The 115,343-nt window shown below is 61.7% G+C and carries 99 protein-coding genes and 1 other annotated feature (2 of these 100 only partly in view); of the genes, 64 read left to right on the top strand and 35 right to left on the bottom strand.

What is annotated here, in order from left to right:
• The 15 genes from ACWV14_RS23045 to ACWV14_RS22975 all read left to right on the top strand — a co-directional run.
• Window positions 1–938, top strand: partial view of a hypothetical protein gene (locus ACWV14_RS23045; RefSeq protein ID WP_295642964.1) — the 3' portion only. 19 nt of this gene lie to the left of the window's left edge; the window shows 938 of its 957 coding nt (coding positions 20–957); the start codon falls outside the window, past its left edge; it ends in the stop codon at window positions 936–938.
• Window positions 939–1,023: 85 nt separating this feature from the next.
• A complete protein-coding gene (locus ACWV14_RS23040; protein WP_295642967.1) occupies window positions 1,024–1,287 on the top strand; it encodes a helix-turn-helix transcriptional regulator in 264 nt (87 codons plus the stop codon).
• A gap of 11 nt (window positions 1,288–1,298) precedes the next feature.
• Window positions 1,299–1,781 carry a hypothetical protein gene (locus ACWV14_RS23035; RefSeq protein ID WP_455342713.1) on the top strand — a complete coding sequence of 161 codons (483 nt, stop codon included), beginning with the start codon at window positions 1,299–1,301 and terminating at the stop codon, window positions 1,779–1,781.
• Window positions 1,778–2,626, top strand: a complete 849-nt coding sequence (locus ACWV14_RS23030; protein WP_455342712.1) for an ATP-binding protein — start codon at window positions 1,778–1,780, stop codon at window positions 2,624–2,626. The genes ACWV14_RS23035 and ACWV14_RS23030 overlap by 4 nt, the downstream gene beginning before the upstream one ends.
• 5 nt (window positions 2,627–2,631) lie before the next feature.
• The gene (locus tag ACWV14_RS23025; RefSeq protein WP_295642976.1) at window positions 2,632–3,258 is read left to right on the top strand and encodes a hypothetical protein; all 627 of its coding nucleotides are present in this window, start codon (window positions 2,632–2,634) and stop codon (window positions 3,256–3,258) included.
• 10 nt (window positions 3,259–3,268) lie between these two features.
• On the top strand, window positions 3,269–4,123 hold the full coding sequence (locus tag ACWV14_RS23020; protein WP_455342711.1) for a P63C domain-containing protein: 855 nt from the start codon (window positions 3,269–3,271) through the stop codon (window positions 4,121–4,123).
• A complete protein-coding gene (locus tag ACWV14_RS23015; RefSeq protein ID WP_295642982.1) occupies window positions 4,120–4,620 on the top strand; it encodes a DUF6511 domain-containing protein in 501 nt (166 codons plus the stop codon). Before ACWV14_RS23020 ends, ACWV14_RS23015 begins: the two co-directional genes overlap by 4 nt.
• On the top strand, window positions 4,617–5,354 hold the full coding sequence (locus ACWV14_RS23010) for a PD-(D/E)XK nuclease family protein (protein ID WP_295642985.1): 738 nt from the start codon (window positions 4,617–4,619) through the stop codon (window positions 5,352–5,354). Before ACWV14_RS23015 ends, ACWV14_RS23010 begins: the two co-directional genes overlap by 4 nt.
• Window positions 5,351–5,605 (top strand): hypothetical protein, encoded by a 255-nt coding sequence (locus ACWV14_RS23005; RefSeq protein WP_295642988.1) that lies wholly within the window; start codon window positions 5,351–5,353, stop codon window positions 5,603–5,605. The genes ACWV14_RS23010 and ACWV14_RS23005 overlap by 4 nt, the downstream gene beginning before the upstream one ends.
• Complete coding sequence (locus tag ACWV14_RS23000; protein ID WP_295642992.1) at window positions 5,602–7,899, top strand: phage/plasmid primase, P4 family; 2,298 nt, start codon at window positions 5,602–5,604, stop codon at window positions 7,897–7,899. The genes ACWV14_RS23005 and ACWV14_RS23000 overlap by 4 nt, the downstream gene beginning before the upstream one ends.
• Window positions 7,900–8,039: 140 nt before the next feature.
• Window positions 8,040–8,504, top strand: a complete 465-nt coding sequence (locus tag ACWV14_RS22995; protein WP_295642995.1) for a crossover junction endodeoxyribonuclease RuvC — start codon at window positions 8,040–8,042, stop codon at window positions 8,502–8,504.
• Window position 8,505: 1 nt separating this feature from the next.
• Window positions 8,506–8,715, top strand: coding sequence for a hypothetical protein (locus ACWV14_RS22990; protein WP_295642998.1), 210 nt, complete (start codon window positions 8,506–8,508; stop codon window positions 8,713–8,715).
• Window positions 8,708–9,124: a DUF6362 family protein gene (locus ACWV14_RS22985; RefSeq protein ID WP_455342710.1), complete on the top strand. Its 417-nt coding sequence runs from the start codon at window positions 8,708–8,710 to the stop codon at window positions 9,122–9,124. The genes ACWV14_RS22990 and ACWV14_RS22985 overlap by 8 nt, the downstream gene beginning before the upstream one ends.
• A 329-nt stretch (window positions 9,125–9,453) precedes the next feature.
• On the top strand, window positions 9,454–10,857 hold the full coding sequence (locus ACWV14_RS22980) for a site-specific DNA-methyltransferase (protein WP_455342709.1): 1,404 nt from the start codon (window positions 9,454–9,456) through the stop codon (window positions 10,855–10,857).
• A complete protein-coding gene (locus ACWV14_RS22975; RefSeq protein ID WP_455342708.1) occupies window positions 10,854–12,125 on the top strand; it encodes a site-specific DNA-methyltransferase in 1,272 nt (423 codons plus the stop codon). The genes ACWV14_RS22980 and ACWV14_RS22975 overlap by 4 nt, the downstream gene beginning before the upstream one ends.
• Here ACWV14_RS22975 and ACWV14_RS22970 read toward each other — a convergent pair.
• The 4 genes from ACWV14_RS22970 to ACWV14_RS22955 form a co-directional block, all read right to left on the bottom strand.
• Window positions 12,089–12,457, bottom strand: coding sequence for a hypothetical protein (locus ACWV14_RS22970; protein ID WP_455342707.1), 369 nt, complete (start codon window positions 12,455–12,457; stop codon window positions 12,089–12,091). The two genes, ACWV14_RS22975 and ACWV14_RS22970, sit on opposite strands and share 37 nt — an antisense overlap.
• Before the next feature lie 98 nt (window positions 12,458–12,555).
• A complete protein-coding gene (locus tag ACWV14_RS22965; protein ID WP_147073291.1) occupies window positions 12,556–12,915 on the bottom strand; it encodes a hypothetical protein in 360 nt (119 codons plus the stop codon).
• Window positions 12,916–12,944: 29 nt separating this feature from the next.
• On the bottom strand, window positions 12,945–13,469 hold the full coding sequence (locus ACWV14_RS22960; RefSeq protein WP_147073289.1) for a DUF3489 domain-containing protein: 525 nt from the start codon (window positions 13,467–13,469) through the stop codon (window positions 12,945–12,947).
• Window positions 13,470–13,567: 98 nt separating this feature from the next.
• On the bottom strand, window positions 13,568–13,765 hold the full coding sequence (locus tag ACWV14_RS22955) for a DUF6900 domain-containing protein (protein ID WP_455342706.1): 198 nt from the start codon (window positions 13,763–13,765) through the stop codon (window positions 13,568–13,570).
• A 117-nt stretch (window positions 13,766–13,882) separates the two neighbouring features.
• Between ACWV14_RS22955 and ACWV14_RS22950 the strand changes: the two genes are divergently transcribed.
• The 27 genes from ACWV14_RS22950 (at window position 13,883) to ACWV14_RS22820 (ending at window position 39,022) form a co-directional block, all read left to right on the top strand.
• Window positions 13,883–14,410 carry an elements of external origin gene (locus ACWV14_RS22950; protein ID WP_455342705.1) on the top strand — a complete coding sequence of 176 codons (528 nt, stop codon included), beginning with the start codon at window positions 13,883–13,885 and terminating at the stop codon, window positions 14,408–14,410.
• Window positions 14,410–16,377 (top strand): phage terminase large subunit family protein, encoded by a 1,968-nt coding sequence (locus tag ACWV14_RS22945; RefSeq protein WP_455342704.1) that lies wholly within the window; start codon window positions 14,410–14,412, stop codon window positions 16,375–16,377. The genes ACWV14_RS22950 and ACWV14_RS22945 overlap by 1 nt, the downstream gene beginning before the upstream one ends.
• A gap of 17 nt (window positions 16,378–16,394) precedes the next feature.
• The gene (locus ACWV14_RS22940) at window positions 16,395–16,886 is read left to right on the top strand and encodes a hypothetical protein (RefSeq protein ID WP_147073283.1); all 492 of its coding nucleotides are present in this window, start codon (window positions 16,395–16,397) and stop codon (window positions 16,884–16,886) included.
• Window positions 16,886–17,278, top strand: a complete 393-nt coding sequence (locus ACWV14_RS22935; RefSeq protein ID WP_455342703.1) for a hypothetical protein — start codon at window positions 16,886–16,888, stop codon at window positions 17,276–17,278. The genes ACWV14_RS22940 and ACWV14_RS22935 overlap by 1 nt, the downstream gene beginning before the upstream one ends.
• Window positions 17,278–17,499, top strand: coding sequence for a phage head-tail joining protein (locus tag ACWV14_RS22930; RefSeq protein WP_146463160.1), 222 nt, complete (start codon window positions 17,278–17,280; stop codon window positions 17,497–17,499). The genes ACWV14_RS22935 and ACWV14_RS22930 overlap by 1 nt, the downstream gene beginning before the upstream one ends.
• Window positions 17,499–19,010, top strand: coding sequence for a phage portal protein (locus ACWV14_RS22925; protein WP_455342702.1), 1,512 nt, complete (start codon window positions 17,499–17,501; stop codon window positions 19,008–19,010). The genes ACWV14_RS22930 and ACWV14_RS22925 overlap by 1 nt, the downstream gene beginning before the upstream one ends.
• Before the next feature lie 9 nt (window positions 19,011–19,019).
• Window positions 19,020–20,255 (top strand): S49 family peptidase, encoded by a 1,236-nt coding sequence (locus ACWV14_RS22920; RefSeq protein ID WP_455342701.1) that lies wholly within the window; start codon window positions 19,020–19,022, stop codon window positions 20,253–20,255.
• Window positions 20,256–20,273: 18 nt separating this feature from the next.
• Entirely contained in the window at window positions 20,274–20,651 is a 378-nt protein-coding gene (locus ACWV14_RS22915) for a head decoration protein (RefSeq protein ID WP_455342700.1), read from the top strand.
• Window positions 20,652–20,668: 17 nt separating this feature from the next.
• Window positions 20,669–21,688 (top strand): major capsid protein, encoded by a 1,020-nt coding sequence (locus ACWV14_RS22910; RefSeq protein ID WP_058719286.1) that lies wholly within the window; start codon window positions 20,669–20,671, stop codon window positions 21,686–21,688.
• Window positions 21,685–21,987 carry a hypothetical protein gene (locus ACWV14_RS22905; RefSeq protein ID WP_455342699.1) on the top strand — a complete coding sequence of 101 codons (303 nt, stop codon included), beginning with the start codon at window positions 21,685–21,687 and terminating at the stop codon, window positions 21,985–21,987. Before ACWV14_RS22910 ends, ACWV14_RS22905 begins: the two co-directional genes overlap by 4 nt.
• A 3-nt stretch (window positions 21,988–21,990) precedes the next feature.
• Window positions 21,991–22,437 carry a hypothetical protein gene (locus ACWV14_RS22900; RefSeq protein ID WP_455342698.1) on the top strand — a complete coding sequence of 149 codons (447 nt, stop codon included), beginning with the start codon at window positions 21,991–21,993 and terminating at the stop codon, window positions 22,435–22,437.
• A gap of 5 nt (window positions 22,438–22,442) precedes the next feature.
• Window positions 22,443–22,637: a DUF7210 family protein gene (locus ACWV14_RS22895; protein ID WP_455342697.1), complete on the top strand. Its 195-nt coding sequence runs from the start codon at window positions 22,443–22,445 to the stop codon at window positions 22,635–22,637.
• Complete coding sequence (locus ACWV14_RS22890; protein WP_455342696.1) at window positions 22,634–23,386, top strand: phage tail tube protein; 753 nt, start codon at window positions 22,634–22,636, stop codon at window positions 23,384–23,386. The genes ACWV14_RS22895 and ACWV14_RS22890 overlap by 4 nt, the downstream gene beginning before the upstream one ends.
• 11 nt (window positions 23,387–23,397) lie before the next feature.
• Window positions 23,398–23,799: a hypothetical protein gene (locus ACWV14_RS22885; protein WP_455342695.1), complete on the top strand. Its 402-nt coding sequence runs from the start codon at window positions 23,398–23,400 to the stop codon at window positions 23,797–23,799.
• 41 nt (window positions 23,800–23,840) lie between these two features.
• Entirely contained in the window at window positions 23,841–23,999 is a 159-nt protein-coding gene (locus tag ACWV14_RS22880) for a hypothetical protein (protein ID WP_455342732.1), read from the top strand.
• 5 nt (window positions 24,000–24,004) lie between these two features.
• Entirely contained in the window at window positions 24,005–24,649 is a 645-nt protein-coding gene (locus ACWV14_RS22875) for a DUF6441 family protein (protein ID WP_455342694.1), read from the top strand.
• 3 nt (window positions 24,650–24,652) lie between these two features.
• Window positions 24,653–28,696 carry a tape measure protein gene (locus ACWV14_RS22870; protein ID WP_455342693.1) on the top strand — a complete coding sequence of 1,348 codons (4,044 nt, stop codon included), beginning with the start codon at window positions 24,653–24,655 and terminating at the stop codon, window positions 28,694–28,696.
• 10 nt (window positions 28,697–28,706) lie between these two features.
• Window positions 28,707–29,114: a hypothetical protein gene (locus tag ACWV14_RS22865; RefSeq protein ID WP_455342692.1), complete on the top strand. Its 408-nt coding sequence runs from the start codon at window positions 28,707–28,709 to the stop codon at window positions 29,112–29,114.
• 1 nt (window position 29,115) lies between these two features.
• Complete coding sequence (locus ACWV14_RS22860; RefSeq protein ID WP_455342691.1) at window positions 29,116–32,679, top strand: hypothetical protein; 3,564 nt, start codon at window positions 29,116–29,118, stop codon at window positions 32,677–32,679.
• Window positions 32,680–32,729: 50 nt separating this feature from the next.
• Entirely contained in the window at window positions 32,730–33,995 is a 1,266-nt protein-coding gene (locus tag ACWV14_RS22855; RefSeq protein ID WP_455342690.1) for a hypothetical protein, read from the top strand.
• A 3-nt stretch (window positions 33,996–33,998) separates the two neighbouring features.
• Window positions 33,999–35,084 carry a hypothetical protein gene (locus tag ACWV14_RS22850; protein ID WP_455342689.1) on the top strand — a complete coding sequence of 362 codons (1,086 nt, stop codon included), beginning with the start codon at window positions 33,999–34,001 and terminating at the stop codon, window positions 35,082–35,084.
• Entirely contained in the window at window positions 35,081–35,476 is a 396-nt protein-coding gene (locus ACWV14_RS22845; protein ID WP_455342688.1) for a hypothetical protein, read from the top strand. The genes ACWV14_RS22850 and ACWV14_RS22845 overlap by 4 nt, the downstream gene beginning before the upstream one ends.
• Before the next feature lie 24 nt (window positions 35,477–35,500).
• Window positions 35,501–37,495, top strand: coding sequence for a hypothetical protein (locus ACWV14_RS22840; protein ID WP_455342687.1), 1,995 nt, complete (start codon window positions 35,501–35,503; stop codon window positions 37,493–37,495).
• Window positions 37,488–37,709 (top strand): hypothetical protein, encoded by a 222-nt coding sequence (locus ACWV14_RS22835; RefSeq protein ID WP_455342686.1) that lies wholly within the window; start codon window positions 37,488–37,490, stop codon window positions 37,707–37,709. Before ACWV14_RS22840 ends, ACWV14_RS22835 begins: the two co-directional genes overlap by 8 nt.
• A 76-nt stretch (window positions 37,710–37,785) precedes the next feature.
• Complete coding sequence (locus tag ACWV14_RS22830; RefSeq protein ID WP_147073246.1) at window positions 37,786–38,088, top strand: DUF6127 family protein; 303 nt, start codon at window positions 37,786–37,788, stop codon at window positions 38,086–38,088.
• Window positions 38,085–38,561, top strand: a complete 477-nt coding sequence (locus tag ACWV14_RS22825) for a hypothetical protein (protein WP_455342684.1) — start codon at window positions 38,085–38,087, stop codon at window positions 38,559–38,561. The genes ACWV14_RS22830 and ACWV14_RS22825 overlap by 4 nt, the downstream gene beginning before the upstream one ends.
• On the top strand, window positions 38,558–39,022 hold the full coding sequence (locus ACWV14_RS22820) for a lysozyme (protein ID WP_455342683.1): 465 nt from the start codon (window positions 38,558–38,560) through the stop codon (window positions 39,020–39,022). The genes ACWV14_RS22825 and ACWV14_RS22820 overlap by 4 nt, the downstream gene beginning before the upstream one ends.
• Window positions 39,023–39,029: 7 nt before the next feature.
• Here ACWV14_RS22820 and ACWV14_RS22815 read toward each other — a convergent pair whose 3' ends face one another.
• From ACWV14_RS22815 to ACWV14_RS22765, 11 genes are all read right to left on the bottom strand, one after another.
• Window positions 39,030–39,791, bottom strand: a complete 762-nt coding sequence (locus ACWV14_RS22815) for a hypothetical protein (protein WP_455342682.1) — start codon at window positions 39,789–39,791, stop codon at window positions 39,030–39,032.
• Window positions 39,792–39,809: 18 nt separating this feature from the next.
• Window positions 39,810–41,645 carry a DUF262 domain-containing protein gene (locus ACWV14_RS22810; protein ID WP_455342681.1) on the bottom strand — a complete coding sequence of 612 codons (1,836 nt, stop codon included), beginning with the start codon at window positions 41,643–41,645 and terminating at the stop codon, window positions 39,810–39,812.
• 39 nt (window positions 41,646–41,684) lie between these two features.
• A complete protein-coding gene (locus tag ACWV14_RS22805) occupies window positions 41,685–42,788 on the bottom strand; it encodes a hypothetical protein (RefSeq protein ID WP_455342680.1) in 1,104 nt (367 codons plus the stop codon).
• 16 nt (window positions 42,789–42,804) lie between these two features.
• The gene (locus tag ACWV14_RS22800; RefSeq protein ID WP_455342679.1) at window positions 42,805–43,527 is read right to left on the bottom strand and encodes a hypothetical protein; all 723 of its coding nucleotides are present in this window, start codon (window positions 43,525–43,527) and stop codon (window positions 42,805–42,807) included.
• A complete protein-coding gene (gene pglZ / locus ACWV14_RS22795) occupies window positions 43,524–45,545 on the bottom strand; it encodes a BREX-3 system phosphatase PglZ (protein ID WP_455342678.1) in 2,022 nt (673 codons plus the stop codon). Before pglZ ends, ACWV14_RS22800 begins: the two co-directional genes overlap by 4 nt.
• Entirely contained in the window at window positions 45,542–48,385 is a 2,844-nt protein-coding gene (locus tag ACWV14_RS22790) for a DEAD/DEAH box helicase (RefSeq protein WP_455342677.1), read from the bottom strand. The genes pglZ and ACWV14_RS22790 overlap by 4 nt, the downstream gene beginning before the upstream one ends.
• Window positions 48,386–48,387: 2 nt before the next feature.
• Complete coding sequence (locus ACWV14_RS22785; protein ID WP_455342676.1) at window positions 48,388–51,192, bottom strand: DNA methyltransferase; 2,805 nt, start codon at window positions 51,190–51,192, stop codon at window positions 48,388–48,390.
• A gap of 14 nt (window positions 51,193–51,206) precedes the next feature.
• Window positions 51,207–52,436: a hypothetical protein gene (locus ACWV14_RS22780; protein ID WP_455342675.1), complete on the bottom strand. Its 1,230-nt coding sequence runs from the start codon at window positions 52,434–52,436 to the stop codon at window positions 51,207–51,209.
• A 133-nt stretch (window positions 52,437–52,569) separates the two neighbouring features.
• Entirely contained in the window at window positions 52,570–56,322 is a 3,753-nt protein-coding gene (locus ACWV14_RS22775) for a DUF6079 family protein (protein WP_455342674.1), read from the bottom strand.
• Between the two features lie 22 nt (window positions 56,323–56,344).
• The gene (gene brxF, locus ACWV14_RS22770) at window positions 56,345–56,800 is read right to left on the bottom strand and encodes a BREX-3 system P-loop-containing protein BrxF (RefSeq protein ID WP_455342673.1); all 456 of its coding nucleotides are present in this window, start codon (window positions 56,798–56,800) and stop codon (window positions 56,345–56,347) included.
• 10 nt (window positions 56,801–56,810) lie between these two features.
• The gene (locus tag ACWV14_RS22765; protein WP_455342672.1) at window positions 56,811–57,722 is read right to left on the bottom strand and encodes a WYL domain-containing protein; all 912 of its coding nucleotides are present in this window, start codon (window positions 57,720–57,722) and stop codon (window positions 56,811–56,813) included.
• Between the two features lie 291 nt (window positions 57,723–58,013).
• Between ACWV14_RS22765 and ACWV14_RS22760 the strand changes: the two genes are divergently transcribed.
• From ACWV14_RS22760 to ACWV14_RS22725, 8 genes are all read left to right on the top strand, one after another.
• On the top strand, window positions 58,014–59,531 hold the full coding sequence (locus tag ACWV14_RS22760) for a sigma-54 interaction domain-containing protein (RefSeq protein WP_455342671.1): 1,518 nt from the start codon (window positions 58,014–58,016) through the stop codon (window positions 59,529–59,531).
• Between the two features lie 174 nt (window positions 59,532–59,705).
• Complete coding sequence (locus ACWV14_RS22755) at window positions 59,706–60,383, top strand: vWA domain-containing protein (protein WP_455342670.1); 678 nt, start codon at window positions 59,706–59,708, stop codon at window positions 60,381–60,383.
• Complete coding sequence (locus ACWV14_RS22750) at window positions 60,380–61,084, top strand: PP2C family serine/threonine-protein phosphatase (RefSeq protein WP_455342669.1); 705 nt, start codon at window positions 60,380–60,382, stop codon at window positions 61,082–61,084. The genes ACWV14_RS22755 and ACWV14_RS22750 overlap by 4 nt, the downstream gene beginning before the upstream one ends.
• The gene (locus tag ACWV14_RS22745) at window positions 61,081–62,508 is read left to right on the top strand and encodes a protein kinase domain-containing protein (RefSeq protein ID WP_455342668.1); all 1,428 of its coding nucleotides are present in this window, start codon (window positions 61,081–61,083) and stop codon (window positions 62,506–62,508) included. The genes ACWV14_RS22750 and ACWV14_RS22745 overlap by 4 nt, the downstream gene beginning before the upstream one ends.
• Before the next feature lie 7 nt (window positions 62,509–62,515).
• Window positions 62,516–65,830, top strand: a complete 3,315-nt coding sequence (locus tag ACWV14_RS22740; RefSeq protein ID WP_455342667.1) for a DEAD/DEAH box helicase — start codon at window positions 62,516–62,518, stop codon at window positions 65,828–65,830.
• Window positions 65,820–67,283, top strand: coding sequence for a hypothetical protein (locus ACWV14_RS22735; RefSeq protein WP_455342666.1), 1,464 nt, complete (start codon window positions 65,820–65,822; stop codon window positions 67,281–67,283). The genes ACWV14_RS22740 and ACWV14_RS22735 overlap by 11 nt, the downstream gene beginning before the upstream one ends.
• A gap of 1 nt (window position 67,284) precedes the next feature.
• Window positions 67,285–69,657, top strand: a complete 2,373-nt coding sequence (locus ACWV14_RS22730) for an AAA family ATPase (protein ID WP_455342665.1) — start codon at window positions 67,285–67,287, stop codon at window positions 69,655–69,657.
• Complete coding sequence (locus tag ACWV14_RS22725; protein WP_455342664.1) at window positions 69,654–71,477, top strand: DUF2357 domain-containing protein; 1,824 nt, start codon at window positions 69,654–69,656, stop codon at window positions 71,475–71,477. The genes ACWV14_RS22730 and ACWV14_RS22725 overlap by 4 nt, the downstream gene beginning before the upstream one ends.
• 146 nt (window positions 71,478–71,623) lie before the next feature.
• Here ACWV14_RS22725 and ACWV14_RS22720 read toward each other — a convergent pair whose 3' ends face one another.
• Genes ACWV14_RS22720 through ACWV14_RS22680 form a run of 9 tightly spaced genes read right to left on the bottom strand, consistent with a single transcriptional unit; the run spans window position 71,624 to window position 81,716 of the window.
• The gene (locus ACWV14_RS22720) at window positions 71,624–72,514 is read right to left on the bottom strand and encodes an NAD(P)-dependent oxidoreductase (RefSeq protein ID WP_422087610.1); all 891 of its coding nucleotides are present in this window, start codon (window positions 72,512–72,514) and stop codon (window positions 71,624–71,626) included.
• A 9-nt stretch (window positions 72,515–72,523) separates the two neighbouring features.
• The gene (locus ACWV14_RS22715; RefSeq protein ID WP_454903883.1) at window positions 72,524–73,972 is read right to left on the bottom strand and encodes an aldehyde dehydrogenase family protein; all 1,449 of its coding nucleotides are present in this window, start codon (window positions 73,970–73,972) and stop codon (window positions 72,524–72,526) included.
• Between the two features lie 25 nt (window positions 73,973–73,997).
• Window positions 73,998–75,401 carry an amidase gene (locus ACWV14_RS22710; RefSeq protein WP_454903881.1) on the bottom strand — a complete coding sequence of 468 codons (1,404 nt, stop codon included), beginning with the start codon at window positions 75,399–75,401 and terminating at the stop codon, window positions 73,998–74,000.
• 4 nt (window positions 75,402–75,405) lie between these two features.
• Window positions 75,406–76,899, bottom strand: a complete 1,494-nt coding sequence (locus ACWV14_RS22705; RefSeq protein ID WP_454903880.1) for an ABC transporter substrate-binding protein — start codon at window positions 76,897–76,899, stop codon at window positions 75,406–75,408.
• A 45-nt stretch (window positions 76,900–76,944) separates the two neighbouring features.
• Window positions 76,945–77,760, bottom strand: coding sequence for an ATP-binding cassette domain-containing protein (locus ACWV14_RS22700; RefSeq protein ID WP_454903879.1), 816 nt, complete (start codon window positions 77,758–77,760; stop codon window positions 76,945–76,947).
• Entirely contained in the window at window positions 77,757–78,758 is a 1,002-nt protein-coding gene (locus tag ACWV14_RS22695) for an ABC transporter ATP-binding protein (RefSeq protein WP_422087605.1), read from the bottom strand. Before ACWV14_RS22695 ends, ACWV14_RS22700 begins: the two co-directional genes overlap by 4 nt.
• A 7-nt stretch (window positions 78,759–78,765) precedes the next feature.
• The gene (locus ACWV14_RS22690; RefSeq protein WP_454903878.1) at window positions 78,766–79,647 is read right to left on the bottom strand and encodes an ABC transporter permease; all 882 of its coding nucleotides are present in this window, start codon (window positions 79,645–79,647) and stop codon (window positions 78,766–78,768) included.
• Window positions 79,644–80,594 carry an ABC transporter permease gene (locus ACWV14_RS22685; RefSeq protein WP_081266795.1) on the bottom strand — a complete coding sequence of 317 codons (951 nt, stop codon included), beginning with the start codon at window positions 80,592–80,594 and terminating at the stop codon, window positions 79,644–79,646. The genes ACWV14_RS22690 and ACWV14_RS22685 overlap by 4 nt, the downstream gene beginning before the upstream one ends.
• Before the next feature lie 39 nt (window positions 80,595–80,633).
• Complete coding sequence (locus ACWV14_RS22680; RefSeq protein WP_106935170.1) at window positions 80,634–81,716, bottom strand: tartrate dehydrogenase; 1,083 nt, start codon at window positions 81,714–81,716, stop codon at window positions 80,634–80,636.
• A 348-nt stretch (window positions 81,717–82,064) separates the two neighbouring features.
• Here ACWV14_RS22680 and ACWV14_RS22675 point away from each other — a divergent pair, with 348 nt between their 5' ends.
• Together ACWV14_RS22675 and ACWV14_RS22670 are read left to right on the top strand one after the other, a co-directional pair.
• Window positions 82,065–83,537: a sensor histidine kinase gene (locus tag ACWV14_RS22675; RefSeq protein ID WP_454903877.1), complete on the top strand. Its 1,473-nt coding sequence runs from the start codon at window positions 82,065–82,067 to the stop codon at window positions 83,535–83,537.
• A 31-nt stretch (window positions 83,538–83,568) separates the two neighbouring features.
• Entirely contained in the window at window positions 83,569–84,426 is an 858-nt protein-coding gene (locus ACWV14_RS22670; protein ID WP_454903875.1) for an aldo/keto reductase, read from the top strand.
• An 11-nt stretch (window positions 84,427–84,437) separates the two neighbouring features.
• Here the strand turns inward: ACWV14_RS22670 and ACWV14_RS22665 are convergent, their stop codons facing one another.
• From ACWV14_RS22665 to ACWV14_RS22640, 6 genes are all read right to left on the bottom strand, one after another.
• Complete coding sequence (locus ACWV14_RS22665; protein ID WP_454903874.1) at window positions 84,438–85,928, bottom strand: nucleobase:cation symporter-2 family protein; 1,491 nt, start codon at window positions 85,926–85,928, stop codon at window positions 84,438–84,440.
• Between the two features lie 151 nt (window positions 85,929–86,079).
• On the bottom strand, window positions 86,080–87,063 hold the full coding sequence (locus tag ACWV14_RS22660) for an NAD-dependent epimerase/dehydratase family protein (RefSeq protein WP_454903872.1): 984 nt from the start codon (window positions 87,061–87,063) through the stop codon (window positions 86,080–86,082).
• Between the two features lie 69 nt (window positions 87,064–87,132).
• Window positions 87,133–87,693, bottom strand: a complete 561-nt coding sequence (locus ACWV14_RS22655) for a helix-turn-helix domain-containing protein (RefSeq protein ID WP_454903870.1) — start codon at window positions 87,691–87,693, stop codon at window positions 87,133–87,135.
• Between the two features lie 10 nt (window positions 87,694–87,703).
• A complete protein-coding gene (locus ACWV14_RS22650) occupies window positions 87,704–88,468 on the bottom strand; it encodes a GntR family transcriptional regulator (protein WP_454903869.1) in 765 nt (254 codons plus the stop codon).
• A gap of 14 nt (window positions 88,469–88,482) precedes the next feature.
• Window positions 88,483–89,220 carry an aspartate/glutamate racemase family protein gene (locus tag ACWV14_RS22645; RefSeq protein ID WP_454903867.1) on the bottom strand — a complete coding sequence of 246 codons (738 nt, stop codon included), beginning with the start codon at window positions 89,218–89,220 and terminating at the stop codon, window positions 88,483–88,485.
• Window positions 89,221–89,251: 31 nt separating this feature from the next.
• Window positions 89,252–90,745, bottom strand: a complete 1,494-nt coding sequence (locus ACWV14_RS22640; protein ID WP_454903866.1) for an NCS1 family nucleobase:cation symporter-1 — start codon at window positions 90,743–90,745, stop codon at window positions 89,252–89,254.
• Between the two features lie 1,293 nt (window positions 90,746–92,038).
• Between ACWV14_RS22640 and ACWV14_RS22635 the strand changes: the two genes are divergently transcribed.
• Both ACWV14_RS22635 and ACWV14_RS22630 read left to right on the top strand, forming a co-directional pair.
• Window positions 92,039–93,658, top strand: coding sequence for a hypothetical protein (locus ACWV14_RS22635; RefSeq protein WP_454903864.1), 1,620 nt, complete (start codon window positions 92,039–92,041; stop codon window positions 93,656–93,658).
• An 8-nt stretch (window positions 93,659–93,666) separates the two neighbouring features.
• Window positions 93,667–94,068, top strand: a complete 402-nt coding sequence (locus ACWV14_RS22630) for a caspase family protein (RefSeq protein ID WP_454903862.1) — start codon at window positions 93,667–93,669, stop codon at window positions 94,066–94,068.
• Between the two features lie 50 nt (window positions 94,069–94,118).
• On the opposite strand, the gene istB is transcribed toward ACWV14_RS22630, so the two are convergent.
• Together istB and istA are read right to left on the bottom strand one after the other, a co-directional pair.
• Window positions 94,119–94,922 (bottom strand): IS21-like element helper ATPase IstB, encoded by an 804-nt coding sequence (istB, locus tag ACWV14_RS22625; protein WP_454901618.1) that lies wholly within the window; start codon window positions 94,920–94,922, stop codon window positions 94,119–94,121.
• A complete protein-coding gene (gene istA, locus ACWV14_RS22620; RefSeq protein WP_454901620.1) occupies window positions 94,912–96,501 on the bottom strand; it encodes an IS21 family transposase in 1,590 nt (529 codons plus the stop codon). Before istA ends, istB begins: the two co-directional genes overlap by 11 nt.
• A 213-nt stretch (window positions 96,502–96,714) precedes the next feature.
• Here istA and ACWV14_RS22615 point away from each other — a divergent pair, with 213 nt between their 5' ends.
• Both ACWV14_RS22615 and ACWV14_RS22610 read left to right on the top strand, forming a co-directional pair.
• Window positions 96,715–97,644 (top strand): hypothetical protein, encoded by a 930-nt coding sequence (locus tag ACWV14_RS22615; RefSeq protein WP_454912796.1) that lies wholly within the window; start codon window positions 96,715–96,717, stop codon window positions 97,642–97,644.
• The gene (locus ACWV14_RS22610) at window positions 97,641–98,399 is read left to right on the top strand and encodes a CHAP domain-containing protein (protein ID WP_454912795.1); all 759 of its coding nucleotides are present in this window, start codon (window positions 97,641–97,643) and stop codon (window positions 98,397–98,399) included. Before ACWV14_RS22615 ends, ACWV14_RS22610 begins: the two co-directional genes overlap by 4 nt.
• 214 nt (window positions 98,400–98,613) lie before the next feature.
• Here ACWV14_RS22610 and ACWV14_RS22605 read toward each other — a convergent pair whose 3' ends face one another.
• Window positions 98,614–99,300, bottom strand: a complete 687-nt coding sequence (locus ACWV14_RS22605) for a hypothetical protein (protein ID WP_454903860.1) — start codon at window positions 99,298–99,300, stop codon at window positions 98,614–98,616.
• Between the two features lie 704 nt (window positions 99,301–100,004).
• On the opposite strand from ACWV14_RS22605, the gene ACWV14_RS22600 reads away from it, so the two are divergent.
• Window positions 100,005–101,236 (top strand): IS3 family transposase gene (locus ACWV14_RS22600; RefSeq protein WP_454903859.1). Its coding sequence is split into 2 segments (ribosomal slippage): window positions 100,005–100,296 and window positions 100,296–101,236, totalling 1,233 coding nucleotides; the frame shifts between segments, so codons are not numbered across the junction.
• Window positions 100,283–100,399: a sequence feature (AL1L pseudoknot), on the top strand. (Overlaps the previous gene by 117 nt.)
• A gap of 260 nt (window positions 101,237–101,496) precedes the next feature.
• Here ACWV14_RS22600 and ACWV14_RS22595 read toward each other — a convergent pair.
• The gene (locus ACWV14_RS22595) at window positions 101,497–102,228 is read right to left on the bottom strand and encodes a response regulator transcription factor (protein ID WP_454903857.1); all 732 of its coding nucleotides are present in this window, start codon (window positions 102,226–102,228) and stop codon (window positions 101,497–101,499) included.
• A 59-nt stretch (window positions 102,229–102,287) separates the two neighbouring features.
• On the opposite strand from ACWV14_RS22595, the gene ACWV14_RS22590 reads away from it, so the two are divergent.
• The 7 genes from ACWV14_RS22590 (at window position 102,288) to ACWV14_RS22560 (ending at window position 112,213) form a co-directional block, all read left to right on the top strand.
• The gene (locus ACWV14_RS22590; protein WP_454903856.1) at window positions 102,288–104,231 is read left to right on the top strand and encodes a sensor histidine kinase; all 1,944 of its coding nucleotides are present in this window, start codon (window positions 102,288–102,290) and stop codon (window positions 104,229–104,231) included.
• A gap of 456 nt (window positions 104,232–104,687) precedes the next feature.
• Complete coding sequence (locus ACWV14_RS22585; protein ID WP_454903855.1) at window positions 104,688–105,617, top strand: response regulator transcription factor; 930 nt, start codon at window positions 104,688–104,690, stop codon at window positions 105,615–105,617.
• Window positions 105,618–105,821: 204 nt separating this feature from the next.
• The gene (locus tag ACWV14_RS22580) at window positions 105,822–107,249 is read left to right on the top strand and encodes a TolC family outer membrane protein (protein WP_454903853.1); all 1,428 of its coding nucleotides are present in this window, start codon (window positions 105,822–105,824) and stop codon (window positions 107,247–107,249) included.
• Window positions 107,246–109,363, top strand: a complete 2,118-nt coding sequence (locus ACWV14_RS22575; protein ID WP_454903851.1) for a type I secretion system permease/ATPase — start codon at window positions 107,246–107,248, stop codon at window positions 109,361–109,363. The genes ACWV14_RS22580 and ACWV14_RS22575 overlap by 4 nt, the downstream gene beginning before the upstream one ends.
• Window positions 109,350–110,648: an HlyD family type I secretion periplasmic adaptor subunit gene (locus tag ACWV14_RS22570; RefSeq protein ID WP_454903850.1), complete on the top strand. Its 1,299-nt coding sequence runs from the start codon at window positions 109,350–109,352 to the stop codon at window positions 110,646–110,648. The genes ACWV14_RS22575 and ACWV14_RS22570 overlap by 14 nt, the downstream gene beginning before the upstream one ends.
• 9 nt (window positions 110,649–110,657) lie before the next feature.
• On the top strand, window positions 110,658–111,953 hold the full coding sequence (locus ACWV14_RS22565; protein ID WP_454903848.1) for a tetratricopeptide repeat protein: 1,296 nt from the start codon (window positions 110,658–110,660) through the stop codon (window positions 111,951–111,953).
• Complete coding sequence (locus ACWV14_RS22560) at window positions 111,935–112,213, top strand: flagellar transcriptional regulator FlhD (RefSeq protein ID WP_422087586.1); 279 nt, start codon at window positions 111,935–111,937, stop codon at window positions 112,211–112,213. The genes ACWV14_RS22565 and ACWV14_RS22560 overlap by 19 nt, the downstream gene beginning before the upstream one ends.
• A gap of 173 nt (window positions 112,214–112,386) precedes the next feature.
• On the opposite strand, the gene ACWV14_RS22555 is transcribed toward ACWV14_RS22560, so the two are convergent.
• On the bottom strand, window positions 112,387–115,343 hold the 3' end of the coding sequence (locus ACWV14_RS22555; protein ID WP_454903847.1) for an Ig-like domain-containing protein. 18,928 nt of this gene lie beyond the right edge of the window; 2,957 of the gene's 21,885 nt are visible here — the last part of the coding sequence; its start codon lies off the right edge, out of view; its stop codon occupies window positions 112,387–112,389.

Raw genomic sequence — 115,343 nt, 5'->3', positions numbered from 1 at the left:
CCGCGAAGTCGGCACATCTGAGCTTTCTGGCAGCGCTGGAGCGGCTGCCCCGGGTCGATTCCCGCGTCAGGGCGGCCGAGCTCGGGCGATGCAGACCAACGTTTCTGCAGCGACGATGGATCACGGAAGAGGACTACCTCACACATCTGATGGTGCCCGTCCTGGATTCTGAGCAGGAAGTCGAGGTTGAGATCGATCACGACGCGGCGGTGTACCGGTACCGCAGTCCCCAGCAGCGGTCACGAACGGTTGAGCGACCTCTTGCCGACATCGCGCTGTATACCTTCCAAGTGGATGCGTGGCTCGCCGACTTGGCATCCTTGATCGGCATCGAAGATCGACGACGATCCGACCGTCGACATCGCGTGCCGGGCCACCTGTGGCACCTCGGGGAAGTACGAATCGCTTGCACACACGACTTTGCCCCGGTGTTCGTTGCCAGAGCGTGGGAGCGTGCTCCTGTTGCCGCGATGACCTCGGTGTTGAGCGACCCAATCTGGTCGCGTGGCGGCATCGTATTGCGGCATCAGCGAGATCCCGTTGATCTGCCCCGTGACCATGTCATGCGCGTGCTGGACGAGTTCGTTCGCGTGGACGACGGCCAGGACGTTTTCGACGCGAGCGCATTCGACAGGGTGCTGCGTGGCTACGTCACGCCCAGCGGTGCGCCAGAGCCGGTTGAGTTCTTCCAAGGCAATCGACTGAAGCTGCCCCACTTCACCGAGTCGCGTGAGCTGTCTGCGGAGCGCGCCAAGATCGTCAAGCAGATGTGGAGTGCCGACGGGAAGAACGCGCCAGAGGTGTCCTGGGCCGAGGTCAACAGGATCGCCAATACCGGCTACCAGTCGTTCGATGACGCCTTCGGCGGAAAGGCTGAACGCGAGGACGTGATCGCATTGGTCAAGCGCGGCAAATACCGACTGCGACGCAACACATAAACGCGCCCATAAATCAAACCAGACACGGGCCATAAACCCGTGCGGAGACTTCGATGTGCCCATTTCATCTAGGAGGCACATCGAAATGCAAACTCAAGTTCCATCAATCGAATCCGGTCGGAATCCCCGCCGGATGAATCCCGGCGGTGCAGCCTGCATCGCGCTCGACGAAAACGAGCTCGCCATCCGCTGGGGGCTCTCCGTCAAGACTCTGCGCCGCTGGCGTCAAGAGCAGCTTGGCCCGATCTACTGCAAGCTCGGTCGCCGGGTCACCTACCTCCTGCACGAAATCGAAGCCTTCGAGCGCCGCGTCTCGCGTTACTCGAGCTTCACTCGTGCGTACCAGTGAGGAGGACGGCCATGAGCGATCTGACCATCTTCCCTGTCGACATCGCCGAGATGTCTGTGAGCCAATTGGCCGCGCTGCCGCCCGCGCAGAAGCGCGAGGTCGACAAGAACCTCGACGCCGCCATCGACTGGCTCAAGAAGGCACGCACCAAGTTCGACGCGGCGCTGGAGCAGTGCTACGGCGAGCAGGCACGCGCCGCGCTGCGTGAATCCGGCCGTGACTTCGGTACCGCCCACATCAGCGATGGCCCGCTGCACATCAAGTTCGAGCTGCCCAAGAAGGTCAGCTGGAACCAGAAGCAGCTGGGCGAAATCGCCGAGCGCATCGTGGCCTCGGGCGAGAAGGTCGAGGGCTACCTCGACGTCAAGCTCTCAGTGTCCGAGTCCCGGTACATCAACTGGCCACCTGCGTTGCAGCAGCAGTTCGCGGCCGCCCGCACAGTCGATTCCGGCAAGCCGTCCTTCACCCTGAGCACCGATGGGGGTGAGGCATGAAGAGGCTACCCATCGTGTCCGCCGTCGAGCGGATGGCCGAGCGCAAGGGCGTGAAGCTGCTGATGCTGGGCAAGTCCGGCATCGGCAAGACGTCCCGGCTCAAAGACCTCGACCCCGCTACCACGCTGTTCCTTGACATCGAGGCAGGCGACTTGGCTGTCGCCGACTGGCCGGGCGACACCATCCGCCCGGCGTCCTGGCCCGAGAGCCGCGACTTCTTCGTGTTCCTCGCAGGCCCCGACAAGTCGCTACCGCCGGAGAGCGCGTTCTCGCAGGCGCACTACGACCACGTCATCGAGAAGTTTGGCGATGCGACGCAGCTCGGTCGCTACCAGACCTTCTTCCTCGACTCGATCACGCAACTGTCTCGCCAGTGCTTTGCGTGGTGCAAGACGCAGCCCGGGGCGGTCAGTGATCGTTCCGGCAAGCCCGATCTGCGCGCGGCCTACGGGCTGCTCGGCCAGGAAATGATCGGCGCGTTGACCCACCTGCAGCACGCCCGTGGCAAGAACGTGGTGTTCGTGGCGATCCTCGATGAGCGACTGGATGACTTCAATCGCAAGGTGTTCGTCCCGCAGATCGAAGGCAGCAAGACCAGCCTGGAGCTGCCCGGCATCGTCGATGAGGTCGTGACGCTGGCCGAGATCAAGGCCGAGGACGGTAGCTCCTACCGCGCCTTCGTCACGCACACCGTCAATCCCTACGGCTTCCCGGCCAAAGACCGCAGCGGTCGTCTCGACCTGCTGGAGCCGCCGCATCTCGGCGCGCTGATCGCCAAGTGCGCGGGCGCAGTTCCCACGCCCGCCAGCGCCGCCAACCCCGCACACATCGAATCTCAGGAGTAATCGCAATGACCGCATGGAATGACTTCAATGACGCCGACTCTCAGCAATCCGGCTTCGATCTGATCCCCAAGGGCACCGTCGTGCCGGTGCGCATGACCATCAAACCGGGTGGCTATGACGACCCCGAACAAGGCTGGGGTGGCGGCTACGCCACCGAGTCGTTCGAGACAGGTTCTATCTATCTGGCCGCCGAGTTCGTGGTCACCGCTGGCGACCATGTCAAACGCAAGATGTGGAGCAACGTCGGACTTCTCTCGAAGAAGGGTCCGACCTGGGGCCAGATGGGGCGCAGCTTCATCCGCGCCGCGCTCAACAGTGCTCGCAACGTCCACCCGCAGGACAACAGCCCGCAGGCCGCCGCCGCGCGCCGCATCAATGGCTTCGCCGAACTGGATGGTCTGGAGTTCCTGGCGCGCGTCGACATCGAGAAGGACGCCAAGGGCCAAGACCGCAACGTGGTCAAGCTGGCAGTCGAGCCCGATCACCCCGACTACGCCAAATTGAAGGGCGTGCCGCCGAAGGGCAGTCCGGGCGGTGGCAACTCCGGCGCTCCGGCGCAAGCGGCTCCTGCCTACGCCGCGCCTACCCCGCAACGCGCGCCAGTGACGGGCAAACCGTCCTGGGCTCAGTGAGGAAGCGGCCATGAATACAACCGTCTTCACTGCCAGCCACTACGGCGTCGTGCGTTTCGGCGATCTGCAATGCGAGGCCGTCGTCCTCAAGGGCGGCGAGCGCGGCTACGTTCGTCGCCAACTGGCCAAGCTGCTGGGCTTCCACGAGACGCACAAGGGTGGCCGATTTGCCCGGTTTCTGGCCGATTTCGCGCCTAACTCCTTGTCGGCATTGGAGAAAACTCGTGAGCCGATTCTGTTGCCATCAGGTCGGCAGGCGCAGTTCTTCCCGGCGGGGATCATTGCGGACGTCGCGTCGGCGGTGGTCAGCGCCGCCATCAACGGCACGCTGCACAAGGCCCGCCAGGGCATCGTGCCCAACTGCATGAAGATCATGCGCGCGCTGGCCACCACCGGCGAGGTCGCGCTGATCGACGAGGCGACGGGCTACCAGTACCACCGCGCGCCTGACGCGTTGCAGGAACTGATCTCCAAGCTGCTGCGCCAGTCGTGCTCTTCGTGGGAGCGCCGCTTCCACCCGGACTACTACCGCGCCCTCTACCGGCTGTTTGGCTGGAAGTACCAGGGCCACGACCAGAACCCGCCCCACGTTGTTGGCCAGATCACGCAGCGCTGGGTCTATGGGCCGGTGTTGCCCGCCACGCTGATTGACGAGATCCGTGCTCGCAAGGGCATCTCGCAAAAGCACCACCAGTGGCTGTCCGATCAGGGCCTCGCACGTCTGGAAACGCAGATTCATGCGGTGACCGCGATTGCGCGCAGCTCAACCTGCTACCGCGACTTCGACCGCCGTTGCGAAGCGGCCTTCGCAGGCGGCTCGCTGCAGTTGGGCCTGCTCGCGGAAGACTTTGAGGAGGTGGCGTGAAATGCTGGGTCTGCAAACGACAGGCCCGGGGATTCGGTCACACCGACAACCGACACGGTGTCGGCGATCCTCGGCGCTACCCCATCGACTGGGTGTTCTGCTCGCAGCGCTGCCAGACCGCGTTCCACGCGATGTATGGCAACTGGCTGCGCGCCAAGGATGGTCGCACCGACATCAAGGGGGTCACTATGATCGATCCCTCTGATATCGAGCTGGCCGCCATGCGCAAGTGCCTCAAGTCCTTCGGCGAGGCGGCGGGCGAGATCGGTTTCACCAAACCGCTGGGCAACTACTCCGAAGCCGAGGCGCTGCAGGTGATCGACGCCATCGTCACTTGCTACACCGAGGCGATGGTTGAACACCACGAGGCGAGCAAGTACCCGCCCGTGCGCGGCATGACGCAGACGCCCGATCCCATGACTCCGAGTGCAGCCAATCCGTTCGCGGATCTGGAGGACGACCTGCCTTGGGAAGAACCGAAGGGGAAGAAGCCATGATGGACTTCAACTCCACGTCGAGCATCTCGGGGCAGATTACCTCGCTGGTCGACGCCGGGATGCAGCGGGCCCGAGCCAAGCAGTCCGAGCGCCAGTACCTTGGTGCCTCGCGGTTGGGCGCTGCCTGCGAGCGTGCGCTGCAGTTTGAGTACGCCAAGGCTCCCGTCGATCACGGCCGGGACACCCCGGGCCGGATGCTACGCATCTTCGAGCGCGGCCACGTCATGGAGGACTGCATGGTCGCGTGGCTGCGCGACGCCGGTTTCGACCTGCGTACCCGCAGGGCCGATGGCGAGCAGTTTGGCTTCTGCGTGGCTGATGGCCGTCTGCAGGGCCACATCGACGGTGTCATCGTCGATGGCCCGGAGGGCTTTGCCTACCCGGCGCTCTGGGAAAACAAGTGCTTGGGCTCGAAGTCCTGGCGCGAGCTGGAGAAGAACCGGCTCGCCGTGGCCAAGCCCGTCTACGCCGCGCAAGTGGCGATCTACCAAGCCTATCTCGAACTGCACGAGCACCCGGCGATCTTCACGGCGCTCAACGCCGACACGATGGAGATCTACACCGAGGCCGTGCCCTTTGACGCAGCCCTGGCCCAGCGCATGTCGGATCGGGCGGTGAAGGTCATCACGGCCACCGAAGCAGGCGAACTCCTGCCGCGCGCCTTCAATGATCCGACCCACTTCGAGTGCCGGATGTGCGCGTGGCAAGACCGCTGCTGGAGAACACAAGCATGACCGACAACAACACCCCGGCCACCGGCATCGAGCCGATGATCGATGCCAAGCAGGCGGCCGCCGCGTTGCGCCTGCCGTACTACTGGTTCGCCGATCACGCGATGCGCACCAAGTACCGGATTCCGCACTACCTGATGGGCGGTCTGGTGCGCTACCGCCTGTCCGATCTCTCTGCGTGGGCCACGCTTACCACCGCCGTCCAGGGCCGTGATGTCCAGGACGCGGACGCACCTGTCGAGGGAGCCGAATGATCGACTTCAACGACACAACCCAATCTGCGGAGCGCAACAGGGAGTCTGAACGAGACGAGATTCGCACCGAACTGCTGGCGCGACTGGAGTCGGTGCTGACCACGATGTTTCCGGCTGGCAAGAAGCGCCGTGGCAAGTTCCTGATCGGCGACATCCTCGGCAGTCCAGGTGACAGCCTAGAGGTGGTGCTCGAAGGTGAGAAGGTCGGTCTGTGGACGGATCGTGCCGACAACTCAGGCGGCGACATCTATGCGCTGATCGGCGGCTACTGCGGCATCGACGTTCACAGCGACTTTCCCCGCGTGCTGGACGCCGCTGCTGACCTGCTCGGGCGCTCGCGGTCGCTACCGATGCGTAAAGTCAAGAAGGAAGTACCGGTCGACGATCTCGGTCCAGCCACGGCCAAGTGGGATTACCTGGACGCCACAGGCAAGCTGATTGCGGTCGTCTACCGCTACGACCCACCCGGTCGCAAGAAGGAGTTCCGGCCGTGGGATGCCAAGCGACGCAAGATGGCTCCGCCTGAGACACGTCCGCTTTACAACCAGCCGGGGCTCCTGTCGGTAGACACAGTCGTCCTGGTTGAAGGTGAGAAGTGCGCACAGACGCTGATCGGCTTTGGCATTTGTGCCACCACTGCGATGCACGGAGCCAACGCGCCGGTTGACAAAACCGACTGGTCGCCGCTGGCAGGCAAATCTGTGCTCATCTGGCCCGACAAGGACAAGCCGGGTTGGGAATACGCGGATCGAGCCTCCCAGGCGCTGCTGCTGGCTGGTGCAAAGTCCTGCTACATCCTGTACCCGCCCGAGGACGCTGCTGATGGCTGGGATGCGGCCGATGCCAAGAACGAAGGCTTCGATGTCGCGGGCTTCATTGCTCATGGCCCGCGCCTTCAGATGCATCTCATATCGGACGACCCCGAGCGCGATCCGACAAGCGCTGGTGGCGGAATCGAGGACTCGGTATGGGGCACCGAGGACGCGCTGGCGCTGTCATTCACGCGCCGCTATCACCGCGACTGGCGCTATGTCGCGGGCTGGGGTCGGTGGCTGGTCTGGGATGGTCTCCGCTGGCGCACCGAGGACACCTTGGCTGCCGCCGATCTCATCCGCCACGTCTGTCGTCACGCTGCTATCAACGCCAACAACCCCAAGGTCGCGGCCAAACTTGCGGCATCCAGCACCGTGGGCGGTGTCGAACGGCTGGCACGGGCGGATCGCAGGCACGCGGCCACGACCGACGAATGGGATGCAGATCCGTGGCTGCTCAACACACCTGGTGGCGTCGTCGACCTTAAGACCGGACGTCTACGCCCACACGACCGCGCCGACCGGATGACCAAGATCACCACGGCCACACCCGGTGGCGACTGCCCAACTTGGCGGCAGTTCCTCGATGAGGTCACGGGTGGTGACAAGGAGCTGCAGGTCTATTTGCAGCGGATGGTGGGCTACGCGCTGACCGGATCTACCCGGGAGCACGCCCTATTTTTCCTGTACGGCACTGGCGCGAATGGCAAGTCGGTGTTCGTGAACACGTTGGCCACCATCCTCGGCGATTACGCCACCAACGCGCCGATGGACACGTTTATGGAAACGCGCACCGACCGGCATCCGACCGACATGGCCGGTCTGCGTGGGGCGCGCTTCGTGGCGGCAATTGAGACCGAGCAGGGGCGGCGCTGGGCAGAGTCGAAGGTCAAGAACCTGACCGGGGGCGACAAGATCTCTGCGCGCTTTATGCGGCAGGACTTCTTCGAGTTTTTCCCTCAATTCAAGTTGTTCGTCGCGGGCAATCACAAGCCTGCCATTCGCAACATTGACGAGGCGATGAAGCGACGGCTGCACCTGATCCCCTTCACGATCACCGTGCCGCCCGAGCGACGAGACAAGCACCTGCAGCAGAAATTGCTGGCCGAGCGCGACGGCATCCTGGCCTGGGCGGTACAGGGATGCCTCGACTGGCAACGCCTGGGACGTCTCGATCTCCCGCAGCAAGTCGTCGACGCCACTGAGGAGTACTTCGAAGCCGAGGACGCGTTGGGCCGGTGGCTGGATGAGCGCTGCGTTCGTGTGGCCACTGCGAAGTCTTTGACTGCCGAACTGTTCAACGACTGGAAGCTGTGGGCCGAGGCAGCGGGTGAATTCATCGGCTCGCAACGCCGCTTCTCCGATCTGCTCATCACCAGGGGCGTGGAGAAGTGGCGCAACGGCATGGGCGTGCGCGGGTTTCAGGGGATCGGGCTCAAGACCCCGCCCACGGCCGCCTACACGCCTTATGCCGACAACTGATCTCTATGGAAACCGCATCGTCTGACGCAGCTGACGCTGTTCCTCGTAACTCTCTACACGCGTGCGTGACGCGCACCTCATGGAGTGTTTCGACTGACTGCGTCGGCTGCGTCAGACAGAAGCGCGAAAGGATAAAAAGCATGAACACGACAATCCTGGCCCTTGATCTGGGCACACACACCGGGTGGGCTCTGCAGCACCTGGACGGCACCATCACCAGCGGCACGGAGCACTTCAAGCCGCAGCGATTTGAAGGCGGCGGGATGCGTTTCCTTCGATTCAAGCGCTGGCTCAACGAACTGCTGTCGGTCAGCAATCACATCAACGCGGTGTTCTTCGAGGAAGTTCGGAGGCACGCTGGCGTTGACGCGGCGCACGCCTACGGCGGATTCATGGGGCACCTGACTGCGTGGTGTGAACATCACAACATCCCCTACCAGGGCGTTCCGGTCGGCACGATCAAGAAGCACGCAACCGGCAAAGGCAACGCGGGCAAGGACGAAATGATCACGTCCGTCCGCGAGCGTGGTCACACCCCAGTCGACGACAACGAAGCCGACGCACTGGCCCTGCTGCACTGGGCAGTCGAGACGCAGGAGGTGTGACGTGAAGGTTCCGACACCCCAATACCGCTGCCCCCTTGGTCGGCTGCAGCCACAAGCCACCGATCTGGACGTCATCAAGGAACGTGGCTGGCGTGATCAACACATCCTGGTGGTCAACGCGTCCGACGACCGTCTGGACTTCATCGAACGCGAGATCGTGCGACGCATTGGTGAACGCCTGTACGGGCTGGGAGGGACGCGTCATGGCTGAGTGGACAACCGACGACGTGGCAGCACGCTTCGAGGAGGCCGCCACCACCGGACGACGCCTGCCCCCTGTACGTGTGCAGGGCTACTTCAATTGCTGGCCCGCCTTCGTTCGCAAGGAATGGGAAGCCTTTGCTGCCGACGAGAAGGTGTACCGACCCTTCCCACCAAGCCCCGAGGCCATTGACCGGATGCTGGAGACGATGCGCTGGGTGCAGTGGCTCGAGGTCGAGCAGCGCCACCTTGTGTGGATGCGGGCCAAGCGCTACGGCTGGAGGGACATCACCATCCGCTTTGCCTGCGACCGTACCACTGCGTGGCGGCGCTGGCAGCGGGCAATGGAGGTCGTGACCGCGAACCTCAACAACGAAGGCGTGCGGATGCCTTCCAAAAACGTGGGCAATTTAGGGTAACGCTTGCCGCGTTTGTCCTTGCTTTGCCTTGCTTGTCCGTTTCGAGGCCCGGCAGCCCTGCAACAAAACAGCCCGGTCGGGGGTAGTATTTCGGCTATCTTCTGGACAGCGGTGACGGTTGAGGCCGAGCGCTTGGCAATAGGCCCAGGCAAAAGGGGTCCTTCCTTCCCAAATCGCAATGCGGGGGGCGCGAGCGCGGCATTCGCCTAGCGTCCGACTGCAAACCAAGGTTTGCAGGGTTTGCGGTTTGCACGCGCCCGCCAGTCCGCACCCATCACGAGCCCGCCCACGGTTTTCCGTCGGCGGGTTTTCTTTTTGAGGAATCGATTTTGAACACGCTCAACGTCGAGTACCGCAAGGTCGAAGCGCTGGTTCCCTACGCCCGCAATCCACGCACGCACACCGATGAGCAGGTGGCCAAGATCGCCGCCAGCATCGTCGAGTACGGCTGGACGAATCCGGTGCTGGTCGATGGCGACAACGGTGTCATCGCCGGGCATGGACGGCTCGCTGCTGCCCGCAAGCTCGGTCTCGACGAGGTGCCGGTGATCGAGCTGGGCCACCTGACGCCGGCGCAGAAGCGCGCCTACGTCATCTCCGACAACCGCCTCGCGCTCGAAGCTGGGTGGGATGAGGAACTGCTGGCGCTGGAGCTGGCTGAGCTGTCCGAAGCGGGCTACGACCTGGCGCTGACCGGGTTCGACGAGTCCGAGATCGATGCGCTGCTGGCCGACGAGACGACGGGCGGCGACGGCGAGCAGGAACAGGCAGGCGACGACGCTGCTGACGACGTCCCTGAGACCCCGGCGGTCCCGGTGTCTCGTGCCGGCGATGTCTGGGCGCTCGGTCCGCACCGCCTGATCTGCGGCGACGCCGCCGACTCGGGCGTGGTCGCCGCCTTGATGCAGGGCGAGCGCGCGCGGCTGTGCTTCACATCGCCGCCCTACGGCAACCAGCGCGACTACACGACCGGCGGCATCGCCGATTGGGATGCGCTGATGCGCGGCGTGTTGGCCCAACTGCCGATGGCCGACGACGCGCAGGTGCTGGTGAACCTCGGCCTCATCCACCGCGACAACGAGTTCGTGCCCTACTGGGACGCCTGGCTCGGCTGGATGCGCACGCAGGGTTGGCGGCGCTTCGCCTGGTACGTGTGGGACCAGGGGCCGGGCATGCCTGGCGATTGGGCCGGTCGCTTCGCGCCGAGCTTCGAGTTCGTCTTTCACTTCAACCGCACCAGCCGCAAGCCCAACAAGATCGTGCCGTGCAAGCATGCGGGCCAGGAGTCGCACCTGCGCGCTGACGGATCGTCCACGGCGATGCGCAGCAAGGACGGGGAAGTCGGCGGCTGGACGCATGCGGGTCAACCGACGCAGGACACTCGGATTCCCGACTCGGTGATCCGCGTGATGCGCCACAAGGGCAAGATCGGTCAGGACATCGACCACCCAGCTGTGTTCCCGGTGGCGCTGCCGGAATTCGTGATCGAGGCCTACTCGGATGCTGGCGACGTCGTGTTCGAGCCCTTTGGCGGCAGCGGCACGACGATGCTGGCCGCTCAGCGCACCGGTCGTGTGTGTCGCAGCGTTGAGATCGCGCCGGAGTACGTGGATGTCGCCATCAAGCGCTTCCAGCAGAACCATCCCGGCGTGCCCGTGACGCTGTTGGCAACAGGCCAGTCGTTCGACGAGGTGATCAATGAACGTCAGGCCACCACGGAGGTAGAGCAATGACCGCCTCCTGGTTTGCCGACAAGATCGAGCAGTGGCCGACCGCCAAGCTGCTGCCCTATGCCCGCAACGCGCGCACCCACTCGGACGATCAGGTGGCGCAGATCGCCGCGTCAATTGCCGAGTTCGGATTTACCAACCCGATCCTCGCCGGTAGCGACGGCGTCATCGTGGCCGGGCACGGACGGCTTGCTGCTGCGCATAAGCTCGGTCTGGAGGTGGTGCCGGTGGTCGTACTGGATCATCTGAGCCCGACACAGCGTCGGGCCCTGGTGATCGCGGACAACCGCATCGCCGAGAACGCGGGCTGGGACGACGCGATGCTGCGCATCGAGATCGCGTCCCTCCAGGACGACGACTTCGACGTGTCGCTGACCGGCTTCGATGCCGATGCGCTCGCCGAGTTGATGGCGGGCGACGAGCCGGATGCCGAAGGCGAAACCGATGACGATGCGGTACCCGAGGTCAGCGAGACTCCGGTTTCGCGTCCAGGCGATGTCTGGCTGCTCGGCGGCCACCGTCTGCTGTGTGGCGACTCCACCGTGGCTGAGAGCTACGACCGGGTTCTCGATGGCGAGCCGGTGGATATGGTCTTCACCGACCCGCCGTACAACGTGAACTACGCCAACAGCGCCAAGGACAAGATGCGCGGCAAGGATCGCGCGATCCTGAACGACAACCTCGGCGACGGCTTCTACGACTTCCTGCTGGCGGCGCTGACGCCGACCATCGGGAACTGCCGGGGCGGCATCTACGTGGCGATGTCGTCCAGCGAACTGGATGTGCTGCAGGCAGCGTTCCGTGCCGCCGGTGGAAAGTGGTCGACGTTCATCATCTGGGCCAAGAACACCTTCACGCTGGGCCGGGCCGACTACCAGCGCCAGTACGAGCCAATCCTGTACGGATGGCCCGAGGGCGCGCAGCGTCACTGGTGCGGCGACCGCGACCAGGGCGACGTCTGGAACATCAAGAAGCCGCAGAAGAACGACCTGCATCCGACGATGAAGCCGGTGGAGTTGGTCGAGCGCGCGATCCGCAATTCGAGCCGACCGGGCAACGTGGTGCTCGACCCGTTCGGGGGCTCCGGCACGACGGTGATCGCCGCCGAAAAGTCAGGGCGGCTGGCACGGCTGATCGAACTCGACCCTAAGTATGTGGACGTGATCGTGCGCCGCTGGCAGGAATGGACTGGCAAGCAAGCCACCCGCGATTCGGATGGCGCGCTGTTCGATGATCAGGCGGCGAGCGACTCCTCGGCGATCTCGCAGTGAATCACAAAGCCCGTCAGGTAGGGCAAACCGCGCGGGATGCCATATTCCTTGCTGGTCTGGCGGCCAATCGTCCAGCCCATCCACTGCCGGGTGGCGGCGTTGATGGCATCTGCAAGGGGCTGACCCCGGTACAGCCCGTTTTGTACCTCGTCGGCAAAGTGGCGTCCGTGGCGGCTGTCGAGGAAGACCCGGACTGATTCGAGGGGCTGACCGGTAGCGTCGGAGATGGCGGTCATCGCCAGGGGCCACGCGGTGCTGGCGTGTTCGTTCATCGTGCCCCAAAAGCCCCAGGCATCGTTCTGGGTGGCGGGCATTTGCTGGTTGGTGTTCATCTCTGGCTCCTTGGGGTTGATCGTTGCGACACCCGTAGTAACGCGCTGTTCGATTGAGAAGCCAAGCTGTTCTTGGCCTCTTTCTCAATCAATTTCGATTACCCGAGACGGGCCACGTACCGGGCGTAGTCGCCGCCCTCTGGATTCACGTAAAGGTAGGGGCGACCCGGTGCGGTGACCTCGACGCAAAGATAGCCGTCGCCGGTGCCGCCACCTTTGCCGCGCAGCCAGTCGCGCGATACCAACAGGCTGCGGGCAAAGGCATCGAACTCGTCGACGGTCAGTTCCTTGGTCTCGGTGACATAGACCTTGGTCTGACCCTGGCCGCCAACTTCGTCCAAGTCGGCAGGCTTGCGGGCAAACGGCAATCGGACGCTCAACTCCTCGACCTGGAAGGTGGTGTCGCCAAACTGCAGGGTGCGCGGGGTGCGTTCGATGGTGATGGTCATGGTGCTCATGAATGTTCTCCTGGGTGTTGGCGTTGCGATCAGGCTTCTGCGGCGATCCGGTAGACCCGCTCGCTGCCCTGGGCCTTGTCCGAGACGATGGTCAGCCCGAGCTTCTTCTTGAAGGCACCGGCAAAGGTGCCGCGCACCGTGTGCGCCTGCCAGCCGGTGGTCTCGCAGATCTGCTGCACCGTTGCCCCTTCGGGGCGCTGCAGCATCTGGATCACCGTGGCCTGCTTGCTGTTCTCGCGGGTGCGAGGTTTGGCGGCCGCCTTTTCTTGCGCCCACGCGGCCTCGGCTGCCGTCACGGCTGCGTCGAGTTCAGGGTCTGCGGCCACTGGCGCAGGCGTTGGCCGGGCGCGCCCCATCGCGTCGTAGCCCTCGGCGGCGACGAACCAGTGGGTGCCGTCGGAGGTGATCAGCGCGCGGTTGAACAGGCCGTCGAGCACCTTCTTGCGTGCGCCGCCTTTGATGTTGTCGGGGAACCAGTCGATCTTGCCGTCGGTGTGTTCGAGGGCGTAAGCCAGGATCGCGTGCTGGGCCGGGGTCAGTTGGGTGGTGGTCATTTGCTTCTCCTTGTGCAAGGGGTTAATGGGGTGACGTGATGAACGCGCTGTTCGGGAGTGAAGCCAAGCGTTTTCTGCTTGGCTTCGAAGGTTCTTGATCAGCTGTTGGCCTTGTCCGACTTCGCCGCCTTGCGGCCTTGTTCGACGCCTGCGTTGAACGCGGCCTCCAGGGCGTCGCGCAGGCACCAGACCGCCACGTCGTGGAAGTCGAGGCTGTCTGACTTGCGGGTTTCCAGGGTTTCGATGCCCAGCTTGTTTTGTGCGATCTGGGTCAGGAGTTGTTCGAACTTGCTCATTGCTGCTTCCTTTGATGGTGTTGATGACGTCCGTATGAACGCGCTGTTCCAGAAAGAAGCCAAGCTGATTTCGAGTGAATGTCGAAAAAATGATTGAAGGGGTAACCGGTTCTCAAAATGGGCATTTCGATTCGCGCTTACGCCCGTCACCGTGGTGTGACCGACACCGCTGTTCACAAGGCAATTCGCGCAGGTCGGATCACGCCGGAGGCTGACGGCACCATTGATGCCGACCGTGCTGATCGCGAGTGGGCTCGCAACTCCGATGTGCCGAAGTCCGGTACGCGGGCCAAGGTCGCAAAGGTCGTCGTGCCGGAGGGTGGCGGCGACGGGCCTGCAGCTCTACCTGCTGGTGGTGCGTCGCTGCTTCAGGCGCGGACGGTCAACGAGGTGGTCAAGGCGCAGACCAACAAGGTGCGTCTGGCCCGACTGAAGGGCGAGTTGGTGGATCGGCCGCAGGCCATCGCCCATGTTTTCAAGCTGGCGCGCTCCGAGCGCGATGCGTGGCTGAACTGGCCCGCGCGCATCTCGGCGCAGATGGCGGCCAAGTTCAATATCGATCCGCACACGATGCACGTCGCCCTGGAGGCGGCGGTACGTGAGCACCTGCAGGAACTGGGCGAACTGCGGCCCCGGGTGGACTGATGCTGGATGTTGAATACGAAGGCGCTGCCGACATCGAGCGCGCGTGGCGCGAAGGGCTCACACCTGATCCTCTGCTCTCAGTGTCCGAATGGTCGGATCGGCACAGGATGCTGTCCAGCAAGGCCTCGGCCGAGCCCGGTCGCTGGCGCACCAGCCGCACGCCGTACCTGAAGGCCATCATGGACTGCCTGTCGCCTACCTCGCCGGTCGAGCGCGTGGTGTTCATGAAGGCCGCACAGCTCGGTGCGACTGAAATGGGTTCGAACTGGATCGGCTACGTGATCCACCACGCGCCGGGGCCGATGATGGCTGTGTGGCCGACGGTGGATATGGCCAAGCGCAATTCCAAGCAGCGGATCGATCCGTTGATCGAGGAGTCGGCGGCACTGAGCGAGTTGATCTCGCCAGCACGGTCACGCGACTCGGGAAACACCATCCTGGCCAAGGAGTTCCGGGGTGGCGTCCTGGTGATGACCGGGGCCAACAGCGCTGTTGGACTGCGCTCGATGCCGGTTCGGTATCTGTTCCTCGACGAGGTAGACGGCTATCCACTGGACGTCGAGGGTGAAGGCGATGCGATCTCGCTGGCGGAAGCGCGCACGCGAACCTTCGCTCGGCGCAAGATCTTCATCGTTTCGACGCCGACGATCTCCGGGGCGTCAGCCATTGAGCGCGAGTACGAAGCCAGTGATCAGCGTCGCTACTTCGTGCCGTGCCCGCATTGCTCGCATCGCCAGTGGCTGCGCTTCGAACAGTTGCGCTGGGAGAAGGGACAACCGGACACCGCAGCCTACATCTGCGAATCGTGTGACGAGTCGATTGCCGAGCACCACAAGACCTGGATGCTGGAGCACGGCGAGTGGCGCGCGATGATCAGCGACGGCACGGGCAAGACAGCGGGGTTTCACCTGTCGTCGCTTTACAGCCCGGTTGGCTGGCGCGGTTGGCGCGACATTGCCGCAGCGTGGGAAAGCTCTGTCAACAAGGAATCGGGTTCGGCGGCTGCCATCAAGACCTTCAAGAACACCGAACTGGGTGAAACCTGGGTCGAGGAAGGCGAAGCACCCGACTGGCAAAGGCTGGTCGAACGCCGCGAGGACTACCGGATCGGTACGGTGCCACCGGGCGGATTGCTCCTGGTGGGCGCTGCCGACGTGCAGAAGGATCGCATCGAGGCGTCCATCTGGGCCTTCGGGCGCGGCAAGGAGTCCTGGCTGGTCGAACACCGCGTGCTGATGGGCGACACCGCCCGAGACGCCGTGTGGAAGCGACTCGCCGAGTTGCTTGCCGAAAACTGGACACACGCCTCGGGCGCGGTGATGCCGCTGGCCCGTTTCGCCCTGGACACCGGCTTTGCGACGCAGGAGGCCTACGCCTTCGTGCGTGCCTGCCGCGACCCGCGCGTGATGCCGGTCAAGGGGGTGCCGCGCGGCGCGGCCCTGATCGGCACGCCGACGGCCATCGATGTTTCGCAGGGCGGCAAGAAGCTGCGCCGGGGCATCAAGGTGTTCACGGTGGCGGTTGGCATCGCCAAGCTGGAGTTCTACAACAACCTGCGCAAGGGCGCGGACGTCAGCGAGGATGGCGTGACCATCCTCTACCCGACGGGGTTCGTCCACCTGCCCAAGATCGACGCAGAGTTCATCCAGCAGCTCTGCGCCGAGCAGTTGATTACCCGCCGCGACCGCAACGGCTTCCCGGTGCGTGAGTGGCAAAAGATGCGCGAGCGCAATGAAGCGCTTGACTGCTACGTGTACGCCCGGGCGGCCGCATCGGCGGCGGGCTTGGATCGCTTCGAGGAACGCCACTGGCGCGAACTGGAGCGCCAACTCGGGATGGAACGGCCACCGGATGAGCCACCCCCGATTCAAGCATTCGACCCAGACGAGGCCACCCAACGAGGTGGCCTTTCTGTTTCTGCAACCCCATCACGGCGGCGCGTCATCAAGAGCCGCTGGCTGTCCTGATTTTCAGAGGAGTTTTCATGAGTCTTGCCACACGTATCGAGAGCCTGGTCATCCGGGTTGCCCAGGAGTTCAACGACGTCCGCGCGACGGCAGGCAGTCTGGCCAGCCTGTCCACCAACGACAAGTCGAGTCTGGTCGCCGCCATCAACGAGCTCAAGGCAGCGGTTCTGTCCGCGATGGCCATCGATGACAACCAGATCGCCACCACCAGCACCTACTCGTCGAACAAGATCGTGTCGCTGCTAGACGCGCTCAAGACTGACATCCTGGGCGGAGCCGATGCTGCCTACGACACCCTGGTGGAAATCCAGCAGGCGCTGCAGAGCGGTACCAGCGGCCTGGACGCGATTCTGGCTGCGGTCAATCTCCGTGTCCGCTTCGATGCGGCGCAGACCCTGACCGTGGCCGAGCAACTGCAAGCACGTACCAACATTGGTGCGGTGGCTGTCAGTGATGTCGGCAACACCGACACCGATTTCGTCGTGATCTTTGACGGCGCGCTGGCCTGATGAGCCTCGCTTCCAGCATCGCCGCTTTGGCGGCACGCATCGGCTTCGAGGTCAAAACCAAGATCGACGCCACGCATCCCGGCATTGCCCGGGTGTGGGTCAGCTTCGGCTACGTGGGCGGTCAGGTCGTGATCGCCAGCGCGCACAACGTCGCCAGCGTGGTGCGCACGGCGGCGGGCCGGTACCGCGTGCATTTCGCGGTAGCGATGCCGGATGCGAATTACTGCTGGACGGCGCTCGCCCGCAGCAGCACCAACACCGGCCAGCAGCGCGTGGCCCTGGTACGTGCCAGCTCCGACCTCAAGACCGCGCAGTACGTCGACGTCTCGTGTGCGACGGCCGCGTCGTCGTTTGACGACTCCTCTGAAATCAACCTCGTGGTGTACCGCTGATGGCCTACACAGAAGCCCAACTCCAGGCACTGGAGACCGCGCTCGCCAAGGGCGAACACCGCGTCAGCTTCGGCGATAAGACGGTCGAGTACCGCTCGGTCGATGAACTGAAAGCTGCGATCCGCGAAGTCAAGCGCGGCATCCTGGAGCAGGCAGCAGCCACTGGGCTGTGGCCGGGTGCGCCGCGCCAGATCCGGGTCACGACCTCGAAGGGGTTTTGATGGCCTGGTATTCGAAGATCCGAAGCCTGTTCGGCCAGCAACCCGTCCACGAAGCGGCTGGCCGTGGTCGCCGCTCGTTGGCTTGGATGCCCGGCAACCCGGGCGCGGTCGCCGCGATGCTGGCGACCAACACCGAACTGCGAATCAAGAGCCGCGACCTCGTGCGCCGCAACGCCTGGGCGCAGGCCGGAATCGAAGCCTTCGTGTCCAACGCGGTCGGCACAGGCATCAAGCCGCAGAGTCTGGCTGCGGACGAGCGCTTCAAGACCGACGTGCAGGCGCTGTGGCGTGACTGGACGGAGGAAGCCGACGCTGCGGGCCAGACCGATTTCTACGGACTGCAGGCATTGGCCTGTCGCGCGATGCTCGAAGGCGGTGAATGCCTGATCCGGCTGCGCCCGCGCCGCCCGGAGGACGGACTGGTCGTTCCTCTGCAGCTTCAGTTGCTGGAGCCCGAGCATCTGCCGATCAGCCTCAACCTCGATCTGCCTTCAGGCAACGTGGTGCGCTCTGGCATCGAATTCGACAGCCTCGGGCGTCGCGTCGCTTACCACCTGTACCGCTCGCACCCCGAAGACGGTCGGCTGGCTCCGATGTCGGGCCAGGGCGGGATGGACACGGTGCGCATCGATGCGAAGGAAATCATCCACCTGTTCCGCGTCCTGCGTCCCGGACAGATCCGGGGTGAGCCGTGGCTGTCGCGGGCCCTGGTAAAGCTCAACGAACTCGACCAGTACGACGACGCCGAACTTGTGCGCAAGAAGACCGCCGCGATGTTCGCCGGGTTCGTGACCCGGCAGAACCCGGAGGACAACCTGATGGGCGAAGGTGCTGCTGATGGCGATGGCATCGCGCTGGCCGGTCTGGAGCCGGGCACCTTGCAGATATTGGAGCCCGGCGAGGACATCAAGTTCTCCGACCCAGCCGACGTCGGTGGCTCGTATGGCGAGTTCCTGCGCACGCAGTTCCGCGCGGTCGCCGCTGCCATCGGCGTCACCTACGAGCAGTTGACCGGAGACCTCACAGGCGTGAACTACTCATCCATTCGCGCCGGGATGCTGGAGTTCCGGCGTCGCTGCGAGATGTTGCAGCACGGGGTGCTTGTGCATCAGATGTGCCGTCCGGTTTGGGCCGCGTGGATGAAGCAGGCCGTGCTCGCCGGTGCCATCGAAGCTCCCGGCTTCGCGCGTGGCGGCCCTGCCCGTCGCCGCCAGTACCTGCAGGTGAAGTGGATTCCCCAGGGCTGGCAGTGGGTCGATCCTGAGAAGGAGTTCAAGGCAATGCTGCTGGCCATCCGTGCAGGACTGATGAGTCGCTCGGAAGCCATTTCCGCCTTTGGCTACGACGCCGAAGACGTTGATCGTGAGATCGCCGCCGATAACCAGCGGGCCGACGACCTCGGGTTGATCTTCGACTCCGACCCACGCCGCACGTCCAAGGACGGAGGAAGCGCCGAGCCGAACAAGAACGCTGCAGACACCACGCAAACCGGCGACACATCGCCTGCCTGAAGGATTCCCATGACCCTGTTGCCCCATTTGGCGGCACGCCTTTACGGTGTGCCGCTGGCGATCCATCGCCCAAAACTTGACGTGATCCTGGCCGTGCTCGGCCCCCGGATCGGCTTGGCTGACTTGGCTGCACCCTCGGGCTTCACGCCGCCCGTGCGTCCCGCAGCCACCCAAACGACGAAGGTCGCAGTCATCCCCATCCACGGCACGCTGGTGCGACGCACCGTGGGCCTGGAAGCTGAATCCGGCTTGACCAGCTACGCAGGGCTGACCGCGCAGTTGGACGCCGCGCTGGCGAGCCCCGATGTCTCCGCCATCCTGCTCGACGTTGACTCACCGGGTGGCGAGTCGGGCGGCGTGTTCGATCTGGCCGACCGCATCCGTGCGGCTGCCCAGACGAAGCCGGTCTGGGCCGTGGCCAACGACATGGCCTTTTCAGCGGCCTACGCACTGGCGTCTGCTGCCAGCAAGGTGTTCGTCTCACGCACCGGTGGTGTCGGCTCGATTGGCGTCATTGCGATGCACGTCGACCAGTCCGAGAGGGATGCCCAGGACGGCGTTCGCTACACGGCGGTCTTTGCGGGTGACCGCAAGAACGATCTCAACCCGCACGAGCCGATTTCCAGCGAAGCCCACGCCTTTCTCAAGGGTGAGGTGAATCGCGTCTACGGCCTGTTCGTTGAGACGGTGGCCCGCAACCGGGGCATCGAGGCATCTGCCGTGCGTGACACCGAGGCGGGACTGTTCTTTGGGCAAGCCGCCGTTGCCATCGGGCTGGCCGACGCCATCGGCACCTTCGACGACGCACTTGCGCAGCTCTGCGAATCCGTTTCCCCACCCCCGAAGTTGGCGGCAAGCCACGCGGGACTTTTTAGCAACCTCCAGATGGAGTCTTCCATGAATGATCGAACCGACCCCGCTGCTCCTGATCGGCTTGCTGCTGATCCTGCTGGCAGTCTTTCTCAACCGGCCGCCGCCACCGCCATGACCATGGCCGACGCGATTGAAGTCGCCCAGACCTGCACCCTGGCCGGGCGCACCGACCTGATCGCGGGCTTCCTCGAAGCGAAGGCATCACCCGCCAAGGTGCGCAGCCAGTTGCTGGCCACCCAGGCCGAAGCCAGTCCCGAAATCGTCAGCCGCATCGACCCGCAGTCGGCCATGTCGGCAAGTAGCACTGGCCATCCTGCCTCTCCCCACAACCCTCTGATCCAGGCCATCAAAAGTCGCCTGGGCACCAAGTAACCCCAAAAGGAGCATCCCGTGCCCGCAATGCAAGAACCAATCAATCTCGGCGACCTCCTGAAATACGAGGCGCCCAATCTCTATTCGCGCGACCGCGTGACCGTGGCAGCTGGCCAGACCTTACCGCTGGGTACGGTGCTCGGGCAGATCACGGCGACGGGCAAGGTCAAGCAGATTGACCCGTCGGCCACCGATGGCAGCCAGTACTCCGCTGGCGTGCTGATGCAGGACGCCGATGCTGCCATCGCCGACCGCAACGACGGGCTGATGGTGGCGCGTCACGCCATCGTGTCAGACCACGCACTGCATTGGCCCACCGGCATCACGACTGCGGAGCAGCAAGCAGCGATCCAACAACTCAAAGCACTGGGCGTCCTGGTGCGTATCGGCGCCTAACGCCAAGGAGACTCAATATGCAAAACCCATTCATCAGTCCGGCTTTTTCGATGGCATCAATGACTGCAGCCATCAACTTGATCCCCAACCGTTACGGACGCCTGGAGGAGTTGAATCTGTTTCCGCCCAAGCCGGTTCGAACGCGCCAGGTGATTGTCGAAGAACGCGCCGGTGTCCTGAACCTCCTTCCGACACAGCCGCCAGGCTCGCCGGGAACAGTGAATGTGCGTGGCAAGCGAACCGTCCGGTCCTTCGTCGTTCCGCACATCCCGCACGACGACGTTGTGTTGCCCGAGGAGGTTCAAGGTCTACGCGCTTTTGGCAGCGAAACCGAAATGGAGTCGATTGCCGGAGTGCTGGCTCAACACCTCGAGACGATGCGCAACAAGCACGCCATCACCCTAGAGCACTTGCGTATGGGGGCATTGAAAGGTGAGATCCTCGACGCCGACGGCAGCCGGATCTACAACCTGTTTGACGAGTTTGGCATCGATCAACAGAGCGTGGACTTCGAAATCAGCAGCCCGACTACTGGCACTGACGTCAAGGGCAAATGCACTGATGTCTTGGGCATCATCGAAGAAGCCCTACTCGGCGAGTTCATGACGGGAGTCCACTGCTTGTGCTCTCCAGAGTTCTTCAAGGCATTGACCGGCCACAAGGATGTCAAGACTGCCTTCACGAACTGGCAGCAAGGCGCTGTCCTTATCAATGATGTTCGCCGTGGCTTCACCTTTGGCGGCATCACTTTTGAGGAGTACCGAGGCAAGGCGACAGATGTCAACAAGACGGTGCGGCGCTTCATCGCAGCTGGGGAAGCACATGCGTTCCCTCTGGGCACCATCGACACCTTCGGAACTTACTTTGCGCCGGCCGACTTCAACGAGACTGTCAACACGATGGGCCAGCCGCTTTATGCGAAGCAGGAACCGCGCAAATTCGATCGGGGCACTGATCTGCATACGCAGGCTAACCCGCTACCGATGTGCCATCGCCCCGGGGTTCTGGTCAGGCTCGTCATGGGTGGCGGCGTATGAGTCTGGTCACTCAGATCTATGAGTCGGCCGCGAACGCTGGGCTGCTGAAGGAATGCCTTTGGTATCCGGCGAGCGGCGCACCGTCGCAACGGCATCAGGTCGGCTTTGCCGCGCCGGATGAATCCCTCCTCGATGGTCTGACCCTGAGCACCGACTACGAGATGACCTACCCGGTCACGGCGTTCGGGGGACTTGTTGCCCGCGAAGTTGTCGAAATCGGTGGCACGTCCTTCCAGGTGCGAGACATCCGGGCTGTGGGCGACGGCTCTGAGATCCGCGCCAAGCTCACCCGGCTGTAACCCATGGCAGATAACTCCATCCGCGAGCGAATTCTGCTGGCGGTGATGGCGGCTGCCCGTCCGGCAGTCGAAGGCCTCGGGGCCACGTTGCACCGGTCACCCACGGTGGCCATCAGCCGCGATCTCTGCCCAGCGCTGGCGGTGTTTCCTGAGTCGGAGTCCATCACCGAGCGCGCCAACGACCGCGTCACACGCGAACTGACCGTTCGCGTCGTGGCTCTGGCGCGGGCCGTTCTCCCCGCGTCTCCCGAAACCGAGGCCGATCGTCTGCTTACCGCCGCGCACGCCGCCTTGTTCGCGGACGGCACGTTTGGTGGGTTGGCGCTGGGCATCCGTGAGCAGGAAACCGAGTGGGAGGTCGAGGACGCCGATGCAGTGGCCGTGGCCCTCCCAGCGCGCTATCGGCTGACGTACCGGACGCTGGCCAATGACCTTTCAACCCTTGGATGACACCTATGCCCCAACTTGTCCTGATGCGCCCGCACACCCACGCGGGCAAGACGTATGGCGTCGGTGACCGGATCGAGATCGACGCGACATCAGCCGACTGGTTGATCGCGCACGACATCGCCACCCCGGAGCCGACCGCCCCAACCGCTGAACCCATTCCCGAACCCAAACCCCTCCAACGCAAGGAACCCAAGCAATGAGCACCTATGCCAGTTTTCAAGGCCGCGTCTTCCTCGGCAAGCGCGACACCGACGGCCTTCCCATCGAAGTGCGTTCGCCCGGCAACGTCGCCGAGCTGAAGCTCTCCCTCAAGACCGACGTCCTTGAGCACTACGAGAGCCAGACCGGGCAGCGCTCGCTCGATCACCGAATGGTCAAGCAGAAGTCCGCAACCGTGAACCTCACCATCGAGGAATTCACCAAGGAGAACCTTGCGCTGGCTCTCTACGGCAACCACGTCGTTGGCACGCCGGGAACGGTCACCGCCGAGCCGGTGGGCGGTGCCACGCCGATTGCGGGTGACCGCTACTTCCTGGCCCACCCGAAAGTGTCGTCCTTGGTCGTGGTGGATTCGGCAGGCACGCCCGCGACCCTGGCCTTGGGCACGAACTACACGGCTGATCCCGACTTCGGTGCCCTCCAGTTTCTGGATACCACCGGCTTCACTGCGCCGTTCAAGGCCAGTTACGCCTACGGCGTGGCCACCGAGATCGGCATCTTCACGCAGGCGCTGCCCGAGCGCTTCCTGCGGCTCGAAGGCATCAACACGGCCCAGGGCAATGCCAAGGTGCTGGTCGAGCTCTACCGCGTGGCATTCGATCCGCTGAAGGAAATCTCTTTCATCTCGGACGAGTACAACAAGTTCGAGCTGGAGGGATCGCTGCTGGCCGACACCACCAAGCCCTTCGACGCGGTGCTGGGCCAGTTCGGCCGCATCGTGCAACTGTGATGGGTGCCGCCATGAGTGATCTGGACACCCTGATTCCGCAGGCGGTCGAATTGGTGATCGACGGTGAGCCGCTGGCCATCAAACCGCTGAAGGTCGGGCAGATGCCCGGTTTCTTGCGGGCGATCTCGCCGGTGATGCAGCAGCTCACTGCCTCCGACATCGACTGGCTGGCGCTGTTCGGCGAGCGCGGCGACGATCTGCTGTCGGCCATTGCCATTGCCGTCGGCAAACCTCGGGCTTGGGTCGATGAGCTGGCTGCCGACGAGGCCATCATGCTGGCGGCCAAAGTGATCGAGGTGAACGCCGATTTTTTTACCCAGACGGTGATCCCGAAGCTCGACGGGCTGTTCGGCCAAGTGAAGCTGCCGCCCATCGTGAAAGCGGTGGCTGGTTCGACGCCGTCCAGCACCTGATCGAGCACGGCCACCGACTGCCGGACATCCTCAACTACACGTTGGCGCAGGTGCGCGGCTTCGTCGCAGCGACGGCGCGCACCGATGCGGCCCGCGATGCCCGCCTGCTGTCCGTGATTGCCATCGGCACGCGCAGCGATGCCCGCCACCTCGACCAAACCCTCGACCGACTTACTGACAAGGCCACCGACCGTGCCTGATGACCATGCGCATTTCCGTCCAGATCGATAGCGGCGCAGCCCAGGCGCAGCTGCGCCGCTGGGGCGGTGAGTTCCGCGACAAGGTCAAGAAGGCGGTGTCGCGGGCGATTGCCAGCGAGGCGGTCGAACTCAAGCAGGACGTGCGCAGCCACGTCGCCAGCCAGATGTCCGTGGTCAAGAAGTCTTTCCTCAAGGGCTTCAGCGCCAAGGTGCTGGACAAAGACCCGAACCGACTGCCCGCGCTGTACGTGGGTTCGCGCATTCCGTGGTCGGGGATGCACGAGACCGGCGGCCAGATTGCCGGGCGGATGCTGATTCCACTGAACGGTCGGGTGGGCCGCAAGCGCTTCAAGGCGCAGGTGGCCGAGCTGATGCGCGGCGGCAATGCCTATTTCATCAAGAACGCGAAGGGAAACATCGTCCTGATGGCCGAAAACATCAAAGAGCACGACCGGCCACTGGCGGGCTTCAAGCGCCGCTACCGCAAGGCAGAGGGCATCAAGCGCCTCAAGCGCGGCGCGGACATCCCGATTGCCGTCCTGGTGTCCAAGGTCGTCCTCAAGAAGCGCCTCGATGTCGAGCGGCTGGTCGCGGGTCGCATCCCGCGTCTGGCGGCGGCCGTCGAGAAGCAGATCAGCACGGTGGATTGATTCATGGCCAAGCGAATTTCCATCCTCGTCGCGCTCGAAGGGGCCGACGAGGGGCTCAAACGCGCCATCACGTCCGCTGAGCGCAGTCTCGGTGAGCTGTCGACCACCGCCAAGACCGCCGGGGCGAAGGCTGCAGCCGGAATGGCCGAGGTCAAGGCCGGGATGTCGGCCTTCGGCGATCAAGTGGCGACGGCCAAGACGCAGTTGCTGGCCTTCCTGTCGATCAACTGGGCCGCTGGCAAGGTGCAAGAGATCGTCCAGATCGCCGACGCATGGAACATGATGTCGGCACGCCTGAAGTTGGCGACGGCGGGCCAGCGTGAGTTCACCACCGCGCAAGCGGCCCTTTTCGACATCGCCCAGCGCATCGGCGTGCCGATTCAGGAAACGGCCACCCTGTACGGCAAGCTCCAGCAGGCCGTGCGAATGCTGGGTGGCGAGCAGAAGGACGCACTCACGATCACCGAGAGCATCTCGCAGGCACTGCGCCTGTCGGGCGCATCGGCTACCGAAGCGCAGTCCTCTCTGCTGCAATTCGGGCAGGCGCTGGCGTCTGGTGTGCTGCGAGGCGAGGAATTCAACTCCGTCGTCGAAAACAGCCCCCGTCTGGCGCAGGCCCTGGCCGATGGTTTGAACGTGCCCATTGGGCGGTTGCGCAAACTGGCTGAGGAAGGCCGCCTGACTGCTGATGTGGTCGTCAACGCGCTGATGAGCCAGAAGGACAAGCTTGCCAGCGAGTACGCCCAACTGCCGCAGACCGTGAGCCAGGCCTTCGAGCGCCTGCGCAATGCCTTCGGGCAGTGGATCAACCGGGTCGATGAATCGACGGGTTTGACCAAGAAGCTGGCCGAGGCTCTGACCATTCTCGCCAACAACCTCGACACGGTGATGCAGTGGCTCAAGCGCATCGCCGAAGTCGGGCTGGCCGTGCTGATCTACCGCCTGATCCCGGCGCTCATCACCGCGTGGCAGACCGCCGGTGCGGCGGCCGTCACGGCCGCCAGTGCCACTGCGGCGGCGTGGACGACGGCCAACCTGTCGGTGTCGGCCGCCGTGGCCAGCGTCGGCTTGCTCAAGACGGCATTCGCTGTGCTGGGTGCCTTCCTGGTCGGTTGGGAGATCGGCACGTGGCTGTCGGAGAAGTTCGAGATCGTCCGCAAGGCGGGCATCTTCATGGTCGAGATGCTGGTCAAGGCGGTCGAGCAGTTGCGCTACCGCTGGGAGGCATTCGCCGCCATCTTCACCTCGGACACGATTGCCGAGGCGACCAAGCGCCACGAGGCTCGTCTCGCGGAGATGAACCAGATCTTCGCGCAGATGTACGCCGACGCGACCAAGGGGGCGGATGCTGCCAAGGGCGCGATGAATACCGCCGCGACGGCTGCGGAGGAAATCGCCAAGCGACTCGAAGCCGTGCGTCAGGGCACGCAGGAGGCAGTCGGGCGCGGTATCGAGGCTGTCCACAGCGCCCTGGAGAAGCTGAAATCCCGCCTCGGTGAGGTTGAGCAGGCTGTCGGCAAGGCCAATCAGACGGTCAACGACGCAACCGCCAAAATGGCCGAGGCCTACAAGGGCCTGACGTCCATCGTCGAGGCCAACCTGCTGCGCCAGATCGAAGCGGTCAAGGGGCGCTACCAGCAGGAACAGTCGGCGCTGGAGACATCCAAGCAGTCCGAAGCGGTGCTGATCACCAAGTCGACGCAATTGCTGACGGATGCACTCACGCAGCAGACAACGCTGCGGCGGCAATCCACGACCGAAACGCTGAAGCTCATTGATGATGAGTCCAAGGCCCGGCTTGAGTCGGCCCGCCGCCAGGGCCAGACGGAAGAAGAGCGCCGCGCCAACGTCCAGCGGGTCGAAAACGACATCCTGGCCACCAAGCGCCAGACGATGACGCAGGCGCTGGCCGAGTACCGGCAGCACATCGATGCGCTCAACGCAGAGGCCAACCGGCATCTGACTGAGATCAAGCGCATCGAGGAGGAGAAGCGCCAGCTCTCGATGACGACCGAGGAACGTGTCCGCGACATCCGTCGGCAGGGCATGACCGATTTCGAGGCGACGGAAGATCGCAAGCGCCAGATCGCCGAGTACCAGGGGAAGGCACGTGAGGCGCTGGCCAACGGCGAGTTCGAGCAGGCTCGGCAACTCGCCCAGAAAGCGATGGACTTGGCCGCACAGGTGGCCAGCTCGCAAACCAGTGAAGCCAAGCGCGGCGAAGATGCCCGCAAGCAGTCCGAGCAGGCGGTTTCGCAGGTCACCCAGCTCGAATCGCAGTCACGCGATGCCTATCGCAAGCAGGAATACGCGCAAGCCGAAGCCCTGATGCGCCAAGCGGACGCATTGCGCGCCGAACTGGCCCAGAAGACCAAGGATGCCGACGCACAGATCGCACAGGGCAAGGATGGCGTCAATCAAGCCATCCAGCGCATCCGCGAGTCCGAGGAGATTCTCAACAAGACCCTGGATGCCGAAGCCAAGGCGCACCAGACCGCCGCGCAGTCGGCATTGACCGCGCGCGACCAGATCCAGCAGACCCTCACCCAGACCGAAAACCAGATCGACCAAATCACAGCCAAGCTGAAAGACGGTCTGAAGGTCACGCTGGATGCCGACACGACCCGCTTCGACAAAGCCATCGCTGATCTCGACAAGGCCCTGGCAGAAAAAGAGTACCTGCTCAAGATTCAGGCCGACTTGCAGGAGGCCGAGAAGAAGCTGCAGCAGTACGAACAACTGCTGAAAGAGGGCAAGACACTCCCGGTCGATGCCGACGTGTCCAAGGCCAAGGAGGCGCTGGACAAGCTCAAGACCTACGCCGACCAGAACTCGCAGTTCGAACTGAAGGTGGCGACCGAGAAGGCGCAGGCCGCGATCACCAACGTCGAAGGGATGATCAAGGCGCTGGACCGCATCCAGACCGAGTCCCGGCATCAGGTCAGCACCAATGCCGACGCAGCCCGCTCGGAAATCATGAGTCTCAACGGGGCCAACACCTCGAGCACGCACACGATCTATGTGCGCAAGGTAGAGGCAAACGCGACTGGCGGTTTGGTGGGCGGTGGCGTGCGCCGCTTCGCTGACGGCGGCGCTGTTGCCCCGGCCTTTCCCCGAATGAGCAGTGGATCGGTTCCCGGCTCTGGCCACCACGACACCGTGCCGCGCACCTTGGAAGCCGGGGCCTTCGTGATTCGCAAGGCGGCGGTGCAGAAGTACGGCGGCGGTGCGCTCTCACGGCTGGCCAACGGTGTCGCCCGATTCGCTGTCGGTGGTCGCGTGCAGGGCTTTGGCAACGGTCGATCTCAAGGCACCGATCCCGATGGCAAGCCGATTGTCCCGAAGAAGAACCGGGAGGCAGTCGAGGCGATGAAGATGATCGACCTCGGCCTGCAGGGGATGAACGAGTACACCAATTGGCTCCAGTGGAACTACGGTGCCTCGGTCAGTCTGGATATGCGCAGCAAGACGATGGATAGCTACGGCAAGCAGGCCCAGCAGGATCGGCGCGCGCTGGAAGACTTCATCAGTCGTAAGACGCTCACCGGCAACGAGCGCCAGAACCTGGAGCGCATCAAGCAGACGTGGCGGCAGGCGATGGCCCAACCGCTGCTCTGGGGCAAAGACCTGGAGCGTGAGCTGATCGACTATATGGAGCAGAACCAGGGCGATTTCTACCGGCGCGGCGGTATGGCCAAGTCCGACACCGTCCCGGCGATGCTCACGCCGGGTGAGTTTGTCGTGAACAAGGATGCCGTGTCCCGCTACGGGGCTGGCTTCTTCGAAGCGATCAACAACCTGTCGGCCCCGGCGCAAGCCCTGGCCGGGCGTGCGCTTGCGGGCGTTCAGGGCTTTGCCACGGGCGGGCTGGTGCAACCCAGCGGGTCGCGGCTGGCCCGTCCGGTGTTGGCTACCGATGCCGGACCCAGCCGCACGGTACGCGTGGAACTGTCCTCGGGACAGCAGAAGGTCAACGCCACCGTCGACGCACGAGACGAGTCTCGTCTGCTGCAACTGCTGGACGCTGCTCGCGCCCGCACTGCCTGAAGGTTTCCCTATGCAACTGACGAACCTCGAAACCGGGGTGGCTTTGCCATTGCCCGATGACTTGCTGTGGAGCGACGAGCACGCGTGGTCGCCAGCTGTGGCGACCACTTCTTACCTCATCACCGGAGCCTTGCTGATCCAGTCTGCCACCCGCCAAGCCGGTCGCCCCATCACGCTGGTGGGCGCACCCGACATGGCTTGGGTCACGCGGGCCACGGTCGAGCAACTACGGGCCTGGGCCGCACTTCCAGTCGGCAGTGCTACCGGCCGATTCGGCTTGACCTTCGCCGATGGCCGCTCGTTCACCGTGGCATTCCGCCACGCAGAAACGGCCATCGAAGCTGAGCCTGTGCTAGGCATCCCGGCCCGTGCCGCTACCGACTTCTATCGCCTGACCCTTCGATTCCTGGAGATTTGAAATGCCGATCCAATCCGGCGACGTGAAACTGCTGAAGTCCGCCGTGATGGCGGATGTGCCCGAGGGCGGTGGCGCGCCCACGGGCAACACCATTGCCGATGGCGTCTCGAACGCCATCTTTCCTGACATCTCCGAGCTGGATCGCGCCGGTGGCCGGGTCAGCCTGCGCAAGTCCTTCGTGTCGGTGCAGACCGACGACACCGACACCTACTTCGGTGCCAACGTGATCGTGGCCGAGCCGCCGCAGGATGCGCGCGTCAGCGTCACGCTGTTCAGCACCGAGAAGACCTTCGACACGCGCGAGCAGGCCCAAGTCCGTATCGAGGCCTACCTCAACAAGGGCCCGGAGTGGGCTGGCTACCTGTTCGAGAACCACATCGCGGGCCAGCGCGTCATTCAGCTTTTCCAGCGCACCACCGACACCGTTCCCAATGTCGGCCAGACGCTGGTCTTGATCGAGAGCGAGGGGCTGGGCACCCAGAAGGAGCAGTACATCCGGGCCACCTCGGTGTCTGTCGTCGAGCGCACCTTCACCTACGACGGTGACAAGGACTACAAGGCCAGCATCGTCACGGTCGACATCAGCGACGCCCTGCGCTACGACTTCACCGGCTCGCCCGCAAGTCGCACGTTCACTCGCGCCGCGAATAGCACCAAGACGCGCGACACGGTCGTGGCGGACGCCGGAACCTACGTCGGGGTAGTACCGCTGACGCAGGCCGCCGCCGTCGGCGACTTCACGATTAAGGGCACCTCGATCTACACGCAGTTGGTGCCGAGCGCGCAGACCGAGACGCCCATTTCCTTCGTGCCGCCGTATGCGGCAGCAGGACTGCCAGTACCAGGGGCCGTCGCGGTGAGCTACACGGCCAGCCACGCTTGGACGACCAGCATCAAATTCAATCTGCCGGGCGGTTGCTTGCCAGGGTCACTGACCATCGGCACGGACGGCATCACGATCTTTGACGACGCAGGCCTGCTCAAGACCGCCAGCGGGACGGTCGGAACCATCGACTACGCCAACGGCATCTTGACCCTGAACTCGGGGACGATGTCGAACTCGAAGGCCATCACCTACACGCCCGCCGCGCAGATTCTGCGTGCTCCGCAAAGCTCGGAGATTCCGGTTACGCCCGAGTCGCGCAGCCAGTCCTACGTGGGCACGGTCAACCCGGTGCCGCAGCCCGGAACGCTGTCTATCAGCTACATGGCCCAAGGGCGCTGGTATGTGCTTTCCGACAGTGGCAACGGCTCGCTCAAGGGCCTGGACGCCAGCTACGGCGCGGGCACCTTCAACAGGAATACCGGAGCCTTCGTGGTCACGCTGGGTGCGTTGCCCGACGTGGGCAGTTCGCTCGTGCTGACCTGGAACGTGCCTACGCAGGAGACGCAGCAGCCATCCACCACCCTGAAGGCCGCCCAGAGCCTGGCATTGAGCCCACCTGCAGGGACGGCGGTGCAACCCGGGTCGCTCACCGTGTCCTGGGAGTACGGCGGCACCAAGACCTCAACGGCGGCCACGTCGGGCGTGCTGTCGGGTGCCGCCACGGGCAGTCTGAGCGTGGCGCAGAACCGCGTGGACTTCGCGCCCAATGTGCTGCCAGCGGTGGGCACGCAACTCACCGTGAGCTACGTCGCGGGCCCGAAGCAGGAGGACTCGTTCGCTCACCCCTCCCGCAATGGTGCGGGGACGCTGCCAGTCACCGCGACCTTGGGGGCCATCGAACCGGGCTCGCTCGAAGTCGAGTGGAACACGTTCACCGACGAGGCGGTTCTCGGTGCGTACACCTTCGCTCAATTGCAGGAGATGGGTATCGCCGTCTCGATCTGGCGCGACCCCACCCAGATCGCCCGAGATGACGGGAACGGCGGTGTAGTGCTGAACGGGATCTCGATTGGCACCGTCAACTACGCAACCGGTCAGGTGACCTTCAATCCGGATGTCTCGATCCGTATCCCACGCCCGGTCTACACGGCAGTCGCCATCAACGGCACCGGTCGGTGGCGATTGAACTACGGCGGCATCGCCTACGTCGATGCGCCATCGCTGTACCCCAACGACGAGTCCGGCTACGTCAAGCTGCGCTACAACAGCGCGGGCTCGACCAGCAACCAGACCGAGACGTTCCAGTTCCTCCCGGCCTTCAAGCTGGTGCCGGGGGTGAATGCCCAGGTGGTGACTGGCACGGTGCTTCTCTCCATCAGTGGCGCGCAGCCGTGGGGCGACAACGGACAGGGCACGTTGCGCGAGTTCACCACCAGTGGCTGGGTCACGCGCGGCACGATCAACTACCTGTCTGGGGACGTGGCGCTGACGTCCTGGACGGCGGGCACGAACAACGCGATTCAACGCGCCAGTTGCGTGACCACGGTCGGCGAGAACATCTCCAGCGAGTTTGTGTTCCGCACTGGCGCGGCACCGCTTCGTCCTGGGTCGCTGTCGATCCAGTACGCCCGCGCGGTTGGTGGCACGCAAAACGTGACGGCCGGGATTGACGGCAAGATCGAGGCAACCGGCATCAGCGGCAGCGTCGACTACGAGACCGGTCTGGTGCGCGTGCGCTTCGGAACGATGGTCACGGCGGCTGGGAACGAGAGCCAGCCTTGGTACGCCGCCGACCGGGTGGGCACGGACGGCAAGATCTTCCGACCCGAGCCGGTGGCTGCATCCAGCGTGCGCTACAGCGCGGTGGCCTACAGCTATCTGCCGCTGGACGCTGATCTGCTTGGCATCGATCCGGTGCGCCTGCCCAGCGATGGGCGCGTGCCGATCTTTCGCCCGGGCGGCTTCGCCGTGGTGGGCCACACCGGCAAGATCACAACCTCGCTCAGCAACGGCCAGACCATCAACTGCGCGCGGGTGCGCCTGTCGCGTGTACGTGTCGTTGGCCACGACGGGGTGGTGATCAACACCGGCTACTCCGCTGATCTGGAAGCGGGCACCGTCACCTTCATCAACGTGGAGGGCTACAGCCAACCCGTGACCATCGAGCACCGCATCGAGGACATGGCTGTGGTGCGCGATGTGCAGATCAGCGGGGAGATCAGCTTCACCCGTGCGTTGACGCACGAATATCCGCTGGGGAGTCACGTCTCCAGCGCGCTGGTGGCCGGTGACCTGTTTGCCCGCGTCAATCTGGTGTTCGACCAGTCGACGTGGAACGGCGCGTGGTCGGATGCCTTGTCGAGCAGCTCGGCAACAGCGACGTTCAACAACACGCAGTACCCGATCCGTGTGACGAACCGGGGCGCATTGACCGAGCGCTGGGTCGTTCGACTGACCAACAGCACCTCGTTCGAAGTCATCGGCGAGAACGTCGGCGTGATCGCCACGGGCAACACCAGTGCGGATTGCGCACCCAACAACCCGGCGACCGGCGTGCCGTACTTCCAACTGCCTGCGCTCGGCTGGGGCAACGGCTGGGCCACCGGCAACGTGCTGCGCTTCAACACCATCGGCGCGCAGTTCCCGGTCTGGGTGGTGCGCACCGTCCAGCAGGGGCCGGAATCCGTGCCCGACGACAACTTCACGTTGCTGATTCGCGGGGATGTTGACACGCCTTGACGGCGTGGGTGGACACCCTTTGAACCCGACTTTTTGCAGGAACCCATGAAATGACCGACCTGACCGTCAAATACTTCAACAGCGGCATGACCGGCGCACCGCAGATCGCCAACAACTGGGGCGATCTGGTGACGATGCTCGATGCCTGCCTCGTCAACGGCTTCGCCTTGAAGGCCATCGACACGCTGACCTTCGCCGATGGCATCGCTACGGCCACCATTTCCACCGGCCACGCCTATCGGCCTTTTCAGGTGGTCGAGATCGCTGGAGCCGAGCAGCCCGAGTACAACGGTTCATTCCGTGTACTGACGACGACCACAACCGCCTTCACGTACGCGGTGACCGGAGCACCGGTGTCGCCTGCGACGACCACCACGAACCTGAGCGCCAAGGTGGCTCCGCTTGGGTGGGAAAAGCCGTTCGCAGGGACGAGCAAGGCGGCCTACCGTAGCAAGAACCCGCAGTCACCGCAGAACATCCTGCTGATCGACAACAGCCTCAAGACCCCCAATTACACGACAGGCTGGGCCAAGTGGGCGAATGTCGGGATCGTGGAAGACCTATCGGACATCGACACCATCGTTGGCGCGCAGGCTCCCTATGACCCGAATAATCCAACGCAGAACTGGAAACAGGTCACTGGCAGCCAGTGGGGTTGGTACAAGTGGTTCCACGCGCGTGGGCCCCAGTACGAGAGCAATGGCGACAGCGGCGGCGGTGGCCGCAACTGGGTGCTGATCGGTGACGACCGCCTGTTCTTCCTGTTCTGCACCAACGCAGCGGGCTACGGCTGGTATGGCCGAAACAGCTACTGCTTCGGCGATCTGATCAGTTTCAAGCCCGGCGACAACTACGCCACGGTGCTGGCTGCCGACGACAACTACTCGGGGATGAGCAACTACTGGAGCTATCCAGGGCAGTTCAGCGGCTACGGGCTGGTTTCGTCCCTGGACTTCACCGGCAAGGTGCTGCTGCGCAATCACACCCAACTCGGCAATCCGGTTCGCTTCGGGCTGACATCCTTGAACACCAACAACGGCCAGCAGATCTGCGGTCGGGGCCCGATGCCTTTCCCGAATGGCGCGGACTACAGCTTGTGGCTGCTGCCCACCTACGTGCGGCAGGAGGACGGCCATATGCGCGGCATCTTGCCCGGAATGCTGTGGATGCCCCAAGACCGTCCGTACAGCGATCAGACCATCGTGGACAACGTGGTCGGTCAGGCGGGCAAGCGCTTCCTGCTGGTCAGGACGCAGTACAGCTCGGAGACCGAGGGCGCGCAGATCGCGTTCGATATCACCGGCCCATGGAGGTAAGCCATGAGCTACCCGCTGAGCGAAACCTTTGCCACGGCTCCCGCGCCCGGCTACACCGCAGTCCTGGGCGGAATGTCCGCGACCCACAACACCTTGCAGCAGTCCATCGACATCTCGGCTCCCAACGCCCAGTCCATCCTGCGCTTCAACGAAACCGCCCACGGCGACTTCTGGTTCGAGGCGGATGTCGAGTTTCTGACCGATCCGAGCGCCCGCAAGCACATCGGCCTGTGGATGACGACCGGCAACGGTTCCGAGGGCTACCGGTTCGCGCACATTGACGGTGCCTGGAACGTGACACGCTGGAACAGTGGCTTCGGCGACGGCGCGGCGGTGACGGGCGGCATCAACGATGGAGCGAAACCGGTCGCGGGCGTCGCCGACGTGGCCCCGACCTTCAACAACGGCCAGCGGTTGACTCTGCGCTGCGAGGTCATCGTCGGAGCCTTCGATGCCAACGGTGTGCCGTGGGCGCGCCTGATCCAATTCAAAGCCGGTGGCGTGCTGATGTTCCAAGTCGGGGATGCCGCTTACCGGGGCAAGCTGATTCCGGGCGTGTTCCTATACGGTGCCACAGCGCGCGTCCACGCCATTGCGGGTGACACACCTTCAGGTCTGCCCGCGTTTCCTGCGACGGTGGCCGTGAACGCCTCCGATGACCTGTTGCCGCTGGCCGGTGGATCGACCTCGGTGCTACCCGATCCTGCCGCCAACATTGGCGTCAATGCCGACTGCGACCTGATGCGCTTGAACAGCCCCAATTCCGAGCTGTGGAACCGGGGTGGTGGTTATGACTGGCACTTCCACCCGATTCCGAACGGTCGCAAGGACATCCACTTCAGTGGCCACGGCTTCATCACTGGAACCGTCAAAGAGAAGGGGCAACCCGACCAACCCCTGGTGCGGCGAGTGCAACTGGTCAGCGAAAACACCCGCGTCCTGGTGGCCGAAACCTGGAGCGATGCCACTGGAGCGTATCGATTCGAGCTGATCGATACGTCCCAGAGATACACCGTGGTCAGCTACGACTACAAGCAGATGTACCGCGCCGTGATCGCGGACAACCTACGCCCGGAGATGATGCCGTGACCGTTGCCATCACTGTCGAACACAACGAGGCGCGGCTGGCGGGTACCCTGGCATTCCTGGACGCGGGCAGCAACCCGGCGCGTCTGCGCATCTACGGCGGGACGCGACCCGCCACCCCGGCCACGACGCCTGCGAGTGCGATGCTGGTCGAGATCAGGCTCACCAAGCCTGCAGGCACGATTGCAGGCGGACTCTTGACGCTGACGCAGCAGGAGGACGGCTTGATCACCAGTACCGGGGTTGCTACGTGGGCGCGGCTGGTCAACGGCAACGAAGTCACGGCGCTGGATCTGGACTGCAGCGGCACGGATGGCAGTGGCGATGTGAAGCTGGCCAGCACCAATCTCTATCTGGGTGGCGACGCCCGGATGGTGTCGGCGATCCTGGGGTAGCCCGTGCCGAGTGCATCCAGCGAATTGACGCTGGCCGCCACGCTTCCAGCACCCGAAGTCAGCATCGCGTTCGGCCCACCTCTGGTCAACCTGCTGTTCGATCAGCCTGCCGCCACCGACGCCGACTTGGTGTTCGGAGCGGGCTTTGTCGCACCGCGCGACGACGTGGTGGTGCTTGCCAGCCTGCCGCTGCCGGTTGTGTCGATCAAGTTCATCCCCCCAGCGCGGGCCGAACTACTGGCCGAGCTACCTGCACTGACAGTCAGCACGCTGGTGCTGCGCCCGAGCGTGCCCCTGGATGTGGCGGGCGCAAGTCTTCCCGGTGTCGTGTTCTCGGGGGAGGTCAGGTACTACTCGCGCACGCAGCGACCGACGGTGGGCCAGACCGAGCACCCTTGGCAAGTGGCTCGGCAGACCGAGGACGGTGCCACGCACGGCCAGCAGGACGCCGCCGCTACACCCGCAGGCTGGGACACGTTCTGGCGACGCACCTTGGGTGTTCCTCAAGGCATCGAGCACAGGTTGCCGCCGGTGCTGGCGGCAGCGCCCGAGCGCCGAAGCGCTCGCCACCAGGATGCGACCCGACTGCAGGATTCGACGTGGTTTGCGCACCAGGACGCCACGCGGTTTGAAGCGGCCCGACGCGGTCTGTTCCAGAACGCAGGCCCTCTGCGGGATGCCACGCGGTTCCGGCATCAGGACGGTGACCGCACCAAGCGCGCGGGGAGAGTGTCCCGGTGGCAAATCGGTGTTTTGGTGGTGCGCGGCCAGGGGAGCGATTTTCAGACCGCACGGCCGCAACTGAAGGGCTGGCGCGGCAGGTATCAGGAAGCGGTGCCGCCGCCACCGGGCATCAGCCGATGGGTGGTGCCTGAGCCGCCCGTTCCGCAGCCTTGCTACACGCCCAGTCCGCACCTGCTGTTTGCCGCGCTGGCCGCGACCGATGGGCATCTGCTGTTCCTTTGTGAAAACCACATCACCCCGCCGCCACCCGATGGGGAGCCGGTGGTCGTTCCTGTTCGGAGGGTCTATTTCGTGATCAACAACGTGACCCTGTACCGCGCGTCCGATGGCGCGCCGGTGCCGGTGTTCAACCTCTCGCTGTCGCTCGATGCATCGTCCTGGGCGTGGGGCTTCGATGCGGTGTTGCCTGCGAAAGCCGAAGCGCTGGTCGCGGGTAGCGCGTCCGGGCCCGTCGAGCTTGTGGCCAGCGTCAACGGCACGGCATTTCGGGTGCTGGCCGAGAGCATCAGCCGCGAGCGCATCTTCGGTGACGCCAGCATCCGCATTTCCGGCCGGGGGCGCAACGCCGTTCTGGCCGCGCCTTACGCGCCGGTGATGACGTTTTCGAATACCGAGGGTCGCACTGCTCGGCAGTTGATGGACGACGTGCTCGCGGTCAACGGCATCCCGCTGGGCTGGACGGTCGATTGGGGCCTGACGGACTGGAACGTCCCCGCCGGTGCGTTCGCGCAACAGGGATCGTGGATCGACGCATTGACCGCCATTGCTGGCGCTGCCGGTGGATACCTGATCCCGCACCCATCAGCGCAGACCATTCGTGTGCGACATCGCTACCCGGTCGCCCCTTGGGAGTGGGGCACCGTCACACCCGACTTCGTGTTGCCCGTCGATGCTGTCGCCCGCGAGTCGCTGCGCTGGTTGGAAAAGCCTGCGTACAACCGCGTGTTCGTTTCCGGGCAGGACGTCGGCGTGCTCGGGCAGGTGACCCGGGCCGGGACTGCCGGAGATGTGATGGCACCGATGGTCGTCGATCCGTTGATCACCGAAACTGCCGCCGCGCGTCAGCGTGGCATCGCGGTGCTGGCCGACACGGGTCACCAGCTCGAGGTCAGCCTGCGCCTGCCGGTGCTCGCAGAGACCGGAATCATCGAGCCCGGTGCGTTCGTGGAGTACCTGGACGGCAGCGTCACGCGACTGGGCATCGTCCGCGCGACGCAGGTGGAGGCTGGGATGCCCGAGGTCTGGCAGACGCTGGGCGTGCAGGCCTATGCATAACCTCTACAAGCAGTTTCGCCAACTGATACCCGACCCGCCGTTGCAGGCGGGCACCGTGATCGACGTCGGCTCTGGCGTGGCCACGGTCGCATTGCCCGGTGGCGGCCGAATCAAGGCGAGGGGCTCTGCGGCCCTTGGCCAGAAGGTGTTCGTGCGCGACGACGCCATCGAAGGCATCGCCCCCAGCTTGACGCTGGAAATCATCGAGATCTGAAACCCAACTAATTCAACCCTGAGACCCGCCCTGATGCTCGCGCATCGGGCGGGTTTCGCATTTCTGGAGAAAGCGAATGACCGAACCCGAACAACAACCCGCGCTTGTCGAGAACATGCTCCTGCTGCGCAAGGAGGACTTCGACGATCTGCTCGACCGTGCCGCCGAACGTGGTGCCGAGCGTTGTCTCGCCCATCTTGGATTGGAGAACGGCCACGCTGCCCGCGACATCCGGGAGCTGCGCGATTTGCTGGAGGCTTGGCGCGATGCCCGCCGCACGGCTTGGCAAACGACCATCAAGGTGGCCACCACTGGCATCCTGGCCGCATTGCTGGTCGGTGCCGCCATCAAGCTCAAGCTGATGGGAGGCCCCCAATGATCGAGACCTTGCTCGGTGGCCTCCTGGGTGGGGCCTTCCGTCTTGCGCCCGAAATCCTCAAGTGGCTGGACCGCAAGGGCGAACGCGGCCATGAGCTGGCGATGCAGGACAAGGCGCTGGAGTTCGAGAAAATTCGCGGCGCACAACGGATGGCCGAAATCGGCGCGAGTGCCGAGGCCGCCTGGAACGTCGGTGCTGTCGATGCGCTGCGCGAGGCCGTTCGGACCCAAGGGGAGAAGACCGGCGTGCGCTGGGCAGACGCGTTATCGATCAGTGTGCGCCCGGTGATCACCTATTGGTTCATGGCGCTGTACTGCGCGGCCAAGACTGCCGCGTTCGCGGCCGCTGTGACCGCTGGCGCTGGCTGGGGTACGGCCATCCTGCACGCCTGGACGGAAGCCGATCAGGCGCTGTGGGCCGGGGTGTTGAATTTCTGGTTCCTCGGGCGCGTGTTCGACCGGGTGCGCTCGTGACTGGGGTGCCGAAAACGGCCATCGAGCTGGCCAAGCGCTTCGAGGGGTTCCACCGGGTGCCGAGGACCGATCCGGGCCGCGCGCATCCGTACATCTGCCCAGCGGGCTACTGGACGATTGGCTACGGCCATCTGTGCGAGTCGACGCACCCGCCGATCACCGAGTCCGAAGCAGAAGTCTATTTGGCGCGTGACCTGCAGACGGCGCTCGCAGCAACGCTGCGTTACTGCCCGGTGCTGGCCACCGAGCACGAAGGGCGGCTCGCGGCCATCGTGGACTTCACATTCAACCTCGGGGCTGGGCGGCTGCAGACGTCGACGCTGCGGCGACGGATCAATCAGAGGGACTGGGCCGCTTCCGCCACGGAGGTTCAGCGATGGGTCTATGGCGGAGGTAAAGTGCTGCCAGGACTGGTTACACGGCGAGCGGCTGAGGCTGCTTGGCTACTTCGCAACACCTGATCTCTGATCAGCCTCCTTCAAGCACTCGATCCGCAGACTCGCCAGCGGCAACGAAACTTCGCAGAATGTTTCCACCGGACTCGCCGACCAATAGATAAGCCAGCCTGTAACGATCTTCCGCTGTGGCCAGCGCCTCCAACCTGCGGACTTGCTCTTCGAGCTTGACCATATCCTCGCCGAGCCAGCTCATGATGCGGCGAATCCGATCTTCGATGTTTGGGCTCTCCTGCAATTCGTCGAGTTCGTGGATGACATCGTGTTTGGTTCCGATCCAGTCCGCACAGAGCGACTCGACCGAAGCGCGAATATCTGTGGGCAACTCGACGGTCGGAAGTTCCTTCTGTACGTAGGCGGCGTTGCTCATCAGGCTCATTGCACAAGCGTATGCCGCTGAGCAGAATTCGTCGAGCGTACCGATTGCGGGGGCTGCGGACTGTGGATGGTCAGGCGTCTTGGCAGAAAAATACTCCTGACTGAAGGGCTTCCACTCATCCTCGGTGAATAGGCGGGAGACGTACTCACGGGCCGAACCTGGCTCCCATTGATACTTTTCGGAGAACTGGTCAAGGAACTCGAGTAGGTGAAAGTAAGCCCGGCTGCTGATATCCCAATGGAGCTGCTCGCCGATGTAATCGCCGTTGATTCCTTTGTACTCGTCGAGCTCCCGTCGCAGAGCAAGGCAGAACTCTTCGATGACCCGACTGACCACGGCCGGTTCTTGCTCGGTGTTGGTAGCAACCTGATCAATAAATGAGCGATCCTTGGTCACAGAGGCTCACCTTTCGCATCAAACATCGATAGGCGTCGTCTTCCAGACGTCCTGCGCCAAAGCGATGAGCATTGCGTGCCGCTTTTCGATGGTTGCGGCATTCCATCCCGGGAATGCCTCCAGCTTGGCGTTGATCCGCGAAATGGACGTGTTCTGCCCAACGTCGGTCAGCGCGACAAGACTGCGTGTCAGGTAGTTGCCGCTCTTGCGGTACTCAGACTGTTTGGCTGTGTAGAAATCATTACCCGCGACGATGTTGATAGGCTTCTCCAGCAAGGTCAGGTTGCCCAGCCTGTTCTTGTAGTCGTCGTAGACCATCCCAGGGTTTTCTGTCGCCCACTTGCCGCGCAGATCGTCCTCTGGCTTGTTGGGCAGAATGTGCTCGATTTCCAGATTGGTGAATGGCTCCAGGCTGCCCGGCACCTTCAGCCCGCTGAACGCCATCTCGACGTGCTGCGTCAGCCGCGCTAGCAGGTAACGTGTCCTGTACTGCTGCATCGAATACAAGGTGAAGCGTTTGAGGGCATCGGCCAGTTCCTGTGACTTGCCCGCCATATTCTTCTCGAAACGATCGGCGACAAAAGCGTTGAGCTGCGCCTTTTGCTTCATCGGATCGCTGATATCCGCAATCGCGCGCAGCTCGTCGGCCCATTGGGAGAAGCTGCGCTCCAGGTCCTTGGTTGGGGTCTTGGTGAAGATGTAGTAGAAGAGGAAGCTCTCCAACTGCGCCACGAAATGGTCGAATAGCGACTTGGGGAAATTGGCCGCCGCCAGCAGCAGAACGTAATGCAAGCTGAACGCGCCACCGGCAAGTCGCTTGAGGCTGTCCATCGCCAGGCTGGGTTTGCCATCGTTGCCCAGCCCGTTGGCAAAGGCCAGGTAGTGCTCGACGTTGCGAATCACCTTGCGCACGAACTCGAAAGGCTTGCCTGCGTAGTCGCATAGCGTCGCGTTGTCCTTGGCGATGAACCAGTCGTAGATTTCGTCCTCGCGCACCACTGCATCGCCACGCTCGTTCTTGATGGTGTAGTTGGCCATCAGGAAGTAGCGCAGGAACCGCAGCGGCTTTTCCTTTTGCTTCTCCAGCGGCTTGGTGATCTTCTTCCACTCGTCCTTGAGCTGGGTGAACTGCGCTTGCTTGACCTGCGTGAACAGCAGGTTTTTGAGCAAGTCCATCGGGTTCAGGCCCACGCCGCGCTCATTGATGGTCTCGAAGATCTTCAGCGCACTGCTCACGTCAGTGGATATCTGGATGAACACCACGTTGTTGGCCAGATAGCCCCAATATTTCTTCAGCTTTGGCGCGTCGTCGTAGTTATCCTTCAAATACCGATACAGCGTGCTGTAGGCATTGACCAGATTTTCCAGTGAGCCGAAGCTGGCGATACCTGACGCCTGAATGCCTGCGCGCACGGTCTGCGGATCGGCATCCAATTCCACCAGCTTGGCCATCACTTCGCCCGCGCTTTCGTAACGCGGCTCCAGCTTCAGGTTGGTGCGCACCTCGCCGTCGCCGTCCACGTAGCTGGTCGAGATCAGCCCGGAAATCATCTGCCGCTGGGGCTCTCCCTGGAACAGATGCTTCAGCGCACACAGCAGTAGAAAGAAGGTGGTCAGGCGCTGCTGGCCGTCGATGACCTCGTAGTGGTTTTTCTGGTCGGTCGGCGAGACCAGCACGGTACCAATGAAATATTCGCGTGTCGTGCCCGCATCGATTTGCTCACCGATGTCCTCCAGCAGCTGATGCACTTCCTTGTCCGTCCAGACGTACTCGCGCTGGTAGTCGGGGACAATGTAGAAGCACTCCCTGAAGGCTTCCTCGATGCTGTATTTGTGGTTTTCGATACGTGCCATGTTCCTATCCTTGTCATTCTTTTCTGTCGCGCCAACGTTTTAATCAGGCTTTTGCTTTGATGCCGCAGCTTTAGCGGTGGTGCGCTGATTCGCTTCCAGAACCTCGATGCGGGTACCCTGCGACCTCACCTGCTCCAGAAGCGCCTGATTTTCTCGTTCAAGTGCGGAACGCTGCTGATTTCCCTGCTCGATGGCGGTCAACACTTTCGCCTGCCACTGATCACCGGCGGTGTTGTTGTCACGGTCTTGGAAGTATGAGAAGCCCGCAAGTATTGCTGCGACTAGCGCCAAGACTGCCGAAGACGCGACAGACCACAGCGCAATTTTGATTTGCGTGCGCGTCGACCGATCAGTTTTTTGGTCGCGCGCTTCCATCTGTTCCATCATGGTCGTCGCTGCGTCTACCAAGTCTTTGAGGGCTTTGGCGGACTCGGCGGTCATTTGACCAGTGAGCCGCGTCAATTCCATTTCTTCAGCACGCTCTTTCGCTCGCTCGCGTGCTTGTTCAGCCATCAAATTGTTCACCCTACTGAAGTGATCAGTGTGGATGGGATGGATTTCCAGCGTCGATTCGCGCGACGGCTTAGTGAGCTTTTCGAAGGCGCTCAAAGTTGAGCCCAATGCAGATGTGCTTTTACGCACCTGATCGAATAAGCTGCTACTGGAGCCGAGCATCTTCTCTCGAAGCCGCTTCGATGCCTGTAACTGCTGTTCAACTTCATTCTGAATCAACCGAATCAGGTATGCCGAACCTGCTTCACCGTCCTCCCTCGACGGCGGTTTGTCATCCTGGCCTTCTTCCCTGACCGTCTGCCACCCAGAAGATTGCACGTAGGCTTCGGCTAACTGCTCGACTTCGTCTTCCGAAAGCGTCTTCGCGATCTGAGGGTCGAGAGGCATACGTTCCGGAGCCTCATCGGATTCCACGTTCAGACTGGCAATACTGGTGAGGAAGGTCCTGATCTGAGTGACAGCATTCCCTGGCTCCAAATTTCCGAAATCTGTCATATCCCGTACCCGCAGCGGATACAGGTAGACGCGGCCAACCGACGTATCTACCTCGGCGAAAGGCTTCGAGCGAAGCAGCAACTTCAGCGATTTCTTCTTTGGTTCATCGCCAGGATTCGGATTTGCATCTGTCATCGACCAAGTCCCCTGCTCATATCGCGCTGCGCAAAGCGACGAACTGGTTATTCGGCCCCTCTGACCGGATGTCAAGGTGTGGGCAACTCGACACCAAGTAGGCCAGTGGTCTCGTCAAGCTGAACGGGAAGAGGACCGGCAACGATTGCAGGCTGTTGACCGACACGGGCTTGCCGACGTAGCGCATGGCCGCCTCGATCAGCCAAACGGTGAGTTCGTCGCTCAGGATGGGAGTCGGCGCAAGACGGATGACGCGCTTGCCTTTCTCGACACGCTCTACCGCGCCCCAGCTTGCTTGTGTCTGGATGACCATATTGGTCATGCGTCGCGTGCCTTCGCGTTCGCCGTAGATCTCGCTCATACGGCGATGCACTTCGGCAGCCGCGCAGTCGTCTTGGATAGCCGACAAGCGACCCACCAACTCGGCCACTTTCCCGAAAAACGGATAGCAAGCTATGGCCACGCCCCAGCACAGTGCCGGAATTGGTGTGTCGGGCTGGCTTTTGTAGAGAGCCGCCGCCCGGTCGGCGAAGTCCACCAGCTCGGCGCGTGGCTCCAGCCAGAGGCGATTCAAGACGGTCCGTGTCTTTTTCTTGGCTTCCACGCCAAGCTCGGCTGCGTCGAGCAGTGCATTCAGATCATCTAGCCCAGCTGTACCCGCACGAACTCGCAGTGCCGCAGCCGCCCAATCAAGCTGAATGAACCGATCGAACCCAATCTGAGGGGCTGATGTATTCATTCGTTTCCAATCACATATTTAACTTTCACAAACGGCACGATCAGTTCTTCAACCGAGATGCCACCGTGGACGACCACCTGCTCACCATCGGGAACAAAAGCCGTTCGGCCACCTGCGAATAGGGGCATATAGCCCGCAGGTAGTCCAGCGATGTCCAACTGAACCGAGTTGGCATTTGCCGCTGCGGATTTCGCCAACAACGATTCACTGCGATACACGCGCACCCGTTCGCCACGGGCTTCTGGAACATCCCCTTCGGATGGACGTCCCACGCCAACGGCTTCAACGTTGCCGTGATCCGCTGTCAGATAAATGTGAAAGCCTCTGTCGAGCAGCAGCGCAAACAAGCGATCGACGAAGCCTGTTTTCAACCAGTTCGCGATCCACAAGGCCACATCTTGTTTGGAGCGTTCCTTGTGCAGTCGGTCATCCACTTCGTCGACCACCAACCCGACCACCTTGGGCCGACGATCGTCCAGCGCTGCTTGCAAGGCATCCAGCTGCTCAATCTGCCGCAACGAGCGCTGGTAGTAGATCTCGCCCGGCTTGACGCCTTGCTCCTGCCAATAGGCCTTCCACAGGTACTCTTCTTTGTTGGTATGGCCGATAGATTCTTCAAATTCGCGCGGCTTACGGCCAGAGAACAGGGCCTGCCGTGACACTGAGGTCACGGTGGGCAGCCAAGCGAAGGAAGTACCTTCATCAAACGCAAAGCGCTTCGTCGCTTCGACCAGCCGCTCCCGAATCTGTACCCACTGGTCCAAGGCCAAGCCATCAAAAACCAGGAGCGCGATCTTGTCGGCACCCAGTGCTTTCCGGCGAGAGCTCAGATAGTCGGGAATCCGATGCACCATCACCGGCCCGTTGTGGAACGAGAGCGTGCTCAGATCCGCGTAGTGCTTGGCAGCCACCCACGCCTGTAGCTGGGCATCAGACTGCTCTTGCAGCGTTTTCACGAGAGCCTGTACCTCTGCCAAACCCTCTGCGCCATAGGCATTGCCCAGATCGTGCACACGGGCGAGGATTTCGCCATACTGCTTGGCAAACTCGCTCCAGGCCTTGTGCGTAGCCGTCGCGCTTGGAATCGCCTCAATCAGCTTGGCAATTCCCTTTTTCACAAAAGCGTTGCGCGCTTGCGGGTCTTGAACAACCCCGGCCTTGATCCAGCCTGGCGCTCCAGCTGGCACAACGTCAACGACCAGCGGGTGCAAGGAGCCATTCAAGAACATCGAATCAACGATGGATTGCACATCCGAGTGCGCAAAAGGGATGTCGACCTTGGCCACGTAATCGGGTGGCAGCGGCTCGCCAATGCGTGAGCCTTCCATGCCCAAGTTCGCCAAGTAGCGATGCCACGCCTCCTGCACCACGCGCAGCAAAGCACTTTTCGACGACAGCCACGTGGCCACCGGAAGGCCTGCAAGCAGTCCCTTGCTCTGGATGATGCTGGCCGCGTGCTCGGCAAAGATCCGGGGTAACGCACGATTGGCAAAGTGCATCCGAAGCACATCACGCCAGAAATCACTTTCCGTGCGAATGCTGGAGCGGGGTGCCAGCTGGTAGACCCGCTCAAGGATGAAATCTTTGGACTCGTTTTCGCCGCGAACACCCTGCAACTCGGTGTCGTGCGCCTCCAGCAAGACAGCAAAGTGCTCGGGTTCAAGCTGCTTAACCACGTTGTAAGCCAAACGCGGAAACAACTGCGCCAAGCCCAAACTCACGACACGACCATAGTGCCCTAGGTCCCAAGGCAGCTCATTGGGATCTGCGCCGCGCCAGTGCACGACCACTGCGGACGTTGGGCCCGGCTCGCCTCGGTCCCAGGCGGCGCGATACCGCTCTTCAAACTCTGTGCGAAACACGAAAGGATCTTCGTACAACAGCACCTCGAAGCCACGGCTGCGCAGCTCCGCCAGCAAACGCTCGTCCAGCAAGACGTCGTCCGGATCGCAGGCGACCCACAGCCTATCGAGATCAGCTGTGAAGCGGCTGAGAATTCGTTCAATCCACTGGCTCATGTGCTTTGTGTCTCCGTCACGCTCTCACCGGGCTTCACCTCGGCGGAGACGCGCACCATCATTACCGCGTTCAGATCTGGCACGCTGGCCGCAGCCTCGGTCAACGCAGCCAGTCTGGCGTCGTGTTCTTGTTGCAGGCGCTTGCGGCGATGCTCGCGCACAGCAGGCAGTCCGATGCGACCGATAGCCTGTTGCCTTGCTTCAAAGGCATAGTCAGCACGTTCCCGCTCTTCTTGCAGTCGCGTCCGATGCGCCTCCAGCATCTCGGTAAAGATCCGCTCGCCCTGGGCTTTAGCCGCCGTCAGTGCTGCGTCAAACCATTTCACCGCCTCTTCTGTGCCGCTGACCCCGTGCACAACCACCGTTTCGGTCAGCAATAAATCCCACACGCGTTTGGCCGTTGGCACAAAAGCGCGTCCATCTTCGTTGGTGAAAACGGGCAGGTACCGCTTGCGGTTCAAGCCTTCTGCCGCAAGGCTGATCTCCCAGAGTGACCAAATGCCGCTCACAGAATCAGGCAGGCCCGACACTCGAATCACTGGCAAGGGCTGGCCCGCCACAAAGCGGGGCAACTCGCTGATCACTGCGCGTGCGCGCGGGTCTTCCAGCGTCACCCACACAATCTCAGGATTCTCGTCAGCGGTGCGCGCGTCAAAGCACACCTGCGCTGCTTCGGTGCCATCCGCCCAAGTCACCCGCCAGGCCTTACCCACCTTCGTTGCTGCGCCGCCGCGTGCGGCCAAGCCAGAGGTGATGGCGCGTTCCAGCCAGAACTGTGCAGGGTGGTCGCGCCATTTGCGGGCATCGTCAGCCTCCAGCTCGTGCGCATCCGACAGCAATTCGCTGCTCTTTTTCGAATCGGCCAAGGTCTCGCGCAACTGCGAAACCACCACATCGCATTCCTGCTCGATTGACGCCGGGTTCTGCAAGCCATGCACGAACAGTTCTTCGAACAAAGGCTCTGCTTCCGCAGAGTCCATCACGTCAGAAGCCTTGTCCACGCCGAACTGCTGGGCGATCACTTCCAGCTTTGCTTCCAGCACCTGGCGAACCCGGTGCTCCACGGTGTCTTCCAGCACAAAGTTGATGGCGCGCACCACGTGCCGCTGGCCAATACGGTCTACGCGGCCAATGCGCTGCTCAATGCGCATCGGGTTCCAAGGCATGTCGAAATTGACGATGACGTGGCAAAACTGCAGGTTCAACCCTTCACCGCCAGCGTCAGTCGAGATCAGTACGCGCACGTCTTGAGAGAACGCCTTTTGCGCCTTGCTGCGGGCATCCAGATCCATGCCGCCGTTGAGAGTAGCCACCGAGAAGCCACGGCTTTCCAGGAAATTGACCAGCATGGCTTGGGTCGGCACAAACTCGGTGAAGAGCAGCACCTTCAGGGCTGGGTCGTTTTCTTCCTGCTGCAGTTTGTAGATCAGCTCGAGCAAGGCTTCTGCCTTGGCGTCGGTGCCCGATGCTTCCGTCTCGCGAGCCAGATCGAGCAGAGTCTCCACCTCGTACTTTTCCAGCTCCCAGCCGGTGGTCTGCATGGCCAAATCCACCTGGGACTGGCCGTCCAAATCTGACCAGTCTTCCTCGCTTGTGTTCTCAAACAACGAGGGTTGTGGCTGCGGCTCCTCCAGCAATGCCAGTCGCTTTTCCAGCGTCGTGCGAATGGCGGCCGTGCTGGACGTCACCAAGCGCTGCATCAAAATCATCAAGAACCCGATGTGGCGCTGCTTGGCCGCCATTGCCTGGTTGTAGCCATGGCGCACGTAGTCGGTCACTGCCTCATACAAGCGCTGCTGCGCGTTGTGCCGCGCCTGCCAGGCCACCGCTTGCAGCCGGGTGACGCGTGGCTTGAACAAGGGCTGGCCTTCGGCGTTGATCGACAGCCGCTTCTCTGTGCGAATCACAAACGGACGCACACGATCGCGGTTCACGCTGCTCTCGTCCGGGAAGGCTTCGCGGTCCAGTAACTGCATCAAGCGCAGGAACTGGTCGGTTTTGCCTTGGTGCGGTGTGGCCGACAGCAGCAAAAGGTAGGGCGATGCTTCGGCCAGTGCAGCGCCCAGTTTGTAGCGCGCCACCTGTTCGGTGCTGCCGCCCATGCGGTGGGCCTCATCGATGATGACCAGATCCCAAGAGGCAGAAATCAGGTCTTCAAAGCGCTCGCGGTTGTAGTTGTTCAGCTGCTCCAGACTCCAGCCACGCCGACTCTCCATCGGCTTGACCGAATCCAAGGAGCAGATCACCTGGTCGTGCATACGCCACAAGTTGTCTTCGTCTCCCTGGTTGCCGCTGCGCCACTGGCGAAACGCGGCCAACTCAGAGGGTTCGATGAACTGCAGTTGCTCACCGAAATGCAAACGCATTTCAGCCTGCCATTGGCGTACCAGCCCCTTGGGCGCGACCACCAGCACGCGTTTCACCCGGCCTCGCAGCTTCAACTCCCGCAGCACCAATCCGGCTTCGATGGTCTTGCCCAAGCCCACTTCATCGGCCAGCAGGTAGCGAATACGGTCGCGGCTGATGGCGCGATTCAGTGCGTACAGCTGGTGCGGCAGCGGCACCACGCTGGACTGGATGGGCGCAAGCAACAGGTTGTCTTCCAGCGCATCCAGCAGTTTGGCCGCTGCTGTGGTGTGCAGGATTTCCTCCACCGTGGGGCGAACGCTCTCCAGCGGCGCAAGGTCTGAGGCACGCGCCCGCACCACCGCGTCTTTGGCTGGCAGCCAAACGCGGTAGGCACTCTCGCCCCACACCTCTTGCCGATCGATGACGCGGCACGACGCAGCCTGCCGCGTCAGCCAGCACCAATCGCCCACGTTGAAGCCGCCGCCCGCCACGCTCAGAGCCCGTCCTCTGTACGGGTCAACGCCATGTCGTAGAGGGTGAGCAGCTTTTCGTCTTCTTGCAGCGTCTCGTCGGGCAGCTTTTTCGCGATGTTAATGATGGCTGCGTAGTCCTTGCTAGCCCACGCAGCTCGGAAACCGGCACGCAGCACTTCCAGACGCGATTCCTTGATCTTGCGACCAGTGAAGGTCCGATAGGCCTCGAATTCTTTGAGTAGCGCCTTCTCGCGTTTTTTCTCCAGGTCCTGCGCCTTGTTCGGATCAGGTACGTACCAGCGGTCTCTCGACTTGGCCACCAGTGCTGGATTGTTTTTCTCCAGACCGCGAAGATCCTTGTGATTCGTCGAGAGATAGCTGTGAATTTGACTCGGCACCTCGCCAGAGCCGTCGTACTTCAGGAAGTTGTCTTCCAGCAAGGCTGACAGTTCAGGTTTGGTCTCATGCTTCTTCCAGCCTGCGCCCAACTGGCCCATGAACTCAGGGCTGATCTCCTGATAGGTTGACGGGCGACGTTTCAGAAAGTCTGAAAGCCAATCGATCGCACTTCGCTCATCAGAGACAAACATTTCCATTTGCGGCGCAATGGCGACTTGAAGGCGTTTCTTGTCGTATTCGGCAACCTGATCGGATAGGAAAACCATGCCGTCGCGCTCAACAAAGCGTTGAGCAAGACCAGACTGGAATTCCTGAGATGACATAGGCACCGGCGCGTTGTGCCGCACGAACCAAGCCACCATTCGGTCAAAGATAATGCGCGGATCGCGCTCAGCGATAAACTCTAATACCCCAGCTTTGACCTTAACTGTCGGCAAGTAATGAAGATGTGTCCGGACAAAGTCCCAAACTGAGTCGTCACTTCCGCCAGATTGAGAAAACCGATCTTCAAGCCCTCCATTTGGCTTGTAAGCAGAAATTACCAGATCTTGCTTTACTGCTGTTGTTGTCGTTACGGCCTTAAATGAGCCTTGTTTCTTATCAAGGGCAGATACGTTTGCGACAACGAACCCTGCCTCTTGAAGAGCAGTTTGGATCGCATTCCACACTGATGCCTGCGTGTTTGAAAACTCTACAGTCATCCAGCGACCAGGCTTTAAGACGCGAAACGCCTCTTTGAAGCACGCTGACATCAACCTCCGATAATCGTTAAGAGTTTTTCCTTGCGCTCGGTTCTCGATGGCTTCCTGGCTGTTGCTCGTCACAACCTTTAACCAAGACTCCCAAAGATAATTCAGCTCGGAGTAATTGATATTTGCACCGAATGGCGGATCAAAGAAAAGGTAATCGCACGAGTTCGATGGCAGTGCAATGTCATTGCTGGATGAGCACGTTATCAGGCTCAAGTTGCGAAAATTTCCACGGGATGAAAACCCGCGAATTATTGAGTCCAATCGTCTATTCAACAGGCTGAACACCTCCCCTTCCTTGGAAAGCGATGGCACGTAGAGAGTGCCGCTAGTAGTTCCACCGGCGGTGTTCTTTGTGTTCCGCGAGTCATACCGAAAGCGGCTCATTTTTGATGCGATCTGAAGAGTCCCCGTTACGACAAAAAGAAACGCCTCATAGTCACGTCTGGATAGTTTCTCCTGGGCTTTCTCCAGTACTCGGCCTAGAACATAAAGCGTGCGCGGAGTAAAAAAGTGATGAACGTGAGTAATGCCAAATGGGTCGTTGCGTCGGGTTTCAGTTCCTTCAATCATTCGATCGATTGGAATCTTCGGAGATAAGGGTTTTCCTGCTATTTTCTCAATCAGTTCTAGATCTTTGCCGTCCGGCACCTTTTCAAATCGCTGGGTGCCGACAGAGTAGTTGATCATGACCGGGCTGTGCTTGGCCGTACGGATCGCTTGCCGCAAAGCTAGGTCAAACTTAGTGGTCCATGCGCGCTCCATTCCGCGCTTGGTAAGCTGCGCGGAGCAGTGAGGGCATGCAAATTCATCGTGAACTTGACCGGCGTCCTTATCGACAGCCGCGTCCCAAAAAACGACCTCGCCAGCACATTCTGGACATGTGAAAACATCTGACCAAACGAGGTAATTAATCTGGCCGGTAGAACCGCCAGCCACGTGGCTGGTTTCATAGAGCCAAGCACATTCTGCTTGCGTTTCTCTGAGAATTCCTTTTGCAACTCGCTCAAACGAGTGAACATCAACTGGCGTGTTGTAGTTGTACGCAATAAAGGTCGCGGCTGGGGAAAGATCATTTAGAACTGCCCTTCGGGAGCCAAGCTTGGAAAAGGGTATCCAATTTGGCTTGCCGTCTTCCAACTCCTGAATGAGGATCTGCCCGTCCGCCTGGACTCGATACCCTAGAGACTCGACAACCGAACGATCTCCGCACAGCTGTGCGGCGACAGCAGTCATCCCTGTTCCGCAGAACCCATCGAGCACAACATCTCCTGGCTGTGTGTAATGCAGGATGTATCGCATGATTGCCTTATGGGGCACCTTAGTGTGATAGCTGTGCGCGTTGTAAATCGGGTCGTTCTTGCCCTCGCTGACATCGGCAGTAAAGGGCTCCTTGCTGTATGAGACCGAGGAGTCATAGGGCTTGCCGTGATGACGGACGAATTCTTCGAGGAAGGGGTTCGGGCATGCCGTGTAGTACGGGGGATCAGATAGAGCCAGGATATCTTCGTCCGACCCAATAGGAAAACCTTCGATCTTCCGGAACGTGGGATCCTTGAGCTTCTCGGCAAGCAGTTCCAGGTAGTGCTCACGGCGAGCCTCGTCACTCGGAAACGTTTGCCCAAGGCATTCAACCGGACCAGATTGGGCCGCGAGGTTTTTGAAAAGATCGCTCATAAGTTTTCCGTTGATTAATTTCCGTTGGCTGCAAGCCGTTGCTGCAGCGATGGATATGCGTAGTGTTCGGTAGCATCACGGCTAGCGGCAATTCGAGTATCGACAAATGCCTGCCAATGCTGGCGTGTTTGGCTGATCATTGGCAATGTGAGATCAAACAACCTATCGAGAATGCCGGAGGTCCCTGAAGCTGCCCAAATTTGGTCATTGGTCGCTGCCGCTTCCAGTATTTTTCTGATGTCGTCGCTGGTGAAAAACTGGACGTAATTCACGACAAGAGTCAGCCCATTGCTCTCTGCCGATCTCCAGCCTCCAGACGATCCGTAAAGATCGATTGCACGGCTAACCAATTCAGGTCTCGGATTTTCAGCGGCAATGCTGATTTGTGCAGTTCGATCAAGCGCATCAAAGCGTGCAAGAAGATCCACAGACAATTCAGGGGAAGATAGTGAGTCAAAAGCAGAAAACGCTGTTAATGCGCCAACATCAACAGTCGCCAGCAATCGCCTAATGCGAAGACGAACCGGCTCAGAAAGCCAGTTCCAGATCCTTGTATCGGAATCGACTAGCGTACAAAGGCCCAGTAATACCGCGTCATCGACAGCGTCAAACCATGTGGAAACGAATGACGGAACCACGCTGTCATAGATAGCCGTTTTGACGGAAGCAATCTCTTTCAATGTCTGCGCGATCTGCTTTTCTTTACCCTGAAAGCGTGCGCGATCATTACCGAAGGTGGACTTGATAAGCCATTTGATCAGATTGGTTACCAACACCTCTTTAGCGCGGTCCAGATATCGGGAGCGGATAAAAGCATTGATATCAGGGCCATCCACGGGAAAAGAGGCGCTCAAAATATCAGCTTCGAATCTGCCAACTGCACTCTTACCCTGCAACGGGGCGTGTGTAAGCAAATACTGCAACGCTTGAACTATGTGCGTGCGCACCAAGTCCGGTGTCGGTTTATAGAGTTCATCTTCCAACACAAATGCCGGATGGGCACATAGATTGCGATCCTCTTGCAGCCGTGTGAAGGCAACAAATTCATGTGGCGCGAAGAGCAATAGTTTTTCGTTCGCAGTCTTCAGCAGTTCACCTTCAATACGCTGCAATTTAGGAACGGCGTTGTGCTCAATCGCAACGTCAAGCTCATCAACAAACACCTTTGGTGCTGCCTCTCCTTGGGCCGCAAGCTCACGAGCCTTTGCAATGATGTCGTAGGCCACGGCGATCCAGGTCGACATGATCGCTGAGCGAAATGCGCCTCCCCTGTAGGCAGTGATGGCCTCAGAGATCAGTCGACGTGACTCTCTGTCTCGCACGGCCAAGCAAAGGGAGTCAATATCGGTCAATCCATGGCTCACGATGAACTCCCTGTCACTCAATGATGAAGCGCAGCTTTTCAGGATCTTCCTTGCCCTTGCAGCGTTCTTTCAGGAAGGCTTCGAAGCGCTCGCGCACATCCTTGAGCGTGGCCGGTGAACCACCCAGCAGCAGCGCTTGCTTGATCTCGTCGCCTTTGACCACGACTTTTTCCAAACCAACCAGTGCCATCTGCACGGCGTTGGAAAACTCGCTGGTGATGGGGTCTGGCAGCGTGCGTGACGACAGGAAGGCCTTGATCAGCTTCTTGCTGGCGTCTGGCAAAAGGCCAAGACTCTCCTGTGTGAAGGGGTCTTCCAGGTTTTCCAGCAAGGTTTGCTGCCAGTTGGCGACGAGCTGATCCAGATCGTCATCCAGCTTGTGCAGTGCTTTGGCGGCGGGGATGCTCAGCTCCAACTGCTCGGCAGAGGGGCGGTACTGGCAGTGCGGGCACACCGCGACCGTATTCAGTGTCGGCTCGTCCAGTGCTGAGCAGCTTTTGAGGCCGTTCAGCGACTCTTCAAACGTTGTGAGCTGGCTGACGTTCATCATCTCCACACCGGCCAGGACGCGCAGGCCTTGCAGACGCGGGTCGTTACGCAGCGTGTTGCGGCTCTTCTCTTCTGACACGCCGAGCCGCGCCTTGGTGTGGCTGGCGATGTAAGCGTTGATGTAGTCCTTCTTGAGCTGGTTGAGCGTTTGCCGGTACTCGCTGGCGTGTTCCGCCGTGCGGTCTTTGCTCAGCTTTTCTTGCATCGCCTTGCGCGCGGCTTCGGCCTGCTTGACCCACTCGTGCCCGGCAGGCAGCACCATTTCGGCCTGCGAGAGGTATGCTGCCGTGCTGCCCAGCTCCACCACCAGATCGAGCATGCGCTCAACGGCGGCCAGGATTTCCAGATTTTTCTTCTGCGCTTCGATGTCTTCTTGGGTCACGCGCAGATTCTTCAGCTTGCCGACGGTGTTGTACGGCGACAGGTCTTCGGTGAACTTCTTGAGCGAATCCAGCCGAGCGTGCCAGTCTTTGGCTTCTTCCTCGCGCAGCAGGTTTTGACCCCAAAAGCCGAGCTTGCCTTGTTGCAGGTCCGACCCCGCCTTGAGCACGCGTGGTGTCATGACGCTGATGCGGTCTTGCAGTTCACGCACCGATTCCGGGTCGCCCTGCGTGGCCTTTTGCGCCCAGCCGGAGGCCAAGCCAAAGAACTCGAACAAGGCCTTCAGCACGGCGACATTGATTTCCTTGGGCGCTTCGATGTGTTTGAACTGCTTGAGGTCTTCAAGCGAACGTTCAGCCAGTTGCACCAGCTTGCCGGAGTCGATCTTGTCGCCGGTGATGGACAGCACCAAGTCACCGGAGTACACCAAGCCGCTCAACACCGTGACCAGCAGGTCGGGCTCCAAGCGGTACTTGATGGGCGCAAAGTACTCGACATCCGCCGTGCCCGAGAGCAGTTCGCTGCGGTTGAGCACCTGGCCGTGGCCCTTGTCCTTCAAGCGCTTCAGCACTTCCTGGGCGTAGCGGGAGTTGGCAGGCTCGATGCGATCGCCGTCCAGCAGTTCCAGTGCATCCAGGATGGCAACAGCATCTTTCGTGCGGTTGCCACCCGCCAGGGCACGCAGCGCGTTTCCGACCAGTTGCTTGCGGTTGGCTTCGGTAAACAGAACCGAGAACGTGGGGTACTCGGGGGCCAGATCCACAAAGTGCTGGCTGAGGGCCAGACCGGAGGTGATGTTGACCACGTCACGGAAGTTGATGCGCTCATCTGGACCGAGGCGCGCACGGTCGCGCAGTGAGATGCCTTTGGACCAGTCTTGCAGGGTCTTGGTTTTGCCCTGGTAGGTCACTTCAAAGGCGGTCATCTGCTTTTCCTGCAGCCATTTGCCCATGGCTTTGAGGAAGTCCTGGGCCTTGGACATGTAGATGGCCTTGGCTCCGCCACTGGCGGTGGAAGCCAGTTCCAGTGCCGCAGCGTAGGAGGACAGATGGCGCTTGATGTCTTCGTCCAGGCCTTTCAGGCGGAAAAAGACTTCATCGGACAAGTTGTTGTCGGTGAACTTGCGTTTTTCGAACGGCGGGATGAAGTAGATGTAGAAGTCCCGCTCGGGCTGAGCCGTGGGCCGGTCATTCGGCGCACCAAAGAACAGGTAACCCATACGCTCGGCACGACGCTCCTGCCATTCGATCTGGTACTGCCAGATCTGAAAGCCAGAGACATAGCTCGGGTCGTTTGGATTTTCTCGGACCAGCTGCAGCAGGGCCGCGTAGTAGGCGCGATCAAGCTGGTCGTCATCGAGGCTACCGGTGCGGTTTTCGATTTGCGCGTCGTAGTCAATGTCTTTTTTCAGGTCAAGGTAGTACTGCTCGGTGTCAGCAGCCTTTGAGATGAACTGACCGTTGACGGTTTTGAGTACTTCCCGCAGGACCGTCACGACCTTGGAGAGCAAGTTCTCGGCAGCATCACCGGGCAAATCAGCAATGGTCGGGTCAAACAAGCAGAGAGCGTCACGCAGCTCTGCTGCGGTGGGGCCAATAGGCACGTGAATATCGCCGCCGGTGGTCAGGCGATGCACGGCCAGTGCGTTGATGACGCGCAGCGCCATCCCCTTGTAGGCTGGGCGGGTGAACGACTGCTGCACGCGAGACTCCAGCACGTCGGAAACGCGGAGAACTTCCTTGATGTTGGCATCTGGGCGCAGCGCAGAATTCTTCTTGATGGTCTGCCAGTAGCTCTCGTAGCTGATGAGCTCGGGCTTGTCGGTGGGCACTTCCTGGTCCAGTAGCGCCTTCATCGCCGCTTCGATGGTGGTCAGTGCGCCCCGCTTTTCGGCGAAGTGGATCTGCTCAAAGGTTTTGAGGTAGTCCGGGTGAACTGGGAACAGGCGGACGTACTCGTCCATGCGTTCGTTCATGGAGCCGTAGAACTTGGTGAACGACGTGAGGTACTCGCGGATCTTGTTTTGCTGATCGACGCTCTTTTTCAGCAAGCGCGCGGCGACCACAAAGCTGACGTCATTGCGGTCGATCAGAATTTGCGTGAAACGCTCGTGCACGCGGCGCATGCTGCTGGCCACGTGCTCGAAGCGTGCACTGTCGAAAATAGCTTCCTGCACACCCGCTACAAAGCGGAACTTGAGGTGCTTGGTGACTTCGCCAATCTGGCGCAGGATGGCCAGATCCAGTGCCAGTTCGTGGCCGCGACGCGAATCGAGGTACTCAAGGAACTCGTCCACCACCAACAGGATGCCCTGGCCCGGGTAGACGTCTTCAAACGCTCCCATCATTTCTTCGAAGGAGTGCTTGTTGTCCAGCTCCTGGTCAGCCGTGGGGAACGTGTAGGAGACGCCAAGGTTGGCCAGGAACTCTTGCAGCCTGCGAGTGATGATCTGGCGCAGGGGCATCTCCAGGCCACCCACCTCGATACGCAGCACCTTGAACTTGCCAGCGATAGACGCAGCGGCTTCGGCCACCTTCGGATGGCGAAGCATCGGGGCGTAGGCCGCATCTTCGGCCACCAGCGACAACACCGACATCAGGTGCGACTTACCCGTGCCGTAGTTGCCGACGATCAGCACACCTTTGTGGTCAACGGTGTCGTCGAAGCTGATTTGAGGAATCATGAGCTTGGCGATCCGCTCTGCCATGTCATCGGAAATGACGTAGGTGGTGACGAGCTTCTTTGCCTCATCGGGCCGCCCAGCATCGAGCAATTGAATGACCGATTCGATTTGTTCGAACTGGACCAGATCACCGTATTTCATCTTGTTAGCCATGTTTTCCTCGTTCCCCTAAGCTTTAAATCTCAAGTGCGACCACGCCATCAGCGTCGTAGTCGCGATATTCCGGGTGCGTCATCTCGGCGTAATACAGCCGATTTCCGCGCAGCTCGCCGGGCCACACGGCCACGACGCGCTTGGAGTGCGCCAACCGTTTGATCAATTCCAGCGGATTGATCTGCAGGCCACGCTCAAACAACAACTCGATGTTGTCGAGCAGCAGCACCTCTTCTTTGCGCTGCTTGTCAGCGATATCCCGCAGCAGCTGGCCCGCAGAAAAGCCACGTGCTGCGTGCGGCGTAGCCGACAAGCGACGCCCCAATTCCAAGTTGACGTTCAGTGGCTGGACACCCAGCTTGGCTCCCAACTCTTGCAGCAACTTGGTTTTGCCGCTGCCGCGCGGCCCAGCCAGAACGATGAGTTTTGTGTGCAGGCCGCCAAGCTGGTCTACGTACCGTTCAAGTTTTGTCAGCATCAGCAGCCCCTCATTCCGCTTCGGCTTCTGGCCGAAGGTGGTCAGGCGAGCGATAGCCGGGAGCTAGAAGCGCGTTCTTCACGCCATAGAGCGCCAGGTGATCCCGCAGCCACAGTCTGTATTCGTGACCCTGCAAGCTGTGATCGGGCGAGGCATCGACGCTCCAGCGCAAAAGCATGTAGCCAGCGACTGCCGCACGGACACGCATCCGAATCGAGCCATCTCTCATCCCGTAGTCCATTCGAATGATCTCGGGACGGCTCAAGCGCGGGTGCGGCACCAAGTCCAACTCCACGATCCGGGTCCATTGGATGTCGTTGTCTGGGCGCTCGTTGGCCTTGGGTTCCTCATCAACCAGGGTCGGCGCTTCGATGCGGGTGACGACAAAGTCTCGGAACTCGCTACTCTTGCGATCAAAGGCCCGGACGTGCCAGCGCAGGCCGGTATCGACCAAGGCGAAGGGAATGATCACCCGTTCCGACTCACCGCTGCTCATCGAGTGGTAGCGTATGGCCACCGGGCGCTTGGCGTGGATCGCACGACAGATAGGGGCCAAGACCTCCATCCGGGGGCCGCCCAAAACAGTGGGCGACTCACAAGGAAGCATCGGCTGCGATTCGCCGTTTACGCCATCGCCAAAGCCCAAGGAGATCGCCGACAGCACGCGGGCTGGTGCGTGTTCAAAAAGCGGGACGAAGTCCTTGCCAATCCGATAAATCTTGTTGCTGCCGTCAAATTCGATGTTTTGCGGGGCAATCTCTCTATAGAGAGCCAGATCCCGTGTTGCACCCGCAGGAGCAACCCCGAACCGACCGGTCAAATCCGGGCGACCGATTTCACCCATGAAGTAAAGCCGGAAGTCGATGTAGGCCAGCCGTTCCCGCTGGGCGTGGCTGAGGCTCTCAACACGTTGGGGATGCATGGTCAGACGCTCCTCATCCACGAAAGACGACGGTTAGACCGGAAATGGTTGTTCGATTGCTCATTGCTAGGCAGTTTACATCATCAAATTGATGACATCATACTCGGCTGCTGAGTGTCGGGCAAGGAGAGATATGGCGAGTGGATGCTGGGCACTGTGTGATTGGGCGGCATGCAGACCCGCGTGGCTCTGGTGTTCCGCTTGCCACCAACCCGCTCCTGGGAGACTTCCCATCTGCATACTGTGCGCGATAGAATGAAATTTATGTGACCACATAATTTCTTATGCCCGATGCCCACACTTTTTGCCTGGCTTGGTAATTCAGACCTCCGCGCCTCGGAGGATGCATCGGGCGCGGACATCGGCCCCATCTTGATGGCGCTGGATACGGGGGCTTATGAGCGCCTGGTACTCCTGTCAGATCACGGGCAGCAGAAAACGCAGAACTTCGTGGCGTGGCTGAGCGGCAAATTTACGGGCGCTACAGATGTGCGGCACGCAAAACTGCGCAGCCCCACCGATTTCGAAGACATATACGTTGCAGCCAACGGAGCGGTGTCTGCGACGCTGTCTTCTTCACCTGAGCTGCCAATCACTTTCCATGTGAGCCCGGGCACCCCTGCCATGGCTGCTGTGTGGGTGCTGTTGGCGAAAGCTAAGTACGGCGCCAGCCTCATAGAGTCCTCTCGCGAGCATGGCGTGCGTCCTGTCGTTGTTCCATTCGACTTAGCCGCTGAATTCCTTCCAGTTGCAAGCAAGCAAGCTGATGAGGCTCTCGCGCACCTTGTTCAAGGATTGCCTCCCGCTGCACCAGAGTTCGCCAGCATCATTCATCGCTGCAGTGCGATGAAGCGCGTCGTCGCGATGGCGCAGAGACTGGCTCAACGGGATCTGCCGGTGTTGATCCAGGGTGAATCTGGGACCGGCAAGGAACTCTTCGCGCGGGCGATCCATGCCTCCAGCAAGCGAAAAGACGCACCATTCGTCGCGGTCAACTGCGGAGCGATACCTCTCGAACTCATTGACTCCGAGCTGTTTGGTCACGAAAAGGGTGCGTTTACCGGCGCTCATGCCGGTCGCGTTGGTCACTTCGAGGCGGCTGATGGCGGGACGCTTTTTCTGGACGAAATCGGTGAGCTGCCGCTGTCGTCACAAGTTCGGCTGCTTCGCGTGCTTCAAGAGCATGAGGTGACCCGCCTCGGTGCCAGCAAATCTCGAAAAGTCGATGTGCGCATCGTTGCTGCTACCAACCGAGTCCTGCCGGAAGAGGTTCGGGCTGGCCGATTCAGAGAGGATGTGTTTCATCGAATCGCGGTTGGCATCTTGGCGTTACCTCCACTGCGCGCTCGCGAAGGAGATCTCAATCTGTTGATCGATGCTTTGCTTGCCCAGGTCAACCGCGAAGCGACATCACAGCCAGGCTTCAAACATAAGAAATTATCTGTAGGCGCAAGAAATGTTCTTCTTCGCCACACCTGGCCGGGCAATGTGAGGGAGTTGCACAACGCTCTTTTGAGGGCCTCCATCTGGGTTCCAGGAGAGGAAATAGCAGCCGAGGATGTCGCTGAGGTTCTCTCGCTCACATCCAGTGGCGCAGACGACTCCATTCTTGGGGCTGCACTTGGAGAGGGATTCTCTCTGCCTGATTTGATGGCAGATGTAGCTCGGCACTACCTCGAGAGGGCCATGGAACAGAGTCACGGAAACAAGACTGAGGCGGCGAAGCTGTTGGGTCTTGGTAGCTACCAAACATTGACGAATTGGCTGCTCAAGTATCAGTCAAAAATATCTGGCACGGATGGTGCTTAATGATAAGAACTTTTATGAATCGGAGGCTGGGTCATGGGGTTTGCAAAATACCAAGAGGACATCGTGAGCCGGTACGTCGGCGATTTCGCGATGCGTTCGACTCAGCCGCCGGTTTCGCCACCCAAAGCCCCAACCCCGAATACGAAAAATCAATCTGATCAAAGGACAAAGAAAATGAGCAGTCTCAAAAAATTTGCTGTAGCCACGCCCCGGCCTCTACCCGTGATCGTCTTGGCTGACGCGAGTGGCAGCATGGGGGAGAACGGCAAGATCGAGGCGCTCAACGCTGCGATGAAGGACATGGTCTCGACTTTCGCCAAGGAAAGTCGTCTACGCGCCGAGATCCAAGTGGGCTTAATCACCTTCGGCGGCAAGGCGCAGATGCACCTACCGTTGGTTGCGGCACACAGCGTCGCCGGGTTCGCGGAATTGAAGGCTGATGGAGTAACGCCGATGGGTGCTGCATTTGACCTTGCCCGTCAGTTGCTAGAGGACAAGGATCGCATCCCCTCTCGAGCCTACCGGCCCGTTTTGATTCTTTTGTCTGATGGGCAGCCGACCGACGACTGGGAGGCTCCTTTCAAGGCTCTCTGCGATTCCGAGCGGGCGCAGAAAGCAACCCGGCTTGCAATGGCAATTGGCCCAGATGCCGACGAAGCCATGCTGAGGGATTTTGCAAACGACGCAGAAGCGCCCATTTTCAAGGCCCACAACGCCCGGGACATCCATCGTTTCTTCCGAGCGGTGACCATGAGCGTCACCACTCGCACTGCAAGCCAAAATCCAGACCTCTCAACCACCTTCGTTGTCCCGCCGCCGGATGACGACGCATTGGACCTCGACTTCCAATGAGGTTTATTGCCTGCGGCGCGAGCGTCATCGGCCCCCGACACCTAGACCTGGGCGAGCCTAACCAGGACGCGATGGCTTTATCTGGCTGGCGGGGCGGATGGATTGCGGCCGTGGCTGACGGACTGGGATCTCGAGCACGTAGTGATCTGGGGGCACGTAATGCCTGCCAGGTTTCCCGACGGATTTTGCGCGCCGCATCGAGCAGCTTCGATCTGCCTGCAACGCTGCCATTGATTCATCAGCAATGGCTCGAAGCCATTGAGCCGACAACTCCAAGAGACGCCGCGACAACGCTGTTGTTCGGTCGCGTGACAGGTGAAGGCGATGTCCATGCAGCTCAACTGGGTGACGGTTTGCTGCTTGTGAGATGCGCTGGCCAGTTCCGTCGCGTCACACCAGACCGCACAGCCTATAGCAATCAGACGTGGGCACTTGAGTCCACTCACGTGCAGGACAAATGGAGCACCACATTCGGCCGACTCACCGAGCCAGGGGATGGTGTTGTCCTGATGACAGATGGCGTTGCCGACGATCTCGAGCCAGCCCAACTCGCAGAGTTCTTTGATGCGCTTTATCAAGACCTAAGCACTCGGAATCGTCGCCGAGGCAGACGCTGGCTGCAGTCTGAATTGAGCAACTGGGCGACCCCCTTGCATAGCGACGACAAGACACTTGTGACCATATTTAGGACGTCCGAATGAGCGCAACCACAGCAGAAGCACCGAAGAAAAACAGGACGGTGCTAGACCAACATGGTCAGTCCTATGAGTTGACAGGTCGCATCGGCGAAGGTGGGCAGGGAATCGTCTGCACGACCAACTACCCCAACGTTCTCGTCAAAGTTGCGCGAGCAACCACAGAAGAAAAACGAGCCAGTTGGACGAACAAGATCCGCGCACTTATGCGCCAGCCACTTGAAGGTCTTCCGATAGCACATCCGTTGGCCCTCATCACGCAGCCGCAGCCCGGATACGTGATGGAGTTGATGGATGGGTTGGCCCCAATGACTGAGCTGATGCAGGTGGCGACTGACTCATTGATGTCTGATGACGGCCTCACCGGCTATGTGAAAACGGGTGGCCTGCTGCGTCGGTTGAAGATGCTTGCGCGACTGGCGCGGGTGTTGGCTCAGTTGCATGGGCGTGGATTGGCCTATGGCGATCTCTCCCCTGCAAATGTCTTCGCATCGCAATCACTAGAGTACGCCGAAGTCTGGTTAATCGATGCCGACAACGTTGCGAGTCAGTCGCGTGATGGTCAGCAAGGCGTCTTCACTCCTGATTACGGTGCACCCGAGATTCTCCGGGGGGAGACTGGCATCAATACGCTGACAGACAGTTGGAGTTTTGCGGTCATGGCATATCGCATCCTCACGCTGGTTCACCCACTCAAGGGAGACGTTGTCCTTGAAGGTGAGCCCGAGCGTGAAGAGGCGGCTCTCCGTGGCGAACTCCCTTGGGTAGATCACCAAGTCGATCGCAGCAACGCCTTGTCGATTGGTCTGCCACGCGAGATCACGCTCAACGCGCCACTGCGTGCGTTGTTTGAACGATGCTTCAATGCCGGGCTGAATAGTCCAGGTGAGCGACCAAGTCTGAGTGAATGGGCTGATGCCTTCGAGGCTGCCACTGGTCATTGCGATCAATGCGAGTCCTGTGGCAGTACGTTCTTCTACACCCCAAAACAGACTTGTCCGTTTTGTGATCACGCTCAGGACAAGAATCGGACGATCCTGCTGCAGGAATATCGCTATATGCCGCCCGAGCTGCTCCGGGAGGGCTTGACGGAGGATGTTCCTGAGTCGTTGATTCGCAAGGAGTGCTGGACTCGCACAGGTAAGGCCCTGGTGTTAAGCGTGAGCCCAGCCGAATTGAAAACCTTGCCCTTGGGAACGTCCTTGTACGCGGATGCGAGTCCGCTATGTACGGTTCAACTTGCCAAGGATGGGTTGTGGATAGAGCCCTCAGCCGGTGCGCGAATTTCCTTGCAGAGAGCATCTGACGACAAAGTCGTAGCCGTTGCGCGTCGACAGCGGCTTAAATCAGAAAGTCGTTCAGGCGTGTCTTTCTGGCTCCATCTAGGGGCAGTAGAAGAAGAGCACGTCGTATGGCGTTTCAACTGGTGAGCCAACGATGAAACTCTGTGATTTTTCTCTTCTGTCGAGTGAACTTGTCCAATTCTCTTGTGACGACTTGGATGCTGATTGGCAGATCGGCGAGGCAGTATCAGTGCAGGCACACGGTAATGACTATCTTCTCCGTCAGGGAGATTTCGTCTGCGTCGGCAAAGTAGTCGGAAGCCAAGATCGAACTGCGATTCGGGTCCAGCGTGGCTTGACATTGTGGGTCTTAAGAAATCGACACGAAAAGGTTCTCCACCTTCAATCGCTGGATTTGGTCGAGCAGATCCAGTTGGATATGGCGATTTCTGTTGATGAGGCCATTGCGGAGCAATTGGCCAGCAGGGGTGAGATTTCCGCACCGGACGTACAGGCGGCCGTGGATTGGTTGACAGATCAATTCATCTCTGCTGATGACGCGGCGACCGCCGCAATGGATCGTGTCTTTCTTGGTCGCTTCGACAACGCTTCCGATGAAGGTTTCGTTCTGTTTGGAGCGGGGTGGCGAGGCACCGTCAAACGAGATGCGGGCGTGCTGAGACTGATGAGCGTCACACGTCTCAAGGGTACTAATGCACGTGTGGCGATGGCCGTAGGCAAGATCTCTTTCCAAGATGCCAGTGTCGCCGTTCGGCTCCAGAGTACAGAGCAGCGCGCACTCCTGGATGCTGCACTTCGCGACAACGGAAGCTACCTGCGCCTATGGCAGGAATACGGCGCGCTTGAATGGGAACAGGCGAGAGATTGCGCGCGAGAGCTTGGCTCTCTTCGGTTCAAGAACGCGGATCTCATCGAGGGTGAACTCTGGGCATGGTTTCTAAAAGTTGATGTTGACCACCAGAAGGATTTCCGAAAACGATGGAAAACCTTGGGTTTATCAGCCACAACACAAGTAGAACTTGGGGAGAAAGAACTCGATCTTGATTCCGAAGTTGAAGACACATCGGAGAAAGTCGACCGGGCACGGCGTCGCCCAGTTCGAGGGGTATTGCGGTTTGAGAAAGACGGCGTTGTCTTGATTCCAAGCCAGGACCGGCGCTCGGAACGGCCACCAGCCAAGGGCTTCATCTACTACTCTCTATCGGGTGACGAAGCTGTACAGACCCGTCGTGCGCGTGCAAGGCAATCCATCAATGATGGACGCCGATTGCCGCAATTGAGCTATCTGCTGGAAGGGGTTGCACCGCCAAGCGCCCGACGGCGTCAACTCGATGGCTTATCCGCCTACGCCAAAGCTTGCTTTAAGGGTGCTCCAACCAAGCGCCAGATTGAGGCATTGGAGAAGGCGATAAATACACCTGATATCGCGCTTATCGTTGGTCCACCAGGAACGGGAAAGACCCAGGTCATTGCTGCTTTGCAGCGTCGCCTTGCCGAAACACTAGGTGAAAACTCGCTGCAGCACCAAGTGCTGATCAGTAGTTACCAGCACGACGCGGTCGATAACGCCCTTAATCGTGCTGAAGTCTTTGGCTTGCCTGCCGTTCGCATTGGCGGTCGAGGGCGTCGTGACGAAGGCGGAGTCGACCCCGTTGGTGTTTGGTGTGAACGCAAACGAAAGGAAATCGCCGTTCGACTCGATACGATTCAGCTGAACGAGCCCCTGACTCAGCCCTTGAAAGAGCTTGATCGGCGGGTCACAGCATTGAGACTCGCAAGTTTGTCGGCACAGGAACGCCAAACACAGTTCGAGCAAATTGATCTTTTATTGCACCAGTTGTTCGCTCTGGATGTTCGTCTCCCGGCCAATATTAAAGACCGTTGGGATGAGTTCCTTGCTCAGCAGAAAAGAGTTGAAAGCCAGCGTCAGACCAACGAGCCCGCTGGGCTTGTGCGATTGCTCCGGGCTCTGCGCACCAGCCATATCGGGTTCTCCGATGACGGCCCGGACAGAGCTCATCAGCTTGAGCGCACTCTGCGACGTGGCGGAGTCAAACTCGAAGAGTCCGAGTGGATGTTGCTCCAGCGACTTTCAACGGTTGCCGACGCTACAGAGACAGACCTATCTGAATTGGCTGCCTTTAAGCGGTCCATGCTGGATCGACTGAGCCCCGACTACAGGCCCCCGCAGCTAAAGCAGGCGTTGAGTGGAGAAGCACTTGGTCTCTTGGCCGATATCGAGTGCGCAATCGACGCGCCTTTGCGCCAATCACGCCGTGGCATCTCTGCGGTAGTGGCCTCGTACCACGCGGCGCTTGCCCAGTCCCCCAATGAGGCAGCGAGAGCGGTCCGCGAGTACGCCAGCATTGTCGGTGCGACATGCCAACAGTCAGCTGGTAAGGCGATGAGCAGTTTGAAGGAGTTGAGCGATCTAGATGCATCAGAAGGAATTGAGTTCGACACGGTTGTCATTGACGAAGCGGCGAGAGCAAACCCTCTCGATCTTTTCGTTCCTATGGCGATGGCGCGGCGTCGCATCATCCTAGTTGGCGACCATCGACAGCTGCCTCACCTTGTTCAGCGAGAGTTGGAAGATGAACTCATTTCCAGGCAAAGCCTGACTGAGGCTCAAGCGAAGGCGTATGAGCAGAGTCTTTTTGAGCGGCTGGTGAAACAGCTTAGGGAGCAGGAGAAAGTCGACAACATCAAGCGCGTCGTGATGCTCGATACGCAGTACAGAATGCATCCCACTCTGGGTGACTTCATCAGCAAGCAGTTCTATGAATCTGTGGGACTGGACGTTTTGCACTCAGGGCGACCCGCACAGGATTTCGCCCACACGATTCCTGGCTACCAAGGCAAATGTGCTGCTTGGTTGGATGTGCCTCTGCAGGACGGGAAAGAAAAATTTCTAAAACCCGGATATGAAAGACGGGCTGAGGCAATTGCTATTGCAAAAGAAGTCAAGCGGATAACAGATTCTTGTGGGCCAACATTGAGTATTGGCGTGATTAGTTTTTACCGCGCTCAATGTGACCTAATTCTTGACGCCTTCGTCGACCAAGGCCTTGCGGAGGAGGAGGACGGTGAAATCCGGATCGCAAGACCCTACCGGCAGACTGAATCAGGTGATGAGCGCCTGCGCGTCGGCACGGTCGACGCGTTCCAAGGCAAAGAGTTTGATGTCGTTTTCCTGTCGATCGTGCGAGCTAACGACTCAGCCGTTTCCGATCAAAAGGAAGGGAGTGAGCGTGAACGATTGCTAAACGGTAAGTATGGCCACTTGCGCTTGGCAAACCGCTTAAATGTGGCGATGAGCCGTCAGAGAAAGCTCCTTGTTGCCGTTGGTGACAAAGGCATGGCTGAATGTCCCGAGTCCGAGGCAGCCGTCCCGGCTCTGAATGCGTTCCTAAAGCTTTCCAGGGAGGAGATGGCAAATGGTCGCTGATCGCTATCTCCGCTTTGATGCGCGTCGTCCCCCTGGTGGGCGTCCGTTTCTGTGGCCTGTTCGAGTTTGGAAAGTTCTCTATCCAACAAAGCGTGTACTGAAGCTGAATCTGTTCCAGCAGGCGATCCTTGGACTTGCACGGGCTCGATGCCAGGACAGCTCGGAAATGGCAGCACTGCTGGGGCTGGACCGGGAGCTCGTGGCGTTCATCATTGCCACACAGCTGATACCCAACGGATGGATGACTACCTTGGGTGCCGTTACTCCTCAAGGTGAGCGTGTTCTCGAAGAGACTCAGGACGCCAGCGAGGAAGTTCGAATGGGATACGCGTATCAGGACGCGATCTCTGGCAACTGGTTGCCGAGGTTCACTGAAGAACTTCCAGAAATTGAAGCGAAGCGAATCGATGAACGTGGTTATCCGATATTCCTGCGTGATTTGGATTCCGGAAAGGAAGATCGACCGTTCCGCCTAAATCATTTACGGGAAAGTGCACTGGAAATGGGGGCGCTCTTTGATGCGTTCGAGCGCTATCGGACGGATCACGACCACGCCAAGCAGCGTGATGATGAACTTCCGACACGTGTCCGCATTGAGAGCCTGAGCTTTGTCGAAGATTCGGCGCAGCCGATGTGGTTGTGGACGTGGATCTTTCCAGACGAGGCCGGGCCACAACCCTGGCTGGTTGCCGACCCTTTCGGTCTTCAGCAGGCGGCATCATGGTTGCGCAAGCCATTGCAGGAAGTCCTGCCTCGTAACGAGGGTCTGGCACGCTACATCGCTGACGCAGTGGGTGAGACGCGATCGAATGAATTGTCGGCAGAGGAGTGGCTGCGGTCTCTTGAGAACCAGATCGATTTGACTGTGCTGGCAGATTACAGCTGGTCCGAGAAAGTGCCTGCTATTTCAGGGTACTTGACCAGTGTGCTGCGCAGGAACGCACTGTTGGCCTCCCAAGATAAAACTTGGCAGGAAGATTTGACCAGTTTGCTGATTGAGACTCACAACCTCGCCGAGAGTGTTTTTCAATGGTTGTTGAAGAGATTTCCAGTGGACGTCCGTAGATTGCCCGATCGGAGCCAGGACAAGAATTGGACGAAGGATCTAGCTTCGGAAATTCTGCGAACACTCCCAGCGGCCCAACTCACCGATGACACAGTTAGGCGACTGGCTTCGCAGAATTTGAGAGAAATTCGGAATGCGCTTGTTCGAGGGAATAGTTCATTAAAGGCGTTGATGTTTGCCGCGCTGCTTTCCACGATTGAGCATTCCACTCATCCTCTCAAGGACCTTGCCCCCCAAGCTCTTGCCTTAGATCGAATATTGGACATGGCTGACGCGAGAAATCGGAAGGCCGGTCACGCGGGCGGTGACAAGATAAGCAAAGACGAAGCAATGGAATACGCTGATTTCGTTATCGAATGGGTTCAAATTTTTAAGGGCTGGTATTGATATGGCAAAACACAATAAGGGGAACAAAGCCCCAGTGGCGCAAAACACGAATGCTTCACAAAGTGCAGTCGCATCGGCATGGCAGAAAGCAACTGCTGGCATTGGCTCCCTTGCATCATTGGTGCAAAGCGATGCTTCCGTCGTGGCGCTCCACGACCTGGACAAAGATCAGGTCAGCGAATTGGAGAAAGCCGAACCTGAGAAAAAGGTTGAGCTCGAGAAGCTGTTGGCGAATGTCTCTGATGTCGCAAAGAGAGTTCGTGAGTTGCATGAGGATGCACAGAAGCGCACGGAAGACCTGGCTCGCAAGGAGGAAGCATTCTCTCGCCGAAGTGATGAGAACAAAAAGAGAACCGAAGAAATCCACAAACTCGACGATGAGTTAAAGCAAAGACAAGCCGAGATAAAAAAGTCTGAATCAAATCTGGCCGACAAGGAGCGGGAACTTGAAAAGCGGGAGTTGGATGCGCGATCCGGTTTTGCCGCCCAAAACGTCGCAGCACTCAGTGACCTAAAAAAAGAGATCGTGGAGCTAGAGTCTAAGAAGACAGAAATTCAACTTGGCATCCTTCAAGCAGAGCAAAAAGCACGTGACGATGAGTCTGCGCGCGCCTCCGAACTGATGGGTCGAGAAGCAGATATTGCAAACAAGGAGAGAAGTCTTCAGCAGCAACAACGACGGCAAGATGCGGAGTGGAAAGAGCTAGAGCGCGAACGGACACAGATCCGTGAAGATGCACTTCGCGAGGCCAGCCAGGAAATTGCGAGATTGACGGAGGCCCGACAACGAGCCGAGTCTCGCCTCGAAAAGGTGTACCGTGATTGGACCTTGACTGAACAAAAACTTGAACAATACCGAGAGTTCTCAGAGGCATTGGCGGGACGTTCTGCACGCGAGATTCTTGACGAGTTGGCTGCTCACAAGCGTCGAGTCACTCAGTTGGAAAATCATATTGCAAATAGTCAAGATGATCAGCTGCAATCTGAGAACGAGGCACTGCGAAAACTTCGTGATGAGCAAAAGACTCAACTCGATGAGGTTCATGTGGACTTGGCTGATGCCAAAGCCCAGCTTCATCGCCTGCGTCTCGGTGTCAGCGACAAAGAGAACCTTGAAAAAGAGAAGCGTGCCCTCGAAAAGAACAATCAGATTTTGAGTGCAAGGCTGAATGACCTGGGTAAAACGGTGGATGACCTCACCCAGTCTCAGCAGTCCGAAAAGCCGTTCCCCCAGATGGCATGGATGGATTCGGCATCCAATGCAGACTGGATCAAGGATCGCAAAGCCAAGGAGCTGAGCCTGCCGGAGCAGGATGTTCCTGATCTGAAAAAATTCTCGGTTGAATTGCAGCACAGGATCGCTCAAGCGGAGGAAGGTGCAACACTTCATTTCCGTCTCGAAGATATTCAGCTGCTGATTGCCGGGCTGGCCATGAGTCAGCTTCATATCTTTCAGGGTATCAGCGGCACAGGCAAAACGAGCTTGGCGAAGGCATTCGCAAAGGCTGTTGGAGGGCAATGCACTGACATTGCCGTCCAGGCTGGTTGGCGAGATCGTGATGATCTACTGGGGCATTACAACGCCTTCGAGAAGCGCTTCTATGAGCGCGACTGCCTGCAGGGTCTCTACCGTGCGCAAACAGCCGCCTACAAGGACCGGTGCAACATCATCTTGCTTGACGAGATGAATCTCTCCCGCCCGGAGCAGTATTTTGCTGAATTCCTCTCGGCTCTCGAAAAAAATGATCCAAGAGATCGATTGATCAGCTTGTCGGAGAGCCAGTTGCCAAATGCACCAGCTTTGCTTGTTGAGGGGCGAAGGATTCGAGTTCCCCATAACGTCTGGTTTGTAGGCACCGCTAATCACGATGAGACCACAAACGAGTTTGCTGACAAAACCTACGATCGTGCTCATGTCATGACGCTTCCCCGCCACGAAGCAGGATTCAAGATTGAGCCAAAGCCGAAGGCCAGCTTTAGCTATGCATCATTGATGGAGCGCTTTAATGCCGCTGCGACCCAGAACGCCGACGAGGTTGGAGAGTTGTTGGCAGAGTTGACAACGGGGCCGCTCACGGGCATTTTGCAGGATCGCTTTGACCTGGGATGGGGCAATCGACTCGAGCGTCAGGCAATGAGATTTGTCCCTGTTTACATGGCTGCGGGTGGCCGTAAAGAGGACGCGCTCGACCATTTGCTTGCCAGCAGAGTATTTCGGCGAGGTAAGGTCACTGGTAGATACGATGCGACGATCGATGATTTAACTGCCATCGAAAATGCCCTTACTACTGTTTGGAAGGGGTGGAAATCGGAGCCCCGCCGTTCCATTGCCCTGTTGGCTGAAGACCGTCGCCGGAAGGAACGTGGCGCATGAGATTTCTGGACCGCCTTACCGGTGGGACGCTCAGTAACCTGCCCGACGCGTTCCTGCCGGGGCGGTATTGCTTGCTTGAGCCACTCGTGGTTAACGGACACAGCCACTTGCAGCCCGGCGATCTGTTGTCGGATGACGGCTCTGGCGTCATCCGGATTCAGGACGATGAACGCCAAGTGCTCTCCAGCGATCAGACCGACGAGGAGCAGGCTGACTCCGATCTGTCCGCCGAGGCGATTATTTCGATTGCTGGCAAGCTCGCTCACGCACATGATGCAAATGTCTCGCCGATGCTACCGGCTGAGATGGCCGCGCAATGTGCACTTGAGGAACTCGAACGAAACTTGGCGACGGTACTCAGAGATGGTCATTTGCACTCGATATCTGACCGGCCCCGCAGAGACCTTCGATATGACGATTTGGTGGCACCCGTGGCGCGAGCTCGACGCCTCGCAACCTCGGCTTTAAGTCACCTGGCGTCACACTCAGATTGCTGGCAGCAGCGCACGCTCAGCGGCGTCCAACCTCGCAAGGTTCTGGCTCGTTTCAGCGAGGACGACTATGCCATCTATGAGAACAGGCTTTACAAGCGATTGCTGGATCGGCTTGATCGGCACATTGCCAGGAGACTGGCTCGCATCCGGGGTGTCAACTCACGGCTGGAACGAGCTTTGGAGTTTCAAGGCTCAGAGCAGACGCATTTTCGACTTCGCCAGGATATTTGCCGCCTTTGGGGGGAGTCATATCTTGATGACAAGACCGGGATGCAATTGGAGGCAGGAAAGCTTGCTCTTGCCGAGTTGGAGTCTCAGCTGCGTGCAATTAGAGGATTGAAACAGCGTGGCCTTTATTCCCTGGTTCCCGCAGCTTCGGTAGTCCCCGCCCAAATTCATCGAACAAACATTCTGAATCACGACCCTCACTATCGTCATCTGCCTCCTCTATGGGAGAAGCTGAAAGATGATCGAGAGGAGCGGCTATTGCCCCCGGAAGAGCGCTTGGCGCGACAACTGCAATTGCAACAAGCTTACGTCAGCTACGTCGGTCTAGTGGTCAGGCGTGCGCTGGAACGCTATGGTTTGCGCAGCATAGATGGAAATTTTGTGTTCAGTTGGGCTGGTCGGAATTTCGTACTCAAGCATGATGCGCATGATTGGGTCGTAACTCAGCCTGACGGATCTACTCTGAGAATCGTACCGATTGCCTGGTTCGGCGCTTCCATAAATAGCAGCGAGAGTCTGGAGTCTGGCCGCATCGTGTGCTGGCCAGGTGCTCCAACCAGTGTCGCATCGCCACAGTGTCTTCCCGTTTCACCGCTGGATCTTTACGTCGTAGAGAAAGTGGGGAAATTGATCGATGAATGGATGTTGCGGCAATTGCTCAGCGGTCATGGGCGAAAACTGGGGCCATTGCCTACACCGACCAAAAAACTGACTGAGGCCTGGCCGGAACAGTTTGAATCCGTTTCTCCAACGCACGTTAGGCTTCTCGCGCCAATCGATGCTCAGAAAGCCGCCGAACTGAAGGCGGTGCTCAGAGGCTCGGCGAATCCACAAGTTGAGGACGCCGTCGGCGTTGCCATCGAACAGGTTGCGGCGCTTGCTCAGCTCTGTGGCCATACAGCGCGATTCGAACCCGGGCAGCAGCAAGACTTCTACTGCCAATGCGGGATTTGTCAGACGACTTGGTCGCTCAAGACAACAGGGAAAAGGCGACACTTTTCCATCCGACCGAAGGGTGCATCGACCATACCAGAGGCGGACGGCTTTGTATGGTCTGGCAGGGATTGGCTGGAGTTCGACTTGGGTTCAGCACAATGACGATGGCCAAATCGTTGAATCCACGCCATCAAGGCCCATGCGTTACTATCTGGTTCTGAAAGCGGACGCGGGTTCGGTTCCGTGTTCCACCACCATATTCGATCACGCTAAGTCCAACAAAATCAAGGACTTACGCGATCTGGCGATCAGCGCAACGCTTCGACCAGGTCGAGCACCATCCGGTCGCCGCCGAACTTCTCGACACCTTGCGTCAGCAGCGCATCCACGGCCTGCGCAATGCCATGGCTGGAAGACGACTGCTCCGCCATGTCGTTGTAGTAGCCCAGGTCCTTCTTGGCATTTGCCATCGAGAACTTCAGCGAGTCGGTGCCGCCCGTCAGCAGCTTGGGCTTGACGCGTTCCAGCGCCACGCCGTTGCCGCCGCCCTTGGCCAGCACATCGACGAACACCTCGGGCTTCACGCCGGCGCGCTCGGCGCAGGCAGCGGCCTCGCACAGCAACGCCACGGTGCCCAGCGATACGAAGTTGTGCAGCAGCTTCATCGCGTGGCCGGCGCCGATGCCGCCCACGTGCGTGATGTTCTCGGCAAAGCAGCGCAGCAGCGGCAGGCACGAGGCCAGCACCTCGGCGTCGCCGCCCACCAGCAGGTTCAGGCGTCCTTCGGCGGCTTCCTTGGCGGTGCGCGTCATGGGCGCGTCGATGAACTTGCCGCCCTTGGCGCTCACCGCCTCGGCCACCTTGGCGGTGGAGGCGGGCACTGCCGTCGAGCAGTCGATCACGACCGTGCCGGTGCGCAGCGCGGAGAGCGCGCCCTTGTCGCCCAGCATCACGGCCTCGACCTGCGGCGTGCCTGTCACGCAAAGGATCAGCACGTCGACCTGCGCGGCCAGCGCGGCCACGTCCTTCACCGAAGTGGCGCCGGCCTTCAGCAGGCCGTCGATCGGCTGGTTGCCCGCGTGTTCCAGCACGGTCAGCTGGTGGCCGTGCTTGACGATGTTGCTGGCGATGCCATGGCCCATCAGGCCGACGCCGACGAGGCCGACCTTGCGCGGCGTCTGCTGTTCAGTGGTTGTCATGTGTTGTCTTCATCCGTGCTTGATTGCGATGGTCTTGAGGGTCGTGAATCCGAGCAGGGCCTCGAAGCCCTTCTCGCGGCCGAAGCCGCTGGATTTCACGCCGCCGAAGGGCAGTTCTACACCACCCGCCGCACCGTAATTGTTGACGAAGACCTGCCCGCAGTGCAGCTTGTGCGCCATGCGCAGCTGGCGCGCGCCGTCGCGGGTCCACACGCCGGCCACCAGGCCGAAGTCCGTGCCGTTGGCCAGGCGCACCGCCTCTGCTTCGTCGGCGAAGGGCATCACGACCAGCACGGGGCCGAAGATTTCGCGCTGCGCCAGGTCGCTGTCGTGCGGCACGTCGCGGAACAGCACGGCTTCCTGGTAGTAGCCATGGGTCGATGCATTGGGCGACACCGTGCCGCGCGCCGCCACTTTCAGGCCTGCGGCCTCGGCGGTCGCGACCATGTCGCGCACCTGGCGGAACTGCTTTTCGTTGATGAGCGGGCCCATGTCGAGGTCTTCGGCGGGCGTGCCCGCGCGCACGGCGGCGAAGCGCTTTGCGAGCCGCTGCACTACCTCTTCGTAGACCGACTGTTCCACCAGCACGCGGCTGCCTGCCGAGCAGGTCTGGCCCGCGTTCTGGATGATGGCGTTGAGCAGCACCGGCTCGGCCGCGTCGAGGTCGGCGTCGGCGAACACGATCTGCGGCGACTTGCCGCCCAGTTCCAGCGTCACCGGGCAGTGGCGCTCGGCGGCGGCCAGGCCCACGCTGCGGCCGGTCATGGTCGAGCCGGTGAAGGAGATGTGGTCGATGCCCGGGTGCGCGCACAGCGCAGCGCCGGCTTCCTTGCCGTAGCCCGTCACCACGTTGAGAGCGCCGGCCGGGAAGCCGACTTCCGTCGCAAGCTCGGCGAGCCGCAGCAGCGACATGCTGGCGTCCTCGGCCGGCTTCACCACGCAGGCGTTGCCGGCGGCGAGCGATGCGCCCACGCTGCGGCCTGCGATCTGCATCGGATAGTTCCAGGGAATGATGTGGCCGGTCACGCCGTGCGGAATGCGCACCGTCAGCACCGTGTAGCCGCGTTCATAGGGCAGCGTGTCGCCGTGCAGCTTGTCGCAGGCGCCGGCGTAGTACTCCATGTAGCGGGCCAGCGCGGTCGCGTCGTTGCGCGCCACGCGCAGCGCCTTGCCGGTGTCGCGGGCTTCGAGCTGGGCCAGCTCCTCGTGGTGCTCCATGACGGCGGCGCCTAGCTTGCTGAGCAGGCGGCCGCGCTGCAGCGCCGTCATCTCGCCCCAGGGACCGTCGAAGTTGTCGCCCATGGCCCGGCGCGCCGCGCGCACGGCCGTGTCGATGTCGGCGGTGGTGCCGCGCGCGATCTCGCCGAATTTCTGTCCGTCGCTCGGGTCGATCACGTCGATGGTGGCGTTGCCTTCGGACGCCGCGCGGCGGCCGTCGATGTAGTGGGTGGCGTTCATGGGGTCAATGTCTCCTTGCGGCGGATCACTTGGGTTCCGGCCAGGGTTTCTGTGCTTCGCGGATCTGCTCGAAGGCGCGGCTGAACTGCAGCACGCCCAGGTCGTCGAAACGGCGCCCGGCAATCTCCAGGCCGATGGGCAGGCCTTCGGCAGAGTAGCCGCAGTTGATCGACGCGGCCGGCTGCTCCGACATGTTGTAGGGCACCGTGAAGCCGATGTGTTCCAGCGGCAGCATCGGATCGTTCGTCGGCGAGGCGTGGTCGGCAGGCGCCGGCAGGTTGGGCGACACCGGCGAGATCACGAAGTCGTAGGCCTTGGTTGCGGCGACCGTGGCCGCGCGCGTGGCAATGAACTGGCTGTAGGCGTCGAAGATGTGCGCGCCAGAGAAGCCTGCCGCGCTCTCGGCCCAGTCGCGGATGTACGGCAGGATCTTCGCGCGTTTCTCGGCCGGCATCGCCTGGATGTCGATGCACGAGCGCATGCGCCAGAAGTGGTCCATGCCCTGCAGCATCTTCGGCGTCATGAAGGCCGGGATTTCCTCGACGTGCGCGCCGGCGGCTTCAATGCGCTTGGCTGCACGGCGCACCGCCTCGGCGATCTGCGGATCGAGCGGCAGGCCGCAGCCCGCATCCATGTGCAGCGCCACGCGCTTGCCCCTGAGGAACGACGGATCGACCTCGAAGGCGTTCCAGTCGATGACCGGCGGCGGCAGTTCCGAGTAATCGCGGTCGTCGGGCTGAGCCACCGACGCCATCATCAGCGCCGAGTCGGCCACCGTGCGTGTCATCGGACCGGCGCAGCGGCCCATGTAGGGCGTACTCAGCGGAATGCGGCCGAAGCTGGGCTTGAGCGTGTAGATGCCGCACCAGCTGGCTGGCAGGCGCAGTGAGCCGCCGATGTCCGTGCCCACGTGCAAGGGGCCGTAGCCTGCGGCAGCCGCGGCACCGGCGCCCGCGCTGGAGCCGCCCGGCGTGCGCGAGAGGTCCCACGGGTTGCGAGAGAGTTCATGGAAGCTCGACAGGCCCGACGACAGCATGCCCAGGTCGGGCATCGTGGTCTTGGCGACCAGCACCGTGCCGTCTTCCTTCAGGCGTGCGGCGGGCGGGGAGTCCTGCGTCATCGGCACCAGGTCGTAGGCGGCGGTGCCCAGCGGCATCGGGTCGCCTTCGGTCGCGAGGTTGTCCTTGATGGTCACTGGCACGCCGTCGAGCGTGCCGCGCGGCTGGCCGGCCAGCCAGCGGGCCTCGGAGGCGCGCGCCTGCTCAAGCGCGAGTTCAGGGCGGAACAGCCAGGTCGCGTGCAGCTCGGGCTCGTAGGCGGCGATGCGCTCGTTGACCGAGCGCGCCACTTCCACCGGCGACAGTTCCTTGGCGGCGTAGGCCGCGTGCAGCTCCTGCACGCTCAGCGAATAGAGGGGCTTGGTCGTCATCGCATCAACCCCACGAAATCGCTGCCAGGTCGTTCACCACGATCGGCATGCTCGGCCACAGGCCCTTCACTTCCTTGCGCGCGATGGTCGGGAACACCGCCTGGTAGAGGAAGCCGTTGACCGCATCGGTGGCCAGCATGCGCTGGGCGTCGGCCAGCAGGTCGGCGCGGCGCTTCTTGTTCTCTTCGTTCTGGATGGTGACGAACAGGTCGCGGAACTTCTTCGAGTCGTAGCCCCAGTAGTAGTCGGGCTCGGTGTACTTCACGAGGTCGAAGGGCTCCACGTGCGCGACCATCGTCAGGTCGAAGTCATGTGCGCCGCCGAATGTGCCGCTGAGCCACTGGGCCCATTCCACGTTCTGGATCTTCACGTTGATGCCGATCTGCGCCAGTTGCGCGGCGATCATCTCGCCGCCCTGGCGTGCATAAGAAGGCGGGGGCAGTTGCAGGCGCAGCTCCAGCGGCGTCTTCACGCCGGCTTCGGCCAGCAGCTTCTTCGCCTTCTCGATGTCGAAGGGGTTCATCGCCGTGGTGTCGACGAAGCCCGGAGCGCCCATGGCGTAGTGGCTGCCGATGGGCTTGCCGAAGCCATCCGCCGCGCCCTGGATGATCGCGTTGCGGTCGATGGCCGCCAGGATGGCGCGGCGCACGCGCACGTCGTCCAGCGGCTTCTTGCGGTTGTTGATGGTCAGGATCACCTTGCCGCGCGTGCCGACCTCGATCACCTGGAAGCGCGGGTTGCCCTTGAACTGCGCGACCGAGCGCGTGCCTGCGCGCGGGAAGATGTCGATGTCGTTGGCCATCAGCGCGGCGGTCTGCGCGGCGGTGTCGGACATGAAGCGGAACACGAACTTCGGAACCTTCGCGATGTTCGGGTCGCGGTAGCTAGGCGACTTGACCAGCGTGCACGAGGCGCCGCGCTGCCATGCGCCCAGCTTGTACGGACCGGTGCCCACCGGCGCGGTGGCGTTGGTGTCGGCGCTCTTGGGCTCGACGATGCAGGCGGTCGACTGCCCCAGCATGAAGGGCAGGTCGGGGTTGGGCAGCGTGCTGTTGACGCCCACCGTGTACTCGTCGAGCACCACGGTGCCGATTTCGCTGAAGAAGCGCTTGTCCTTGTTGGTGCTTTTGGCGCCGCCCGCGCGGTCGAACGAGAACTTCACGGTGTGCGCGTTGAAGGGCTGGTCGTTCTCGAAGCGCACGCCCTTGCGCAGCTTGAAGACGAAGGTCTTCATGTCTGGCGACGAGGACCAGCTCTCCGCCAGCATCGGCGTGACCGAGCCGTCGGCGTTCACCTTGGTGAGCGTCTCGAAGATGTTGTACTGCGTGATCTCCGCAATGGCCGATGCGGCACCGGTGGTCGGGTCCAGGCCCGGCGGCTCGAGCGGCATGCCGATCGTCAGCGTGTTCTTACCGGCCTGGGCGCGCGCCTGGGGCAGGAAGACACCCGGGATTGCCGCGGCCATGGCGGAAGTCATGAGTGTGCGTCGCTTCAACATTCGATAGTTCCTGGAGGTGAGGGAGAAATTGGGAGCCGGCCCTGCCTAGCGGGACGGCGTGTGCAGCACGGCGGAAAGCAGCGTGCGTGTGTATTCGTGCTGCGCGTGCGCGAAGAGATCGGCCGGGCGGCCTCGCTCCACGATGCGGCCCTTGAACACCACGCACACTTCGTCGCACAGGTGGTTGACCACCGCGAGGTCGTGGCTGATGAGCAGGTAGCTGATGCCGAACTGCTGCTGCAGGTCCTGCATGAGGTTGAGCACCTGGGCCTGAACGGACACGTCGAGCGCGCTCACCGGCTCGTCGGCCACGATGAGCTTGGGGCGCGTGATCAGCGCCCGCGCAATGGCGATGCGCTGGCGTTGCCCGCCCGAGAACTCGTGCGGGTATTTGTCCATGTCGGTAGTGCGCAGGCCGACGGCGGCGAGTGCTTCGGATGCGCGTTCGCGCTGCTCGGCGCGGCTGGTTTCCGCCAGCGCCTCGAGGGGCTCGGCGACGATGCGCGCCACGGTCTGGCGTGGATCGAGCGAGCCGTACGGGTCCTGGAACACCATCTGGAAATCGCGCCGCGCCACGCGCAGCGCTTCTTTCGACAGCGCATGCAGGTCGCGCCCTTCGAGCGAGACGGTGCCCGACGTGGGCGTGTCCAGCGCCATCACCAGGCGCGCGATGGTCGACTTGCCAGAGCCCGATTCGCCGACGATGCCCACGCTCTTGCCGGCCTGCACCTCGAAGCTCACGCCATTGAGCGCCTTCACCGTTGGCGGCGGGCCGAACAGCTTTTCGCGCGGCAGCGCGTAGTGGCGGTAGAGGTTCTTCACGGCCAGCAAGGGCTGGACGGCGTTAGTGGGCTGGCTCATGCGGGGAGGGCGGCGGCCTTGGCGTTCAGCGCGGCGATCTCGCCGAGCCGCAGGCAGCGCACCGTGTGGTCGTTCGGCAGCAGCGTGGCCTGGGGCCGCGTGCTCTGGCACAGGTCGATGGTGTGGGCGCAGCGGCCCGCGAAGGCGCAGCCGCGCGGCATGTCGACCAGCTCCGGCACGCTGCCGCGGATGGTCGGGAGCCGGCCGGCGCGCACCGCGCCGAGGGCGGGGCGCGCCGCGAACAGGCCGCGCGTGTACGGGTGTGCGCGGCCAGCGAAGACCGTGTCGGTCGGGCCGCTTTCCACCGCGCTGCCGCCGTACATCACCAGCATGCGCTTCACGCTGTTGGCGATCACGCCGAGGTCGTGCGAGATCAGGATCAGCGCCATGCCCATTTCCTTGACCAGGCTCTGGATCAAATCGAGCACCTGCTTCTGGATGGTCACGTCGAGCGCCGTGGTGGGCTCGTCGGCAATCAGCAGGTCGGGTCCGCAGGCCAATGCCATTGCGATGCCGATGCGCTGGCGTTGGCCGCCCGAGAACTGGTGCGGGTACGCGTCGAGACGAGAAGCCGCGTCGGGAATGCCCACGCGGTCGAGCAGGCTCAGTGCTTCCTTGCGTGCCTGTGCCTTGGTCAGCCCGCGGTGCAGTTGCAGCGGCTCGCCGACCTGGCGCGCGATGGTGTGCACCGGGTTCAGCGCCGTCATCGGTTCCTGGAAGATCATGCCGATGCGATTGCCGCGGATCTGGCACATTTGCTTCTCAGGCAGGCCGACGAGTTCCTGCCCGTCGAGCTTGATGCTGCCCGTGACCTGTGCGCTGGAGGGCAGCAGGCCCATGAGCGACATCACGGTGATCGACTTGCCGCAGCCCGATTCGCCGACGATGCCCAGCGTTTCGCCGCGCTCCAGCGAGAACGAAATGCCGCGCACGGCCTGCGCCGGCCCGCGCTGGGTCTGCAGGCCGATCTGGAGGTTGTTGACTTCGAGGAGGGGCATCGTGGTCTCAGCGTGCGCGGGCAAGGCGTGGGTCGAGCAGGTCGCGCAGGCCGTCGCCCAGCAGGTTCAGGCCCAGCACCGCCAGTGCGATCGCCATGCCGGGGAACACCGCCAGCAGCGGCTGCTGGAACATCAGGGTCTGCGCTTCGCTGAGCATGCGGCCCCACGACGGCTGCGGCGGTTGCGTGCCCAGGCCAAGGTAGGAGAGCGCAGCTTCCGCGAGGATGGCGATGGCGAAGCGGATGGTGATCTGAACGATCAGCACGGCCGAGATGTTCGGCAGCACATGCTGCATGGTGATGGCGAAGGAGCCCTTGCCGCAGGCGCGCGCGGCGGCCACGTACTCGCGCGACCAGATGGCGTTGGCCGACGCGCGCGTGATGCGCGCGAAGGTCGGGATGTTGTAGATGCCAATGGCCACGATGGCATTCACGATGCCCGCGCCGAACACGGCCGTCATCATGATGGCCGAGAGAATCGCGGGGAAGGCCAGCGTGAAGTCCGACAGGCGCATCACGGCTTCCTCGACCCAGCCACGCCTGGCGGCCGCGAGCAGCCCCAGCGCGGTGCCGACCACGAGGCCGATGCCCACCGCGATCACGCCGACCAGGATGGATGCGCGCGCACCCACCAGCAGCAGCGAGGCCACATCGCGTCCGAACGCATCGGTGCCCAGCCAGTGCGAGCCCGTGGGTGCCTGCATCTTGTTGGCCATGTCCATCGCATACGGTGACCATGGCGTCCACACGAAGGACACGAGCGCCGCAATGAGCAGCAGTGCGGCCAGCACGCCGCCGATGACGAAGCTGCGGTGCTTCACCGCTCGTTGCCAGAAACCTGGGAGCTTGAGCGCCGCGGCGCTGGGTGCCGGGGCGGTGATGGCGTTCATATGTCGCTGGCCTTGATGCGCGGGTCGATCACGGCATAGAGCACGTCGACCACGAAATTCACGATGACCACCATGGCCGCGAGCAGCATCACGCAGTTGCGCACCACGATCAGGTCGCGGTTGCTGATGGCCTGGAAGATCAGCCGGCCGAGGCCGGGAAGATAGAACACGTTCTCCACCACGATGGTGCCGGCCAGCAGCTCGGAGAACTGCATGCCCATCACCGTGATGACGGGGATCATCGCGTTGCGAAGCACGTGCGTCCAAAGCACCATGCGCTGCGAAACGCCCTTGGCCCGCGCGGTGCGAACGAAGTCTTCGCGCATCACTTCCAGCACCGCCGAGCGCGTGATGCGCGCGAGGATCGCGGCCTGCACCACCGCCAGAGACAGGGCAGGCAACAGCAGCGACTTGATGCCCGAGAAGAAGCCGTCACCCCAGCCCTCGAAGCCGCCGGCGGAGAACCACTGCAGCTTCACAGAGAACACGAGGATCAGAAGAATCGCGAACCAGAAATTGGGAATGGCGATGCCGACCTGGGCCATGCCCATCAGGCCGACGTCGCCGAGCTTGTTGTGGCGCGCCGCGGCGGTCACGCCCACCAGCAGCGCGATCACCGTGGTGAAGAACATCGCCAACAGGGCCAGCGGCATGGTGAGCGCGAGGCGCTCGAGGATCAGGTCGAGCACCGGCGAGCTGTAGGCGTAGCTGTCGCCGAGATTGCCGGTGAGCAGGCCGCCGATCCAGTGCCAGTAGCGCGTCCATGCGGGCAGGTCGAGGCCGAGCTTGGTGGCCAGCGCCGCCACGGCTTCGGGCGAAGCATCCGGCCCCATCAGCATCTGCGCGGCGTTGCCCGGAAGAATCTCCAGCACCAGGAACACGATGATCGACGCGCCGACCAGCGTACCGATCAGCGTCAGCGTGCGCTTCAGCAGGAACAGGCCCATCTCAGTGTCCCCGGCCGCAAAGGGATGAGGGGCTGGCCGTCATGCCGAGATGCAATCGGCGATTGCGCGGCCCACGTCCACGGTGTTCGCGGTGCCGCCCATGTCGCGCGTGCGCGGGCCTTCGCTCAGCACCGTCTCGATGGCGGAAATGACGGCGGCCGAAGCCTGCGCGTACACCGGGTCGTTGTTGCCCAGGTGGTCGAGCATCAGCGCGGCCGACCAGATCTGGCCGATCGGGTTGGCGATGCCCTTGCCCGCGATGTCGGGCGCCGAGCCGTGCACCGGCTCGAACAGCGACGGAAACTTGCGCTCCGGGTTCAGGTTGGCGCTCGGCGCGATGCCGATGGTGCCGGTGCAGGCCGGACCCAGGTCCGACAGGATGTCGCCGAACAGGTTGCTCGCCACCACCACGTCGAACCAGTCGGGATGCTGCACGAAGTGCGCGCACAGGATGTCGATGTGGTACTTGCTGGTCGCGATGTCCGGGTGCCGCTTGGCGATTTCGGCCAGGCGCTCGTCCCAGTAGGGCATGGTCACCGAGATGCCGTTCGACTTGGTCGCGGCCACCAGGTTCTTGCGCGGGCGGCGGCTGGCCAGCTCGAAGGCGTATTCGATGATGCGGTCCACGCCGACGCGGGTGAAAACCGCTTCCTGTATCGCCATTTCGCGCGGCGTGCCCTCGAACAGGCGGCCGCCCACCGAGGTGTATTCGCCCTCGGTGTTCTCGCGCACCACCAGGAAGTCGATGTCGCCGGGCTTGCGGTGCGCCAGCGGGCCGGGCACACCAGGCATCAGGCGCACGGGGCGCAGGTTCACGTATTGATCGAAGTCGCGGCGGATCTTGATCAGCAGGCCCCACACGGCGATGTGGTCGGGCACCTTGTCGGGCGCGCCCACCGCGCCGAAGTAGATGGCGTCATGGCCCTGGATCTTGTCGGCCCAGTCGGCCGGCATCATCAGGCCGGTGCGCACATAGTGGTCGGAGCCCCAGTCGAAGTGGTCGTAAGAGAAGTCGATGCCGAAGCGGCGCCCGACCGCGTCGAGCACGCGCAAACCTTCGGGCATGACTTCGACGCCGATGCCGTCTCCGGGAATGACGGCAATCCTGTGCTTTTTCTGCATTGACTCAACCTGTTCCAAATTCGTTTCGATGGGGCGAGCGCGCTCGTGACGCAAGGCCGCTGAAAAATTCTAGGAGCCGGGGCTGCGCGAGAGGTCGGGGTTGGCACCCACTCAGTGTTGACAAAATCAGAAGGCATGGCGAGGCCATTTCCTTGCATAGATAAGCATTTCGATGTCATGAAAATGCCTTTGACTTCTAAAAATTAGAAGGCCTGGCGCGCCGCTCCAGATCGCCCGGGGGCCCGCAAGCGGCTTCATGAAGGCTTGCTGAATTCCGGCTTTCAGACTCGGCAGATACTTCGGCCGCTCGCGGCACCCATTCCCGAGGGAGCAGCCGCCAGGAGACACATGAATTCTTTGCCTGTCCAGGACAACGCCGGCTCCGGCGTGGGCGCCGCCATGCGCGCGGGGTGGCGGCACGCGCTCGGGCAACGTTGCCGGCGCTGGGTTCAGCCCTCGCTGCTGCGGCGATTGCTGCTGGCGCAAATTTCGGTGGTCGGGCTGCTGTGGGCCTGCATCGTCGGCCTGTTCCTGCACGACTCCAACCGCTTACCCGAACTCGTGCGCTACGACACCCTCTTCGCCTGCATCATCGCCGCCGCGCAGAATCTCGCGGCCTCGCCGGACCGCCAGCAAGCCACGCTGCGCGCCTTCGACATGGCGCTGCTCGAGACCTCGGGCGACTTCACTTCCGAGGTGGACAAGGCGCCGGTCATGCAGGTGTGGCAGCGCGGCAAGCTCATCTACAACTCGACCGCATCGGTGCCGCCGATCATCAACCAGACCATCGGCAAGGTGGAGATCATCCGGCTGGGCGAACGGTCGCTGCGCGCGCGGACCATGGTTTCGCCGCTGCTCGACACACGTGTGATGCTGGCCGAGCCCAAGTTCCTGCGGCTGTACTTCAACGTCGACCACCGCAGCTACTACTTCCTGCCGTTGCTCATCAGCCTGCCGTTCCTGGTGTTTCCCGCATGGCTGGCCGTTCTGCTCGCCTTGCGGCCCTGGCGGCAGGTGACGCGGGAGACCGCCGAGCGCGGCCCCGCCGACCTCACGCCGCTGTCGTTCGAGCCGCAGCACAAGGAACTGCGGCCAATGGTGCGCAGCATCAACGGACTGCTGCGCAGCGTGCGCGACCGCGGGGTGCGCGAACGCGGGCTGATCGCCGACGCGGCCAATGAACTGCAGACGCCGCTCGAGGCGATGCGCGTGAACGTCGAGACACTGAAGGCGCAGACGAACGACGAAGGCCAGCGCGAGCTCATGGCCAACCTGCTGCGCAGCAATGACCGCGCGACGCGGCTGGTGGGGCAGTTGCAGCAACTGATGCGCAGCGACGACATGTCGCAGGGCGCCGTGCCCGAGGCGCTCGCGCTCGATGCCTTGGCACGCGAGCGCATCGGGCTGCTCGGGCCGCTGGCGCAGGCGCGCGGCGTGAAGTTCGACTTTGCCTTGGATGACGAAGGCCCGGTGCCGGTGTTCGGCGAGCGAGAGAGCCTGATCTCGATGGTGAGCAACCTGGTCGAGAACGCCGTCAAGTACAGCCCCGACGGCGGCACGGTCAGGGTGCGTGTCGGCCACGAAGGCGCACGCGCCGTGCTGCGCGTGGCCGACCAGGGCCCGGGCATTCCGCCGGCGCTGCGCGAGCGGGTGTTCGACCGCTTCTTCCGCAACCCCGACCAGACGCAGTCCGGCAGCGGGCTGGGGCTGGCCATCGTGAAGTCGGTGCTGGACAAGCACCGCGGACAGGTCATTCTGGAGGCGGGCGAAGACGGGCGAGGGCTGCTCGCGACCGTGTGGCTGCCGTTGTCGGCAGGCTGACAGGGGTATCGGCCGCATCTACCATGTGCCGATGCGAACACTTTCACTCCCCACCGGCGGCGAGATGCCGGTACTCGGCCTGGGCACCTGGCGCATGGGCGAGGACGCGAGCCGCCGCGCGGCCGAAGTCGCTGCCGTGCGCGAGGCCATCGCCCTGGGTTACCGGCTCATCGACACCGCCGAGATGTATGGCGAAGGCGGCGCGGAAACCGTCGTGGGCCAGGCCGTTGCCGAGGCGCTGCGCGCAGGCGACGTGCGGCGCGAGGCGCTGTTCATCGTCAGCAAGGTCTACCCGCACAACGCAAGCCGGCGCGGCACGCGCGAAGCCTGCGAACGCAGCCTGAAGCGGCTGGGGCTCGACGCCATCGACCTCTACCTGCTGCACTGGCGCGGCAACCACCCGCTGCGCGACACCGTCGCCGCAATGCAGTCGCTTGTGGCCGACGGCCGCATTGCCCATTGGGGCGTGAGCAACTTCGACACCGACGACATGGAAGAGCTGGAGCCGCTCGCCGGCAGCGGGCCGGGCTGCGCGGCCAACCAGGTGTACCTGTCGCTGGGTGAGCGCGGACCCGAGTTCAGCCTGTTGCCCTGGCAGCGCGAGCGCGACATGCCGCTGATGGCCTACAGCCCTATCGACCAGGGTGCGCTGGCGGGAGACAAGGCGTTGGGGGAACTGGCTGCGCGGCTGGGCGTGACGGCCGCTCAGCTGGCGCTGGCCGCGGTGATCGCCCGACCCGGCGTGGCAGCGATCCCGAAGGCGGTGCGTGCTGCGCACCTGAAGGAAAACCTGGCCGCCGCGGAGTTGAAGCTCGACGCGGCGACGCTGGAAGAAATAGACCGCCTGCACCCACCGCCGCGGCGCAAGGGGCCGCTGGCGATGATCTGACCCGAGAAGGCTCAGTGCGCCTCGGCCTGCTTGGCCGCGGCGATCACGGCCTGCTCGTCGTGCTTCGCGCCGTTGAGGAACAGGTTCAGCAGCACGGCGGCAATCGAGGCCAGCAGGATGCCCGACTCGATCAGCGAGTGAATCGCGTGCGGCATCCATTGCTTGAAGTTGGGCGCGATCAGCGGAATCATGCCGATGCCGATCGACACCGCGACGATCATCGCGTTGTGGCGGTTGTTCTTGAAGTCCACGCCCGACAGGATTCGGATGCCGGTGGCGGCCACCATGCCGAACATCACTAGGCCCGCGCCGCCGAGCACCACCGTGGGCAGAGACTCCACCAGCGCGGCCATCTTCGGCAGCAGGCCCAGCACGATCAGGATCGCGCCGCCGGCCACGCACACATAGCGGCTGCGGATGCCGGTGACGGCCACGAGGCCCACGTTCTGCGAGAAGCTGGTGTACGGGAAGGTGTTGAAGATGCCGCCGATCAGCGTGCCCAGGCCGTCGGTGCGCAGGCCGCGCGCCAGGTCTTTCTGGTCGATCTTGCGCCCGGTCATCTCGCCGAGCGCGAGGAACATGCCGGTCGATTCGATCATCACCACGATCATGATGAGCGTCATGGTGAGGATCAGGATCGGGTCGAACTGCGGCATGCCGAAGTGAAAGGGCAGCACGACGTCGACCCATGCGGCCTTGCCCACCTTCTCGTAGGTCATGAGGCCGGTAATGGACGCCACCACGGCGCCGATCACGATGCCCAGCAGCACCGAGATGTTGGCGACGAAGCCCTTGGCGTACTTGACGATCAGCAGGATCGACACCAGCACCAGTGCTGCCACGCCGAAGCCTGAAAGATCCGCGTACTTGGGGTTGGGCACCGTGGGCATGATCGCGAAGCCCTTGGGCACGGCCGGGATCGAGCTGCCCGGCGACGTCACCTCGGCGAGCCACTTGGCGTACACCGGGTCGACCAGCGCGGGCGCCGTCGGGCCCACCGGGTTGCCGAAGATCCAGTTGATGCCCACGCGCATCAGGCTGATGCCGATGACCGCGATGATCGTGCCCGTGACCACCGGCGGAAAGAAGCGCAGCATGCGGCTCACCAGCGGCGCGATCAGTATCGACACCACGCCCGCGCCGATGATCGAGCCGAACAGCAGCTGGGCTCCGTTCTGTCCCGGGTTGGCGTTGGCGATGGCCACCATCGGCGCGACCGACGCGAAGGTCACGCCCATCATCACCGGCAGCTTGATGCCGAACCACTGCGTGGCGCCGAGCGCCTGGATCAGCGTGGCAATGCCGCAGCAGAACAGGTCGGCCGAGATCAGCAGGGCGACCTCGTCGGGCGAAAGCTTGAGCGCGCGCCCGACGATCAGCGGCACCGCGACGGCCCCCGCATACATCACCAGCACATGCTGCAATCCGAGGGCCGCGAGCTTGCCCGAAGGCAAGCGCTGGTCCACGGGATGGACTTGGGAAAGTGTGGCGTCGGCCGTCATCGTTGTCTCCTGCTGCGCAAGGGAAGAGGCGGGTCGGCGTGGCTTGCCACGGCGCACGCCTCAATGTGTACGCGAAACTGTATACAACTTATGCGACAATCTTGACCCGGAAAAACCCGAAGCAGGACGGGTTCATTTCGCCAGGAGTCGCTCAGGCGACGGGATACGGCCCTTCGTCGAACACCTCGCCGTGGTAGCCCTTGCTGCCTACGTCTCGTGCCAGCTGGCTGCGGAAGTCGCGGCCTTCGCGCAGGCACCGCAGCACATGCGCGAAGTCATGGCGCGGCTGCCATCCGAGCTCGCGCCGCGCCAGCGCATTCACGTAGACGCGGTCGAGCTGCGCGGGCAGCTTCCATCCGTTCTTGGCATAGAGTGCTTCACACTCGGGAAACAGCCGGTGCAGCACGCGCGGTGCGCTTTCGCGCAGCATCGGCAGGTCATCCTGCGAGAAAGGCGTGGTGGCCGAGACGATGTAGCGGCCGAAGCCGATAACCGGTGCTCGCCTGGCCGCCAGCAGGTGTGCGTCGACCACGTCCTCGATGTCGACGCGGCGATGCAGCAGTTCGGTGGCCTGCGCGTTCTCCAGTGAATAGAGGCTTCGCACAGTGGCATCGTCGTCGTCCTCGGGAAAGAAGCGCGAAGTCTTCAGCACGATCACGGGCAGGCGCTGCTTGCGGTGGAACAGCTCGCAAAGGTTTTCGGCGGAGGTCTTGGTCACGCCGTAGATGTTCTTCGGGATCGGCGTCACGCCTTCCGTGATCCAGGCTGCCGGCATGCCTTCGGCGGGCGTGAGCGCCGAGCCGAAGGTGCTGGTGGTGCTGGTGAACACGAAGGCCTCGACACCGGCCGCCACCGCTTCTTCAAGCAGCACCAGCGTGCCCGTGATGTTGGTGTCGACGAACTCCTGCAGGCTGTGCGTGCCCACGTGAGGCTTGTGCAGCGTGGCCGCATGAATGACGGTGCGCACGCCGCGCATGCAGTCGCGCACGAAGGCTCGGTCCGTGATGGAACCTGTGAGGTCGGTGAAGGGGGAGGGCGCGATGTCGATGCCGCGTGCGTCTTGCGAAGCCGCGCGCAGCGTGCGCATCAGGGCTTCGCCGAGGTGGCCGGCGCTGCCGGTGATCAGGATGGTCATGGCCGCAAGACTATCGGCCGATGCGGGAGGCGTCCACGCATAAGTTATGCGTGGATCGGGCGCTTGCGCTCAGGCGATGGTGGTGACGATGCGTCCCGCGCACCCGTCGGCCAGTGCAATGCGCTCCCACAGCACACGGCCCGACACGATGGGAATGACCGGATCGGCATTGGCACCTGTTGCGATCTCCAGCGACGACAGCTCGCCCACGTGCCAGCCCAGCCCGTCGAGCGTTGCCTCGGCCGCGAGGATTTCTTCCGAGGCGTAGCCGATCAGCGAACGCCCCATGAATTCTGCCGCATCGGCGCGCCACTCGGCCTGGCGCGACGGCGACGCGGCCAGCAGCCGGTGCGTGCGGTCGCAGATCAGGTGCACCTTGCGCGTGGACGATTCGACCAGCCGCTTCAAGGCCGCGTCCTGCGATGCGTCTTGCGCGGCCGCGAGCAGCCGGTGCGCGGTGGCCTGCTGCGCGGCCGACAGCGCGAGTTGCCCGCGCTCCCAGCGCGACACCGTCGCCTGGTTCACGCCCATCAGTTGCGCGAAATGGGTTTGCTTGATGCCGCGCAGCAGGCGCATCCGGCGCAGGGCCGTGCCCAGGCTCGGATGGTTCGGGGTGATCCTGTGATGCACGGCGTCAGCCTCAGGCCAGCAGTGCCTTCACCAGGTCGAGCTGGCGGTCGGGCTTGTCGGTGTCCAGCGAGAGACTGGCCTCGATGCGCTCGAGGTGCTCGATCATGCTCGTCACCGCAGCTTCCGGGTCGCCCTTGCGGCACAGGCGCAGGAACTCGGCGTGCTCGTCGGACGAGCAGTGCGGGTCGTTCGACGAGTGGTACAGCATCGCGATCAGCGAGCTTCGTGCCACCAGCTCGCGCACCAACTCGGCCAGCGTGCGGTTGCCCGTGGCCTCGGCCAGCGCCACGTGGAAGTCGCCGAGCAGCTTCTCGCGCACGGTGCCCATGGTGGTGGTCTGGCGCAGCGTGGTGCGCTCGAACTTGATGTGCTGCTCGAGCACCTGGTAGTCGCGCGGCCGTGCATTGGCAATGAAGAGGCGCACCACCTCGCTTTCGAGGATGCGGCGCACCGCGAACACCTCGCGTGCTTCTTCCACGGTGGGCTGGCAGACGAAGGCGCCCTTGTCGGGAATCATCTCGATGAGCTTGTCCTTCGACAGCATCAGCAGCGCGGCGCGCACCTTGGTGCGGCTCACCGAATAGACGCGGCCCAGCGCTTCTTCGCGCAGCCAGGTGCCGGGCGGCAAACGCTTCTCGACGATGGCGGTGGCGATGTCGTTGGCGATGCTCTCGATGGAGCTTTGCTTGTCCGCCGGTGCGGCGCCGTCATCGGGCGGCGCGGCTGCAGCGGAGGAGGTGTCGGAAACGGGAGGTTTGGAACTGGCGCGGGGCATGCGCGGATTGTGGCCTAGCGCGGCAGGGTGAAGCCTTCGAGCGCGCCAATAATGGGCTTCGGCAGGGGCTTTGCCAGTTCGCCGCGCTTGCTGGTGCGCAGTTTCAGCTTCACCAGCGACTCGATGAGCTTGGTGCCCGCGGCCACGCCGTCGATCACCGGCACGCCCAGCAATTGTTCGATGTGAGCGCACAGGTCGGTCATGCCGGCGCAGCCGAGCACGATGCAGTCGGAGCCGTCTTCCTCCAGCGCGCGCCGGCATTCGTCGACGATGCGTTCGCGGGCCCGCGAGCCGGGTTCCTCGAGTTCGAGCACCGGCAGTTCGCAGGCGCGCACGTTGGCGCAGAAGCGCTCCATGCCGTAGATCTCGGCCAGATGCCAGGCCTGGCCCATGGTGCGCCCCAGCGTCGTGACCACGCTGAAGCGGCTGCCGACCATGCTGGCCAGGTGCATCGCCGCCTCGGCGATGCCGACCACGGGTCCGCTCGCCAGTTCGCGCGCGGCTTTCAGGCCCGGGTCGCCGAAGCAGGCGATCACGTAGCCGTCGATGCCTTCGCGTTCGCCCGCCGCTATCTCTTGCAGCAACCCCGGCACGGCCAGCGCCTCGTCGTAGTGGCTCTCGATGGAGACCGGGCCCATGGCCGGGCTCACAGCCACGATCTCGGTGCCGGCGTGCGCCACCGCGCGGGCGCACGCGCCGATCTTCTCGGTCATGCTCCAGGTGGTGTTGGGGTTGATGATCTTGATGCGCACGGCGCGGTCCCTTTCTTTCTCTTTCAGTTTTTCAGGTCTTGCTGTTGCGGTTCAGCAGCGCGTACAGGATGAAGCCCAGGCCCATGCCGATGAACCATGCATAGTTGGCGGCGCCGCGCAGCGTCGGCACCATCACGCAAAGAATGGGCACGATGGCCGACGGCACCAGCGCCTGGATCGCCTTCGGGTTGTAGCCGCCGCTGTACCAGTACTCGCCCTTGGGGCTCATGGTGTAGAGCGCGTCCACGTCGATGCGCTGCTTGCGCACGATGTAGTAGTCGGCAATGAGGATACCGAACAGCGGCCCGATGAACGAACCCAGCACGTCGAGTGTGTAGTGAATGACCTCGGGGCTGTTGTAGAGGTTCCAGGGCGTGAGGAACACCGAGCCCACTGCGGCGATCATGCCGCCCGTGCGCCAGCTGATGTGCTGCGGCGCCACGTTCGAGAAGTCGAACGCCGGCGACACGAAGTTGGCCACGATGTTGATGCCGATGGTGGCGATCATGAAGGTCAGCGCGCCCAGCACTACGGCGGTGGTGCTGTCGATCTTGCCCACGGTGTGCACCGGATCGGTGATGAGCTCACCAAAAACGGGCAGTGTGGCTGCCGTGGTGATGACGGTCAGCAGCGAGAAGAACACGAAGTTCACTGGCAGGCCCCAGAAGTTGCCCTTCTTCACCGCGTCGAAGCTCTTGCCGTAGCGAGAGAAGTCGCCGAAGTTGAGCATCGGTCCGCTGAAGTAGCTCACCACCAGCGCGATGGCCGAGAGCATCACCGGCAGCGCGTCCCAGCCCTGGAACTTGATGCCGCCCAGGTTCAGGTCGATCTTGCTCCAGCCGGCTTTCCACACCAGCCAGCCGCACAGGATGGCCATGACCACGTACACCGCCGGACCGGCCCAGTCGATGAACTTGCGGATGGCGTCCATGCCGTGCCAGAACACGAAGGCCTGCAGCACCCACATGACCATGAACGCGACCCAGCCCAGGGCCGACAGGCCGACGAAGCCGTGCTGCGCCACGTCTGCGTAAGGCGCCAGGCCCGGCGCCATGTGCAGCGCCAGCACCATGAAGGCTGCCGACGCGAGGTACGTCTGCACGCCGTACCAGGCCACCGCGATCAGCCCACGGATGATGGCCGGGATGTTGGCGCCCAGCACGCCGAAAGGCGCGCGGCACACCACGGGGTAGGGCACGCCCGTCACCTGGCTGGGCTTGGCCACGAGGTTGCAGAAGAACTGCACGATCACGATGCCCACCAGCAGCGACACCAGCACCTGCCAGCTCGACAGCCCCAGCGCGAACAGGCTGCCGGCGGTGATGTAGCCGCCCACGCTGTGCACGTCGGACATCCAGAAGGCAAAGATGTTGTATTGCCCCCAGGTCTGTTTCTTCAGCGGCGCGAGGTCTTCGTTGGTCAGCCGCGGGTGGTAGCCGGGCTTGATGACTGCGTTGGACTCGCCGTGCGGCGCAATGCCGGCTTCGCTTGTCCCCGTGGGGGCCTGGCTGACGACTGTGCTCATGGTCTTCTTTCCTTGTGCGGATAGGTAGGGGTTGGGAGCAGTTTTTGACGCAAATTTCGCGCCGTCTTTCGGATGCGTTATTTGTATACAAAAACTGCACGCAATCAAGACCATTCAAGGAATCATATATCCGTAGATTCCCTGATGAGCGGGGGGCTGCTCCTTTTGAATATGGTGCGTCGGAAAAATAAGGTGCGTCGAGGAAACGGCATCGGCGTCACACCGGCTGTGAGGCCGAAAACGCCTGGACGGGGGTTGTCTTCGAGCGCCAAACTCATGGCGACCAGCAATAGCCATGAGTGCTCATTGAGGTGGCAGAGCGATGTATGTCTAGGCAGCGATCGGCCGCAGGGCTTCGTGCCGACGTTCATTCAAAGCGGGACGCGTGATCTTTTTCTATCGAATGCTGTGCGCATGCACCGCGCGTTGCGCCACGCCCGAATTCCATGCGAGCTGCACGTCTTCGAAGCCCTGCCTCACGGGGGATTCATGGGAGGGCCGGAAGACCGGGAGTTGCGCGCGGAGGTGGCCCGATTCGTTCACGCCCATCTGACTGGCCAGAGCTGAGTTTCTGAACGCGGTCCGTTCTGGATAGGCCAAGTGCTCCCTTGAGTATGCCGGACACGCTCAACTGGCTGCGCTCTGTTGATTGCCGCGACCATCGCTTTCCTGCTGTCGGAAGGTGCGGCATTCATGAGCGGCCAGACCCTGCATATCGATGGCTGCGCATCGGCCGGACGCGTGGCGGTTTGATAGACGCGACTCCCTACGGGCGTGGCTGGACTCGGTCGATGAAGGTCTAATTTCGCCGACAGCGGCTGGTTGCACCAGCACCGCGAAGGGTCCAGCTGAGACATTGCGCCCGCCCAGACCAACCGGTCGCAAGCCCACAGGTCGATGCAAGAGCGATACACGCGTGCAGGTCCGCTGGTGCAATATTGAAATTTGCGAGGATTCGACGGCGCGCGGCGCGAAGCTTCGATGGCGCAGTTCGCGGCCCCATCGGAGCTAGTCCTCGACGCGAAGGATCGATGGCCTTGCGCACTCCTCGTGTGCCCCGATCCGCAAAGCATCGCATGCATTCTGAAGATGGTTAGCCCAGGGATCAGATGCGCAGTCGATTGAGGCGTCCGCTGCGACCTGCTCTTATCAGAAAAACGATGCGGATGCCATCGCACTTACCGGGTATTTCGCATAGCTGCGCTGGCATGGAGACTGCGAAGTCGATCCGTCAGAGTATTCGAAAACCTAAGAGGACGTGCAACCCTCGGCACGGCTGTAGAGGAGAGGGAAATGCGAGCGTTGCTGTTCAGCCTCATGCTCCCTCTGGGAGTTGCCTGTTCGAACACCGCACCCGGCAAAGCACCAGGTGAAGAGGCGCGGGCCCTGCCTGCCGAAGCGCAAGCCAGCTTTCGTGTGCCTGCCATTGCGACCTATGAGGCCAGGATCGGCGCATCGGAATGCAGGGATCCGGCCGCTCAGCCTGGCGATTGCGCAGAACAGATTCCGAACTTCCGCAGCAAATATTGGCGCTTGGTACTTCAAGAGGTCCCCGGAGGCGTCGGCACAGAGACGCCAGGGCAGCCGAGCGTCGCGGACCTGCTGTTGACGGCTGTACGGCGCGAGGACTCTGTGCTTGCCCAAAGCCTGTATGTACGGCGCGGTACCGAGGCCATGGAGCTGCCGATCAGTTCGAGCCGACTCGTCAACGGCAAATTCCGCGGCGAGGGCGTTGCGCTTCGACCCGATGCGCTGACGCCATGGGTGCTCGGCGCCAAGGAAGCTGTGGAGGAGGTGAGGGTGGCCGCGCTGTCCACCGTCGTGACAAAGGAAACGTCCAATTTTGTCCAGGTGTTTTCTGGCGCCGCGACGGCACTGGCGGTCATTAATCCGGCGACCGCCGGTGCCTTGGCAATCCCTGGAGTCCGACAGGCGATCGGTGCCTTCGACCAGATGGAACAGAAGCTGAACGAGGCCAGAAGCGGCACCGCGAACTTCACCGTTCAGACCATCCAGATCTATCCTCGATATTTGAAAGAGCTCAACGTCTACGTGCGCCATCCAGACGGCACGATCGGCCCGCAGCGGCTGTACCAAGTACGTGTGGCGTCCCGGAATTCCTTGTTTTTGAGCAACCTCGATGACAAGGCGATGCTCTCGGTCATTCACGGGTATGACTTGGCATCCACGGGCGTGCAGCCACCGACTCGGCTCATCAACGAGTTGAAGAAGCGCGTTCCCGTGACCGATAAAGAGGTGATCACTGGCGCGCACTGCAAGGCGTTCCTGGTGGAGGCCGGCGCAATGGGCCTGAATGACCTGGATCAGACGCTCGCTGCAGCGACGTGGCTCGACTCGCTGAGCTGGAACATGCTTCGCGAGAGACGCGACGGCACTGGCGTCTGCTACGAACTGTTGTCCCCCATGCTGAACGCAGCCAATAAGGAACTGCTGATCCCCGACGGCAAACTCGCGCCAGAAGGTCCGGATCGTCAACTGCAGGACACCGCGCTGGGCGAGATCACCGTGATCTTCAACGGCGAGAACACCGCGATGTCCAAGCGCCGGTTTCTGCCCACCGTGCGCGTGGAGTCTGCGGAAAGGAACGAAATCCTCAACGACTACTTCCAGGCCGATCTGGAGGCCGAAGGCGCGGTGTTCACCTCTGGTCAACTGGCTGATCTCTTTCAGGCGCAGCCAGCAAGCCCGTTGCAGTTCAATCGCAAGACACCTTGCTATCGCGTTGCGTCAAAGGACACAAGCTCCATGACGATCGAAACGCGATGCATGGTGGTGATGGACAAAAGTGGCGCGGCGCAGCCCTACAAGGTCACCCTCGCGCTCGACAGGTCGCTGGTCAATGAGCCTGATCGTGCTGCGGTTCGCGTGATCCGGTTCAGCAAGCTTCCTTGAGGTACCACATGTCAAAAACTGTTTACCAGGTACTGGGCATTCGCACCAGGCATCGCTCTGTCCTGCGCGCAGTGCTGTCCGTTGCGGCTGTGACATGCGTTGCGCAGCCGGCTGCGGCGCAATTGAAAGTTGGCACGTCCACCGGAGAGATGGTTGTCTACGAACAGAGCGAGGCCCTGCTGATTGGTGCGTCGGTTTACAAGAATGCCGCCGCGTGGCCGAAGCTGACCAGTGTGCCAACGGAAGTGGAGTCGGTCGCCGACGCGCTGCGACTGCAGGGTTTCAAGGTCACGTCGTTACCTAACCCCAGCTCAGAGCAACTGTACCAAGGCATGAAGAATTTTCTCTTCCAGAAGATGAAGGCGAAGTCTCGTGCCATCGTCTATTTGTTGAGTTCCATGGAATCCTGACCCGCGATTTCCATCGAATATTGACCCACCCTCTTTGCGAGCCAGCCGGCTCACGGTGTGGATAAGTTCTTGGCTTTCTCCTTTTTAGGTTGGACTGCTTGAACGGGTTGAGCCGAGCTGTGCTTGAAGCGGAAGCTGTCGTTTCCGGTCTCCAGAATATGGCAGTGATGCGTGAGCCGGTCCAGCAACGCCGTCGTCATCTTCGCGTCGCCGAAGACGCTGGCCCACTCGCTGAAGCTCAAGTTGGTTGTGATCACCACGCTCGTGCGTTCGTAGAGTTTGGACAGCAGATGGAACAACAGCGCGCCACCTGATGCGCTGAACGGCAGGTAGCCCAGTTCATCGAGCACCACCATGTCCGCGTACATCAGTCGGTGCGCGATGTGGCCGGGATTGCCACTGGCCTTCTCTTGCTCGAGTGCGTTGACCAGTTCTACCGTCGAGAAGAAGCGCACCCGGCGGTGTTGGTGCTCGATGGCCTGCACGCCCAGCGCCGTGGCGATGTGGGTCTTGCCGGTGCCCGGACCGCCCACGAGCACCACGTTCTGCGCATCGTCCATGAACTCGCATCGGTGTAGCTGACGCACCAGCGCCTCGTTGACCTCGCTGTTGGCGAAGTCGAAGCCAGCGAGATCGCGATAGGCTGGGAAGCGAGCGAGCTTCAACTGGTAGGCCACCGAGCGTACCTCCCGCTCGGCTGTCTCTGCCTTTAGCAACTGCGAGAGCATCGGTTGGGCCGCCTCGAAGGCCGGCGATCCCTGCTCGGCCAGCTCCGCGACGGCCTGGGCCATGCCGTGCATCTTGAGTTCGCGCAGCATGATCACGATGGCGCCGCTGGCAGGGTCATGTCGCATGGCGCACCTCCTGGCTACTCGACTTGGAGTTCAGCGGCCCGCGCAGGCCGCCAGCAGCGCTGGCACGCCCCCGGAGCGTGTCGTAGCGCAGCACATCGGCCTTCGGCTCGTTCATCAGGCGCAGTGCCTGCGGTGCCGTGACAGGCGCCGGCGCAATGGGCTTGGCATCGAGCAGTCGGTGCAGCACATTCAGCACATGAGTCTTGCTGGCCACGCCGGCTTCCAGCGCCAGTTCGACCGCGGTCAGCACTGCCTGCTCGTCGTGGTGCAGCACCAGCGCCAGGATCTCCACCATCTCGCGGTCTCCGCCTGGCTGCTTCAGCAGCGCGGCCTGCAGCCGCCGGAAGCCCTGCGGCAGCTCGCTGAAGGGCGCTCCGTTCCTGAGCGCTCCTGGCTTGCGTTGCAGCACTGCCAGGTAGTGCCTCCAGTCGTAGACGGTCTGACCTGCGGTGTCGTGGCGACGGTCAATGATGCGCGTGTGCTCGCACACGATCTGGCCCTCGGCCGCCACGACGAGGCGTTCGGCGTACACGCGCAGGCTCACTGGCCGGTTCGCGTAGGAGGCCGGAACGCTGTAACGGTTGCGCTCGAAGTGCACCAGGCAGGTGGGCGAGACGCGCTTGGTGTGTTCCACGAAACCATCGAAGGGTCTGGGGATCTGCAACAGTAGTGGCCGTTCCTGCGCCCAGACATCGGCTACGGTCCCTGGCAGCTTGCCGTGGACGATCTCGCCCCACAGCGCCTTGCAGCGGTCCTCCAGCCAGTCGTTGAGCAGCGCCAGCGTGGCGAACGCCGGCACAGGTTGCCACAACCGGTGGCGCGCATCACGCACGTTCTTCTCGACCTGGCCCTTCTCCCAGCCCGAGGCCGGGTTGCAGAACTCGGCCTCGAACAGGTAGTGACTGACCATGGCGCTGAAGCGCGCGTTGATGTCGCGCTCCTTGCCGCGGCGTACCTTGTCCACGGCGGTCTTCATGTTGTCGTAGATGCCGCGCCGAGGCACGCCCCCGAGTACCTCGAAGGCCCGGTTGTGCGCATCGAACAGCATCTCGTGGGTCTGCAACAGGTAGGCGCGCACGATGAACGCACGGCTGTGGCTGAGCTTGAAGTGCGCCACCTGCAGCTTGGTGCGTTCACCAGCGATGACGGCCCAGTCCTCGCTCCAGTCGAACTGGAATGCCTCGCCGGGACCGAAGGCCAGAGGCACGAAGGTGCCGCGCCCGGTCGTCTGCTGGACCTCGTGGAGATGCGCATGCCACGCTCGTGCAAAGGCCGCCACGCGGTTGTAGGAGCCCTGGTAGCCCAGCGCCACCAGATCGGCGTGCATCTGCTTGAGCGTGCGCCGCTGCTTGCGTGACTTAGACGCCTCGCTCTTGAGCCAGCCGCCGAGCTTCTCGGCGAACGCGTCGAGCTTGCTCGGGCTGATGCGCTTCGCGTAGCTGGGCGCCGCCTCGCCCTCGCGAAGGTACTTGCGGATGGTGTTGCGAGACAAGCCCGTGCGCCGGGCTATCTCTCGGATGGACAGTTGCTCTCGCAGTGCCCAACGCCTGATGACACTCAGTGTCGCCACGTCAATCACTCCTGTGCTCCTGCTGCTAAAAGCAGCAGGTTAGGGTTATCACGTGGGTCAGATTTAGATGGAAATCACCGGGCCAAGTGGGTCACTTCTGGATGGAAATCAACAGTCTATTTTTCCGGACACGGTTGGACCGACAGCAGAGGCGTCGGTTACCTGGTCGGCACCGAGGCGCCGGCCTCGGATGCGCCAGATTTCAAGCAGCGCCTCGTCTCGATGGAGATGATCCGCTCGCTTGCGAAAGACGCCACTGCACGACATACGCTGTTTGTCTTCGACAGTTGCTACTCTGGCTCCATCTTCGTGACCAAGGGAAATGAATTGTTTCGCGCTGTCGCGCTTGAAGAGCTGCAAACCCCCGTGGTGCAGTTCTTGAGCTCAGGCAATGCGAAGCAGCGCTCCCCAAGCGAGAGCGCGTTCACACCGGCCTTCGTGTCAGCCGTCAAAGGAGCCGCGGATCTCAACGGTGACGGCATCGTGCAAGCCAACGAGCTTGGCCTGTTTGTCGCGAAGGAGGTCCCCAAGATCTCTCCGCAGACTCCGCAGTTCGGTTCCTTGAGCGAAACGGGCGGGCAGGTGATCTTTCTCCCAGTGCGAACCCCCGTCAACGGAAACGTCACGTCCACCGCGCCGGCATCCCCAACCTCCCCAACATCCCCGCCGACAACGAGCCCGGCAGCGCCCGTCTCGCCGAAAGTGGAGGTCGCAAAGGTAGTCCAGAAGATGCCGACCATCGCCACGCCCTCGGCCACAGCCGCCGGCGCGGCCGACTTCAGAGCGCGCTTTCCGACAACCAAGGTTTACTACTACCGAAAGGCCAGCGATGGGCTGGCGATTCTCGATGTCCTGAACAAGTCCGACATTCCCTTCACAGCCCGTCCCGCCGAGTTGCCGGAATCCGAAAGCACAAACGCTTTGGCCTGCGGTCCTGCCACGAACATCGAAGCGCTCAAGGCCATCGGATTCAAGCTCCTCGACGCCAAGGTGAAGCTTCAGGCGATTTACCCCTACGCGCAACCAGAGGCGAAAGGCGGTCGGGTGCAGTTGAATGCCAACAGCTATGCGCGCAATAGTCCTCCGCTCACGCGCGAGGACTTGGAAAAACTGACGGGATGTCCAACGAAACTCACAAGGGCGAAGCTATGAACTCCCTCCCTATCTCAAGACGCGACATGCTGGTATCGGTTGCAATGGCGGCGCTCGCCGGCCAGGCGTCAGCTGAAATCATCACCGAATTGCAGGTCGGCGACCCAGGTCAGCCGGCGGAACAGCTGGAGTTCGATTCGTCGGTCCTGAAATCGATGCTTTCTGGGAACAAGTCATCTCTCGAACCGAAGTACTCTGACTTCCGAGAGCGTCTGCTGAAAGAAGCGTCCAGCTGGGTCGGAAAGAATCGTGCCGATAACAAGGAGGAGATCTCGACGCTGTTACGCTTCTTCGACTTGCCGTTCGCTGATAAAAACGGCCCTGTTCCTTTTTGCGCTGCAGGAATCTCTTATGTCGCGGCGATGGTGTACGCCCGCAAGGTATATCCCACCGGCGAAATCACTACTGCGACCCTGTCCAACTTTGTAGCGGAAGTCGAGCGGTACCACTTCTATCCGACCCCGAATGTGCGTGGGATTCAACTCGTAGGTGAAGCCAAGGCCAACTGGGTACCGGCGATGACTAAGGACAAGGGGCCAGCAAAACCCAGGCGTGGCTGGCTGGTACTTTTCAACTGGGGTGGCAATCAGAATCACATCGGTGTGGTCGAGAGTGTTCTGAAAGGTCGTCTTCAGACAATCGAATTCAACACTTCCGCGGAGGGTGTGGCGGGCAGTCAGCGTCAGGGGGGCGCCGTGGCCCGTAGAAATCGGGACTATCCATCCAAGTACGTGCGCGGGTTCGTGGCGGTCTGACGTTGCTCAAGGTGTCAAATCGGGGGCATTCAGCGTCCACGGCGCACGCGCAAGCGCCAGAGATCCGAGGATGCCTTCATCAAACGACCGGCAATTCGTTTTTCCTCAAGGCTTGCGTCTCGCGGCGGTGCGCCTTGCCGCTGTTTGCAATATCGATCCATGCGAAGGAGCCGGGTCAAGTTGCGGCAGCGCTTGCGTGTTGCATCGCACCTGCTCACCCTTTTCTGGGGCATTTCGCCCGGACTTGAGGTTGGTCGGTGAAGTGCCTGTACAAAGCCACCGGCCTCAGCATGAGGCCGCAGCGCCGTTGAAGCGTGGTCTGCTTGAATGCTCCATAGGCGTCAAGTTGTCTTTGCACCCGTTCGTCGACCGTCGAGGCTCCGCGCTGATGCGCCTTATTGGCGGCGGCAGGTGAGGAATTACGCACTCGCACGTTGACCAGCGATTCCTCGATGGCCCCGTCGCCGGGAGGCACAAACTGCACGTTTAGCGAAGGCTTCCAGTACCGGTCCATCCATTGCTGAATCAGCCACGTCTGCTCGCGCTCCTGACGCAGGGCGGCACGCATCCATGTACAAAAGACCCTCCAGTCGTCTGGTGTCAGAGCTGCATTGCGGTATTTGGCGCAGTAGTCTTTGTCTGCTCGCAAAGTGGCCAGGTGGAACGGCTCGCCAAGAAGATCCGTCGACAACCTCTGGGTGGAACAAAGACCCGCAGCTCGAAGTTGATCGTAGTAGCCTAGATTCTTACCCTTTCGATAGAGATCAGGATTGGCGATGCGCAAGAGTCCCGCCTTGAACGTGTCCGGAACTGTTTCGCTCGCAGCGACGTGGCGGAAGAAATCGAGCATCTCGTTCCCGTCGGTGTGTGAAATTCCCACGCCGCCTTCGCTGTAGCTCATCAAATGCTTGCCTGTGTGGGGGCCAGCCACGCTCTTCCAGTTCAGGCCTGCAGGGTCAGCTGGCAAAGGCTCGGATGGAGCCACCCCCCACTGCGCAACTCCGACCGTCAGCGCCAACAAGCCCCCGCCGAACTGGGCATCCGGGTCGGAAGGGTTTGATCGATAGGCGGTAACCAGGCGCCTTATCAAATGCGAGTCCAATGTCTCCCCGGATGCGTTGTCATCAGCCCGGTCAGACCATTGCCCCCCTGCGACAAGCACTTGGTGAACAAGCTCGCTCGGGTCGGCTTGGACCGATGTCGTCAATAGGGCGACACTGATCGCGATGAAGAGGGAATAGCAACGAGGTTGCATCAAAGAGTTCCACGATTATTTGCCTCGGAGGCGCTATGGCTTCCGGGACAGGCGCAAACTTCCTCCCTGTGCGTGAATCTACAGTCGAATCGCTTGTACGGCTATCAGCAAAATATGTGAGGCCGCATGGCACTCAGTGCGCTCAGGGTTCGTGCGCTCAATGAGTTTGGCAGACTTGGCTTGCTAAGCGGTACGTTTTCTGGTGCGCCGAAAACCCGGTGAGATTCGAGACGATCACAGGTCAGGCGATGAGCGTGCAGTCGCTTTTGCAACGCATCGGCGCGCGCATGGATCGCTGCCTGAATCGCCCCGGCTTTTCAGGAGGCTCAACACTCTGAGAGGATTGAGCCATGAAGAAGTCGAACAAGTTTTCACCTGAGGTGCGTGAACGCGCGGTGAGGATGGTGCAGGAGCACCGCGGGGAGTACCCGTCGCTGTGGGCGGCGATCGAATCGATTGCACCGAAGATCGGCTGTGTGCCGCAGACGCTGAACGAATGGGTCAAGCGCGACGAGGTCGACAACGGCGTTAGAGAAGGCGTGACGACCGGCGAGGCCCAGCGGATGAAGGAACTTGAACGCGAGGTCAAGGAATTGCGCCGAGCCAACGAGATCCTGAAGCTGGCGAGCGCGTTTTTCGCCCAGGCGGAGCTCGACCGCCGGCTGAAGTCCTGAGGGATTTCATTGACAAGCATCGTGACACCTTCGGGGTCGAGCCGATTTGCAAGGTCTTGCAGATCGCCCCGTCAGGCTACCGGCGGCACGCGGCACTGCTGCGCGAGCCACACAAGCGCTGCGCCAGAGCACACCGAGACGATGCCCTTATGCCGGCGATACAGCGCGTCTGGCAGGCCAACATGCAGGTCTATGGGGCCGACAAGGTCTGGAGGCAACTGGCGCGCGAGGGCACTACTGTGGCGCGCTGCACAGTCGAGCGGCTGATGCGGCGCCTGGGACTGCGGGGCGTGATGCGCGGTAAGGTGGTGAAGACCACGATCAGCGATTGCAAAGCACCGTGCCCGCTGGATCGGGTCAACCGGCAGTTCCGCGCGCAGCGACCGAACCAACTGTGGGTCTCTGACTTCACTTACGTGTCGACATGGCAGGGCTGGCTGTACGTCGCCTTCGTGATCGATGTGTTCGCCCGGCGCATCGTGGGCTGGCGGGTCAGCAGCTCGATGCGCACGGACTTCGTGCTCGATGCTTTGGAGCAAGCGCTGTACGACCGTCAGCCCGAGCGCGATGGCAGCTTGATTTGCCACTCCGACCGCTGGTCGCAATACGTCAGCATCAGGTACACCGAACGGCTGGGCGAGGCCGGCATCGAGCCATCAGTGGGCAGCAAAGGTGATTCGTACGACAACGCCCTGGCCGAGACGATCAACGGCCTCTACAAGGCCGAGCTGATCCATCGCCGGGCACCGTGGAAGACCAAGGAGGCGGTGGAGTTCGCGACGCTCGAGTGGGTGTCCTGGTTCAACCACCATCGCCTACTTGAACCCATCGGCTACATCCCGCCTGCAGAAGCCGAGGCAAACTACTACCGGCAACTCGCCAGTCAGACCGCCACGATGGCGGCATGACTTAAACCAACCGGCCTCCATGAAAGCCGGGGCGATTCAGTGGCATCGAGAAGAATCCATCACTGGTGATCCACGTGCCTGTAGGCTATCCCTTTGTCTTCCGATTCGAGCAGGCGTGCGGGATGTGCGTTCGGAGTAGATAGTGCGACGCACCTTCGGGAGCGTCGGAGAAAATAAGAAAAGACAAATAAAATCAACGACTTACGGGATATTTTCTCGCGACGCACCTTATTCCAAATTAGCAGGCCGGGCGAGGGCGCTCAGGCCCGGAATCGGTAGCCGGTGCCTCTGACGGTGTGCAGCGGCAGCGAAATGCCCGCCGCGAGTGCCTTGCGCCGAAGGCGGCTGATCACAACGTCCACGCGCTGAAGATCGAAATGCTCGAGATCGCCGCCGAGTGCGGCCGCGAGTTCCGTGCGGTCGACAGGCTTGTCGCGCCGCTTGAACAGGCATCCCACGATGGCTCGCTCGGACATGGTGAGGCGCAGCATCCGGTCGCCGGGGTCGCAGAGGATCCAGTCTTCTTCCCTGAGCTCCCAGCGCCCTGTACCTCTTGTGGTCTCGGCCTGCAGGGGTGTGGCACGGGAACCGCGCTCGGACACCTTGATGCGCCGGTGGATGGCCTGCAGCGAAGCGGCAAGTTCTTCGGCATGCACCGGCTTCACGAAATAGGCGTCCGCGCCGTCGCGCAGGCCGCGAACCCGATCGCTGAGTTCGTGGCGTGCGGTCGCAAACACGATTCCCACGTTGCTGGCCGAACGCAGGTGCTGCGCAATTGAAAATCCGTTTTCGTCCGGAAGCCCGATGTCGATGACCACTATGTCGCATCGGCGGACCGCGTAGGCCCGATAAAACGCGGACGCCGTGGAAAAACCATAAGCCTCGATGTCCATCTGATTGAGGCTATATACGAGTGCCTCTTGCAGGTCCTCTTCATCTTCGATCAGGTAGACGATTATTTTTTCGTCGCTGTCGATTTTCGTAATGTTCATGGTGCATATTTCCTCGGCCTCGGCGAGAGTTTCGACGGCGAGCCAGACAAATCAATGAAATGAAAAAAAATCGCTGCCTGTTTTTGATATTTGGACTGATTTTTTGGCTGTCGTGCCAGGGCGCGGAAGGAGTCGTTCTCGAGAAGGGGCAGGGCGATGATGGTCCGATTTCGTTGGCGAAGGAGGTGGAGGTGTTTCGTGACCCTACCGGGAAGGTCACTATGGACGATATCGTCTCAGAACCGCAAAAGTACAGCTTCGTCCGTGAAGATATTCGCTCTCAGGAAAGATATTCCAACGATGCCTTGTGGATGCGGGTCTCGCTGCAACACGAAGTCGGCACTCCGATTGACTGGGTCGTGCAAATATTTCCGGCCTGGATCGATGAAGTCGAGATGTATTTCGTGGCTCCCGACGGGAAAATTTCATCCAACAAGGCGGGTGATCAATTTTCCTTTATGGAAAGGGAGATTCAGTCCAGCATCATGGCATTCCCGCTGGTCGTGGATTCAATGCCGAGAACGTACTATTTCAGGGTCAAGACCCATGGAGTGACCATCCTGGATCTGAATCTTTGGCAGAAATCGAAATTCGAAAAAGTCGAGCTGAAAAGAAGTCTTTTCTTTTCTGCATTTTTCGGTTCCGTTGGCGTCATGGTGCTGATGAATCTGATTTTCTGGAAATGGACCCGGGACAGCAATTATTTTATATATTCGTTGTTCCTGATCGTGATGCTGGCGGCTGTGTTTGCACTGCAGGGATATTCCAGCTCTCTGTTTTTTCCGAACAATCCGGTGTATGCGGATCGTTTTGTCGATGCGACCGCCTGTGCACTCATGTCGATTTCCGCCGTATTCGTATGCCGGTTTTTCACCTATGCGGAATATTCGGATTGGGCCGCCAAGCTCATGTATCTGGTGGCATTCATATTCTTCCTGGCAGTCATATTTGCCTTGCTCGGGGTCATCGAAAATGCAATCGGATGGTTGCTCTATCTCGAAATTGCTGTCGGTGTTTTCAATACGATATTCATCGCCTGGGTCATTGCGCATAGAAAGGCTTTCCATCAACTGTTCGCTGCGCTCTTGTTCTTCGTCGTAAATTCGTCATGGCTCTTCTACTCCATGGTGCTGCTGGGCGTCGTGAGACTGGAGCAATCGTTCGTCACGGAATCATTGATCCAGTTCACTCAGGTGGCAAATCTGGCAGTACTCAACATTGCAGTGGTGAGCCGCTCCAGGCAGTCCGAACTGAGATTGCGGGCGGAGAGAAAGCGGGCTTTCAATTCGATGAAAGTCGCAAAGCTTGCACTGGAGGATCGTGTACGCCAGCGCGAATTTGTAGCAATCCTCTCGCATGAATTCCGTACGCCGCTCGCCATCATCGACGCGGTGGCCCAGGCGCTAGGGTTGTCACCATCGGGAAGTGACGAGCGCGTAAAGCGCAGTGCCGAAAAAATCCGTAAAGCCACTCGCCGCCTCACTACTCTTGTGGAAAACATCTTGCTGGACGATGCGCTGGAATCCGGGGTGCGCGCAACCTTCCGAAGCTTCGATCTTTGTAGCGTGATTGAAAACGTTCGCAATGTGGGCTTGCCTGATGAGCATGCGCGTTTGAATATCAATGCGGTCCGACGGCCAATTTTGTTTGAAGGGGATCAGGCGAAAATTGAGATGGCCGTTCGAAATTTGCTTTTGAATGCCATCAAATACTCTCCGGCGGATTCGATTGTAGATGTGCAATGCGAAGCAGGCGCCAATATTTTCAGTGTGACAGTCTCAAACAAAGGAAATCCGATTCCGGATTCCGAGAAGGGCGAGTTGTTCGAGCGCTATTTCAGAGGCGGAAATTCTTCACTGGTGCCGGGATCCGGTCTCGGCCTTCATATTTCACGTGCGATCACCCGCTTGCATGGCGGCGATGTCGTGCTGGTCTCCAGCAACGGCGCCGGTACGGTGTTTCGCCTGACGCTGCCCTTGCCGCCCCAGAGAGTCTCCAGCTAACGATTTGTGTATACAAAAGAGGTAGATCGTACTTTTCTGCTCAAGAAGTTACCACTATAGCGTGAAATAGTTCACGGTTTTCGTGAAAGTTGTGGTGACTTTGCTGTGCCATGAGCTAGGAATCATTGCTGCCGCATGAAATTTTCTCGGGAGCAGAAACGCACGGATTTGGTGCAAATATTGTTCCGCAGATGCTCCTCAGGCTCCGGTTCGAGCTTGTATAAACAATTCCTCCGGATTACGAGCTGCCTTTTAATGACATTAATTGCAAAAACATGTCATTAATTGTGCTGGTAATAAAACGATACATTCCGCTGGCCGAACGGTCATAGCGGAGTGCAGCCACAAGCCTCTCTAGACGTTCACCTTTGAACTTGAGAGGTTGGAATGATTTCCCCAGAGTCTTGTAGCCGATCCCCGATCCTGGAAGCGCAGGGCCACGTCCCTAACATCGGAATGGCGCCAGGAACGAAAGAGGAGGGCGAATGCCCCGGCGGGGCTGGTGTGCACCCCGCCCTGTTGTCCCAAGCCAGTTCCACTTATTCCGGCTATGGCCGATTGCCGGCAGCCTTGGAGATGCTCTCTCCTGATGCGCCCGGCGTTGCGAGCGCTTCCAGGGGCACAGTAGCCGGTGCAGCAGCCTTGGTTTCGGGCGAACCGCAGTTTCCTATCGTTGCCCTCGACGACTCCAGTACCAGTTGCCCTGATTTGCGAAAGAACATTGATAGGCTGGGTTGCGCGTCGGTGGCGTTCGACACGCTAGGCGATCTCATGAAAGCCCTTCAGGCGGGCGACCGCTTTGGTCTGCTGCTTTTGAACTTGCCTGCGGACGTAAATATAAATTGGCTTAAAGCTATTCGCAGCCTTTCCAGTGCGCCGGTTTTGTTTGTGGTCAACGAAAGCAAGGCCGCGTGGCAATTGCGCTCGGGTGGAAAACTCCATGAGGAGAGCAGTTTCGACTTTGTCTTTCCTCCCTTTGATGCCGCGGAGATACGACGGAGGGTGAGAAATTTGCTCAGCCGCGGTGCCTCGACTAAATCCGCTACTACAGGCAAAGGGGTCCTGGCCTTTAAAAACTACAGGTTCCAGCTCGACGAAAGAAAAGTTTTCTACGAAGAGCGGGAAATCGCCTTGCAGCGGCGCGAGTACGATCTGGCGCTCCATTTTTTCCAGAACATGGATTTGCCTTTGGCCAGGAGTAGTCTCAATTTTCTACTTCGCCGCGATCTTTCCGCATCTCGCTCTCGCGTGCTTGACGTCTATGTTGCAAAACTCAGAAAAAAACTGCGCATAGAACCCGCGAACGGGCTGATTTTGAAAGCAGTCTTCGGGTACGGCTATGAATTACGTACCACCGTCGCCCAGGAATTTTCCAGTCGATGGTAATTGCCCTTCCAGACGAGCTTGTCGCATCTACTGGTCCCGCGAATTGGCGGGAGCAATCGAATCTCTGTAAATGAGATGGGGCACGGTGATCTCCTGTGATCACGATGGCGGTGGCAACAGCCACGTTTCTGCCCATTGCTGGATGCAGGCACCGTACCGGCGGCTCAGGCTTTGTCGTCCCCGTCCGCCCTCGAACCAAAACACATGAACAAAGAACTCATTCATCGGCGGCTGGCAGCGGCGTGTCTGCTCGCGGCATGCGTCCCTGCTCTCGCGCAAAGCGACTACAGCGAACTGAAGCTTTCACGACGGCTGGCCCCCAGCGCGCTGGCCAAGGAATTGGGCGTCAAGCCCGGCCCCGCATTGCCCGAGGCTGCTGAAACCACGACGCCGCTGGAGTTGGCCGATGCCGTGCGGCAGGCGGTGGCGCGCCATCCGTCCATCTCCGACGCCATTGCCATGCTGGCCCAGCAGTCGGGTGGCGTGGACGTGGCACGCGCCGGCTATTACCCGTTGGTGCGTGTCGGCATGGGCGCGGGCGTCAACGGCCGCGGTTCCGCGGGCCAGGGACGCAGCAATGGCGCGCTCGCCACCGCCTCGGTGTCGCAGATGCTGTACGACTTCGGCAAGGTCTCCGGTGCGGTCGGGCAGTCGGAGGCGCAGGTGCAGCGCCAGCAGGCGGCGATCCTCAAGCAGATCGACGCCGTCGCACAGCAGGCGGCCGAAGCCGTGGTCATGACGCACCGTTACCAATCGCTCGTCGCCATTGCGCAGGAGCAGGTGCAGGCGGTCGAGAAAGTGCTGGAGACCGCGCGGCTGCGCGCCAATGCCGGTCTCAGTACGAAAGCCGACCCGATCCAGGCCGAGTCGCGCGTGGACAGCGCACGTGCCAACCTTCTGCAAGTGGAGTCGCAGCTGGCGCAGTGGCGCGAGCGCCTGGGCACGCTGCTGGGGCGTTCCGTGCCGCCGCGCATGGCACCGCTGCCGGAGCGCCTGGCGAGCGAACTGCGTGTCGACCTGCAGCCCGACACCAGCCTCATGCCCGAAGTGCTGGCCGCCGAAGCCGAACGCCGCGTCGCCACCGCCCAGCTCGAAGTTGCCAGGGCCCAGCGCTATCCCACCCTCAGCCTCGACGCTTCCGTCAACAGGCCCCTGGGCGGCATGAACTCCGGCGTTCCGGAGCGCAGCGGTGGCTCTCACTCGGTCATGCTCAACCTCTCCAGCGTGCTGTATCAGGGCGGCGCGCTCGAAGCCCAGGTCAACGCCGCCGTCGCCGCCGAGGAGGCCGCACGCATGCGCATCGAAACCGCTCGCCTCAACGCCGGCGACCAGGTGCGCAACTTCCGCGAGCAGGTCATCGGCGCGCAGGCACGCCTGGGCGTGCTGGCCGACCGGCGCCGCAGCATTGCCGAGGCGCGCGATCTCTACCGCGAGCAGTACACGCTCGGCACCCGTTCCATCCTCGACCTGCTCAATGCCGAGCAGGAAATTCACCAGGCCGCCGCCGACCAGGAGGCCGTGCTGCACGACCTCTGGGCCAGCCGCATCGGCTACATCGGCGCCACCGGCCAGGCCCGCGCGTACTACGGCTTGAACAACACCACCGTCCAGGGAATTGAACTGCTTCCATGAAGTTGCCTTCGCAGTACACGAGCTGGCTCGACGCCATGCTCTTCGTCGCTCGCCACTACGGCATCGGCGCCTCGGAAGAAAGCGTGCGCGTCTCGCTGGCCTGGGAGCGTGGCGCGCCGCTTGACACGCTGCTCGATCACATGGCCCGCCAGCTCGGCCTGACGCTGCGCCTGGGCGAGTTCTCCGAAGCGATGCTCGACCCGTGGCGCCTGCCGCTGGTGGTGGAGTTCGACAACGGGGAGGTCGGCGTGGTGCGCGCCTCCAACGGCCGTGGGCAGCTGGGCGTGCTGCTCGGCGGCGACCACGGCCTAGAGACGGCGCTGCCGCTCGATGAACTGCGCCGCCGCGCGAAACGCGTGGCCATGCTGCGGCCGAACAGCGCCGTGCCCGATGCGCGGGTGGACGACTACATCAAGCCCTACAAGGCCAACTGGTTCTGGGCCATCGCGCTGCGCGACTGGCGGCGCTACGGCGACATCATGCTGGCCTCGGTGTTCGCGAACGTGCTGGCACTTGCGTCGATGATCTTCTCAATGCAGATCTACGACCGCGTGGTGCCCGCGCAGTCGGAGTCGACGCTGTGGGTGCTGTTCGGCGGCGTGATGCTGGCGGTGGCCTTCGAGTTCATGCTGCGCGTGTCGCGCACGCACATCTCCGACGTGGTCGGCAAGCGCGCCGACCTCAAAGTGTCGGATGTGGTGTTCGGCCATGCGCTGCGTGTGCGTACCGACGCTCGCTCCAAGTCCACGGGCTCCTTCATCGCGCAGGTGAGGGAGGTGGAGCAGGTGAGGGAGCTGCTTACCTCCACCACCATCTCCGCTGTGGCCGACCTGCCGTTCTTCCTGCTGTTCCTCGTCGTTCTGTGGATGGTGGCCGGGCCACTCGCGCTGGTGGCCTTGGCGGCAGTGCCGTTGCTGGTCATTCCGGGGTTGCTCATCCAGAAGCCGCTGGCACGCCTGGCGAGCGAAGGAATGCGCGAATCGGCGTTGCGCAATGCCTTGCTGGTCGAAGTGGTCGAAGGCATCGAGGACATCAAGCTCATGCGCGCCGAGCCGCGCTTCCAGAACCAGTGGAACCACGTCAACGACGTGTCCGCCGGCGTCAGCATGCGGCAGCGCTTTCTTACGAGCCTGCTCATGACCTGGACGCAGGAAGTGCAGAGCATCGTGTATGCCGTGGTGCTGTTGGCGGGCTGCTTTCTCGTTATGCGGGGCGACATGACGACGGGCGCGCTGGTGGGCTCGTCGATCCTCGCATCTCGCATGATTTCGCCGCTGGCGCAGCTGTCGGGCGTGTTCGCGCGCTGGCAGCAGGCCAAGGTGGCGCGCGGCGGGCTCGACCAGCTCATGCAGCGCCCGGTCGACCAGGCCGACGGCGCACGGCTGGTGCATGCGCCGGCGCTGCAGGGGCATTACGCACTGGCCGGCGTCGAGTTTCGCTACGGCAAGGACGACAAGAGCCCAGCGCTCACGGTCGCGCAACTGCAGATTCAGGCAGGCGAGAAGGTCGCGTTGCTGGGCCGCATGGGCGCGGGCAAGTCGACGCTGCTGCAACTGCTGGCAGGCCTGCAGTCGCCGCAGCAGGGCCACGTGGCGCTCGATGCGCTCGACCTGTCGCTGATCGATCCGGCCGACCTGCGCCGCGACATTGGCCTGCTCACGCAGAACGCACGGCTCTTCCACGGTTCCATCCGCGAGAACGTGACCATGGGCATGCCGCTCGCCACCGACGACCAGGTGTTCGAGGCCATCGCGATGGCGGGTGCATTGCCCTTTCTTCAATCGCGCGCCGAGGGGCTGGACGAGCTCATCCACGAGGGCGGCCTGGGTCTCTCGGGTGGGCAGCGGCAGGCACTGCTGCTGGCGCGCACGCTGATCCGGCAGCCGTCGATCGTGCTGCTCGACGAGCCGACGGCGCACTTCGACGAGGTCTCCGAACGGCAGGTGATCGATCTGGTGGGCAACTGGATGGGGCCGCGCACGCTGGTGGTGGCAACGCATCGAATGCCGGTGCTGCAGTGGGTGGACCGCATCGTCGTGATCGACGGCGGCCGCATCGTGATGGACGGTTCGAAGGACCAGGTTCTTGGAAGGCTCTCCCATGGCAACGCCTGAGAAAATCCGGGTGAAGGCGCCAGCCACGGTCGGCATGACGATGCCGCCCGGTCTTGCTGCAGGCGCCAAGCCGCCGCGCGCGAAATCTCCTTTCCAGAAGACGGAACGCTCGAAGACCGCGCCCGCCGCCTACTATTCGCCGCCCGAGCCGCCGCTGCCGCGCGCATCGCTGCTCGTGTGGATCATTGCGGCGCTGCTGCTCGCGCTGCTTGCATGGGCCTGGCTTTTCAGGCTCGACGAGGTTTCCACCGGCGCGGGCAAGGTTGTGCCTTCATCGCGCGAGCAGATGATCCAGTCGCTCGAGGGCGGCATCCTGGTCGACCTGAAGGTGCGCGAGGGCGACATCGTCGATGCGGGAGAGGTGCTCGCGCAACTGGACAGGACGAAGACCGAATCGACCGTGGAGGAAAGCGCCTCGCGCGTGCGCGCCGCGCTGGCCATGTCGGCGCGGCTCACTGCCGAAGTAGGCGGCACGCCGCTGGTGTTTCCCCCGGAAGTGAGCTCCGACACCGACCTTGTGCGCACCGAAACTGCGCTTTACCAGTCGCGCCGCGAGCAGTTGTCGAGCAGCCTGGCTGGCGTGACCCAGGCGCTGTCGCTGATGCGCCGCGAGCTTGCGCTGACCGAGCCGCTGGTGTCGCGCGGCGCCGCAAGCGACGTCGAGGTGCTGCGCCTGAAGCGTCAGATCAACGAGGCCGAGACCAAGGCCGCCGACCTCAAGAGCCAGTACTACGTGAAGGCACGAGAAGACCTCGCCAAGGCCAACGCCGAGATCGAGGCACAGCGTTCGGTGACGCGCGGGCGTTCCGACTCGCTCACGCGGCTGACCTTTGTCTCGCCGGTGCGCGGCATCGTGAAGGACATCGCGGTGACCACGGTGGGCGGTGTGCTGCCTCCGGGCGGCAAGCTCATGGCGATCGTGCCGCTCGACGAGAAGCTGCTGGTCGAGGCACGCATCTCGCCGCGAGACGTGGCCTTCATCCACCCGGGCCAGGAAGCGGCGGTGAAGCTGACGGCTTACGACTACGCCATCTTCGGTGGCCTGCCGGGCAGGGTGACGACGATTTCGCCCGACACCATCCAGGACGACGTGAAGCGCGACGTGTACTACTACCGCGTGTACATCCGCACAGATGTCGATCACTTGAAGAACAAGAGCGGGCAGAGCTTCCCGATCGTGCCCGGAATGATCGCCACGGTGGACATCCACACGGGCAGCAAATCGGTGCTGGACTATCTGCTCAAGCCGTTGAACAAGGCCCGCGAAGCCTTGCGCGAGCGCTGAGAGGCCCGAATGAAAAGAGTGCCCATTCCGCGCCGCGGGCCTGCAATCTCGCAGCCTGCCCTGAACCAGTTGGGCAAGCAGTTTCGAACCGCCTTCGAAGCGGGCGACTTCACCCGAGCGTTGGCGTTCGCGACGCAGGCTTGGCAGGCCACCCGCAGCCCGCAGCCGCTGGCCGATGTCGCGCTGTGCCGCATGCGGCTGGGTCAGCCGGAGCAGGCTTACGACATCTATCGCGGCGTCGCCGAGTACCTGAAGACCGCGAACGTCTATGACGGCTTGGCGGAGGCGGCGGGGCACCTGGGCAAGTGGAGCGAAGTACGGGAGGTCGGCACGATCTCGCTCGAGCTGAAGAAGCTGGAGGCCGACAAGGAAGCGTCAGCCTCCACCGCCGACTCTCCCGTGCTTCCGCGCTTCGACGAAAGGAACCGCGAGCGAAACGTCATCGCTTTCAGCCTGTTCGGCGGCGACCCGCGCTACTGCGAGATGGCCGTGCTCAATGTGCGGGCCGCGCATGAGTTCTTCCCTGAATGGGTCTGCCGCTTCTACATAGACGGATCGGTGCCCACGGCGGTGTGCGAGCGCCTCGTGGCGGCGGGCGCATCGGTCATCGAGGCGCGCTCGGTTGGCGGCCAGGATCTGCCGGGCACCCTGTGGCGCTTTCTCGCACTCGACGATCCCGGGGTCGACCGCGTGCAGTTTCGAGATGCCGACTCGCTGTTGTCCACCCGCGACCAGGCGGCGGTGCGCGCATGGTGCGCCTCGGACTGCTGGTTTCATGTGATGCGCGACTATCACTCGCACACCGAGTTGATGCTGGCCGGCATGTGGGGCGCATGCCGCGGCGTCTTCACCGACATGGCGGGCGACATCCGCGCATATCTGAAGAGCCGGCCGTTCTCGTTGCGCTATGCAGACCAGCACTTCCTGCGCCATCGCGTCTGGAAAGTGGCTGCAACCAGCATGCTCACCCATGACGAGTGGTTCGGCCTGCCCGGCAGCGAGCCCTTTCCGCCGCATGTGCCGATGACCGTGGATGCGCGCTATGCCCACGTGGGCGCCAACATCGGTGCGCCTTCGATGGAGGTGGTGCATGCGGCGCCCGACGGCACGCAGGTCTGGTGGACGCTCCACGACGCCACGGGCCGAGCCGTCTGCAGCTACGGCGCCGTTGTCAGGAGCAACGGCTACAGCGTCAGCATCCCCGCCCCTTATGCCGCAGAGATTGCGGCCGGCCGCTGGAGAGTCGTCTCTTGCGGCCTTCCCTCATCAGATCTGGAGAAAACTCGATGTCCCTTGAAAACCTGAGTGGCGTAGACAGGCAGTTGCACAAGGAAATTGGCGACTTCAACCTGATGTACATGCTTCTGGCGCAGAAGCTGGTGAAGGAGGACGGTGCGGCGGCGATGCACCGCCTGGGTATCGGCAAGGATCTCGCCGATCTCCTTGCCAACATGTCCTCCGCGCAGATCGCGAAGCTGGCCGAGACGAACCTGATGCTTTGCAGCTTCCGGCTCGAGAACACGACGATCTCGCCGGCACGAGACATACGTTCGATCAAGAACTGAGCTCCTTTGCAACTCGGGTTTGCCGAGGACTCGCCGCGCGCCGGTGTGCCCGCTGCCCTCGACGACGACACGGGTGATCCCGAAGATTCAGCATCTGTGAGGCTTCATGAAGCCGGCCGGGAAGAAGTGAGGCGCGTGTTGCGCCCCCTTTCTTCCTCGGCCGGCAATTCGCTTCAGACCAGTACAAGCTGATGGTTGGCAAGCAGCGTTGCCAGGTCGGTGGTTACGCCGTTGAGCGTGACAAGCGGCGTTTCCGAATAGGCGGTGCCCGATCCGTCGCGGTCGATACTCAGCGTCGTGTTGCCGTTGCTCACCGTCACGCTGAGATAGTTGGCGATGTTGTCGCCCGCGTCCGCCTTGTAACCAACCAGCAGTTCCCTCAGGTCGATGCGGTCCGCATCGGGTGTTGCTTCGAAGGCGCCGACCGTGAACCCGTTGACGGAGTCGAAGCCGTTGCCGCCGGTGGCGTCGCTGGAAGCCAGCAGCTTGTACAGCACCGTGTCGCTGCCTCCGCCCACGAGTTTGAACACATCGTTTCCGCTACGCCCTTCGAACTGGTCACCGATATCGTAGGTCCAGGCGGTTGCATTCGCCCCCGTCATGCTCATCTGGGCGATCCTTGTTTCGCCCTGCTGAGAGGCTTGCGGATTAACGGCGATGCCGTCCTGGACCCACAGGGACGCAGCGCTGTCCAGCCGGTTGGTGTAGACGTTGTACGTTTCCCCGCGCCACTCCTGCTTGGCAGCCAGCGACCAGGTGTCCTCGATCACCACCTGGTCGGAGCGACCACCCTGGACGAGAAGGGTGTCGGTCGTGCCCGATGCGCCAAGCACGTCTGCGAGCGTCAGCTTCAGGATGTTGGCGTTCTTGTCACCGAGGTGGATGGTCTCGATGTTCTTCACCTTTGCGGCGATGTCGCTGAAGTTGAGGTTCTTCGTCGAATCCCAGATCAGGGTGTCGTTGCCGGCGCCACCATCGACCGACGTGAAGCTGGTGTCCTTGATGATGATGTAGTCGTTCCCGCCGCCGGCGTTGAGCACGCTGGCACCTTTGCGTCCATCGAGCGTGTTGACGGCATCGTTGCCGTTCAACGTGCCCGAACCATCGATGTAGCTGGCAGTCACCGGGTAGCTCTGGGTATCGCCCGCGCCCCGGATCGATCCATCGGCATTCACGATGATGGTCTTGATATCTCCTTGGAATCCATAGGTGGAGCCGCCTCTGTAGCCCCAATAGTCGGGTGCCAGGGACTTCGTCCAACTCACCACATAGCCGCCGTCCGGCAGCGCGGTCACCGCAGGCTCCAGATCATTCGACCATCCTCCGGCTGATATTTGCGTTTCGCCACCCAGCTTGTTGCCGGCTGCATCGAACGTCTGGCCGTAAACCTCGGATGTCGAGGGACTGGTGGCCTTGTTCCACACCACCACGTAGCCGCCATGGGCAAGAGCCGCGGCTCCAAGCTGAACGGACATGCCGTCGAAACCGACGCCGTTGACGCCGCTCGTCGTGGTGTTGACGCGCACTTCCTCGGGATCGCTGGCCGTGATCGACTGGCTGGAATTGTTCCAGGCGAAGCGTCTTGCATAGACGTTGAATTCGTCCATCGTTCCGTTGACGCTGTTGGCTGTATGGTTGGATGCCCACACGGTGACGAAGCCGCCTTCCTTGAGCGACACCACCTGTGCTCCGACCTGATAGCCGATGAAGTTCGTGTTCGCCGGCACCTCGCTTCCGACCATTCTTCCGGTGCTGAAGTCGTAGACGCGCACAAACATGTCGGTTTTCGACGAATAGGACGCGTTGTTTCCCCTGTTGCTCATGTAGAGCATCGCGTACCTGTCGTTGTCTATTGCAACTGCCGCGAGGCCTTGAGTGCAGACTCCGGTTTGATCCCCTGTTGGCGCACCGAGGTTGCGCACATTCTGGGCGAAGCCGTTCATCCAGTTGGTACCCGTGGTCAGCGCCACGGGATTGGTGTCGATCTCCGCACCGTCCGCCCTGAATCGCATCTGATAGATGTTGTAGTTGTGTATCGTTCCTGAGGCATAGAGCAGCGCATACCGGCCGTCCGGCATGGCGACATAGGTTGGCTCCACTTCGTACGAATAGGGATTCCTGATATTTTCCGTCGAGCCAATAGCCGTGCCGCTGCTGTTGAATCTCTTGATGTGCGGAACCATGCTGTTGTTCGACGAATAGAACACGTTGAACGATCCATCCGCCTTGAATGCAACATCGTAGGATTTGATGTACTGCAGCAGATCGTTCGTCGAATACCCGTCCGTTGCGTTCGATGTGGCGGAAATGGTGACTTGGCCGCCGATCTTCGCGCCCTGCTGCGAGAACTTCTGGGCAAACAGGTCATAGTCGGCGTACATCTGGGTGGCCCGCGCGCCCTTCGCCGAAACATAGAACAACCAGTAGCTTCCGTCAGAAAGCGCGTAGGCCTTCGACGCGGCGTCATCACCATAGCTCGACACCGCGTCGTTGATGACCGGCTTGACGATCCTGAAAGTCTCCACCTCGGAAACCTGGCCGCCCGAGCCATCCGCAACGTTGACGTAAGCCTTCACGGTGTAGGAGCCGCTTCCCAGCTGGGTCGACCCCCATGCCGAGGGCGCGATCTTCCATCCGCCCAGGTTCGCGTCCATCGTCACGTCGCTCGCGCTGCTGAATGTCTTCACGACCTTGCCGGTGCTGTCGGCCACCTCGACGATCAACTTCTCGCCGGCTCCAATCTTGCCGCGGCCGATGAGGGAAGGCTGGACCTCCGCCATGTAGTCGAAGCTCTGCGAACGAATCACGGTTGCGTCGCGATAGATCACCACACCCGGACTGGAAGCGGCACCGTTGCCATTGCCGGCCACGTCGACGATCCTGGCATCCACATTCACGACGAGGTCCGATGAACCGTTCCAGTTGATCCGATTTGCTTGCGGGATGGAAAGCGACCAGGTCGAACCCGTCACCTTCAGGGCGGCGTCGATTCCTTGCTTGTAGGTCACGCCATTGCAAGTAACCCACACGCTGTCGCCCGCAGCAAGGCCGGAGACGGTGCCGGTGATCGTGGGCGTGGTGTCGGCCGTGCTCAATGCATTGACCGTGATGCTGCCAGCTGGCGGCGTGA

It is taken from the genome of Variovorax durovernensis (genome assembly GCF_977011995.1).
The sequence above is the reverse complement of the archived record's forward strand: the minus strand, read 5'-3'. Positions and strand labels throughout refer to the sequence as shown.

What these genes read in the sequence shown, in the direction of transcription:
- ACWV14_RS23040 (WP_295642967.1), top strand. Translation starts at nt 1,024, where the DNA reads ATGCAAACTCAAGTTCCATCAATCGAATCCGGTCGGAATCCCCGCCGG.
- ACWV14_RS23035 (WP_455342713.1), top strand. Translation starts at nt 1,299, where the DNA reads ATGAGCGATCTGACCATCTTCCCTGTCGACATCGCCGAGATGTCTGTG.
- ACWV14_RS23030 (WP_455342712.1), top strand. Translation starts at nt 1,778, where the DNA reads ATGAAGAGGCTACCCATCGTGTCCGCCGTCGAGCGGATGGCCGAGCGC.
- ACWV14_RS23025 (WP_295642976.1), top strand. Translation starts at nt 2,632, where the DNA reads ATGACCGCATGGAATGACTTCAATGACGCCGACTCTCAGCAATCCGGC.
- ACWV14_RS23020 (WP_455342711.1), top strand. Translation starts at nt 3,269, where the DNA reads ATGAATACAACCGTCTTCACTGCCAGCCACTACGGCGTCGTGCGTTTC.
- ACWV14_RS23010 (WP_295642985.1), top strand. Translation starts at nt 4,617, where the DNA reads ATGATGGACTTCAACTCCACGTCGAGCATCTCGGGGCAGATTACCTCG.
- ACWV14_RS23005 (WP_295642988.1), top strand. Translation starts at nt 5,351, where the DNA reads ATGACCGACAACAACACCCCGGCCACCGGCATCGAGCCGATGATCGAT.
- ACWV14_RS23000 (WP_295642992.1), top strand. Translation starts at nt 5,602, where the DNA reads ATGATCGACTTCAACGACACAACCCAATCTGCGGAGCGCAACAGGGAG.
- ACWV14_RS22995 (WP_295642995.1), top strand. Translation starts at nt 8,040, where the DNA reads ATGAACACGACAATCCTGGCCCTTGATCTGGGCACACACACCGGGTGG.
- ACWV14_RS22985 (WP_455342710.1), top strand. Translation starts at nt 8,708, where the DNA reads ATGGCTGAGTGGACAACCGACGACGTGGCAGCACGCTTCGAGGAGGCC.
- ACWV14_RS22975 (WP_455342708.1), top strand. Translation starts at nt 10,854, where the DNA reads ATGACCGCCTCCTGGTTTGCCGACAAGATCGAGCAGTGGCCGACCGCC.
- ACWV14_RS22970 (WP_455342707.1), bottom strand. Translation starts at nt 12,457, where the DNA reads ATGAACACCAACCAGCAAATGCCCGCCACCCAGAACGATGCCTGGGGC.
- ACWV14_RS22965 (WP_147073291.1), bottom strand. Translation starts at nt 12,915, where the DNA reads ATGAGCACCATGACCATCACCATCGAACGCACCCCGCGCACCCTGCAG.
- ACWV14_RS22960 (WP_147073289.1), bottom strand. Translation starts at nt 13,469, where the DNA reads ATGACCACCACCCAACTGACCCCGGCCCAGCACGCGATCCTGGCTTAC.
- ACWV14_RS22955 (WP_455342706.1), bottom strand. Translation starts at nt 13,765, where the DNA reads ATGAGCAAGTTCGAACAACTCCTGACCCAGATCGCACAAAACAAGCTG.
- ACWV14_RS22950 (WP_455342705.1), top strand. Translation starts at nt 13,883, where the DNA reads ATGGGCATTTCGATTCGCGCTTACGCCCGTCACCGTGGTGTGACCGAC.
- ACWV14_RS22945 (WP_455342704.1), top strand. Translation starts at nt 14,410, where the DNA reads ATGCTGGATGTTGAATACGAAGGCGCTGCCGACATCGAGCGCGCGTGG.
- ACWV14_RS22940 (WP_147073283.1), top strand. Translation starts at nt 16,395, where the DNA reads ATGAGTCTTGCCACACGTATCGAGAGCCTGGTCATCCGGGTTGCCCAG.
- ACWV14_RS22935 (WP_455342703.1), top strand. Translation starts at nt 16,886, where the DNA reads ATGAGCCTCGCTTCCAGCATCGCCGCTTTGGCGGCACGCATCGGCTTC.
- ACWV14_RS22930 (WP_146463160.1), top strand. Translation starts at nt 17,278, where the DNA reads ATGGCCTACACAGAAGCCCAACTCCAGGCACTGGAGACCGCGCTCGCC.
- ACWV14_RS22925 (WP_455342702.1), top strand. Translation starts at nt 17,499, where the DNA reads ATGGCCTGGTATTCGAAGATCCGAAGCCTGTTCGGCCAGCAACCCGTC.
- ACWV14_RS22920 (WP_455342701.1), top strand. Translation starts at nt 19,020, where the DNA reads ATGACCCTGTTGCCCCATTTGGCGGCACGCCTTTACGGTGTGCCGCTG.
- ACWV14_RS22910 (WP_058719286.1), top strand. Translation starts at nt 20,669, where the DNA reads ATGCAAAACCCATTCATCAGTCCGGCTTTTTCGATGGCATCAATGACT.
- ACWV14_RS22905 (WP_455342699.1), top strand. Translation starts at nt 21,685, where the DNA reads ATGAGTCTGGTCACTCAGATCTATGAGTCGGCCGCGAACGCTGGGCTG.
- ACWV14_RS22900 (WP_455342698.1), top strand. Translation starts at nt 21,991, where the DNA reads ATGGCAGATAACTCCATCCGCGAGCGAATTCTGCTGGCGGTGATGGCG.
- ACWV14_RS22895 (WP_455342697.1), top strand. Translation starts at nt 22,443, where the DNA reads ATGCCCCAACTTGTCCTGATGCGCCCGCACACCCACGCGGGCAAGACG.
- ACWV14_RS22890 (WP_455342696.1), top strand. Translation starts at nt 22,634, where the DNA reads ATGAGCACCTATGCCAGTTTTCAAGGCCGCGTCTTCCTCGGCAAGCGC.
- ACWV14_RS22885 (WP_455342695.1), top strand. Translation starts at nt 23,398, where the DNA reads ATGAGTGATCTGGACACCCTGATTCCGCAGGCGGTCGAATTGGTGATC.
- ACWV14_RS22875 (WP_455342694.1), top strand. Translation starts at nt 24,005, where the DNA reads ATGCGCATTTCCGTCCAGATCGATAGCGGCGCAGCCCAGGCGCAGCTG.
- ACWV14_RS22870 (WP_455342693.1), top strand. Translation starts at nt 24,653, where the DNA reads ATGGCCAAGCGAATTTCCATCCTCGTCGCGCTCGAAGGGGCCGACGAG.
- ACWV14_RS22865 (WP_455342692.1), top strand. Translation starts at nt 28,707, where the DNA reads ATGCAACTGACGAACCTCGAAACCGGGGTGGCTTTGCCATTGCCCGAT.
- ACWV14_RS22860 (WP_455342691.1), top strand. Translation starts at nt 29,116, where the DNA reads ATGCCGATCCAATCCGGCGACGTGAAACTGCTGAAGTCCGCCGTGATG.
- ACWV14_RS22855 (WP_455342690.1), top strand. Translation starts at nt 32,730, where the DNA reads ATGACCGACCTGACCGTCAAATACTTCAACAGCGGCATGACCGGCGCA.
- ACWV14_RS22850 (WP_455342689.1), top strand. Translation starts at nt 33,999, where the DNA reads ATGAGCTACCCGCTGAGCGAAACCTTTGCCACGGCTCCCGCGCCCGGC.
- ACWV14_RS22835 (WP_455342686.1), top strand. Translation starts at nt 37,488, where the DNA reads ATGCATAACCTCTACAAGCAGTTTCGCCAACTGATACCCGACCCGCCG.
- ACWV14_RS22830 (WP_147073246.1), top strand. Translation starts at nt 37,786, where the DNA reads ATGACCGAACCCGAACAACAACCCGCGCTTGTCGAGAACATGCTCCTG.
- ACWV14_RS22825 (WP_455342684.1), top strand. Translation starts at nt 38,085, where the DNA reads ATGATCGAGACCTTGCTCGGTGGCCTCCTGGGTGGGGCCTTCCGTCTT.
- ACWV14_RS22810 (WP_455342681.1), bottom strand. Translation starts at nt 41,645, where the DNA reads ATGGCACGTATCGAAAACCACAAATACAGCATCGAGGAAGCCTTCAGG.
- ACWV14_RS22805 (WP_455342680.1), bottom strand. Translation starts at nt 42,788, where the DNA reads ATGACAGATGCAAATCCGAATCCTGGCGATGAACCAAAGAAGAAATCG.
- ACWV14_RS22800 (WP_455342679.1), bottom strand. Translation starts at nt 43,527, where the DNA reads ATGAATACATCAGCCCCTCAGATTGGGTTCGATCGGTTCATTCAGCTT.
- pglZ (WP_455342678.1), bottom strand. Translation starts at nt 45,545, where the DNA reads ATGAGCCAGTGGATTGAACGAATTCTCAGCCGCTTCACAGCTGATCTC.
- ACWV14_RS22785 (WP_455342676.1), bottom strand. Translation starts at nt 51,192, where the DNA reads ATGAGCGATCTTTTCAAAAACCTCGCGGCCCAATCTGGTCCGGTTGAA.
- ACWV14_RS22780 (WP_455342675.1), bottom strand. Translation starts at nt 52,436, where the DNA reads ATGTCGACCTGGATCGCCGTGGCCTACGACATCATTGCAAAGGCTCGT.
- ACWV14_RS22775 (WP_455342674.1), bottom strand. Translation starts at nt 56,322, where the DNA reads ATGGCTAACAAGATGAAATACGGTGATCTGGTCCAGTTCGAACAAATC.
- brxF (WP_455342673.1), bottom strand. Translation starts at nt 56,800, where the DNA reads ATGCTGACAAAACTTGAACGGTACGTAGACCAGCTTGGCGGCCTGCAC.
- ACWV14_RS22765 (WP_455342672.1), bottom strand. Translation starts at nt 57,722, where the DNA reads ATGCATCCCCAACGTGTTGAGAGCCTCAGCCACGCCCAGCGGGAACGG.
- ACWV14_RS22760 (WP_455342671.1), top strand. Translation starts at nt 58,014, where the DNA reads ATGCCCACACTTTTTGCCTGGCTTGGTAATTCAGACCTCCGCGCCTCG.
- ACWV14_RS22755 (WP_455342670.1), top strand. Translation starts at nt 59,706, where the DNA reads ATGAGCAGTCTCAAAAAATTTGCTGTAGCCACGCCCCGGCCTCTACCC.
- ACWV14_RS22750 (WP_455342669.1), top strand. Translation starts at nt 60,380, where the DNA reads ATGAGGTTTATTGCCTGCGGCGCGAGCGTCATCGGCCCCCGACACCTA.
- ACWV14_RS22745 (WP_455342668.1), top strand. Translation starts at nt 61,081, where the DNA reads ATGAGCGCAACCACAGCAGAAGCACCGAAGAAAAACAGGACGGTGCTA.
- ACWV14_RS22740 (WP_455342667.1), top strand. Translation starts at nt 62,516, where the DNA reads ATGAAACTCTGTGATTTTTCTCTTCTGTCGAGTGAACTTGTCCAATTC.
- ACWV14_RS22735 (WP_455342666.1), top strand. Translation starts at nt 65,820, where the DNA reads ATGGTCGCTGATCGCTATCTCCGCTTTGATGCGCGTCGTCCCCCTGGT.
- ACWV14_RS22730 (WP_455342665.1), top strand. Translation starts at nt 67,285, where the DNA reads ATGGCAAAACACAATAAGGGGAACAAAGCCCCAGTGGCGCAAAACACG.
- ACWV14_RS22725 (WP_455342664.1), top strand. Translation starts at nt 69,654, where the DNA reads ATGAGATTTCTGGACCGCCTTACCGGTGGGACGCTCAGTAACCTGCCC.
- ACWV14_RS22720 (WP_422087610.1), bottom strand. Translation starts at nt 72,514, where the DNA reads ATGACAACCACTGAACAGCAGACGCCGCGCAAGGTCGGCCTCGTCGGC.
- ACWV14_RS22715 (WP_454903883.1), bottom strand. Translation starts at nt 73,972, where the DNA reads ATGAACGCCACCCACTACATCGACGGCCGCCGCGCGGCGTCCGAAGGC.
- ACWV14_RS22710 (WP_454903881.1), bottom strand. Translation starts at nt 75,401, where the DNA reads ATGACGACCAAGCCCCTCTATTCGCTGAGCGTGCAGGAGCTGCACGCG.
- ACWV14_RS22705 (WP_454903880.1), bottom strand. Translation starts at nt 76,899, where the DNA reads ATGTTGAAGCGACGCACACTCATGACTTCCGCCATGGCCGCGGCAATC.
- ACWV14_RS22700 (WP_454903879.1), bottom strand. Translation starts at nt 77,760, where the DNA reads ATGAGCCAGCCCACTAACGCCGTCCAGCCCTTGCTGGCCGTGAAGAAC.
- ACWV14_RS22695 (WP_422087605.1), bottom strand. Translation starts at nt 78,758, where the DNA reads ATGCCCCTCCTCGAAGTCAACAACCTCCAGATCGGCCTGCAGACCCAG.
- ACWV14_RS22690 (WP_454903878.1), bottom strand. Translation starts at nt 79,647, where the DNA reads ATGAACGCCATCACCGCCCCGGCACCCAGCGCCGCGGCGCTCAAGCTC.
- ACWV14_RS22685 (WP_081266795.1), bottom strand. Translation starts at nt 80,594, where the DNA reads ATGGGCCTGTTCCTGCTGAAGCGCACGCTGACGCTGATCGGTACGCTG.
- ACWV14_RS22680 (WP_106935170.1), bottom strand. Translation starts at nt 81,716, where the DNA reads ATGCAGAAAAAGCACAGGATTGCCGTCATTCCCGGAGACGGCATCGGC.
- ACWV14_RS22675 (WP_454903877.1), top strand. Translation starts at nt 82,065, where the DNA reads ATGAATTCTTTGCCTGTCCAGGACAACGCCGGCTCCGGCGTGGGCGCC.
- ACWV14_RS22670 (WP_454903875.1), top strand. Translation starts at nt 83,569, where the DNA reads ATGCGAACACTTTCACTCCCCACCGGCGGCGAGATGCCGGTACTCGGC.
- ACWV14_RS22665 (WP_454903874.1), bottom strand. Translation starts at nt 85,928, where the DNA reads ATGACGGCCGACGCCACACTTTCCCAAGTCCATCCCGTGGACCAGCGC.
- ACWV14_RS22660 (WP_454903872.1), bottom strand. Translation starts at nt 87,063, where the DNA reads ATGACCATCCTGATCACCGGCAGCGCCGGCCACCTCGGCGAAGCCCTG.
- ACWV14_RS22650 (WP_454903869.1), bottom strand. Translation starts at nt 88,468, where the DNA reads ATGCCCCGCGCCAGTTCCAAACCTCCCGTTTCCGACACCTCCTCCGCT.
- ACWV14_RS22640 (WP_454903866.1), bottom strand. Translation starts at nt 90,745, where the DNA reads ATGAGCACAGTCGTCAGCCAGGCCCCCACGGGGACAAGCGAAGCCGGC.
- ACWV14_RS22635 (WP_454903864.1), top strand. Translation starts at nt 92,039, where the DNA reads ATGCGAGCGTTGCTGTTCAGCCTCATGCTCCCTCTGGGAGTTGCCTGT.
- ACWV14_RS22630 (WP_454903862.1), top strand. Translation starts at nt 93,667, where the DNA reads ATGTCAAAAACTGTTTACCAGGTACTGGGCATTCGCACCAGGCATCGC.
- istB (WP_454901618.1), bottom strand. Translation starts at nt 94,922, where the DNA reads ATGCGACATGACCCTGCCAGCGGCGCCATCGTGATCATGCTGCGCGAA.
- ACWV14_RS22615 (WP_454912796.1), top strand. Translation starts at nt 96,715, where the DNA reads ATGGAGATGATCCGCTCGCTTGCGAAAGACGCCACTGCACGACATACG.
- ACWV14_RS22610 (WP_454912795.1), top strand. Translation starts at nt 97,641, where the DNA reads ATGAACTCCCTCCCTATCTCAAGACGCGACATGCTGGTATCGGTTGCA.
- ACWV14_RS22605 (WP_454903860.1), bottom strand. Translation starts at nt 99,300, where the DNA reads ATGAGCTACAGCGAAGGCGGCGTGGGAATTTCACACACCGACGGGAAC.
- ACWV14_RS22595 (WP_454903857.1), bottom strand. Translation starts at nt 102,228, where the DNA reads ATGAACATTACGAAAATCGACAGCGACGAAAAAATAATCGTCTACCTG.
- ACWV14_RS22590 (WP_454903856.1), top strand. Translation starts at nt 102,288, where the DNA reads ATGAAAAAAAATCGCTGCCTGTTTTTGATATTTGGACTGATTTTTTGG.
- ACWV14_RS22585 (WP_454903855.1), top strand. Translation starts at nt 104,688, where the DNA reads ATGGCGCCAGGAACGAAAGAGGAGGGCGAATGCCCCGGCGGGGCTGGT.
- ACWV14_RS22580 (WP_454903853.1), top strand. Translation starts at nt 105,822, where the DNA reads ATGAACAAAGAACTCATTCATCGGCGGCTGGCAGCGGCGTGTCTGCTC.
- ACWV14_RS22575 (WP_454903851.1), top strand. Translation starts at nt 107,246, where the DNA reads ATGAAGTTGCCTTCGCAGTACACGAGCTGGCTCGACGCCATGCTCTTC.
- ACWV14_RS22570 (WP_454903850.1), top strand. Translation starts at nt 109,350, where the DNA reads ATGGCAACGCCTGAGAAAATCCGGGTGAAGGCGCCAGCCACGGTCGGC.
- ACWV14_RS22565 (WP_454903848.1), top strand. Translation starts at nt 110,658, where the DNA reads ATGAAAAGAGTGCCCATTCCGCGCCGCGGGCCTGCAATCTCGCAGCCT.
- ACWV14_RS22560 (WP_422087586.1), top strand. Translation starts at nt 111,935, where the DNA reads ATGTCCCTTGAAAACCTGAGTGGCGTAGACAGGCAGTTGCACAAGGAA.